At 65.0% G+C, this 113,349-nt stretch carries 102 protein-coding genes and 1 tRNA gene (2 of these 103 running past the window's edge); 51 read left to right on the top strand and 52 right to left on the bottom strand.

From position 1 onward, the window contains the following. Window positions 1–766, top strand: the 3' portion of a protein-coding gene (galE, locus tag BRAGE_RS0143965; RefSeq protein WP_027563153.1) for a UDP-glucose 4-epimerase GalE. Its footprint begins 227 nt before the window's first position; only the last 766 of its 993 coding nucleotides appear in the window; the start codon falls outside the window, past its left edge; the stop codon is at window positions 764–766. A 230-nt stretch (window positions 767–996) separates the two neighbouring features. After that, window positions 997–1,338 (top strand): hypothetical protein, encoded by a 342-nt coding sequence (locus tag BRAGE_RS0143960; RefSeq protein WP_027563154.1) that lies wholly within the window; start codon window positions 997–999, stop codon window positions 1,336–1,338. Here the strand turns inward: BRAGE_RS0143960 and BRAGE_RS0143955 are convergent. Then, window positions 1,312–5,421 carry a bifunctional diguanylate cyclase/phosphodiesterase gene (locus tag BRAGE_RS0143955; RefSeq protein WP_028146507.1) on the bottom strand — a complete coding sequence of 1,370 codons (4,110 nt, stop codon included), beginning with the start codon at window positions 5,419–5,421 and terminating at the stop codon, window positions 1,312–1,314. The genes BRAGE_RS0143960 and BRAGE_RS0143955 overlap by 27 nt on opposite strands. 296 nt (window positions 5,422–5,717) lie before the next feature. Between BRAGE_RS0143955 and BRAGE_RS0143950 the strand changes: the two genes are divergently transcribed. The 3 genes from BRAGE_RS0143950 to BRAGE_RS0143940 are packed head-to-tail and all read left to right on the top strand — an operon-like array spanning window position 5,718 to window position 8,960. Then, entirely contained in the window at window positions 5,718–6,770 is a 1,053-nt protein-coding gene (locus BRAGE_RS0143950) for an Ldh family oxidoreductase (protein WP_027563156.1), read from the top strand. Window positions 6,771–6,791: 21 nt separating this feature from the next. After that, a complete protein-coding gene (locus tag BRAGE_RS0143945) occupies window positions 6,792–8,159 on the top strand; it encodes an LLM class flavin-dependent oxidoreductase (protein WP_027563157.1) in 1,368 nt (455 codons plus the stop codon). Window positions 8,160–8,174: 15 nt separating this feature from the next. Then, a complete protein-coding gene (locus BRAGE_RS0143940; RefSeq protein ID WP_027563158.1) occupies window positions 8,175–8,960 on the top strand; it encodes a fumarylacetoacetate hydrolase family protein in 786 nt (261 codons plus the stop codon). A gap of 102 nt (window positions 8,961–9,062) precedes the next feature. Here the strand turns inward: BRAGE_RS0143940 and BRAGE_RS0143935 are convergent, their stop codons facing one another. Further along, the gene (locus BRAGE_RS0143935; RefSeq protein ID WP_027563159.1) at window positions 9,063–9,983 is read right to left on the bottom strand and encodes a LysR family transcriptional regulator; all 921 of its coding nucleotides are present in this window, start codon (window positions 9,981–9,983) and stop codon (window positions 9,063–9,065) included. Between the two features lie 61 nt (window positions 9,984–10,044). Between BRAGE_RS0143935 and BRAGE_RS57435 the strand changes: the two genes are divergently transcribed. Both BRAGE_RS57435 and BRAGE_RS0143925 read left to right on the top strand, forming a co-directional pair. Beyond that, complete coding sequence (locus tag BRAGE_RS57435; RefSeq protein ID WP_108914623.1) at window positions 10,045–10,515, top strand: hypothetical protein; 471 nt, start codon at window positions 10,045–10,047, stop codon at window positions 10,513–10,515. Window positions 10,516–10,647: 132 nt separating this feature from the next. Further along, window positions 10,648–11,085 carry a hypothetical protein gene (locus BRAGE_RS0143925; protein ID WP_231164148.1) on the top strand — a complete coding sequence of 146 codons (438 nt, stop codon included), beginning with the start codon at window positions 10,648–10,650 and terminating at the stop codon, window positions 11,083–11,085. A gap of 125 nt (window positions 11,086–11,210) precedes the next feature. Here BRAGE_RS0143925 and BRAGE_RS0143920 read toward each other — a convergent pair whose 3' ends face one another. Further along, window positions 11,211–11,666, bottom strand: coding sequence for an Lrp/AsnC family transcriptional regulator (locus tag BRAGE_RS0143920; RefSeq protein WP_027563162.1), 456 nt, complete (start codon window positions 11,664–11,666; stop codon window positions 11,211–11,213). A 144-nt stretch (window positions 11,667–11,810) separates the two neighbouring features. On the opposite strand from BRAGE_RS0143920, the gene BRAGE_RS0143915 reads away from it, so the two are divergent. Beyond that, window positions 11,811–15,260 (top strand): indolepyruvate ferredoxin oxidoreductase family protein, encoded by a 3,450-nt coding sequence (locus BRAGE_RS0143915; RefSeq protein WP_028146506.1) that lies wholly within the window; start codon window positions 11,811–11,813, stop codon window positions 15,258–15,260. 75 nt (window positions 15,261–15,335) lie between these two features. Next, complete coding sequence (gene iaaH, locus BRAGE_RS0143910; RefSeq protein WP_027562978.1) at window positions 15,336–16,754, top strand: indoleacetamide hydrolase; 1,419 nt, start codon at window positions 15,336–15,338, stop codon at window positions 16,752–16,754. Window positions 16,755–16,873: 119 nt separating this feature from the next. On the opposite strand, the gene BRAGE_RS0143905 is transcribed toward iaaH, so the two are convergent. Next, complete coding sequence (locus tag BRAGE_RS0143905) at window positions 16,874–17,785, bottom strand: LysR family transcriptional regulator (protein WP_027562977.1); 912 nt, start codon at window positions 17,783–17,785, stop codon at window positions 16,874–16,876. Window positions 17,786–18,084: 299 nt separating this feature from the next. On the opposite strand from BRAGE_RS0143905, the gene BRAGE_RS0143895 reads away from it, so the two are divergent. The 3 genes from BRAGE_RS0143895 to BRAGE_RS0143885 all read left to right on the top strand — a co-directional run bounded on the left by BRAGE_RS0143895 (window position 18,085) and on the right by BRAGE_RS0143885 (window position 21,489). Further along, complete coding sequence (locus tag BRAGE_RS0143895; RefSeq protein ID WP_027562976.1) at window positions 18,085–19,266, top strand: HlyD family secretion protein; 1,182 nt, start codon at window positions 18,085–18,087, stop codon at window positions 19,264–19,266. A 115-nt stretch (window positions 19,267–19,381) separates the two neighbouring features. Continuing rightward, window positions 19,382–20,998, top strand: coding sequence for an MDR family MFS transporter (locus tag BRAGE_RS0143890; RefSeq protein ID WP_027562975.1), 1,617 nt, complete (start codon window positions 19,382–19,384; stop codon window positions 20,996–20,998). Between the two features lie 29 nt (window positions 20,999–21,027). Then, a complete protein-coding gene (locus BRAGE_RS0143885; RefSeq protein ID WP_027562974.1) occupies window positions 21,028–21,489 on the top strand; it encodes a carboxymuconolactone decarboxylase family protein in 462 nt (153 codons plus the stop codon). 135 nt (window positions 21,490–21,624) lie between these two features. On the opposite strand, the gene BRAGE_RS0143880 is transcribed toward BRAGE_RS0143885, so the two are convergent. From BRAGE_RS0143880 to BRAGE_RS0143855, 6 genes are all read right to left on the bottom strand, one after another. Further along, window positions 21,625–22,485, bottom strand: a complete 861-nt coding sequence (locus BRAGE_RS0143880) for a D-amino-acid transaminase (RefSeq protein ID WP_027562973.1) — start codon at window positions 22,483–22,485, stop codon at window positions 21,625–21,627. A gap of 212 nt (window positions 22,486–22,697) precedes the next feature. Beyond that, the gene (locus BRAGE_RS0143875) at window positions 22,698–23,429 is read right to left on the bottom strand and encodes an amino acid ABC transporter ATP-binding protein (protein WP_027562972.1); all 732 of its coding nucleotides are present in this window, start codon (window positions 23,427–23,429) and stop codon (window positions 22,698–22,700) included. 12 nt (window positions 23,430–23,441) lie between these two features. Then, entirely contained in the window at window positions 23,442–24,134 is a 693-nt protein-coding gene (locus BRAGE_RS0143870; protein WP_027562971.1) for an amino acid ABC transporter permease, read from the bottom strand. 3 nt (window positions 24,135–24,137) lie between these two features. Then, the gene (locus tag BRAGE_RS0143865) at window positions 24,138–24,869 is read right to left on the bottom strand and encodes an amino acid ABC transporter permease (protein ID WP_027562970.1); all 732 of its coding nucleotides are present in this window, start codon (window positions 24,867–24,869) and stop codon (window positions 24,138–24,140) included. 125 nt (window positions 24,870–24,994) lie between these two features. Next, window positions 24,995–25,906 (bottom strand): amino acid ABC transporter substrate-binding protein, encoded by a 912-nt coding sequence (locus tag BRAGE_RS0143860; RefSeq protein ID WP_027562969.1) that lies wholly within the window; start codon window positions 25,904–25,906, stop codon window positions 24,995–24,997. 88 nt (window positions 25,907–25,994) lie between these two features. After that, window positions 25,995–27,380, bottom strand: coding sequence for a M20 family metallopeptidase (locus tag BRAGE_RS0143855; RefSeq protein ID WP_027562968.1), 1,386 nt, complete (start codon window positions 27,378–27,380; stop codon window positions 25,995–25,997). A 252-nt stretch (window positions 27,381–27,632) separates the two neighbouring features. On the opposite strand from BRAGE_RS0143855, the gene BRAGE_RS0143850 reads away from it, so the two are divergent. Further along, on the top strand, window positions 27,633–29,015 hold the full coding sequence (locus tag BRAGE_RS0143850) for an LLM class flavin-dependent oxidoreductase (RefSeq protein ID WP_027562967.1): 1,383 nt from the start codon (window positions 27,633–27,635) through the stop codon (window positions 29,013–29,015). A gap of 187 nt (window positions 29,016–29,202) precedes the next feature. Here BRAGE_RS0143850 and BRAGE_RS0143845 read toward each other — a convergent pair whose 3' ends face one another. Then, window positions 29,203–30,864, bottom strand: coding sequence for a thiamine pyrophosphate-binding protein (locus tag BRAGE_RS0143845; protein ID WP_027562966.1), 1,662 nt, complete (start codon window positions 30,862–30,864; stop codon window positions 29,203–29,205). 155 nt (window positions 30,865–31,019) lie between these two features. Between BRAGE_RS0143845 and BRAGE_RS0143840 the strand changes: the two genes are divergently transcribed. Continuing rightward, on the top strand, window positions 31,020–31,481 hold the full coding sequence (locus BRAGE_RS0143840) for a TfoX/Sxy family protein (RefSeq protein ID WP_027562965.1): 462 nt from the start codon (window positions 31,020–31,022) through the stop codon (window positions 31,479–31,481). On the opposite strand, the gene BRAGE_RS0143835 is transcribed toward BRAGE_RS0143840, so the two are convergent. The 3 genes from BRAGE_RS0143835 to BRAGE_RS0143825 form a co-directional block, all read right to left on the bottom strand. Further along, complete coding sequence (locus BRAGE_RS0143835; RefSeq protein ID WP_027562964.1) at window positions 31,435–31,941, bottom strand: GFA family protein; 507 nt, start codon at window positions 31,939–31,941, stop codon at window positions 31,435–31,437. The two genes, BRAGE_RS0143840 and BRAGE_RS0143835, sit on opposite strands and share 47 nt — an antisense overlap. Window positions 31,942–32,112: 171 nt before the next feature. Beyond that, on the bottom strand, window positions 32,113–33,240 hold the full coding sequence (locus BRAGE_RS0143830; protein WP_027562963.1) for an alkene reductase: 1,128 nt from the start codon (window positions 33,238–33,240) through the stop codon (window positions 32,113–32,115). 121 nt (window positions 33,241–33,361) lie between these two features. Further along, entirely contained in the window at window positions 33,362–34,858 is a 1,497-nt protein-coding gene (locus BRAGE_RS0143825) for an aldehyde dehydrogenase family protein (protein WP_027562962.1), read from the bottom strand. Between the two features lie 184 nt (window positions 34,859–35,042). On the opposite strand from BRAGE_RS0143825, the gene BRAGE_RS0143820 reads away from it, so the two are divergent. Beyond that, window positions 35,043–35,888 carry an SDR family NAD(P)-dependent oxidoreductase gene (locus BRAGE_RS0143820; RefSeq protein ID WP_027562961.1) on the top strand — a complete coding sequence of 282 codons (846 nt, stop codon included), beginning with the start codon at window positions 35,043–35,045 and terminating at the stop codon, window positions 35,886–35,888. A gap of 240 nt (window positions 35,889–36,128) precedes the next feature. Next, window positions 36,129–37,688, top strand: a complete 1,560-nt coding sequence (locus BRAGE_RS0143815; protein WP_027562960.1) for a flavin monoamine oxidase family protein — start codon at window positions 36,129–36,131, stop codon at window positions 37,686–37,688. Window positions 37,689–37,693: 5 nt separating this feature from the next. On the opposite strand, the gene BRAGE_RS0143810 is transcribed toward BRAGE_RS0143815, so the two are convergent. The 11 genes from BRAGE_RS0143810 to BRAGE_RS0143755 form a co-directional block, all read right to left on the bottom strand. Further along, a complete protein-coding gene (locus BRAGE_RS0143810; protein ID WP_027562959.1) occupies window positions 37,694–37,900 on the bottom strand; it encodes a hypothetical protein in 207 nt (68 codons plus the stop codon). A gap of 181 nt (window positions 37,901–38,081) precedes the next feature. Next, a complete protein-coding gene (locus BRAGE_RS0143800; RefSeq protein WP_027562958.1) occupies window positions 38,082–38,495 on the bottom strand; it encodes a Rieske (2Fe-2S) protein in 414 nt (137 codons plus the stop codon). A 15-nt stretch (window positions 38,496–38,510) separates the two neighbouring features. Then, on the bottom strand, window positions 38,511–39,623 hold the full coding sequence (locus BRAGE_RS0143795; protein ID WP_027562957.1) for an amidohydrolase family protein: 1,113 nt from the start codon (window positions 39,621–39,623) through the stop codon (window positions 38,511–38,513). A 14-nt stretch (window positions 39,624–39,637) separates the two neighbouring features. Then, on the bottom strand, window positions 39,638–40,702 hold the full coding sequence (locus tag BRAGE_RS0143790; RefSeq protein ID WP_027562956.1) for an amidohydrolase family protein: 1,065 nt from the start codon (window positions 40,700–40,702) through the stop codon (window positions 39,638–39,640). Between the two features lie 151 nt (window positions 40,703–40,853). Then, a complete protein-coding gene (locus BRAGE_RS0143785) occupies window positions 40,854–41,849 on the bottom strand; it encodes a hypothetical protein (protein ID WP_027562955.1) in 996 nt (331 codons plus the stop codon). Continuing rightward, the gene (locus BRAGE_RS0143780; RefSeq protein ID WP_027562954.1) at window positions 41,846–42,967 is read right to left on the bottom strand and encodes a hypothetical protein; all 1,122 of its coding nucleotides are present in this window, start codon (window positions 42,965–42,967) and stop codon (window positions 41,846–41,848) included. The genes BRAGE_RS0143785 and BRAGE_RS0143780 overlap by 4 nt, the downstream gene beginning before the upstream one ends. Then, the gene (locus tag BRAGE_RS0143775) at window positions 42,964–44,163 is read right to left on the bottom strand and encodes a hypothetical protein (RefSeq protein WP_027562953.1); all 1,200 of its coding nucleotides are present in this window, start codon (window positions 44,161–44,163) and stop codon (window positions 42,964–42,966) included. The genes BRAGE_RS0143780 and BRAGE_RS0143775 overlap by 4 nt, the downstream gene beginning before the upstream one ends. Further along, on the bottom strand, window positions 44,160–45,035 hold the full coding sequence (locus BRAGE_RS0143770) for a HesA/MoeB/ThiF family protein (RefSeq protein ID WP_027562952.1): 876 nt from the start codon (window positions 45,033–45,035) through the stop codon (window positions 44,160–44,162). Before BRAGE_RS0143770 ends, BRAGE_RS0143775 begins: the two co-directional genes overlap by 4 nt. Continuing rightward, window positions 45,032–46,087, bottom strand: a complete 1,056-nt coding sequence (locus BRAGE_RS0143765) for a hypothetical protein (protein ID WP_051378335.1) — start codon at window positions 46,085–46,087, stop codon at window positions 45,032–45,034. The genes BRAGE_RS0143770 and BRAGE_RS0143765 overlap by 4 nt, the downstream gene beginning before the upstream one ends. 185 nt (window positions 46,088–46,272) lie before the next feature. Further along, the gene (locus BRAGE_RS0143760) at window positions 46,273–46,548 is read right to left on the bottom strand and encodes a YiaA/YiaB family inner membrane protein (protein WP_027562950.1); all 276 of its coding nucleotides are present in this window, start codon (window positions 46,546–46,548) and stop codon (window positions 46,273–46,275) included. Window positions 46,549–46,602: 54 nt separating this feature from the next. Then, entirely contained in the window at window positions 46,603–47,298 is a 696-nt protein-coding gene (locus tag BRAGE_RS0143755; RefSeq protein ID WP_027562949.1) for a PspA/IM30 family protein, read from the bottom strand. Window positions 47,299–47,399: 101 nt separating this feature from the next. Here BRAGE_RS0143755 and BRAGE_RS0143750 point away from each other — a divergent pair, with 101 nt between their 5' ends. Beyond that, on the top strand, window positions 47,400–48,008 hold the full coding sequence (locus tag BRAGE_RS0143750; protein ID WP_027562948.1) for a TetR/AcrR family transcriptional regulator: 609 nt from the start codon (window positions 47,400–47,402) through the stop codon (window positions 48,006–48,008). Between the two features lie 109 nt (window positions 48,009–48,117). Then, window positions 48,118–49,572: a dihydropyrimidinase gene (gene hydA, locus BRAGE_RS0143745; protein WP_027562947.1), complete on the top strand. Its 1,455-nt coding sequence runs from the start codon at window positions 48,118–48,120 to the stop codon at window positions 49,570–49,572. A gap of 4 nt (window positions 49,573–49,576) precedes the next feature. Here hydA and BRAGE_RS0143740 read toward each other — a convergent pair whose 3' ends face one another. Then, window positions 49,577–50,254: a peroxiredoxin-like family protein gene (locus BRAGE_RS0143740; protein ID WP_027562946.1), complete on the bottom strand. Its 678-nt coding sequence runs from the start codon at window positions 50,252–50,254 to the stop codon at window positions 49,577–49,579. A 96-nt stretch (window positions 50,255–50,350) separates the two neighbouring features. On the opposite strand from BRAGE_RS0143740, the gene BRAGE_RS0143735 reads away from it, so the two are divergent. Next, window positions 50,351–51,232, top strand: a complete 882-nt coding sequence (locus tag BRAGE_RS0143735; RefSeq protein ID WP_027562945.1) for a LysR family transcriptional regulator — start codon at window positions 50,351–50,353, stop codon at window positions 51,230–51,232. A gap of 88 nt (window positions 51,233–51,320) precedes the next feature. Then, window positions 51,321–52,943, top strand: a complete 1,623-nt coding sequence (locus BRAGE_RS0143730) for an ABC transporter substrate-binding protein (RefSeq protein ID WP_027562944.1) — start codon at window positions 51,321–51,323, stop codon at window positions 52,941–52,943. Here the strand turns inward: BRAGE_RS0143730 and BRAGE_RS0143725 are convergent. Further along, on the bottom strand, window positions 52,940–54,283 hold the full coding sequence (locus BRAGE_RS0143725; protein ID WP_027562943.1) for a glycoside hydrolase family 3 N-terminal domain-containing protein: 1,344 nt from the start codon (window positions 54,281–54,283) through the stop codon (window positions 52,940–52,942). The genes BRAGE_RS0143730 and BRAGE_RS0143725 overlap by 4 nt on opposite strands. Before the next feature lie 187 nt (window positions 54,284–54,470). On the opposite strand from BRAGE_RS0143725, the gene BRAGE_RS0143720 reads away from it, so the two are divergent. The 3 genes from BRAGE_RS0143720 to BRAGE_RS0143710 are packed head-to-tail and all read left to right on the top strand — an operon-like array spanning window position 54,471 to window position 58,274. Continuing rightward, the gene (locus BRAGE_RS0143720) at window positions 54,471–55,967 is read left to right on the top strand and encodes a DUF4153 domain-containing protein (protein WP_027562942.1); all 1,497 of its coding nucleotides are present in this window, start codon (window positions 54,471–54,473) and stop codon (window positions 55,965–55,967) included. A 19-nt stretch (window positions 55,968–55,986) separates the two neighbouring features. Further along, window positions 55,987–56,691 (top strand): response regulator transcription factor, encoded by a 705-nt coding sequence (locus tag BRAGE_RS0143715; RefSeq protein WP_027562941.1) that lies wholly within the window; start codon window positions 55,987–55,989, stop codon window positions 56,689–56,691. Next, window positions 56,688–58,274: an ATP-binding protein gene (locus BRAGE_RS0143710; protein WP_027562940.1), complete on the top strand. Its 1,587-nt coding sequence runs from the start codon at window positions 56,688–56,690 to the stop codon at window positions 58,272–58,274. The genes BRAGE_RS0143715 and BRAGE_RS0143710 overlap by 4 nt, the downstream gene beginning before the upstream one ends. On the opposite strand, the gene BRAGE_RS56280 is transcribed toward BRAGE_RS0143710, so the two are convergent. Beyond that, complete coding sequence (locus tag BRAGE_RS56280; protein WP_007597071.1) at window positions 58,271–58,411, bottom strand: hypothetical protein; 141 nt, start codon at window positions 58,409–58,411, stop codon at window positions 58,271–58,273. The genes BRAGE_RS0143710 and BRAGE_RS56280 overlap by 4 nt on opposite strands. Before the next feature lie 80 nt (window positions 58,412–58,491). Here BRAGE_RS56280 and BRAGE_RS0143700 point away from each other — a divergent pair, with 80 nt between their 5' ends. The 5 genes from BRAGE_RS0143700 (at window position 58,492) to BRAGE_RS0143680 (ending at window position 62,915) form a co-directional block, all read left to right on the top strand. Then, entirely contained in the window at window positions 58,492–59,061 is a 570-nt protein-coding gene (locus BRAGE_RS0143700; RefSeq protein ID WP_027562939.1) for an alpha-ketoglutarate-dependent dioxygenase AlkB, read from the top strand. Between the two features lie 202 nt (window positions 59,062–59,263). Next, the gene (locus tag BRAGE_RS0143695; protein ID WP_027562938.1) at window positions 59,264–59,692 is read left to right on the top strand and encodes a DUF3606 domain-containing protein; all 429 of its coding nucleotides are present in this window, start codon (window positions 59,264–59,266) and stop codon (window positions 59,690–59,692) included. A gap of 23 nt (window positions 59,693–59,715) precedes the next feature. Then, window positions 59,716–60,210: a hypothetical protein gene (locus BRAGE_RS0143690; RefSeq protein ID WP_027562937.1), complete on the top strand. Its 495-nt coding sequence runs from the start codon at window positions 59,716–59,718 to the stop codon at window positions 60,208–60,210. Between the two features lie 121 nt (window positions 60,211–60,331). Next, on the top strand, window positions 60,332–61,261 hold the full coding sequence (locus tag BRAGE_RS0143685; RefSeq protein WP_027562936.1) for an alpha/beta hydrolase: 930 nt from the start codon (window positions 60,332–60,334) through the stop codon (window positions 61,259–61,261). A 430-nt stretch (window positions 61,262–61,691) separates the two neighbouring features. Continuing rightward, entirely contained in the window at window positions 61,692–62,915 is a 1,224-nt protein-coding gene (locus BRAGE_RS0143680; RefSeq protein WP_027562935.1) for an ABC transporter substrate-binding protein, read from the top strand. Between the two features lie 274 nt (window positions 62,916–63,189). Here the strand turns inward: BRAGE_RS0143680 and BRAGE_RS0143675 are convergent, their stop codons facing one another. Beyond that, a complete protein-coding gene (locus BRAGE_RS0143675) occupies window positions 63,190–64,752 on the bottom strand; it encodes an adenylate/guanylate cyclase domain-containing protein (protein ID WP_027562934.1) in 1,563 nt (520 codons plus the stop codon). A 194-nt stretch (window positions 64,753–64,946) separates the two neighbouring features. Between BRAGE_RS0143675 and BRAGE_RS0143670 the strand changes: the two genes are divergently transcribed. Next, entirely contained in the window at window positions 64,947–66,035 is a 1,089-nt protein-coding gene (locus BRAGE_RS0143670) for an enolase C-terminal domain-like protein (RefSeq protein ID WP_027562933.1), read from the top strand. Between the two features lie 37 nt (window positions 66,036–66,072). On the opposite strand, the gene BRAGE_RS0143665 is transcribed toward BRAGE_RS0143670, so the two are convergent. Together BRAGE_RS0143665 and BRAGE_RS0143660 are read right to left on the bottom strand one after the other, a co-directional pair. After that, window positions 66,073–66,495, bottom strand: coding sequence for a RidA family protein (locus tag BRAGE_RS0143665; RefSeq protein WP_027562932.1), 423 nt, complete (start codon window positions 66,493–66,495; stop codon window positions 66,073–66,075). Window positions 66,496–66,685: 190 nt separating this feature from the next. Continuing rightward, complete coding sequence (locus BRAGE_RS0143660; RefSeq protein ID WP_027562931.1) at window positions 66,686–68,113, bottom strand: sulfatase family protein; 1,428 nt, start codon at window positions 68,111–68,113, stop codon at window positions 66,686–66,688. 173 nt (window positions 68,114–68,286) lie between these two features. Here BRAGE_RS0143660 and BRAGE_RS51210 point away from each other — a divergent pair, with 173 nt between their 5' ends. The 6 genes from BRAGE_RS51210 to BRAGE_RS0143630 all read left to right on the top strand — a co-directional run bounded on the left by BRAGE_RS51210 (window position 68,287) and on the right by BRAGE_RS0143630 (window position 73,814). Further along, on the top strand, window positions 68,287–69,051 hold the full coding sequence (locus BRAGE_RS51210) for a FadR/GntR family transcriptional regulator (protein ID WP_051378333.1): 765 nt from the start codon (window positions 68,287–68,289) through the stop codon (window positions 69,049–69,051). 31 nt (window positions 69,052–69,082) lie between these two features. Next, on the top strand, window positions 69,083–70,435 hold the full coding sequence (locus BRAGE_RS0143650; RefSeq protein ID WP_027562930.1) for an ABC transporter substrate-binding protein: 1,353 nt from the start codon (window positions 69,083–69,085) through the stop codon (window positions 70,433–70,435). 33 nt (window positions 70,436–70,468) lie between these two features. Next, complete coding sequence (locus tag BRAGE_RS0143645; RefSeq protein ID WP_199820253.1) at window positions 70,469–71,344, top strand: carbohydrate ABC transporter permease; 876 nt, start codon at window positions 70,469–70,471, stop codon at window positions 71,342–71,344. After that, a complete protein-coding gene (locus BRAGE_RS0143640; protein ID WP_027562928.1) occupies window positions 71,341–72,168 on the top strand; it encodes a carbohydrate ABC transporter permease in 828 nt (275 codons plus the stop codon). The genes BRAGE_RS0143645 and BRAGE_RS0143640 overlap by 4 nt, the downstream gene beginning before the upstream one ends. Window positions 72,169–72,235: 67 nt before the next feature. Continuing rightward, a complete protein-coding gene (locus BRAGE_RS0143635; RefSeq protein ID WP_027562927.1) occupies window positions 72,236–72,697 on the top strand; it encodes an NUDIX hydrolase in 462 nt (153 codons plus the stop codon). Window positions 72,698–72,953: 256 nt separating this feature from the next. Further along, window positions 72,954–73,814: a glyoxalase superfamily protein gene (locus BRAGE_RS0143630; RefSeq protein ID WP_027562926.1), complete on the top strand. Its 861-nt coding sequence runs from the start codon at window positions 72,954–72,956 to the stop codon at window positions 73,812–73,814. 22 nt (window positions 73,815–73,836) lie between these two features. On the opposite strand, the gene BRAGE_RS0143625 is transcribed toward BRAGE_RS0143630, so the two are convergent. Both BRAGE_RS0143625 and BRAGE_RS0143620 read right to left on the bottom strand, forming a co-directional pair. Next, entirely contained in the window at window positions 73,837–74,082 is a 246-nt protein-coding gene (locus BRAGE_RS0143625; RefSeq protein ID WP_035732048.1) for a hypothetical protein, read from the bottom strand. Window positions 74,083–74,093: 11 nt separating this feature from the next. Continuing rightward, window positions 74,094–74,567 (bottom strand): L-2-amino-thiazoline-4-carboxylic acid hydrolase, encoded by a 474-nt coding sequence (locus BRAGE_RS0143620; protein ID WP_027562924.1) that lies wholly within the window; start codon window positions 74,565–74,567, stop codon window positions 74,094–74,096. A gap of 296 nt (window positions 74,568–74,863) precedes the next feature. On the opposite strand from BRAGE_RS0143620, the gene BRAGE_RS0143615 reads away from it, so the two are divergent. Further along, on the top strand, window positions 74,864–75,322 hold the full coding sequence (locus tag BRAGE_RS0143615; protein WP_231164150.1) for a DUF4440 domain-containing protein: 459 nt from the start codon (window positions 74,864–74,866) through the stop codon (window positions 75,320–75,322). Window positions 75,323–75,391: 69 nt separating this feature from the next. Here the strand turns inward: BRAGE_RS0143615 and BRAGE_RS0143610 are convergent, their stop codons facing one another. From BRAGE_RS0143610 to cpdR, 3 genes are all read right to left on the bottom strand, one after another. Next, window positions 75,392–75,619 carry a DUF2945 domain-containing protein gene (locus BRAGE_RS0143610; protein WP_027562922.1) on the bottom strand — a complete coding sequence of 76 codons (228 nt, stop codon included), beginning with the start codon at window positions 75,617–75,619 and terminating at the stop codon, window positions 75,392–75,394. Between the two features lie 127 nt (window positions 75,620–75,746). Continuing rightward, window positions 75,747–75,821, bottom strand: a tRNA-Val gene (locus BRAGE_RS0143605). A 75-nt stretch (window positions 75,822–75,896) separates the two neighbouring features. Further along, the gene (cpdR, locus tag BRAGE_RS0143600; protein ID WP_007597092.1) at window positions 75,897–76,256 is read right to left on the bottom strand and encodes a cell cycle two-component system response regulator CpdR; all 360 of its coding nucleotides are present in this window, start codon (window positions 76,254–76,256) and stop codon (window positions 75,897–75,899) included. Window positions 76,257–76,582: 326 nt separating this feature from the next. Here cpdR and BRAGE_RS0143595 point away from each other — a divergent pair, with 326 nt between their 5' ends. From BRAGE_RS0143595 to BRAGE_RS0143580, 4 genes are all read left to right on the top strand, one after another. Continuing rightward, window positions 76,583–77,473 (top strand): N-formylglutamate amidohydrolase, encoded by an 891-nt coding sequence (locus BRAGE_RS0143595; protein ID WP_027562921.1) that lies wholly within the window; start codon window positions 76,583–76,585, stop codon window positions 77,471–77,473. A gap of 47 nt (window positions 77,474–77,520) precedes the next feature. Further along, entirely contained in the window at window positions 77,521–77,775 is a 255-nt protein-coding gene (locus tag BRAGE_RS55515; protein WP_141263227.1) for a hypothetical protein, read from the top strand. 224 nt (window positions 77,776–77,999) lie between these two features. After that, a complete protein-coding gene (hisN, locus tag BRAGE_RS0143585) occupies window positions 78,000–78,782 on the top strand; it encodes a histidinol-phosphatase (protein ID WP_027562920.1) in 783 nt (260 codons plus the stop codon). Window positions 78,783–78,804: 22 nt separating this feature from the next. Beyond that, the gene (locus BRAGE_RS0143580; protein ID WP_027562919.1) at window positions 78,805–79,770 is read left to right on the top strand and encodes a Bug family tripartite tricarboxylate transporter substrate binding protein; all 966 of its coding nucleotides are present in this window, start codon (window positions 78,805–78,807) and stop codon (window positions 79,768–79,770) included. 257 nt (window positions 79,771–80,027) lie between these two features. On the opposite strand, the gene BRAGE_RS0143575 is transcribed toward BRAGE_RS0143580, so the two are convergent. Further along, window positions 80,028–80,918, bottom strand: coding sequence for a LysR substrate-binding domain-containing protein (locus BRAGE_RS0143575; RefSeq protein WP_027562918.1), 891 nt, complete (start codon window positions 80,916–80,918; stop codon window positions 80,028–80,030). Between the two features lie 150 nt (window positions 80,919–81,068). On the opposite strand from BRAGE_RS0143575, the gene BRAGE_RS0143570 reads away from it, so the two are divergent. Beyond that, on the top strand, window positions 81,069–81,821 hold the full coding sequence (locus tag BRAGE_RS0143570) for a sulfite exporter TauE/SafE family protein (protein WP_027562917.1): 753 nt from the start codon (window positions 81,069–81,071) through the stop codon (window positions 81,819–81,821). A gap of 142 nt (window positions 81,822–81,963) precedes the next feature. On the opposite strand, the gene BRAGE_RS0143565 is transcribed toward BRAGE_RS0143570, so the two are convergent. Next, window positions 81,964–82,596 carry a LysE family translocator gene (locus tag BRAGE_RS0143565; RefSeq protein ID WP_027562916.1) on the bottom strand — a complete coding sequence of 211 codons (633 nt, stop codon included), beginning with the start codon at window positions 82,594–82,596 and terminating at the stop codon, window positions 81,964–81,966. 219 nt (window positions 82,597–82,815) lie between these two features. On the opposite strand from BRAGE_RS0143565, the gene BRAGE_RS0143560 reads away from it, so the two are divergent. Beyond that, the gene (locus tag BRAGE_RS0143560; protein ID WP_027562915.1) at window positions 82,816–84,612 is read left to right on the top strand and encodes an adenylate/guanylate cyclase domain-containing protein; all 1,797 of its coding nucleotides are present in this window, start codon (window positions 82,816–82,818) and stop codon (window positions 84,610–84,612) included. 193 nt (window positions 84,613–84,805) lie between these two features. Next, a complete protein-coding gene (locus tag BRAGE_RS0143555) occupies window positions 84,806–87,589 on the top strand; it encodes a di-heme-cytochrome C peroxidase (protein WP_027562914.1) in 2,784 nt (927 codons plus the stop codon). A 42-nt stretch (window positions 87,590–87,631) separates the two neighbouring features. Here BRAGE_RS0143555 and BRAGE_RS0143550 read toward each other — a convergent pair whose 3' ends face one another. Then, window positions 87,632–88,639: a KpsF/GutQ family sugar-phosphate isomerase gene (locus BRAGE_RS0143550; RefSeq protein WP_027562913.1), complete on the bottom strand. Its 1,008-nt coding sequence runs from the start codon at window positions 88,637–88,639 to the stop codon at window positions 87,632–87,634. Window positions 88,640–88,832: 193 nt separating this feature from the next. Between BRAGE_RS0143550 and BRAGE_RS0143545 the strand changes: the two genes are divergently transcribed. Further along, a complete protein-coding gene (locus BRAGE_RS0143545) occupies window positions 88,833–90,602 on the top strand; it encodes an outer membrane beta-barrel protein (protein WP_027562912.1) in 1,770 nt (589 codons plus the stop codon). Window positions 90,603–90,806: 204 nt separating this feature from the next. On the opposite strand, the gene BRAGE_RS0143540 is transcribed toward BRAGE_RS0143545, so the two are convergent. Then, window positions 90,807–92,258 carry a glutamate synthase subunit beta gene (locus tag BRAGE_RS0143540; protein ID WP_027562911.1) on the bottom strand — a complete coding sequence of 484 codons (1,452 nt, stop codon included), beginning with the start codon at window positions 92,256–92,258 and terminating at the stop codon, window positions 90,807–90,809. A 142-nt stretch (window positions 92,259–92,400) separates the two neighbouring features. Continuing rightward, window positions 92,401–97,134 carry a glutamate synthase large subunit gene (gene gltB, locus BRAGE_RS0143535; protein WP_027562910.1) on the bottom strand — a complete coding sequence of 1,578 codons (4,734 nt, stop codon included), beginning with the start codon at window positions 97,132–97,134 and terminating at the stop codon, window positions 92,401–92,403. 492 nt (window positions 97,135–97,626) lie between these two features. Between gltB and BRAGE_RS0143530 the strand changes: the two genes are divergently transcribed. Continuing rightward, window positions 97,627–98,394: a hypothetical protein gene (locus BRAGE_RS0143530; protein ID WP_027562909.1), complete on the top strand. Its 768-nt coding sequence runs from the start codon at window positions 97,627–97,629 to the stop codon at window positions 98,392–98,394. Window positions 98,395–98,633: 239 nt separating this feature from the next. Here the strand turns inward: BRAGE_RS0143530 and BRAGE_RS0143525 are convergent, their stop codons facing one another. Further along, window positions 98,634–99,404, bottom strand: coding sequence for an alpha/beta fold hydrolase (locus BRAGE_RS0143525; protein ID WP_027562908.1), 771 nt, complete (start codon window positions 99,402–99,404; stop codon window positions 98,634–98,636). A gap of 148 nt (window positions 99,405–99,552) precedes the next feature. After that, on the bottom strand, window positions 99,553–100,020 hold the full coding sequence (locus BRAGE_RS0143520; RefSeq protein ID WP_027562907.1) for an Hsp20 family protein: 468 nt from the start codon (window positions 100,018–100,020) through the stop codon (window positions 99,553–99,555). A 222-nt stretch (window positions 100,021–100,242) separates the two neighbouring features. On the opposite strand from BRAGE_RS0143520, the gene BRAGE_RS0143515 reads away from it, so the two are divergent. After that, window positions 100,243–101,190 (top strand): alpha/beta hydrolase, encoded by a 948-nt coding sequence (locus BRAGE_RS0143515; protein ID WP_027562906.1) that lies wholly within the window; start codon window positions 100,243–100,245, stop codon window positions 101,188–101,190. 36 nt (window positions 101,191–101,226) lie between these two features. On the opposite strand, the gene BRAGE_RS0143510 is transcribed toward BRAGE_RS0143515, so the two are convergent. Then, window positions 101,227–101,778: a carboxymuconolactone decarboxylase family protein gene (locus BRAGE_RS0143510; RefSeq protein WP_027562905.1), complete on the bottom strand. Its 552-nt coding sequence runs from the start codon at window positions 101,776–101,778 to the stop codon at window positions 101,227–101,229. A 72-nt stretch (window positions 101,779–101,850) separates the two neighbouring features. Between BRAGE_RS0143510 and BRAGE_RS51205 the strand changes: the two genes are divergently transcribed. Beyond that, entirely contained in the window at window positions 101,851–102,216 is a 366-nt protein-coding gene (locus BRAGE_RS51205) for a winged helix-turn-helix transcriptional regulator (protein WP_051378331.1), read from the top strand. 129 nt (window positions 102,217–102,345) lie between these two features. Here the strand turns inward: BRAGE_RS51205 and BRAGE_RS0143500 are convergent, their stop codons facing one another. The 4 genes from BRAGE_RS0143500 to hemH all read right to left on the bottom strand — a co-directional run bounded on the left by BRAGE_RS0143500 (window position 102,346) and on the right by hemH (window position 106,066). Next, window positions 102,346–102,789: an NfeD family protein gene (locus tag BRAGE_RS0143500; protein WP_027562904.1), complete on the bottom strand. Its 444-nt coding sequence runs from the start codon at window positions 102,787–102,789 to the stop codon at window positions 102,346–102,348. A 21-nt stretch (window positions 102,790–102,810) separates the two neighbouring features. Beyond that, on the bottom strand, window positions 102,811–103,809 hold the full coding sequence (locus BRAGE_RS0143495) for an SPFH domain-containing protein (protein ID WP_027562903.1): 999 nt from the start codon (window positions 103,807–103,809) through the stop codon (window positions 102,811–102,813). A gap of 239 nt (window positions 103,810–104,048) precedes the next feature. Continuing rightward, on the bottom strand, window positions 104,049–105,017 hold the full coding sequence (locus BRAGE_RS0143490) for an ABC transporter substrate-binding protein (RefSeq protein WP_027562902.1): 969 nt from the start codon (window positions 105,015–105,017) through the stop codon (window positions 104,049–104,051). An 11-nt stretch (window positions 105,018–105,028) separates the two neighbouring features. Then, the gene (hemH, locus tag BRAGE_RS0143485) at window positions 105,029–106,066 is read right to left on the bottom strand and encodes a ferrochelatase (protein WP_027562901.1); all 1,038 of its coding nucleotides are present in this window, start codon (window positions 106,064–106,066) and stop codon (window positions 105,029–105,031) included. An 81-nt stretch (window positions 106,067–106,147) separates the two neighbouring features. Here hemH and BRAGE_RS0143480 point away from each other — a divergent pair, with 81 nt between their 5' ends. After that, entirely contained in the window at window positions 106,148–106,546 is a 399-nt protein-coding gene (locus BRAGE_RS0143480) for an MAPEG family protein (RefSeq protein WP_027562900.1), read from the top strand. A 151-nt stretch (window positions 106,547–106,697) separates the two neighbouring features. Here the strand turns inward: BRAGE_RS0143480 and BRAGE_RS0143475 are convergent, their stop codons facing one another. From BRAGE_RS0143475 to BRAGE_RS0143465, 3 genes are read right to left on the bottom strand one after another with little or no spacing between them, the layout of a single operon-like run. Then, a complete protein-coding gene (locus BRAGE_RS0143475; RefSeq protein WP_027562899.1) occupies window positions 106,698–107,849 on the bottom strand; it encodes a nickel/cobalt transporter in 1,152 nt (383 codons plus the stop codon). After that, window positions 107,840–108,478, bottom strand: a complete 639-nt coding sequence (locus BRAGE_RS0143470; protein ID WP_027562898.1) for a DUF1007 family protein — start codon at window positions 108,476–108,478, stop codon at window positions 107,840–107,842. The genes BRAGE_RS0143475 and BRAGE_RS0143470 overlap by 10 nt, the downstream gene beginning before the upstream one ends. Next, on the bottom strand, window positions 108,478–110,559 hold the full coding sequence (locus tag BRAGE_RS0143465; protein WP_027562897.1) for a M3 family metallopeptidase: 2,082 nt from the start codon (window positions 110,557–110,559) through the stop codon (window positions 108,478–108,480). Before BRAGE_RS0143465 ends, BRAGE_RS0143470 begins: the two co-directional genes overlap by 1 nt. 137 nt (window positions 110,560–110,696) lie before the next feature. Here BRAGE_RS0143465 and BRAGE_RS0143460 point away from each other — a divergent pair, with 137 nt between their 5' ends. Next, the gene (locus tag BRAGE_RS0143460; protein ID WP_027562896.1) at window positions 110,697–110,951 is read left to right on the top strand and encodes a hypothetical protein; all 255 of its coding nucleotides are present in this window, start codon (window positions 110,697–110,699) and stop codon (window positions 110,949–110,951) included. A 485-nt stretch (window positions 110,952–111,436) separates the two neighbouring features. Here the strand turns inward: BRAGE_RS0143460 and BRAGE_RS55510 are convergent, their stop codons facing one another. Next, a complete protein-coding gene (locus BRAGE_RS55510) occupies window positions 111,437–111,625 on the bottom strand; it encodes a hypothetical protein (RefSeq protein WP_164938904.1) in 189 nt (62 codons plus the stop codon). Between BRAGE_RS55510 and BRAGE_RS0143455 the strand changes: the two genes are divergently transcribed. Further along, entirely contained in the window at window positions 111,624–112,766 is a 1,143-nt protein-coding gene (locus BRAGE_RS0143455) for a type III PLP-dependent enzyme (RefSeq protein ID WP_027562895.1), read from the top strand. The two genes, BRAGE_RS55510 and BRAGE_RS0143455, sit on opposite strands and share 2 nt — an antisense overlap. A 131-nt stretch (window positions 112,767–112,897) precedes the next feature. Continuing rightward, on the top strand, window positions 112,898–113,349 hold the 5' portion of the coding sequence (locus BRAGE_RS0143450; RefSeq protein ID WP_027562894.1) for a GNAT family N-acetyltransferase. The gene runs 136 nt beyond the window's last position; 452 of the gene's 588 nt are visible here — the first part of the coding sequence; it begins with the start codon at window positions 112,898–112,900; its stop codon lies beyond the right edge, outside the window.

The raw sequence follows: 113,349 nt of genomic DNA, 5'->3' as shown, positions 1-113,349 counted from the left end.
CGCCGCCAGCCTCGTCGGCGAGTCCATGACCGACCCGCAGAAATATTACATCAATAATGTCCAGGGCACGCTGTCGCTGCTGCAGGCGATGCGCAATGCGGGCTGTCATCGTATCGTGTTCTCCTCGACCGGCGCCGTGTACGGCAATGCCGATTCCAAGGAGCTGCCGGAAGACTTTCCCTGCGCGCCGATCAATCCCTATGGCGCATCGAAGTGGATGATCGAGCGCATGCTCGCCGATTATCGTTCGGCCTACGGCTTCGGTGCGTTCTGCCTGCGCTATTTCAACGCCAGCGGCGCCGATCCGGCCGGCGGCATCGGTGAGCTGCGCGACAACGAGACCCACCTCATTCCGCGCGCCATGATGGCGCTCCAGGGCCATGTCGAGTTTGCCGTGTTCGGCGACGACTACGACACGCCCGACGGCACCGCGATCCGCGACTACATCCATGTCACCGATCTCGCGGCGGCGCATGTCGCCGCGCTGAAGCTGCTGGAACAGGGACATGCCGGCGGCAGCTTCAATCTCGGCACCGGCTCCGGCTTCTCGGTGCGCGAGATCCTCGACGCCATCAAGAAGGAGGCCGGGCGCGAGGTGCCGCACACCGTCAAGCCGCGCCGCGCCGGCGATCCGACCTACCTGGTCGCCGACCCCTCCGCCGCGCGAAAAGTGCTGGACTTCGTGCCGCGCCACTCCGACCTCGCCACGGTGATCCGCACCGCCTGGGCCTGGCACCAGAAGGCGCATCCGCTCAAGGTCCGTTAAGCAACCGTAACATCCGTACCTTGCCTGCCGCACCTCCAGGCGGCTAGAATGCCTGTTCATGGCCGCCGTTGGCGCATCGCCGACGGCCGCACATTCAGGCACGGCCGACGATGATGTCGGCATGCATGGCTCGCCCAATGTGCGCGAGCCGATTTTTCCGAACGCCAGTGTCGCGATCAAATCCGTACGTCGGCCTGTCATCGGATGCAGATTCTGGGAGTATCGACCGCATGCATCAGGCTGCACGCCTGGAGTTCGAGCGCGTGATGGATGAGTTCGTCCGCTGGCACGTCGTGCCCGCGGACGAGCGCTCGCCCGCGCCCGCCTGGTGGTGGGGGCCTGCCATGGCCGTGGTCGACGACCAGGAGCCGATGAACGGAGCATGGTGCACAGCGCTCGGCTTGAACGAGGGCACGAGCTTCGCCGAGGGTGCGCGCACGATTCTCGCGCTGTTCGTCGAGCAGACCTCGCTGACGGGACCGCAGGATTTTCCGAGCAAGGCGGAAGCCGGCGAGCACGAGGTCCGTGAGCTGCACCCGCAGCCGCTAGATGACAGCGCGTTTCAGCCCTGACGCCGCGGCGTCGCCCGAGCCCAGCTCCGGCTGGAGCGGCGGCGCGACCGGCAGCACCGTCGGCCGCAGCAGCTCTGCCATCTGCCTGGCCGGCAGCGGCTTGGAGATCAGATAGCCCTGCATCTCGTCGCAGCCATGGGTGCGCAGGAATGTCTCCTGCTCGGCGTTCTCGACGCCTTCGGCCACGACTGTCATGCCGAGCGCCTTGCCCATGCTGATGATCGCCTGCGCGATCGCCTGGTCTTCCGAGTCCTGCGGCAGGTCGCGCACGAAGGAACGGTCGATCTTGATGGTGTCGATCGGGAAGTGCTTCATCAGCGACATCGACGAATAGCCGGTGCCGAAATCGTCGATGGCCAAGCGAATGCCGCGGCTCTGGATGGCATCGAGTACCTTCAGCGCGCGCCCGACATTGCGCATCATCATGCTCTCGGTGACCTCGAGCTGGAGCAGCACCGGCGACATGCCGCTCGCAGCCAGCGCCTCGTCGACGTCCTGCAACAGATGCTCGTCGGCGAACTGCCGCGGCGACAGGTTGACCGCCATCGACAGTGGCAGGAGGCCGCGGCGCTGCCAGGCCATCGCCTGCGCGCAGGCTTCGTTCAGCACCCAGCGGCCGATCGGCACGATCAGGCCGGTTTCCTCCGCAAGCGGAATGAACTGCGCCGGCGAGACGCTGCCGAGATCGGGATGGGTCCAGCGCAGCAAGGCTTCGACACCCGTGATCTGGCCGGTCTCCATGTCGACCTTGGGCTGGTAGTTCAGCGTGAACTGCTCGCGCTCGAGCGCCCGGCGCAGCGCGCTCTCCAGCGACAACCGCTCGATCGACTGCGTCTTCACTTCCTTGGAGAAGAAGCGATAGCCGTTCTTGCCGTCTTCCTTGGCGAGATACATCGCCATGTCCGCGTTCTTGGTCAGCGTCTGCGCGTCCGAGCCGTTGGCCGGATACATCGCGATGCCGATCGACGCCGTGGTGTGGCACTCGTGGCCGGCCAGCTCCATGGGCTCGGCCAGCGCGGTCAAGAGCCCGGTCGCGATACGCTGGACGTCGTCGATCTCGCCGCACTGGTCGAGGATCACCACGAACTCGTCGCCGCCGAGGCGCGCGACGACGTCGCTGGCCCGCAGCGCGCCGCGCAGCCGGTTCGCGACTTCAAGCAGCAGCAGGTCGCCGGCCTCGTGACCGAGCGAATCGTTGATGACCTTGAAGCGGTCGAGATCGATGAACAGCACCGCGAAACGGTGATCGTGGCGCTGCGCCTCGTCGATCGCCGCCCGCAACAACCCGTTGAAGGTCTCGCGGTTCGGCAAATCGGTCAGGCTGTCATGCGAGGCGAGATACTCGATCCGCTCGTCCGCCCGGTTCTTCTCGTCGGCGCGGTCGAAATTCTCCATCGCAAAGGAGACGTTGTCGGCGAGACGCTGCAACAGCTCGACGAATTCCGCCGTGAATGTGGCCGATTCGGTCGACATGTAGATCATGACGCCGACGGGCTCGTCGTGCGTGATCAGCGGGAACGCCGCGCCCGACCGTGCGCCATCGCCTTCCAATATCTGATGGAAGGCGCTGACGCGGCTGTCGTTGACGTAGTCGTTGCTGACGCAGGGCTGGCGGGTGCGGAACGCGGTGCCGCTCATGCCGCGGCCCTCCGGCCGATCGGCATCGATGGACAGACGAACGTTGCGCGTGGTCTCTGCGGACGGCCCTGCCGCCGCAACGATCGCGAGCTGATCGCTACTGGCGCTGGCCAGAGCGATCGTCGTCGAGGTGAACTTGCCGCCGGTAGAGGCGCCCTGACACACCAGCTCGAACAGCTCGCTGCGCGACTTGGCGCGCACGATGGCCTCGTTGGTGGCGCTCAGGGCCGCGAACATCCGCGTCAGGCGCTCCTTCTGCGCCTCGGTCCGCGCCCGCTCCTCCGCGCGGTCGAAATTGTCGAGCGCAAAGGAGACGTTCTCCGCAAGGCGCCCCAGCAGCTGGATCAGGTCAGGCGTGAACGTGCCTTCGTCCGGCGAAAGGAACAGGAGGACGCCGACGGCATCGGTGCCGTTTTTTAACAGGGGGAAGCAGCCGCCCGACTTCGTGCCCTGATCGCGGGCGATGCGGCGCCAATGGGTCGCGCGAACGTCGGTGAGGAGCTCGTTGGCGACGCAAGGCGCCCTGGTGCGGAACGCGGTGCCGGCGAGCCCCCGCCCTTCGACCTCGTCGGCGGACGTCGCAAAGCGCCATTTCTCGACGTGATGGCGGCATTCGCCCTTGGTGACGGCGATGTCGAGATGGCGACCGGTCGGATCGACCATGGCGATGGTGGCCGACGTGAAGGTGCCGCCGAGCACGGCGGCGTCGCAGACCGCTTTGAACAATTCGTCGCGGGTCTTGACCCGCATGATCGCTTCGTTGGTGGCGCTCAGCGCCTCCAGCATGCCGCGCAGCCGGTTGCGCTGCATCTCGGCCTTGGCCTTCTCGTCCGCGCGATCGAAATTCTCGAGCGCGAAGGCGACATTGGCCTGGAGCCGCTGCAACAGCTCGATGAATTCGGGCGTGAACGTGCCGCGTTCTGGCGAGTTGAAAAGGAAGACGCCTTCGACGCGGTCGCCGTTGAACAGCGGCAGCGCCGCGGAAGACCCGATGCCGTTGCGGCGCGCGTTGGCGGCCCAGGGTGCGATCCGGTCGTCGCACAGCACATCGTTGCTGATGCAGGGTTGCCGCGACCGGAAGGCGGTTCCGGTCAGCCCCCGTCCTTCAGGCACCTGTTCGGAGGTGGAGAACTTGAAGCTGCGGACGACGTCCGCGTTCGGCCCGTAGCACGCGGCGACTCGGAGCAGCTCGGCATCGTGATCGACCAGCGCGATGGCGGCCGAGGTGAACTTGGCGCCCTTTGCCGTCGCTTCGCAGACGAGATCGAACAGCTCGGCCCGCGAGTGCGCGCGGAGGATCGCCTCATTGGTCGCGCTGAGCGCCGCATACATGCGCGCCAGGCGCTCCTCTTCCGCGGCGATCCTGGCCTTCTCGGTCTCGCGGCCGAAATTCTCGATCGCGAACGAGACGTTCTCGGCCATGCGCAGCAGCAGCGCGACGATCTCCTCGTCCTTGGCCCAGGAACGGCTGATGAAGAACAGCAGCACGCCGACACTCTCGCCGTGCCTGATCAGCGGCGCGACGACGCAGGCCGCGACCCCGGTGTTGACATTAGCCTGCTCCCAGGGCGAGCCCTTGGTGCGACTGGCGAGATCGTCCTCGACGATGGCCTTCTGCGTGCGGAACACCTCGCCGGAGAGGCCTTTGCCATAGGGATTGTCCGGATCGATCGAATAGCGCGCCTGGGTGACCAGTTGGAGATTTTCTCCGGTGGAGGCGACCGGGATCATCCAGTGCGAATCCGGCTCGCGCAGCAACACGATCGTCGCCAGCGACTTGCCGCTGTGCACGGAAGCGTCGCACACCAGCTGATACAATTCCTGCTCGGTCTTGGCCCGCAGGATGGCTTCATTGGTCGCGCTGAGCGCGCCGAACATGCGATTGAGCCGCCGCGTCGATCGATCGCTGGTTTGCCGCGCGGTCTCACGCGCGAAATTCTCCAGTGCATAGGAAATGTTGGCCGACATGCGCTCGAACAGCGACACCATCTGCTCGTTGAGCGAGTTGGCCTCGCTGCGGGTCACATAGAGCACGCCGACGCTCTTGCCGTTGCAGAGCAGCGGCAACGCGGCAGCTGCGCCGATATGGGCGCTGGCCGCGCCGGCGCGCCACGCCAGCGACCGCGGATCGTTCAGATAGTCGTTGCTGATGCACAGCTTCTGATCGCGAAACGCCTCGCCGCCGACGCCCGACCCCTCGGGCGTGCCGGCTTGCGTGGTGATCAGGAGCGAGCGCAGCCGCGGAATGTCGTCGCCGCAACCGGCGGCGAAACGCAGCCGCTGACCATCCACATCCACCAGGAACACAGCGACGGCCAAAAAGTCCCCGCTCGAAAACCCGGCGTCGCAGACCTTCTGGTACAGCTCGTCCGGCGATTTCGCGTAGAGGATCGCTTCATTGATGGCGCTCAACGCCGCAAAGGTGCGCGCGAGTGTCGTCGGCACGTTCTTAGCTCCCGGGCATTTCTGCCTATTTCTCCCGGTGCCTTTATGAAGGGCGATGGCCTAAGTGGTCGTTATTGCCTGCGGCAAACCATCGATCAAAGTGAACGAGCTGCGAACGCGCGGCGTTAAACTCGCGAAAATGCCGCCACGCGGGACGAATCTTCGACCAAAGGCGCGCTCTCTTTACGAATTTGCAGCCCTGTATTGGTTTACGGGAGATTGATATCGCTCCCGCGCTTTGAGACGATGGCTCCCAACAAGCAGCCCATTAAGGGCACGAAAGCCGAGGGAACGCCATGCCGATCGTCAGAGCCGATCGCCTCACGCGCATCAGCGCCGCGCTGCTCCGGGCCGCCGGCGCGTCCGAGGAAGAGGCCGACGCGGTCGCCACCGGCTGCGTCAACGCCAATCTCGCCGGCCATGATTCCCACGGCGTGATCGCGGTTCCCACCTATATCGACCGCATCAAGGCCGGCCACATCGTGCCCGGCGCACCATGGACCATCGTCCAGGAGTCGCCGACCACGACCGTGATCGACGGCCATTGGGGTTTTGGTTTCCACGTCAACGCCAAGGCGATGGCGCTCACGATCGAGAAGGCGAAGACGGCGAATGTCGCCGCCTGCACCGTGTTCCGGCAGAGCCACGTCGGCCGCCTCGCCGCCTATCCCTTGATGGCGATGCGCGAGGGCATGATCGGGATCGCCACGGCGGATTCCGGCCGCTCGCCGAAGCACGTGGCGCCGTTCGGCGGCAAGGAGGCGCGGCTCGGCACCAATCCAATCTCGATCGCGGTGCCGTCCGATCTCGCGGCGCCGTTCTATCTGGACATGGCGACCTCTGCGGTCGCGGCCGGCAAGATCCAGCTCGCGGTCGCGCGCGGTGAGGAAATTCCCACCGGTTGGATCATCGACGCGGAGGGGCGGCACACCACCGACCCGACGCAATACCGCAAGGGCGGCGCGCTGCTGCCGCTCGGCGGCACCGAGGGTTACAAGGGCAGTGGCCTTGCCGCCATGGTCGAGGTGCTGTGCGGCCTGCTCACCGGTCTCGGCTTCGGCGTCGAACCCACGGGACGGCACAATGACGGATGCTTCATGGCGGTGTTCAACGTCGCCGCGTTCCGCCCGCTGACGGAATTCAAGCGCGAGGTCGCAGAATTCGCGCACTACCTGAAATCGACGCCGCCCTCCGAGGGCAGCAAGGGCGTCTACTATCCCGGCGAGATCGAAGGCATCCGCGAGCAGCAGCGCCTGCGTGACGGCATCGAGGTCGAGGATGCGACCTGGGAGAAAATGCGCGCCTTGGCGCGCGAGTACCGGCTCGACACGGTGCTCGACCTCACCTGACGCAATTTGGAGAACAGTAGCATGAATCGGCAGATGGTCCTGGTCGGCTTCCTTCAGGCGCAGAACTGCACGAACTTGCCGAGTTCCTGGCGGCATCCGGACTCGCGCGACGATTCGATGTCGGCGGATTATTACCAGGAGATCGCGAGGATCCTCGAAGCCGGCAAATTCCACATGGCTTTCTTCGACGATCGCCTGGCGATGCCGGACCGCTACGGCAACGACCATGCTCACACCGTCGAATACGGCATCCGCTGCGTGAAGATGGACCCGCTGATCGTGCTGACCACGATGGGCATGGTCACCGACAAGCTCGGCCTTGGCGCGACCTGCTCGACCACTTACTACGAGCCGTTCGACGTCGCCCGCCGCTTCGCAACGCTCGACCTGATGTCGGGCGGGCGCGCGGGCTGGAACGTCGTGACCTCGCTCAATGACGGCGAAGCGCTCAACATGGGACGCGACTCCCATCCCGAACATGATTCCCGCTACGACAAGGCCGACGAATTCATGGAGGTCGTGCTCGGCCATTGGGACACCTGGGAGGACGGCGCGATCATCATGGACAAAAAGAGCGGCCGCTTTGCCGATCCGAGCAAGGTGAAGCGGCTCGATCACAACGGGCCGGCCTTCAAGTCGCGCGGCCCGTTCACGGTGCCGCGCTCGCAGCAAGGCCACCCCGTCATCATCCAGGCCGGCGCGTCCGGCCGTGGCCAGCGCTTTGCGGGGCGATGGGGCGAGGTGATCTTCACTGCCGCGCGCAACCTCGCGGCCGCCAAGGAAGGCTATGCGTCCGTGCGCAACGAGGCCGCCAAGGCCGGCCGCGATCCCGACCAGATGTTCCTGTGCAATCTGACGACGCCGGTCTGCGCCGCGACAAAGGCCGAGGCCGAGGACAAGATGGCGCTGATCAACAAGCTGCCGCTCCAGATCGACGCGCTGTCGCTGCTCGCCGAAGCGCTCAACTACGATTTCGCGTCCAAGGATCTCGACGAGCCGCTGACGACGGAGGACTTGAAGAGCATGCAGGGCATTCTCGGCATCCGCGACGGCGTGCTGAAGACTTCCGGCAAGAGCAATCCGAGCGCGCGCGACTTCGTCACCTTCTCCGGCCGCGGCCAGGTGCATGACGCCATGGTCGGCGGCCCCAAGGAGATCGCCGACAGACTGGAGGAGATGTTCGTCGAGCGCGGCTGCGACGGCTTTGTCATCGCTGCGACCTACGTGCCCGGCTCCTATGCCGACTTCGTGCAGCATATCGTGCCGGAATTGCAGCGGCGCGGCCTGTTCCAGAAGGAGTATCGCGGCAAGACGCTGCGGGAGAACCTCGGCTTGACGCGGCCTCCCGCCGGCGCCTGGAAGGTGCAGCCGCGCGATGCCGCGGAATAACGGCGAGGACTGGACATGCGCTGGCTGAAATTCACGGCGTCCGGCAAAATCTCCTGGGGAATCGTCGAAGGCGACCAGGTGATCGCGGTCGACGGCGACCCCTTTGGCGAATGGCAGCGCAGCTCGCGCGTACATCCGCTTGGCGAGGTCAAGATCGAGCTGCCGCTGATCCCGCGGACCTTCTATTGCGTCGGGCTGAATTACCTCAAGCACCTGAAGGAGGCCGCGGACAAACGCGGCGAGGTGCCGGCTGTGCCCGACCGGCCCGAGATCGGCTATCGCGCGCAGAACGCGTTGATCGCCCACAACGAGGACGTCGTGATCCCCTCCTTCGCGACCGAGAAGATCCACTATGAAGGCGAGCTCGTCGTCGTCATCGGCAAGAAGGTGAAGCACCTCACCGAACAGAATGCGATGGATTGCGTGTTCGGCTACACCATCGGCAACGACGTCAGCGAGCGCTCCTGGCAGAAGGCCGATCGCGGCCTGTGGCGCGCGAAGAACGCCGACACGTTCAAGCCGATGGGCCCATGGATCGAGACCGAGGCCGATATTGCCAAAATGGAAACGGTCGTCCGGGTCAACGGCCAGGAGACCAACCGCTTCCATACCAACGACATGATTTTTGGTGTGGTCCCATTCCTGGTCGAGCTGACGAAATATTTTACGCTGTGGCCCGGCGATGTGATCTGGATGGGCACGGATGGCGCGTCGCCCGATATCAAGCACGGCGATGTCGTCGAGATCGACATCACCGGCATCGGGACGCTGCGGAACAGGTTTGTGCGGGAGGGGCGCTAAAGCGCGATGAGATTAGGATGAATCGTCATCGCGCTTTAGGTTGTTGTTTGAGCATGATCTTTTCGGAAAACCGCTGCGCACTTTTCCGGATCATGCTTTAGATCAGGCCGTTGTCCCCGAGCGCCCCTTCACATGGTCGATGAAGGCTCGCAGCTTCGGCATGATCTGCCGGTGGCCGGGATAGTAGAGGAATACACCCGGCGTCATCGGCGAAAATCGCTCCAGCACATGGACGAGCTTTCCTGCCGTCACGGCGCCGGTGGCCAGCGGCGCGGGCACCTGCGCGAGACCCACGCCTTCAATGGCGGCTCCGAGCATCGTGGGAAAGTCGTTGGCGATGAAAGGTCCCGAAACGACGATCTCGATCGAACGACCGTTGTCGTCGAGCGACCATGATGCAAGCGCACCGTTCGATCGCCGCAATCGCAAACATGCGTGCTCGCGCAGATCGTCCGGGCGTTCGGGCCGGCCGCGACGGGCGAGGTAAGCCGGACTGCCGACGATGATGAGAGGCAAAGGCTTGGTCAGGCGCACCGCGACCATGTCGGGAGCGATGAACTGGCCCAACCTGATGCCGGCGTCGAAACCTTCGGCTGCGAGGTCGACCAGCTCCTCGCTTGCAGCAAGCTCCACCTCGATCTCGGGAAATGCCTGGCAGAACGAGGCGATCAGCGGCTCCAGCAGGATCGGCACGACTGAGCGCGGCACGGTGAGACGCAGGAGCCCGGCCGGTCGCTGTCCGAGCTCACGTGCCGCCCCGCTTGCCGCAATGAGCTCCTCGAAGGCAGGCCTTGCGCGCGCAAGGAATCTTTCGCCGGCTTCGGTCAGACCGACGCTGCGCGTCGTGCGGATGAAGAGCGCGGCGCCGATGCGCGCCTCGAGAGCGCGCACCGCCTGACTGATGGCCGACGGCGTGACCCCGAGCTCGGTGGCCGCGCGGCGGAAACTGCGGTGCTGGGCGACGCTCAGGAACGCCTCCACACCGTCGAGCGCGCCCTGCCTGACTGTGAAGTTTTGCTTCATAGCCCATCAACATTATCGCGAATAGTGCCGCGCGAAAAGCGGTCTTACATCCGGAATGCTGATGAGCCGTACCGCCGCGTGCGCCGACATCGGCGACATCACGGCGACCGCCGTGACCGGAGACATGAAGCCGATGAAGACAATCCGCAACGTCGTATTGGCACTCACCCTCACACTGACAGGCGCTACTCTCATGGTCGATTCATCCCAAGCCCAAGCACAAGCCACCTCGCCGACAACCGCGGTTTTGGTCATTCTGACCGTCAAGGCGGGCATCACGCGCGAACAGGTGATGGCCGTCATGCCCGACGAAGTCAGGCAGACCGTTCAGCTCTATCTCAACGGGATGGTTCGAGAATGGTATTCGCGGTCCGACGGGCGCGGCGCCGTGTTCCTGCTGAACGTCAAGGACGTTGCCGAGGGACACGCGATCATGGACGGCCTGCCCCTCGCCAAGCAGGAGCTCGTGGACCACGAATACATCGCGGTCGGCCCGCTGATGCCGCTCCGTCTGCTCATGACAAAGCCCTGAGCCTCCGCGGAGGTCGAGCCGTTTCGATTTCATCCGACCGGACAGACAATCGCAAGGAATCCCAAAGTGCCTCCGAGCTTCAACCTTCCATTCGTGCTCAGTGTCGCCGGCGCCTTCCTGACAAGCGCGGTGGTGGCCGCCATCTACGTCTGGCCGGCACTCCGCGCCATGCCGCGCTATGACGCCTTGAGGCTTCTCGCAGCCTTCAACGCGTTCAGGTTCCTGGGCATGAACTTCATGGTCGCCGGGTTCGTCTCTTCGGAGTTGAGCCCGGATTTCGCCGGCCAGGTCGGCTGGGGCGATCTCATCGCCGCCACCCTCGCGCTCGTTTCGATGGCGGCACTCACCTGGCGATGGTCGATCGCCGTTCCGTTGGTCTGGATATTCAACGTCTGGGGCACGCTGGATCTTCTGAACGCCTACTACATGGGCGTGACGAAAATCCAGAATCCCGGCCTCTTCGGCGCCGGCATTTACATTCCGGCCGTTTACGTGCCGCTGCTGCTCGTCAGCCACGTTCTCGTCTTCATGATTCTGCTCAGGGGCGGGGCTGAAGCAAAAGCACCGTGACACGATCAACGGTGCCGTAGGGTGGGCAAAGGCGCTCTCGCGCCGTGCCCACCATCTTTCTGTCGCCGTGAACGAATGGCGGGCACGCTTCGCTTTGCCCACCCTACGGCACCGTGCCAGCCTCATCAGAACGGCAGCGCCACGCCGGTCTTGATCTCCTTCAGCACCACGTTGCTGCGGACGTAGCGGATGCCGGGGATGCGGAACATGAACTCGTCGAGGAAGCGGTTGTAGGCCGCCATGTCCTGCACGACGACGCGCAAATGGTAGTCGGCGTCGCCCGTGGTCGCAAAGCACTCCAGCACCTCGCGGCGCTTCGTGACCCGGGCGACAAATTCGTCGACGAACTTGGCATCGTGCCGCTCCAGCGAAACGTGGAGGATAGCGGACATCGCAAAGCCCGCCTGCTCGCGCGCGACCAGCGCCGCATAGCCGCGAATGACACCGCTCTCTTCCAGCGCACGCACCCGGCGCCAGCAGGCGGAGGTGGACATGCCGACCTCATCGGCCAACTGCTGGTTGGTGGCGCGGCCGTCCTTCTGAAGATGGGCGAGTATTCGCGTGTCCTGTTCTTCGATCATGAAAGCCTCTCAGATCGGGAACTTCTACCAAATTTGATAGCATAGCGCAAAATTCTACCGAATTTGTGATCTACGCGGGAAAAATAGGTAAGACCTACCAGCCGCCCAGGCCTAACCTTCGCTGATCGCCGCGCGAGGTCCGCCATGGACGCCATTCCGTCACTCGACAGTTACGAGCTCTCCGACCGCTACGACCGCGACGAGGGCCGCGTCTTCCTCACGGGCACGCAGGCCATCGTCCGCATTGCGCTCGACCAGATCAGGCGCGACCGTGCCGCGGGGCTCAACACCGCGGGCTTCATCTCCGGCTATCGCGGCTCGCCGCTCGGCGGCATGGATCTCGAGCTGTGGCGCATCCAGGAGCGATTGAAGCACGATGCGATCGAATTTCTCCCCGCAGTGAACGAGGACCTCGCCGCAACCGCCGTGCTCGGCTCGCAGCAGGTCGAGACGCAAGGAGACCGCGAGGTCGATGGCGTGTTCGGGCTCTGGTACGGCAAGGGCCCGGGCGTCGATCGCTCCGGCGATGCGCTCAAGCACGGCAATGCCTACGGCTCCTCGCCGCATGGCGGCGTGCTGGTGGTCGCCGGCGACGACCATGGCTGCGTCTCCTCGTCGATGCCGCACCAGTCCGACGTCGCCTTCATGAGCTGGTTCATGCCGACGCTGCACCCGGCCAGCGTCAGCGAATATCTCGAGTTCGGCGAATATGGCTACGCGCTGAGCCGCTTCTCCGGCATGTGGGTCGGCTTCAAGGCGATCTCGGAGATCGTGGAATCAGGCGCCTCCGTCGCGTTGCGCCCGCCCCGCGCCTTCCGCACGCCGGACTTCACGCCGCCGCCAGGCGGGCTGCACTATCGCTGGCCCGATCTGCCGGGGCCGCAGATCGAGGAGCGGCTGGAGGCGAAGAAGCACGCGGTCTACGCCTTCGCGAAGGCCAACCCGATCGATCGCCATATCTACGACATCCCCAATGCCAGCTACGGCATCGTCACTACAGGCAAGGCGCATCTCGATCTGATGGAGGCACTGCGCCTGATGGGGCTCGATGAGGCGGCCTGCCGCAGCATCGGCATCGACATCTACAAGGTCGGCATGGTCTGGCCGCTGGCGCTGCACGACGCGATGGAGTTCGTGAAGGGCAAGCGCGAAATCCTCGTGGTCGAGGAGAAACGCGGCATCATAGAGAGCCAGTTCAAGGAATATTTCTACGACTATCCCGGCACCAAGCCCGAGCGCATGGTCGGCAAGCACGACGAGCGCGGCGGGCGGCTGATCTCCTGGATCGGCGAATTGTCGCCGCGCGCGCTGGCCGGCGTGCTCGCGCGCCGGCTCGATCCGATGTTTCCCGGCCTCAACCTTGCGGCACGTGCGGCCGCCTTGATGCCGGAGGCCGCACGCACGATCACCGTCGCCGGTGCAACGCGCACGCCGTATTTCTGCTCGGGATGTCCGCACAACATTTCNACCAAGGTCCCCGAAGGCTCGAAGGCGCTGGCCGGCATCGGCTGCCATTTCATGGCGAGCTGGATGGACCGCGAGACCTCGTCGCTGATCCAGATGGGCGGCGAGGGCGTGAACTGGGCGGCATCGTCGCGATTTACCGGCAACAAGCACGTCTTCCAGAATCTCGGCGAAGGCACCTATTATCACTCCGGCTCGATGGCGATCCGCCAGGCGATCGCCGCCAAAGCCAACATCACCTACAAGATCCTGTTCAATGATGCCGTCGCAATGACCGGCGGCCAGCCGGTCGACGGCCCCATCAGCGTGCATGCCATCGCACACAGCGTCCGCGCCGAGGGCGTCGCGCGCATTGCGCTGGTCTCGGACGATCCCGCGCAGTTTGCTCCGGCGGACCTGCCGATCGGCGTCACCATCCATCCGCGCGAGGAGATGGATGCGGTCCAGCGCGAGCTGCGGGATGTCCCGGGCGTCTCGGTCCTGATCTACCAGCAGACCTGCGCCACCGAGAAGCGGCGACGCCGCAAGCGGGGGCAGCTCGCCGACCCCAAGCGCTTTGCCTATATCAACGACCTCGTCTGCGAAGGCTGCGGCGATTGCTCGGTCGAGTCCAACTGTCTCAGCGTCGAGCCGAAGGAGACGCCATTCGGCCGCAAGCGCCGGATCAACCTGTCGGCCTGCAACAAGGATTTCTCCTGCCTCAACGGCTTCTGCCCGAGCTTCGTCACCGTCGAAGGCGCGACGCGACGCAAGAAGAGTGCAAGCGAGATCGATGCGGTGGGCCGGGCCGCCACGCTTCCCCTGCCCGTCACCACAACGCTCGATCGACCCTACGATCTGCTCGTGACCGGTGTCGGCGGCACCGGCGTGATCACGGTCGGCGCGCTGATCGGCATGGCCGCGCATCTGGAACGACGCGGCGTCTCGGTGCTCGACTTCACCGGCTTTGCGCAAAAATTCGGCCCCGTGCTGAGCTATCTCCGGCTTGCCGCGTCCCCGGACGCGCTGCACCAGGTCCGCATCGACCAGGGCGCGGCCGATGCACTGATCGGCTGCGACCTCGTCGTCAGCTCCTCGCCCAAGGCATCCGGCACCTATCGCCGCGGCACCCGCGCGGTGGTCAACACGGCGGAGATGCCGACCGGCGACGTCGTGCGTTTCCGCGATGCTGATCTCGCCTCCCCCGCCCGCCTGCGCGCGATCGGCCATGTCATCGGTGAGAGCAATCTCGACACCATCAATGCCAATGCGCTGGCCGAACGGCTGCTCGGCGACGCCGTCTACGCCAACATCATCATGCTCGGCTTTGCCTGGCAGCATGGGCTGGTGCCGGTCTCGCTATCCGCACTGCTGCGCGCGATCGAGCTCAACGGCATCGCGGTCGAGCGCAACAGGCAGGCCTTTGCCTGGGGCCGCATTGCGGCTGCCGATCCGGACTTCTTGCCGGAGGCGAGCGCGACGCCGCAAGCCGAGACGCTGGACCAGATCATCGCCCGGCGCGCCGAATTCCTCACCGCCTATCAGGACGAATCTTATGCGACGCACTATCGGACAATCGTCGCAAAGGTCCGCAACGCCGAAACGGCCCTGAACAGCACGGCGCTGACCGAGGCGGTTGCCCGCGCCCTGTTCAAGCTGATGGCCTACAAGGATGAGTACGAGGTCGCGCGCCTGCATATGCAGAGCGGCTTCCGCGACGAGCTGAAGCGCGAGTTCGAGGACGGATTCAGCGTCCAGTATCACCTCGCCCCGCCGTTCCTGTCCTCCAAGCGCGATGCCCGCGGCCGTCCGCGCAAGCGCGCCTTCGGCCAGTGGATCCAGAGGCCGCTCGCCGTGTTGGCGCGATTGAAGGGATTACGCGGAACGCCGTTCGACCCGTTCGGCTACACGCATGAGCGGCGCACTGAACGGGAGCTGATCAGCTGGTATGAAGGGCTGATCGAGCGCATGCTCGGCAATCTCGACGCAGCGCGACTGTCCGACCTCGTTGTCATCGCAAAAGCGCCGATGGAAATCCGTGGCTACGGACCCGTGAAGGACGCCGCGATCGCCAAGGTGAAGCCCGAGGTCGAGCGGCTCGTTGCGAATTTGACGACATCGGTAACGCAAAAGATGCACGCCCACGATTGACGCGACACCAGTGAGGCCTCAGCCTCCAGACTTTAAGGGGCGCCTGTTGGCGCCTCCGCAATCAGGTGACGCATCATGGATTTCCACCAGTTGACCCTGAGCCAGGCCGCCGCCGACCTCCGCGCCGGAAAAGGCGCGAGCACATCACTCACGACGGAAGCTCTCACCCGTGCCAAGGCCCATGCCGATCTCAACGCCTTCGTGACTCTGGACGAGGCTGGCGCGCTGAAGGCCGCCGCCGCATTCGACGCGAGCGGCGACACCAGCAAGCCGCTCGGCGGCGTTCCCATCGTGATCAAGGACAATATCGAGGTTGCCGGACTTCCGTGCAGCGCCGGCACACCCGCGCTGAAGGACTACATTCCGAAGTCAGACGCGCCCGTGGTCGCCAGGCTGCGCGCCGCAGGCGCGGTCATCATCGGCAAGACCAGCATGCACGAGCTCGCTTTCGGGGTCTCCGGCTACAACACCGCGTTCAAGACCGGCGTGGAGTACGGTGTGCGAAACGCCTATGACCGCTCGCTGATCGCCGGCGGGTCCTCGTCCGGGACCGGCGCTGCGATCGGTGCGCGGATCGTTGCGGGCGGGCTCGGCACCGACACGGGCGGATCGGTCCGGGTGCCCGGCGCGCTGAATGGATGCGCCTCGCTGCGCCCGACGGTCGGTCGTTATCCGCAGCAAGGCATCGCGCCGATCTCGCACACCCGCGACACCGCAGGCCCGATGGCCGCGACCATGGCGGATGTTGCACTGCTCGACCGCGTCGTCGCCGGCGGCGACGACATCACACCGGCGGATCTGAAGCAGGTCCGCATCGGCATCGTGGGGACGATGCTGACCAATCTCGATGCCGACACCGAAGCCGCCTTCCACGCGGCGATCGCGGCCATGAAGGCGCGGGGCGTCACCATCGTCGAGATCGCGATGCCGCAGCTCGCCGAGCTCAACGGCCAGGTCAGCTTTCCCGTCGCGCTGTACGAGGCCTATGACGATCTGGCCGCCTATCTCGAGCATACCGGCACCGGCCTCAGCATCGAGGCGCTGGCGAAGGACATCTCCAGCGCCGACGTCAAGGGCATCTATGATGGCTTCGTGATCCCGCGCAAACTGCCGGCTCCCGATGGCACGCTGCTCGACGCCAAGCCGCTCTATGACGCCGCGATCAAAACCGGGCGGCCGGCACTTCAGGCGCTCTACAGCGGCACGTTTGCCGGCAACAGGCTGGACGCCATCGCCTTCCCGACCACGACGCGCGTGGCGATTGCCTCCAATCCCGACTCCAGCAGCTTGGAAAATTTCGGCCTGATCATCCAGAACACCGATCCCGGCAGCAATGCCGGCATTCCCGGTATCCAGATTCCGGTCGCGCTGGGCGCCACGAGCAAATTGCCTGTCGGTCTCGAGCTGGACGGCCCGGCAGGCAGCGATCGCCGGCTGCTCGCGATCGGCGTCGCGCTCGATGCCGTGTTCGGGCGGCTGCCGCCGCCGCGCTGACGCTATCGTAGGGTGGGCAAAGCGAAGCGTGCCCACGGCTTCCTTCGAATTCACGAAGAGATGGTGGGCACGGCACTTCGCGCCTTTGCCCACCCTACGGTTCTGCCGACGCGGCGCCGTCACGCATACGGATTGACCAGCTTCTGCTGCTCGGCGCTGTGGTGCACGAGCAGGTCGATGAAGGTCCTGACCTTGGCCGACAGATGATGCCGGTGCGGATAGACCGCGTTCATCGACAGCTCGACCGGTCGATATTCCGGCAACAACCGGATGAGCCGGCCGGCGTCGAGATCGTCCTGGACGAGAAACCCCGCCATCAGGCAGACGGCAGCTCCCTCCAGCGCCACCCTGCGCAGCGCTTCCCCGCTATTGGTGACGAAGCTGCCGGAGATGCGCACCGAGGCCGGCGCGCCCTTGCGATCGAAGAAGCGCCACTCGTCGCCGAACGGATAGTTCAGGTGACGGCCGCAATTATGCGCGGTCAGCTCCTCGAGCCGCTGCACCCGGCCGTGCTTCTCGAGATAGTCGTGGGAGCAACACAGCACGTGACGCCAGGTGGCAAGGCTCCGCACGATCAGGCTTGAATCGGGCGGGGGGGTCATGCGCAGGGCGACATCGTAGCCTTCCTCGATGAGATCGACATCGGCCTCGCCCATGCGCAGATCGATCTTGAGCTCCGAATAGACCGACAGCAGCTTCGCCACCACGGGCGCGACGAACGGCACCATGTGGGTCGCAACGTGGATACGCAGCGTGCCGCGGGGCACCGATTGCAGTTCGCCCGCGATGTCGTCGGCCTGTTCGATATCGGCGAGGATCTGCACGCAGCGGTCGTAATAGGCCTTGCCGATCTCGGTGAGGTTGACCTTGCGCGTGGTGCGGTGAAGCAGCCTCACCCCGAGCCGGTCTTCCAGCGCCTGAACGTGATTGCTCACCATGGTGGTCGACATGTTGAGCTTACGGGCGGCTGCGGAGAAGCCGCCGGTCTCCACCACCCGGCTGAACACTTCGAGGCTCGTCAATCGATCCATGGCCGCCGATTATCCCATCTCGATCGATAATCGGAAGGAATTCACCCCGATTATCTCATCCGATCATACACACGCCCTCACCCGCTCGCAGATCCGTGCGGGCGCGATGGGTTAGCAGCAATCGCGCGACGGACGCGGCAATCGCTCTGGGGCAGTCGCCGGCCTGCTTCGGTAGATCATCACCAGCCAGGACGACGGTGCGGACTATCCACCTCCGATGGATAATCCTTCCCGAATTTCGCAAATTATCATCAGAGCCGGAACGAACGATAGTCTCACGGAGCCGACAGGAGACTGCTATGTCCGAGATGCCCCGCACCGAGAATTTCGAGCAAGCGACTGAAATCGTTCATGATTACGCCAAGAAGCCGCGGGCTATGCCGGCCCGGAACCTGGTCCGGCGCGCGGCATTGGCTCTCGCGCTGCTCGCAGGCACGGCGGCGGTCGCCTATTATGGCCACGACTACTGGACCAACGGCCGCTACCTCGAATCCACCGACGACGCCTATGTGAAGGCCGACTCCACGATCATCGCGCCGAAGGTCTCCGGCTATATCGCCAAGGTGCTGGTCGGCGACAATGAGCGGGTCAAGGCCGGCCAATTGCTGGCGAAGATCGACGACCGCGACTTCAGGGCGGCGCTGAACCAGGCGAGAGCCGACGTCGCCGCCGGCGAAGCCTCGGTGCGCAACATCGATGCGCAGCTCGAGCTGCAGCAGCCGGTCATCGAGCAGAGCACCGCCGATGTCGCCGCCGCCGACGCCAATCTGAAGTTCGCGCAGGAGGAGCGCGCCCGCTACGACGACCTCATGAAGTCGGGCTCCGGCACGATCCAGCGCGCGCAGCAGACCGATGCGGCGCTGCGCGCCAGCAACGCGCAATTGCAGCACGCCAAATCGGGCCTCGTCGCCGCGCAGCGCAAGGTCGACGTCCTCACCACCCAGCGCGCTCAGGCCGCGGCGCAGCTCGACCGCGCCCGCGCGGTCGCGCAGCAGGCCGGGTTGAATTTGTCCTATACCGAGGTCACCGCGCCTGTCGACGGCACCGTCGGCGCGCGCAGCCTGCGCGTCGGCCAGTTCGTGCAGGCCGGCACGCAGTTGATGGCGGTGGTGCCGCTCGACGCGGTCTATGTGGTCGCGAACTTCAAGGAGACCCAGCTCACGCATGTGCGCCCCGGCCAGCCGGTCGAGCTCCGCGTCGACAGTTTCCGCAACCAGACCCTGCACGGTCATGTCGACAGCCTGTCGCCGGCGAGCGGTTTGGAATTCGCGCTGCTGCCGCCTGACAACGCCACCGGCAACTTCACCAAGATCGTGCAGCGCGTGCCGGTGAAGATCGTGCTCGACGACCACAGCCTGACCGGACTGCTCCGGCCCGGCATGTCGGCGGTGCCGACCGTCGACACCAAGCAGACGGTGCTGGCCGAGCGCAATACGGCCAGGCATCTCGCCAACAACGCGCCTCGCCCGAACGGCAGCTGAGGTGGGTTGATCGGCAGGACTATCAATTCCTGCCGGACGATGCTTCCCCAACTTCCTCGATTATCGAAACCAATCGCCTGACGCATCCTGTCTCCATACCCGAGACGAGGCTTCCATGAGCACGCTCCAACCCGCCCTCAACGCCGCCTCCGCTGCCGGCATCCCCGCTCCGGCTGCGCCTGCCGCACCAGTCATTTCCGCAAAAACCTGGATCGCGGTGATCGGCGCCACGCTCGGCGCTTTCATGGCGGTGCTGAACATCCAGATCGTCAACGCTTCGCTGGCGGACATCCAGGGCGCGATCGGCGCCGGCATCGATGACGGCGGCTGGATCTCGACCTCCTATCTGATCGCCGAGATCGTGGTGATCCCGCTGTCGGGATGGCTCGCGCAAGTGTTCTCGATCCGGATCTACCTGCTCACCAACGCGGTGCTGTTCCTGGCGCTGTCGGCGGCTTGCGCGCTGGCGCAGGACCTGCCGCAGATGATCGTGCTGCGCGCCGTGCAGGGCTTTACCGGCGGCGTGCTGATCCCGATGGCGTTCACGCTGATCATCACGCTGCTGCCGCGCGCAAAGCAGCCCGTCGGCCTTGCCATGTTCGCGCTGTCGGCGACGTTCGCCCCCGCGATCGGCCCGACCATCGGCGGCTATCTCACCGAGAATCTCGGCTGGCAGTACATCTTCTACGTCAACCTCGTGCCCGGCGCGATCATGGTCGCCATGCTCTGGTATGCGCTCGAGGCCAAGCCGATGAAGCTGGCGCTGCTTCGCGAGGGCGACTGGGCCGGCATTATCACCATGGCGATCGGCCTGTCCGCGCTGCAGACCGTGCTGGAGGAAGGCAACAAGGACGATTGGTTCGGATCGCCCTTCATCGTCAAGCTCAGCGTGATCGCAGCCGTGGCACTGACCGCGTTCCTGATCATCGAGCTCACCGTGAAGAAGCCGCTGCTCAATCTGCGCCTGCTCGCGCGCCGCAATTTCGGCTTCGGCATGCTGGCGAATTTCCTGCTCGGCATCGCGCTCTACGGCTCGGTGTTCATCATGCCGCAATATCTGGCGCGCATCCAGGGCTACAATGCCGAGCAGATCGGCTTCGTGCTGGCCTGGACCGGCTTGCCGCAGCTCCTGCTGATCCCGCTGGTGCCGCGCCTGATGCAGAAGTTCGACGCGCGGATCATCATCGGCATCGGCTTCGTGCTGTTCGCTGCGTCGAACTTCATGAACATCTATATGACCAACGACTATGCCGCCGACCAGCTGCTGTGGCCGAACGTCGTTCGCGCCATCGGCCAGGCGCTGGTGATGGCGCCGCTGTCGGCGGTCGCGACGGCGGGCATCGAGGCGGAGAACGCCGGCTCGGCCTCCGGCCTGTTCAACATGATGCGCAATCTCGGCGGCGCCGTCGGCATCGCGCTGCTCCAGACCGTGCTGACCAAGCGCGAGCAGTATCACTCCAACGTGCTGATGCAGTCGGTCTCGATGTTCGAGCAGGCGACGCGGACGCGGCTGGAACAGCTCACGCAGTATTTCGTCAATCACGGCGTCCTCGACCGTGCGGATGCCGCGCATCGTGCCTATGTCGCGATCGGCCATACCGTGCAGAAGCAGGCCTTTATTCTCGCCTTCAGCGACACCTTCTATCTGCTCGGCATGGCGCTGATCGTCGCGCTCGCCGCCGTCCTGTTCCTGAAGAAGGCCGGCCAGACCTCGGCCGGCGGCGCTCACTGACCTCAATCCAGCAAGCAAGGAGAACGACCATGAAACCCCGCATGAACTTCTACCAGGCCGCCCCCGAGACGATGAAAGCGCTGATGGCGCTGGAGGAACAGATCCAGTCGACGGGCCTCGAGAAATCGCTGATCGAGCTCGTCAAGATCCGGGCCTCGCAGATCAACGGCTGCGCCTTCTGCATCAACATGCACACCGAAGACGCCCGCAAGCGTGGCGAGACCGAGCAGCGCATCTATCTGCTCAACGCCTGGCGGGAGTCCCCGCTCTACAGCGACCGCGAGCGCGCCGCGCTGGCCTGGACTGAAGCCGTGACGCTGATCTCCGAGACGCACGCGCCTGACGAGACTTACGATCAGGTCCGCGCGCAATTCTCCGACGCGGAGACGGTGAACCTGACCATGCTGATCGGCGCCATCAACGCCTGGAATAGGCTGGCAATCGCGTTCCGCGCGGTGCACCCGGTGAAGGTGAAGGCGTCGGTGGCGTAGGCCACAAGGACAAATCTCGTAGGGTGGGCAAAGGCGCACTTGCGCCGTGCCCACGCCTTCTCACGCATCCGCGGGAATGGTGGGCACGCTTCGCTTTGCCCACCCTACGATAGCTACGATAGCGGAGTATGCGGCCTAAACCGCCGTCGCCTTGGCGAACTCCACATAGATCTCGCGCAACCGCGTGGCCATCGGGCCGGGCTTGCCGTCACCGACCTTCTTGCCGTCGATGGCGACGACCGGCTGCACGAACAGCGAAGCCGACGTCGCGAACGCCTCCTTCGCGGCCAGCGCCTCTTCCACCGTGAACGACCGCTCCTCGACGCGGAGCTGGCGCTCCTCGGCGAGTGCGACGACCGCCTTGCGGGTGCAGCCCGGCAGGATGGCGTTGGAGTTCTTGCGGGTGACGATGACGTCGTCCTTGGTGAGGATGAACGCCGATGACGAGCCGCCTTCGGTGACGTAGCCGTCCTGCAGCATCCAGGCTTCGCCGGCACCGGCTTCGGCCGCGGCCTGCTTCGCCAGCACCTGCGCCAGCAGCGCCACGCTCTTGATGTCGCGGCGCTCCCAGCGGATGTCGGGCACCGTGATCACGTTGATGCCGGTCTTGGCCGAGGCGGCGTTGATGATGTCCTTCTCGGAGGTGAACATCACCAGGCTCGACTTGACGTCGCCCTTCGGAAAGGCGAAGTCGCGGCCCTTGTCGGCGCCGCGCGTGACCTGGAGGTAGACGAGGCCGTTCTCGACCTTGTTGCGCGCGATCAGCTCCTTCTGCAGCTCGGTGATGCGCTCGACGGTCTCCGGAAGCTTCAGCTTGATCTCGCCGACCGACCGCTCCAGCCGCGCCAGATGCGAGGCGTTGTCCACCAGCTTGCCGTCGAGCACCGCCGAGACCTCGTAGATGCCGTCGGCAAACAGGAAGCCGCGATCGAGGATCGAGACCTTGGCGTCCGAGAGCGGGACGAATGAACCGTTGACGTAGGCGATCGAGTCCAAGGCGGGTCTCCTGGCGGGAAAGGGGGATTTGGCGCGCTTATAACCGAAATGGTGGCGCCAATCACCCTCGTTTCGTCATTCCGGGGCATTCGCAAAGCGAATGAGCCCGGAATCCATAACCACCATCGGGAGTATGGATCCCGGGCTCGCGCTACGCGCGCCCCGGGATGACGGCGAATTCAATTCTGGCGCGTCCCGGAATGACGGAGACCTTAGTGCGACAAAATCTTCGACAAGAACTTCTGCGCACGGTCGCTGCGCGGCTTGCCGAAGAAGTCGTCCTTCGGAGCGTCCTCGACGATCTCGCCGCGGTCCATGAAGATGACGCGGTTGGCGACCTTGCGGGCAAAGCCCATTTCGTGGGTCACGACCATCATGGTCATGCCTTCGCGAGCGAGGTCGACCATGACGTCGAGCACCTCGCTGACCATCTCGGGATCGAGCGCCGAGGTCGGCTCGTCGAACAGCATCACGATCGGGTCCATGGCAAGCGCACGCGCGATGGCGACGCGCTGCTGCTGGCCGCCGGAGAGCTGCGCCGGAAATTTCTGCGCCTGCTCCTTCAACCCGACGCGCTCCAAGAGCTGCATGCCCTTCGTCACCGCCTTGTCGTGCGACCGGCCGAGCACCTTCTCCTGCGAGAGGCAGAGATTGTCGATGATCTTCAGGTGCGGGAACAATTCGAAGTGCTGGAACACCATGCCGACGCGCGAGCGCAGCTTCGGCAAATTTGTCTTGGGATCGTTGACCTTGGTGCCGTCGACCAGGATGTCGCCGCTCTGGAACGGCTCCAGCGCATTGACGCATTTGATCAGGGTCGACTTGCCCGAGCCCGAAGGGCCGCAGACCACGACGACCTCGCCCTTGGTCACATTGGTGGTGCAGTCGGTCAGCACCTGGAAGGTCGGGCTGTACCATTTGTTGACGTGGCTGATTTCGATCATGATCGATGCGCTCTAGCGAATGATGGCGATGCGCGCCTGGAGGCGGCGAACGCCGAAGGACGCGATACAGGAGATGGTGAAGTAGACGACGGCTGCGAACAGGTACATTTCGACGAGGCGGCCGTCGCGCTGTGCGACCTTGCTCGCCGCGCCCAGGAAGTCCGTGATCGACAGGACGTAGACCAGCGAGGTGTCCTGGAACAGCACGATGGTCTGAGTGATCAGGACCGGCAGCATGTTGCGGAACGCCTGCGGCAGCACGACGTAGCGCATGGTCTGGGCGTAGGTCAGCCCCAGCGCGCTGGCTGCGGCCGGCTGCCCGCGCGAGATCGACTGGATGCCGGCGCGCATGATCTCGGAGAAGTACGCGGCCTCGAACATGATGAAGGTGATGAGCGAGGATGCGAACGCGCCGACGCTGATCGGGCGCGAGGCGCCTGTCAGCCACTGCCCGATATAGGGCACCAGGAAGTAGAACCAGAAGATCACCAGCACCAGCGGCAGCGAGCGCATGAAGTCGACATAGATGCCGGCGATGCGGCCGAGCAGCTTGAGGCCGGACAGGCGCATCAGGGCGAGCGCCGTGCCGAACACCAGGCCGCCGAACGCGGCGAGCGCGGTCAGCGTCAGCGTGAAGGTCATGCCCTCGTAGAACAGATAGGGCAGCGCGCGGCGGATGACGTCGAAATCGAAATTGCCGAGCATCGCTTATTTCCCCGTGATGTAGCCGGGGATCGCGACCCAGCGCTCGAGGAAGCGCATTCCGGTCACGACGACGGCGTTGACGAGGAGATAGAGGATGGTCGCGGCGGTGAAGGCCTCGAACACCTGGAACGAGAATTCCTGCATCGAGCGTGCCTGGCCGGTCAGCTCCAGCAGGCCGATGGTGATCGCGACCGCCGTGTTCTTGATGGTGTTGAGGAACTCGGAGGTCAGCGGCGGCAGGATGATGCGGAACGCCATCGGCAGCAGCACGTAGCGATAGCCCTGCACCGTGGTCAGGCCCAGCGCAGTCGCCGCCATCTTCTGCCCGCGCGGCAGCGAGCCGATGCCGGCCTGCAGCTGAACGGCGACGCGCGCCGACATGAACAGTCCGATGCCGATCGCCGCCGTCCAGAACGGCGCGTTCGGCAGTTGCTTCAGCCAGAGGCCCGCGGCCTTCGGCAGGATTTCCGGCAGCACGAAGAACCACAGGAACAGCTGCACCAGCAGCGGCATGTTGCGGAAGAATTCGACGTAGCAGAAGCCGAACCAGTAGGCGCCCTTCGAGGGCAGCGTGCGCATGACGCCGACGATCGAGCCGGTGATCAGCGCGATGATCCAGGCCAGCACCGCGGTCTCCAGGGTCAGCACCAGTCCCGACAGCAGCATGTCGAGATAGGTGCCAGTCCCCATCGGGTTCGGCTGGAAGAAGATTCCCCAGTTCCAGTTGTAGTTCACGTGTCCCCCGCGCGAACGCGCCAGTCAGAAATGTCCCGGCGCCTATGCAAATGTCCGGCCACTTCCCTCCAGAACGGCCGGCATGTCTTCCCTCTCCCCGCTTGCGGGGAGAGGGAAGCAGCATCTTACTTGTAGTCGTCCGGGTTCGGCGAGTCCGAAGGCTTGGCGAACTCGTTCTTCAGCTCGGAGGAGATCGGCGTGTTGAGGTTCAGGCCCTTCGGCGGGATCTTGGCCGTGAACCACTTGTCGTAGATCTTCTGGCCTTCGCCGGAGGTGTAGAGCGCAGCCGTCGCCGCATCGACCACCTTCTTGAACGGGGCGTCATCCTTGCGCAGCATGATGCCGTAGGGCTCGGGCTTGGAGAACGCGTCCTTGGAGATGGTGTAGTCGTCCGGTGTCTTCGAGCCGGCGACGAGGCTCGCGAGCAGGATGTCGTCCATGACGAAGGCGACCGCGCGGTCGGTCTCGACCATCAGGAAGGCTTCGGCGTGATCCTTGGCCGGGATGATGTTGGCGCCGAGCTTCTTCTCGACGTTGGCCTCGGTGAGCTGCTTGATGTTGGTGGTGCCGGCGGTCGACACCACGGTCTTGCCCTTGAGGTCGTCGATCGACTTCAGGCCGCTCGACTTCTTGAAGACGTAGCGGCTGGCGGTCAGGAAGTGGGTGTTGGTGAAGGCAACCTGCTTCTGGCGCTCGGCGTTGTTCGTGGTCGAACCGCATTCGAGGTCGATGGTGCCGTTGGCCATCAGCGGAATACGGGTCGCCGACGTGACCGGGTTGAGCTTGACTTCGAGCTTGTCGAGCTTGAGCTCCTTCTTCACGGCATCGACGATCTTGTAGCAGATGTCCATCGCGAACCCGACGGGCTTCTGGTTGTCGTCGAGATAGGAGAACGGGATCGAGGAGTCGCGGAAGCCCAGCGTGATGGCGCCGGTGTCCTTGATGTTCTTCAGTGTGCCGGTCAGCTCCTGGGCCCCGGCCTGGCTGACGGCGAAGGTCGCGGCGAGCGCGAGCCCGATGCTACGGAAATGTTTCACTTTTTTCTTCCCCTTTCAGGATGATGCGGGCGGGATGCAAGCACAAAACGGACCGGAATAGAATGTGACTTTTGGCTGGACCGGAGGCTCAGGTTAACGGCTTTGGCAATTCCCCGAGATCCCAGAACAGCCCGGCCATCACCGTCAAGGCCTCCTCGGTCAATGGCAGCAGGATGTGCTCGTTGGGCGCATGCTGGGAGCAGCCGGGATAGGAGTGCGGGACCCAGATCGTCGGCAGTCCCAAAATCTCGGAAAACACGTCATTGGGCAGCGAGCCGCCGAAATTCGGCAGCACCGCCGGCGGCTTGCCCGTGGTCTCTTTCACCGAATCCGCCGCCCATTTGATCCAGGGACTGTCGAAATCGGTGCGCGAGGCGGCAAAGCTCTGCGCCGCCCGCACCTCGACCATCGGAAAGCCGTTCTGAACCAGATGCGCGCGGATGGCCTCGATCAGGCCGTTGACCTCAGTGCCGACGACGAAACGCAGTTGCAGCACGGCATTGGCATGGCCGGGAATGGCATTGGCCGGCTTCTCGATATTGCCCGATGACATCGCCAGCACTTCGAGCGTGTTCCAGGCGTAGAGCCGCTCGGCCGCCGACAGGCCCTCCTCGCCCCAGTTCTCTGCCAGCGCCGGCTCGTCCGCTGTCGGGACCACCTGCACGTCGGCGAGATAGGAGCGGATCTGGTTGCTGAGCCGCGGCGGCTTCAGCGCCTCGAGCTGGAGACGGCCATAGCCGTCGACCAACGTCGAAATGGCATTGACCAGGATGGTCGCGGGGTTGGCGAGCACGCCGCCCCAATTGCCGGAATGATGGCCGCCGTCGCGCAAATTCACATCAAGATGGATGCGGATGCCGCCGCGGCAGCCCAGGAACAGCGTCGGACGGTCGGCCGACAGGCGCGGTCCGTCGGAGGCCATGAACAGATCGGCCTTCAGCGCGTCGCGGTTGAGATCGCAGACCTTGCCGAGATCAGGCGAGCCGATCTCCTCACCCATCTCGACGATGAACTTGGCGTTGAAGCCGAGCTTGCCGCCGCGGGCCGCGCGCACGGCGCGGAGCGCGGCCATGTTGATGCTGTGCTGGCCCTTGTTGTCGGCGGTGCCGCGGCCGTAGAGCCGCGTGCCCGCAACTGTCGTGCGCCAGGGATCGCGGCCGTCGCGCCACTCGCCTTCCATGCCGTCGACGACGTCGCCATGGCCATAGACCAGCACGGTCGGCGCGGAGGCGCTCTCGTGATGCTCGGCGAACAGGAACGGCGCCTTGCCGCTCGGGGATTCGACGATGCGGCTGGTGAAATCGAGCACGGCGAATGCCGGCTGCATCTCCTGTTCCAGATAGGCACGCAGTTCCGCGCCGCGCGACGGATTCTGGCTTTCGGTCCGATAGGCGACGCGGCGGTCGAGCTCGGCGAGAAATGCGCCGGACTGGAAATCCTCACGGGCGCGGGCGATGGCGTCGGCTCTGGTCATGACTTGTTTTCGGGGCTTTGAGACGAAGGACCCTATCCGAGGCAGGGTGCCCTTCGAAAGTGGCGGGGACTTGGGCAGTTCTTGTAGTTCGCTTGTACTTCTCTTCGGGTTTCGTTCTTGCTCGCTTGAGATTGGCTTGCCAGCCGCTGATTTTGGCCTTGCCAAGGGCAAACGATATGCAAGAACGTCGCCAGATTGGGGCGCACGTCTATCATTCGAAGAGCGCTCAGTACAGGGCGCCAGGGGACCAGCATGGCCAAAGAGATCAGGCTCAATGCCTTTGCGATGAATTGCGTCGCACACCAGTCACCGGGCCTGTGGACCCATCCGCGCGACCGCACCGCCGAATATAACCGCCTGCCCTACTGGATCGACCTCGCCAAAACGCTGGAACGCGGCCGTTTCGACGGGCTGTTCCTGGCCGACGTGCTCGGGGTCTATGACGTCTATGGCAACAGCCCTGACGCGGCCTTGCGCAATGCAGCACAGACGCCGTCGAACGAGCCGCTGCTGCTGCTCTCGGCGATGGCGGCGGTGACGAAAAATCTCGGCTTCGGCGTCACCAGCAATCTCTCGTTCGAGCCGCCCTACCCGTTCGCGCGGCGGATGTCGACGCTCGATCACCTCACCGAGGGACGGATCGGCTGGAACGTCGTCACCGGCTATCTCGACAGCGCCGCGCGCGGCGCCGGCAAGGACAAGCAGGCCGGTCACGACGACCGCTACGACATCGCCGACGAATATATGGAGGTCGTCTACAAGCTCTGGGAAGGCAGCTGGGAGGATGACGCCGTGCTGCGCGACCGGGCGCGCGGCATCTTCACCGATCCCAGCAAGGTCCATCGCATCAACCACGAGAGCGCGAACTACCGCATCAACAACACCATCCACCTCAGCGAGCCGTCGCCACAGCGCACGCCGGTGCTGTACCAGGCCGGCACCTCGCCGCGGGGGCGGCAATTCGCGGCCAAGCACGCCGAATGCGTGTTCATGTCGGGACCGTCGGCCAAGATCATCGCGCCGCGCGTCTCCGCGATCCGCCAGGAGGCAGCCGCGCTCGGCCGCAATCCGGCGGAGATCCTGATGTTCAACATGATGACGATCATTCTCGGCAACACCGAAGCTGAAGCCGCAGCGAAATATGCCGACTACCGCTCGCACATCAATCCGGAAGGCGCTCTCGCCCTGATGTCCGGATGGACCGGCATCGACTTCTCCGGCTACGAGCTCGATCAGCAGGTGCGTCACGTGCAGAACGACGCCGGCCGTAGCGCGCTGGACAACGTCACCCGCGGCGATCCGGACCGGGTCTGGACGGTGCGCGACGTCATCGAGCATGTCGGCATCGGCGGCGCGGGCCCGGTCGTGGTCGGCACGCCCGAAAGCGTCGCCGACAAGATCGAGGATTGGTTCGAGAAGACCGACGTCGATGGCCTCAACGTCGCCTTTGCGATCTCGCCCGGCGATTTCGAGGACATCGCCGATATGCTGGTGCCGGAGCTGACCAAGCGCGGGCGGTACAAGAGCGAATATGCGAAAGGCACGCTGCGGGAGAAGCTGTTCGGCGATGGCCGTGCAAGGCTCGGCGCACCGCATCCGGCGGCGGGGTATCGGGTGGGGAAGGAGGCAGGCTAGCGCCCCACGCTTTAAGTTCCGTCATCCTGAGGTGCGAGACCGGCGGTGCAAGCACCGCCGGACGAGCCTCGAAGGATGAACGGCCGAGATGCAGCCGGGCCGTCGCCCTTCGAGGCCTCCGCTTCGCTCCGGCGCCTCAGGGTGACGGTGATGAGGCAGAGGATGCTGTCGCTGCATCTTTCTTGCCCTACACCTTCCCGTCCACCATCACCTCGATCAGCTTCGTCCCTGGCCGATTGAACGCCGACGCCAGCGTCGCTTTCAGCTCGCGCGGATCGCTGATCCTGATCGCCTCGCAGCCCAGCGCTTTCGCGACACCGGCGAAATCGACGGGCGGATCGGCAAAGTCCATGCCGACGTAATTGTCGTCGCCATGGAAGGCGAGCAGGCGCTGCTTGATGATGCGGTAACCGCCATTGTTGGCGATGACGACGTTGAGCGGCAGCTTGTGATGCGCCGCGGTCCACAGCGACTGGATCGAATACATCGCGCTGCCATCGCCGGAGAAGCACACGACCGGGCGATCCGGGTTGGCGATGCTGGCGCCGACGGACGCCGGCAGGCCCCAGCCGATGCCGCCGGAGGCAAGGCCGTGATAGCCATAGCGGTCGCGATGCGGACGCAGGTTCGTGATCTGGCGGCTGGAGGTGAGGCCTTCGTCGACCAGGATCGCGTGATCGGGCATGGCCTCGACCATCTGCAGCACCAGATAGTCCGGATCGATGGGGTTGCGGCCCGCACTCTTGCCGATCTGCTCGACCAACGCGGCGCGGCGCGCGGTCCAGTTCTTTGGTGCCAGTTCAGCGAGACGCTCCCTGGCGCGGTTTGCGAGCGCCGCGCCGCCCATGTCTTTCAGCATCGGGATCAGCGCGCGCAGCGTTTCCTTGACGTCCGCCTTCAGCGCGATCTCGGCGCCGTAATTCTTGGCGATCTCCCAATCGACGAGGCCAATCTGCACGATGCCGAGGCCATCAGGCAGCGCGTCGACCTCGCTATAGACCGACATCCGCAAGGGATCGCCGCCGAGCGCGACCAGCAGATCGTGCGGCGCCAGCGTATCGCGTGCGACTTTCTGCACGCGCGCGAGCGTGCCGACAAAGCTCGGGCTCTCCGACAGGAAGTGCGCACCATAGGGCGTCGATGACTGGTAGGCAGCGGCGCCGAGCAATTCGGCGAGCTCTGCGGCTTCCTTCAGCGCATCGCTCTTGACCACCTCGTCCATGGTGACGATCACGGGGCGCTCGGCCTTGAGCAATCGCGCGGCGAAGGCCCGGAGCGCCTCGTCCGACGGTTTTGTGCGCGCGTCGATGCGGGTGGAGCGGCCGAGATCGATGCCGGCCTCACTGTTGAGGATGTCGCCGGGCAGCGAGATGAACACCGGCCCGGTCGGCGGTGTCATCGCAACCTTGGCCGCGCGGCGCACGATGCGCGGCAGATCCTCCAGCCGCGTCACCTCGACTGCCCATTTCACGAGCGGCTCGGCCATCCGCACCAAGGGACCGTACAGCACCGGCTCCATCAGGCCGTGGCCCTGCTCCTGCTGGCCCGCGGTCAGGATCATCGGCGTACCCGTGAACTGGGCGTTGTAGAGCGAGCCCATCGCGTTGCCGAGGCCGGGCGCGACATGGACGTTGCAGGCAACCAGCTTGCCCGAGGCGCGGCTGTAGCCGTCGGCAATCGCGACCACCAGGCTCTCCTGCATCGCCATCACATAGGTGAGGTCAGGATGGTCCTTCAGCGCGTGCATGATCGGCAGCTCGGTGGTCCCGGGATTGCCGAACAGATGGGTGATGCCTTCGTCCTTGAGCAGCGCGAGAAAGGCGGAGCGGCCGGTGATCTTGTTCTTCATGTTTCCTCCGTGCCGCGGACGTTGCTGCGGCCGGTCGCATGATGGCCGAACTCGGAGGCGACGCGCAATGGAGTGTCCTCATGGCTGCCTTGCGCGGGCGCGCGTAAGCTGGGAACATGGATCGACCCAGGCGTCAGCCCGCAAGGGGAAGCACAATGGCGTATGACGAAGAGACTGCGGCACGGGTGCGCAGATTGCTGGCCGGCCAGCGCCACGTGGCGGAAAAGAAGATGATGGGCGGCCTCTGCTTCATGGTCGATAACACCATGTGCTGCACCATCAGCGGCCGCGGCGGAATGATGATCCGCGTCGGCCCCGAGGCGCATGCGCGCATGCTGGAAGAGCCGCACACGACACCGATGGAGATGCGCGGGCGCATCATGAGGGGATTTGTGCGCGTCGCGCCGGAAGGCTACCAAAGCGGCGCCGATCTGAAGCGATGGGTCAAGCGCGGGCTCGACTTCGTAGCGGCGACGCCCAAGGAAACCAAATCGAAGAAGGCCGCGCCGCGCAAGGCAGCTGCCAGGACAATCGCGAAGACAATCGCCAAGACAACCGCCAAGCCAAAGACTAAAACTGCTCCTCGCGGCCAAGCTCGAACGGGTCCTCGCCGCTAGCGCGCTTCTTCTTTTTCGAGCGCTGCCAGACCACGCCGGGAAAGCCTTTCAGCGGCACCAGGGGCTCGCCGGTATAGGCCCACTCCTGCAGCTCCTCGATCGCGATGTGGTAGAGCGGCTGGCGACCGGTGCGCTCCGTAAACAGCGCGCGGGGGATGTTGACCATGTGGGGCCCGCGCGGACGCTCATAGGCGATCGGCGTGCCGCAATGCGAGCAGAAGCTGCGCGCGGTCTTGGTGGCCTTGTCCTCGTAACGGGTCAGCGCGGTCTTGCCTGACGTGATGCGGAAGCGCTTCTTCCAGCTGCCGACATAGGTGGCGTAGGCCGCACCATGCGCGCGGCGGCTTGCCGCGGAATGGTCGTGCCAGGCCCAGCGCGCGGGAACGTCGATCTCGAAGGTGACCTTGCCGCAGAGGCATTGGCCGGTGGCGGTTCCTGCGGCGACTGCGGCTTTGGCCATGGTGTTTCCTGAACGTCGTTATGGAGACGACAATACACGATTGTCATTCCGGGGCGCGACGAAGTCGCGAGCCCGGAATCCATTGGACGGCAAGCCAGGACGTTAGATGGATTCTCAGATGCGCGATTGCGCATCATAGTTCGATGCTGCGCATCGCCCCGCAATGACGGATCAGGCCGGCGTCAGCTCGTCATAGACAGGGTAATCCGTATACCCCTTCTCCTCGCCGCCATAGAACGTCGCGCGGTTGTACGGCGTGATCGGGTAGTCGTGCGCAAGGCGGTGCGGCAGATCGGGATTGGAGATGAAGATGCGGCCGAAGGCAATGATGTCGGCGTGGCCGTCGGCGATCGCCGCGTTCGCGGTCTCGCCGGTGAAGCCGCCGGCGGTCATCAGCACGCCGCTGTAGTGCGGGCGGAACAGCACCATCGCGGAGGGCACGTTCTCCCAGTGCACGTCGGCGCGGCCGGCGCCGCTGGAGCGCGGCTCGATGAAGTGGAGGTAAGCGAGGCCGAGCTTGTCGAGCGCCTTAACCACATGGGTGTAGAGCGGCATCGGATCGGGCTCGCCGGAATCATTGGCGATGCCGTGCGGCGACAGCCGCACGCCGACGCGGTTGGCACCCCAGACGTCGATCGCGGCCTGCGTGACCTCGAGCAGAAGCCGCGCGCGGTTCTCGATTCCGCCGCCATATTGGTCGGTTCGCTGGTTGCTGCGCGATTGCAGGAATTGCTCGAGCAGGTAGCCGTTGGCGCCGTGGATCTCGACGCCGTCGAACCCGGCGGCGAGCGCGTTCTTGGCGCCCTGCCGGAAGGCCTCGACGATGTCCTTGACTTCGTCGGTCTCCAGCGCGCGCGGCGTCTCGTAGTCCGAAATCTTGCCGTCGGCGGTCATCGCCTTCATGCCTTCGGCCTTGATCGCAATCGCCGAAGCCGAGACCGGCAGCTCACCGCCATGGAAGGAGGAATGCGAGACGCGGCCGACATGCCAGAGCTGAAGAAAGATGATGCCGCCCTTGGCGTGCACGGTATCCGTCACCTTGCGCCAGCCGGCGATCTGCGCCTCCGTATAGATGCCGGGTGTGGCCGGATTACCGCGGCCGTGCGAAAGCACGGGAGAAGCCTCGGCGATGATCAGGCCGCCCTTTGTTGCACGCTGGCCGTAATATTCGGCGTTGAGCGGCCGCGGCGAAAAGCTCTCGCGCTCGGCGCGCATGCGCGTCAGCGGCGCCATCGCGACGCGATGTGCAAGCTTGTACGGACCGACCTGCAACGGTTTAAACAACGCCTCGAATTTCATGCTGGCCCCGAAATGGCTATGGAAGGACGTGGATCATATAGCGAGGGGCGGGACCCGGAAAAGGTGCCGCCCCTCTAAAAGCAGATATTCCCTCCCGCGGAACGCCGGGAGAGAACAGGTCTTACGCCGTCTTGATCCAGACGGCCTTCACGTTGAGATATTCCTCGACATGCTGCTTGCCGGACTCACGGCCGTAGCCGCTCATCTTGTAGCCGCCGAACGGCACGGCCGGGTCCATCGCCTGATAGCAGTTCACCCACACCGAGCCGGCGCGCAAGCTCTTCGCGACCGCATGGGCCTTGCTGACGTCGCGCGTCCACAGGCCGGAGCCGAGGCCGAACGTGGTGTTGTTGGCGCGCTTGACCAGCTCGTCCATGTCCTTGAACGCGATCGCGGAGATGACGGGGCCGAAGATCTCCTCCTGCGCGATGCGCATGTTGTCCTGAACGCCAGCGAACACCGTCGGCGAGACGAAGAAGCCCTTCGACAGCGCGCCTTCGGTGACGCGGCCGCCGCCGGCGAGCGCCTTCGCACCTTCCTTCTGGCCGATGTCGAGATAGCCGGTGACGCGCTCGAGCTGCTGCTCGGAGACCAGCGGGCCGATCTGGGTGTTGGGATCGAGCCCGTTGCCGACTTGGAGCTTCTTGCCGAACTCGGCGACGCGGCCGACGAACTCCTCGTAGATCGACTGCTCGACGAACAGGCGCGTGCCGGCGCTGCAGATCTGGCCGGAATTGGCGAACACCGCCATCGCGGCGCCGGGAACGGCGGCATCGAGATCGGCATCGGCGAACACGATGTCCGGCGACTTGCCGCCGAGCTCGAGCGAGACGCGCTTGAGGTTGCCGGCGGAGGCGCGGATGATCGACTGGCCCGTGACGTGCGAGCCGGTGAAGGCGACCTTGTCGACGTCAGGATGCGAGGCAAGCGCGGCGCCCGCGGTCTCGCCATAGCCGGGCACGACGTTGACGACGCCCGGCGGAATGCCGGCTTCCAGCGCGAGCTCGGCGATGCGCAGCGAGGTCAGCGGCGCTTCTTCCGCGGGCTTGAGCACCACGGTGCAGCCGGTCGCGATCGCCGGCCCGATCTTCCAGATCGTCGCGGTAAGCGGACCGTTCCAGGGAATGATCGCGCCGACGACGCCGATCGGCTCCTTCAGCGTATAGGAGAAGATCTCGCCGGGCAGCGAGTTCTCGATGGTCTCGCCATGGATCGCGGTGGTCTGGCCGGCATAGTAGCGCAGCATGCCGACAGCGCGCAGGCGATAGGCACGGGTGCGGCTGACCGGCGCGCCCATGTCGAGCGTGTCGAGCTGCGACAATTCGTCAAAGTTCTTCTCGACGAGATCGGCGAGCCTGAGCAGCAGGTTCTGCCGCTCGAACGGCTTGACCTTGCTCCAGGGACCTTCGAAGGCGCGGCGGGCAGCCGCGACCGCACGGTCGATGTCTTCCTTGTCGCCCTCCGCGACGGTTGCAAGCAGCTCGCCGGTGGCGGGATTGTGGGTCTCGAAGCGCTTGCCGGAAGCCGCATCGACCCACTTGCCGTCGATCAGCATCTGCTTGTAGGACCCGTTGGCGAACGGATGGCGCGTGATCGGAATAGCCTGCGACACAGCCATGGCTGCACTCCCTGTCAGGTGATTGATTGGTTCGATCTGGGCGGGATCGTTAGGTCGAAGAGAATACAGCGCTGCCGGAAAGGCGTAAAGTCAGCGTGGAACGAAGCCCTGCCATGCCGACTTGTGCAGGGTCGTGCGAGCGCCATGTTATAGCTCGGCCCAGCCCCCGCTCCGGAGACCAATCATGCCACATTCCGCCATCGTCAAAGACAATGTTGCCGTGATCACGGGTGGCGCATCCGGCATCGGACTGGCCGCCGCCACAGCCTTCGCGCGCGCCGGCATGAAGGTGTGCATCGCCGACGTCGATCAGGCACGCCTGGCGGAATCCGCAACAAAACTGTCATCGATCGCGTCCGCCACACATGTGATGACCTTCGCCGTCGATGTCGGCAAGGCCGAGAGCGTAGCGGAACTGGAGCGCGCCGTACGCGAGCGTTTTGGCGGCACCGACATCCTGATGAACAATGCCGGCATCCAGCCCGGCAGCACGCTGTTCGCCGAGCCGGACAATTGGCAGCGGATCATCGGCGTCAACATGTGGGGCATCATCAACGGCTCGCGGATCTTCGCGCCGAACATGATCGCGCGCGGCAAGGCCGGCCTCATCATCAACACCGGCTCCAAGCAAGGCATCACCACGCCGCCCGGCGATCCCGCCTACAACGTCTCCAAGGCCGGCGTGAAGGCGTTCACGGAAGCGCTCCAGCACGAGCTGCGCAACACCAAGGATTGCAAGATCACCGCGCATCTGTTGATCCCCGGCTTCGTCTTCACCGGCCTCACCGCGAAGGGCCGCACCGAAAAGCCGGCCGGCGCCTGGACGGCTGAGCAGACGGTCGATTTCATGCTGACGCGGCTGGAGGCCGGCGACTTCTATATCCTGTGCCCTGATAACGACGTCCCGCGGGCGCTGGACGAGAAGCGTATGCTGTGGGCCGCCGGCGACATCGTCGAGAACCGCCCGCCGCTGTCGCGCTGGCATCCGGATTACGCGGATGCGTTCAAGAGATTTGTGGACGGGGAGTAGACCGCGCCACCGAGGCCCAGAAGCAGCGCCGCTCAACAGGCGCAGTGCGAGCACCAAAGTTTGCACGCGGCACCATAGCCGCGCCCCGCCCTCGACACGACCAGAGGTTGCGGGTTATCCTCGATCCCCGGACCCATCGAATTCGAGGGCCGCCCGGCGCCTCTCGCTGCACTCTCAATGGGGTCCTCGACCGTTTGAGATTGTTTTTCGATTTTTGATTTCGATCCGAGGATTTCGATCATGCGCTCGATTTACGCACGGCTCAATCGCCGTTACGGCAGGAAGTTCATCGGCTTCGACCGTCAGAAGCTGGTCAGTTCGACACTCGCGAACGCCATGGTCGTCGCGGCGGCCACACCTCCCCGCGACATGCCACGCCCGGCGCGGGTGGCGCGACGGCCGCGTGTCACGATCGTCGGAGCGGGACTCGGCGGCCTGATGGCCGGCTACACGCTCGCCCATTGCTGCGACGTGACGATTTTCGAGGCGCGCGAACGCGTTGGCGGCCGCGTCTGGAGCAAGAACAAGGCGAGCGGCGTGGTCGAAGCGGGCGGTGAGCTGATCGGCTACAATCATCCGCTGTGGCTGGCCCTGGCGCGCCAGTTCCGGCTGGGCCTCTCGCTGTTCACGCTGGACTCGAATTTCGACGCGCTCGATCTCGACATGCCGATCTATCTCGACGGTCGAAAGATCTCGAATCCGTTCGCGCTCAAGACCCTGTTCGAGCAGATGGAGGTGGCCTTCGGGCGGATGGCAAAGCGCGCGCGGCACGTGCACAAGCATGCGCCCTGGCTCACCTCCGATGCCGACGCGCTGGATCAGCAGTCCATGGCGGACTGGATTCGGGGCGAACCTTGTTCGCGTCTCGCCAAGCTCGCGATGAAGGAGCAGTTCAGCAACGACGCGGGTCAGCCCGTCGAGAGACAGAGCCTGCTCGCCAATTTCGCCGTGGTCCATGGCGGCGCGCTCAAGGGACACCCAGCCGCCTTTTTCACCCAGACCGAGACGCTACGCTGCTCGGAGGGCAATCAAGCGCTGGCCGAGCACCTTGCCGAGGAAATCAGGAACGTCGGAGGAGTGGTCCATCTGTCCTCGCCTGTCGTCGCGATCGACATCGACAAGGAGGGCGTGACGATCACGCCGGAGGGGGCGGCCTTCCACCTCGCCGACTACGTCGTGCTTGCGATTCCGCCGAGCTTGTGGCCCGGCGGTCGCTTCGCGAAGATCGAGATCACGCCACAACTCACGTCCGACCATTACATCTCGATGGGAACGGCCGTGAAATACCTCAGTCCGGTCAAGCGCCGCTTCTGGATCGACCATGGGCTGGCACCGGCCGCGACTTCGAGCCGCTTCGGCGTCACCTGGGAAGGCACCGACAATCAGATCGCGCCGCGCGGGCGCGAGGTCGAGCTCAGCCTGTTCGCCGGCAGCAGACCGGCACAGCAAGCCCTTCGACAATGGGAGCGCGGCGGCAAGTCCGCCGTCGATGCATTCTACGCCTCGCGGATCGGCCAGGTCTATCGCGGCTATGAGGACAATCTGTCCCAGCCCCCCGACTTCATTCCGTGGCCCGCCGATCCCTGGACCGGTGCCGGCTATTCCTGTCCCGCGCCCGGCGAAGTCATGCGCGCCGGACCGCTGCTCAACAGCGCATTTCACAAGCGCATGTATTTTGCGGGCGAGCACACCTGCTTTGCCTATTACGGCTACATGGAAGGCGCGCTTCAGTCCGGCCTGAAGGCAGGTTCGGCGATCCTGAGGACGATCGCGCGCTCGGGCAGGCGCAAATCCGCCTGAAACCGTTACAGCGTCTCTTGCTTGTGCCCGCAATTCTTGCAGGCGAACTTAACGCGGCTCTGGCCTTTTTCCGCCTGGACCCGGTTCGGCGCGCCGCACTTGCCGCAGACGGCCTCGATGCGGGTCGTGCCCTGCTTGACGACGATGGTCTTCTTTTCCATCGATTCGCGGATCAGGCGCTCGGCCTCCTCACGCAGGGATTGTTTCGACAAAGCTCATCTCCGCCTCTGGAAAGCGCGAGAGCCATATCGCACCTGCGTTGGAATCTCAATGCGTGATGAGGATCGCGGACCCATCAACGTGTCATTCCGGGATGGTCCGGAGGACCAGACCCGGAATCTCGAGATTCCGGGTTCGATGCTTCGCATCGCCCCGGAATGACGGTGTGTGACTTCAGACCTCGACAATCACATAACTGTCTTCGACATGCACCGGAAACGTCTCGGCGACATACGGGCCCTTCTGGAGTTCCTCGCCGCGCTCCACCGCGACCGGATATGATCGGATCTTGACGCGTTTCGGGTCGAACCAGGACTGGCCGTTGCGCATGTCGAATTCCCAGCCGTGCCAGGGACAGCGCAGCATCTCGCCGACGCGCGAGCGCTCATAGACGCCCGGCTCCGGCGAGGTCAGCCGCGCCACGCAGGCCGCTTTCTCCAGCGGCGCGCCCTCGTGCGGGCAGCGGTTCAGCAGCGCGAAGAACTCGCCATTGACATGGAACACGACAATGTCACGCCCGGCGATATCGACGACCTTGTTGGCGCCGGGCGGGATCTCCGAGGTGGTGGCGACGATGTGACGAGCCATGTCCTCTCAAAACCTTCAGAACTTGTAGACCGCGCGGGCATTGCTGCTGAAGATCTTCTTCCGCTCGGCCTCGGTCAGCGGCGTCTTGAAGGCGAAGCGCGGATCGTCGAAGTCCCAATGCGGATAGTCCGACGAGAACAGCAGACGGTCGATGCCGACCCATTCGATCAGCGCGCGCAGATGTCGCGCCTCGTCGGGCTCGTCGATCGGCTGGGTCGTGAACCAGAAATGCTCCCGGACATATTCCGACGGCTTGCGCCTGAGGTGCGGCACTTCGCTGCGGAAGCGCTCAAAGTGCTGGTCCATGCGCCACACCGCCGACGGGATCCAGCCGAAGCCGCCCTCGATGAAGACGATCTTCAGTTTTGGAAACCGCTCCGGCACGCCCTCGATGACGAGGCTCGCAAGCTGCGCCGCGATGGTGTGCGCGTTCGACTGGTGCTCCTCGACATAATAAGACGGCCAGCCGCCGCCGGTTGGCGCGTGGCCACCATAACCGCCGACATGGATGCCGAGCGGCAGGTCGAGCGCCTGCGCGCGCTCGTAGATCGGCCAGTAGCGGCGGCGGCCGAGCGGCTCGTTGGCGCGCGGCGAGACGTTGATCTGGATGTATTCGCCGATCTTCGCACAGCGCTCGATCTCGGCGATGGCAAGGTCCACGCCATCCTGCCCGACCAGGATCGAGGCCTTCAGACGCGGATCGCGATGTGACCAGAACGCCAGCTGCCAGTCATTGATGGCGCGCTGGATCGCGGCGCCGAACTCGAGGTTCTGCTGCGAGAAGATGAAGAGGTCGAGCACCTGCAAAATGCCGAACTCGACGTCGAGCGGATCGAGATGCTGCTTCTGCATAAAGGCGAGATCGGAGCCGGGCGGCCCGCCGGTCGGCGGCCAGGCGTCGCGCCGCGCGATCAACGGCGAGGACCGCGGATAGGGCGTGGTAAAGAGATACGGCGTACGCAGATGGCTGCCATATTCCCGCAAATGCTGCTGCCAGCGCTTCGGCAGGAACTCGTTGAGATCGTCCGTCGAGCGCAGGCTTGGATGCACATCGCAATCAACGATGCGCAGCCGCGTCGCGGTGGGCTTTTCGTCGTCACGCAGCGGACGGTCGATGACCTCACTCATGCGATCCTCCTGAATTAGTTGGCGAGTGACAGCCGCGGAAACGTCTCCAGCGGATTGTCGACACACATCTTTGCGATGATGCTCTTCGGCAGATTCGGCGGGATCGGATCGTCGCCGTCGAACTGCCAGTGCGGATAGTCGGACGCGAACAGGAACATCTTCTCGGAGCCGATCTGGTCGATGATCTCCTCGACACTTCTGGCGTCGCCGGGCGCATCGAACGGCTGCATGGTGACGCGAAAATTCTCGCGGATGATCGCGGCCGGCTCGCGCTCGACCCACGGCACCTCGACACGCACGCCGCGCCAGGTCTTGTTGGCGCGCCACATGAAGGCCGGCAGCCAGCTCACGCCCGATTCCATCAGCACGACCTTGAGGTTCGGGAACTTGCCGAACACGCCCTCATAGATCAGGCTCAGGATCTGGGCCTGAAACGCCTGTGCCTCGACGAAGTAATATTCGTAGCGGTGCGACGGCCAGCCGGCCGAGCTCGGCGCCTGCCGGTATTGCGTGCCGGCATGGATCGCGAGCGGCAGCTTGTACTTCTCGGCGAGCTGGTAGACCGGCCAGAAATGCCGCCGTCCCAGCAGCGTCTCGCCCTGCGCCAGCACCAGGATGGAGACGAAACGGTTGTCGCCGGCGCGGCGCTCGATCTCCTCGATGGCGAGATCCGGCGCTTGCATCGGCACCACGATGGAAGCGCGCAGGCGCGGGTCGCGCGACAGCCATTCGGCGGCGATCCAGTCGTTGATCGCCTTGCAGAAGTCGGCCGCCATATAGGCGTCGAACACGGCCTGCGCACCGTAGAGCACGTTGAGGATGGCGTGGCTGGCACCGAGCTGCTCGAATGCGCCCTTCTGCACCATCGCGAGATCGGAGCCGGGCTTGGCGCCATTGGCCAGCCGCCAGTCGGCGCGGCCCGAAAACGGCATGCTCGGCGGATAGGAGGTGAGATCGAGTCCGTCGATGGCGCGGCTCACCACCTGCTCTTTCCAGTGATCGCTGAGATAGGGAAGCAGCGTCGTGCGTGTGCCACCAACCGCCGGGTGGATGTCGCAGTCGATCCGCGTCGCCGCCATGGAGCTTCCTCGCGCAGGTCTTATTGGCGGCGTTCTTTGTGCGCCGCATGCGCAGAGTGCCCCTGCCCGCTTCGGCGCGCAAGAGCGCACGCCCGCGTGATCCGTCATGGCTCGGTTGCATCTCGCAGGCGCGATATGAGGCGCGACGGCGCTAGACGATCAGCTGATCGACCGGCAACCGGAAATGTCGCGGCGATGTCGATGCCGAGGGGCGGCCGACGCGGAACACATTGACGAGACGCACTTCGTCACCGAGCCGCGCCATCGCGCGCAGCCCGTCATTGAAGGCGGGATGATCGGCCAGCGACGACATCGGACAGGCTTTGAGGCCCGCGCGATCGATCTCCAGCCATGCCCGATAGAAATGGCGGCCGCTCAGAAGCGGATCCTCGCCACGCGGGCGGCAGAACAGCATCATGGCCGCCGCCGATTGCGTCTTGGCATGGTCGGACAGCAGGGGCGCCGCGAGACCGAGCCTGTCGAGCAGCGGGAACAGCGGACCCAGCACGAGGCGGGCGCCGACCGCCTCGATCGCGTTCATCGCAAGCGCCTCGCGATTGAGGCCGCTTTGCAGATAGAGGGGATCATTCGGCGACAGCCGCATCCATGTCAGCAACTCGCGCCGGAAATCAGCCGCACGAATGAAGGACAGTTCGGCCTCGTCCGCCCAGGCCGCGATGTCCGCGACCTGTTTGCGGTCGCGGATGCAAACGAGATCGTCGCGTGAGGCCGTGAGCTGTGCGAGCGATGCCTCGTCCTGGGACGATGCGGCGAAAGTGCTGCGCCAAGACATCCGCCGTGGCGCGTTGTCCACCAGCGGATCGGAGGTAGCACCGCTGCCGATCGTTAGCCTGCACACCACCGCATGGGGTGAGGTGGATTTCTGATCATCAATCGCAACGTCGGCAATCGACAGTCCACGCCGATTGAGCGCGAGGCTCATCCCCTCCAGCGCCGCGCCGTGCGAAACGCGCACATCGTGGCCGGTGGGATCGGCGACGGGTGCCCGCACCGTGGTGTCGTCGACCAGCGCCAGCCGGCCGTCGGCGAGCATCTGCCAGCGCGTCGGCTGAATGTTGTGAATGCTCGGCGCCAGCCGCGCCTCCGCGACGAGCTCGCGCAACAGATCCGGCGTCAGGAGGCTCATGACGCCGCCAACGGCTTGGTGAACAGATGCAGCCGGTGCAGCGGCCTGGCGCCGACCTTCTCGGCCTGACGCAACGAGGCGCCGTTGACGTCGGCGATCCAGGTTCCGCCGAGCGTGCGGTAGCCGGCCTCGCGCAGCGCCAGCGCGGTGCGATAGAGCATCGCGCCGTTGAGCCCGCGATTATGCAAATCGCGGCAGACCGACTGGTAGATCAGGACGGCGCGGGTGTTGCTGAAGCGGTGCTTCAGGAAACGAAACGGCGCCGACAGTCCGATCCGGCCCCCGACCGACTTCACCAGCGGATTGAGATCGGGGATCGCGATGATGGCGCCGGCCGGGCGGCCGCGGTGATAGACCACGGTCGAGATCCGTTTGTCGATGACCCACATCATATCGCCGGCCTGGAACAGATATTCGGCGGCTGTCGGCGGCACGAACATGGGGTTCTCGGCAAAGCCGTCATTGAGGATCAGGCGGGCGTCCTCGAGGCGCACCTTGAACGCGGAGCGTTTGATCGGCTGCCAGACGAAATCGGTGTCAGCGAGCACCGCGCGCTGCTTGTCGCCGAGCAGCTGCTCCGGCTGGCCCTGGTCCAGCGCGATCTCGAACGTCGTCATCGGGAAGACCGCCTTGTAGCCGGCGCGCGCGAGATGACGGGCGATGTGCGGCGCGCTCCACATCATGTCGGTGAAGGGCGCCTTGTCGAATCCATCTGTCATCACGCCGATCTGTTGCATCGCCGTGAGATTGAAATTGCCTGATATCGCCGTCATGCCGCGCTCGGTGAGCCAGCGTTCCGCCGCATGCAGCAGCGCATCCGCGACCTCGCCATCGTCGACGCAGTCGAAGAACCCGAACGCGCCGTCGCGCGTGCCATGCTTGCGATTGGAGGCGTCGTGGATCGAAGCAGCGATCCGCCCCATTGGCCTCCCGTCGCGATGCGCGGAGAACAGCGCGTAGCGGCCATGTCCCTCGGTGATGAAGGGATTCTTGGCGCGATCGAACATCCGGTCGAAATCGCTCCACAGCGGCGGCACGTAGGGACTGTCCGCGCCATAGGCATTCAGCGCAGCATCGAATGCGGCCCTGCGGTCGCCCTCGCGAATCTCCAGCGTCATGCGGCCTCTGGTGTGAGGGTGAGCAGCCGCTGCACCAGGGTGAGCGCCGTTTCGGTGGCGGGATCGGCCGAGGTAACGGGCACCGCCAGCGCGATCAGCTCGATCGGATCCTGCCCCAGCGCAATCACATGGGTGGCGCTGTGCGCCGTCATCAGCGACGTCATGCGCTCGACCGCAGGATGGGTGAGCGCCAGTCCCCACGGCGCCTCGGAACGGCGCAGCACGCGCGACGTCACCAGGAGCTCATGGAGCAGCGGCGGATCGTAAGGGGCGAGGTCGACGGCGCGAAAGCGCCGCGCGCTCTCGAAGATCGGATGGCGCGCGAGCTCGGCAATCAGCTCGGCGCGCGTCTGCGCGGGGGATCCGGCCATGGAGTTAAGCAGGCCCGGCTCCTGCGATTCGAACAGGGCTCGAAGCGCGTCGGTCATCATGCCGATGGTGAGCACGCCGGCCACTGCGACCGCGCAGAACCGGATCACCTGCGCCGCATCGACGTCCCCTGCCATGAAGGCGGCGGCAATGCCGAGCAGGGCCGAGCTCGCTAGCCGCACCGTCATCAGCGTCAGCCCGTGCCGCCGCGTCTCCGCGCCGCCGCCAGCGATCAGCATGACCGCGACCGTGAGCAGCGCGCCAAGTGCGCCGAGCCGAACCGGAATGTCCGGCCACAGCGTGCGGAAATCGGTGAGGATGAAGGGCAGCACCAGCAGCGCGCCGACGGCGAGCCGCCCGATGCTGCGGTTTTCGGAACCCATCAGCTCTGTCCGGTCGCGCCGCGCCAGCAGCAGGCCGCAGGTCACGAAGCCCACGAGCTGCAACAGCGCCAGCGCAATCGCGTAGGGTTTTGCGAACTGCTCGAGGCCGAGCGCGCCGCCGAGCCCCAGCACCACGGCGCCGGCGAGCGCGGCGATCTTCACCGCGCGCGGCGCATGCCGCCGCAAGATGCCTTCGGTCACGATCAGCGCGCCGAGCGGGATCAGCGCGGCCGGCAGCACCGACAGGCGATCGAGCAAGACGCTGCCGGTCCACCACGCTGCACCGCGGATCAGGAACAGCGAGGCAATCACGCCGAGTGCGACCAGCAGCCGGTGCGTCAGCGGGCTGCGGGGATCGCGCCGGTAGAACGTCATCATGGCCACGGCAAGGCCGATGGCGCCGCACAGATTGACGATGGAATCGGCGATCGCCCCCGCGCTCATTTGCCACCCGCAAGTTCGGCGATGGCGCGGCGGACCAGCGGGCGCATCAGCGCGGCCACGATGGCATTGCGCGGCTTCTCGATCGCGGGCCGGTGCGGATTGAGGAACCAGCCGCGGCAATCGGTGCCCGACTTGCGGCCAATGATGAGCGCGATGGCCTCATAGGCCATCAACATGCCGGTCGAGATCACCATGGGCGCGAACGACATCCGGCTGCGCCGCCCGGCGGCGACCTCGCCCGCGATCTCGAGATCGACATAGTTGCGCGAGGACGAATGCAGCATCACGTGCTCGATCTCGGCGAGCATCGCCGCGCGCCGATCGGCCTCGCTGATGTCGCGCCAGTCCTTGTTCCGCGTCGGATAATTCAGCCGCTCTTCGGGCCTCGGATCATCCGGGCGCACCACGATGACCGACGGCAGCGGCGACATGTAGGCGTCGATCACGGTGGCCGCCGCATCCCGCGCCGTTCGATAGAGGTGCACGCCGGCCGCGATGTCGTCCATGCCGTTGACGATCACGGGACAACGCTCGGCGATGCCGGAGAGCTCGCTGGTCCAGCTTTCGCCGAGCACGTCGATCTCGATGGTCGGATTGATGCGCCTCGCCGCCTCCGCGGCGACGTCGGCCTTCTCGCGGCCGACCTCGTCGGCGAAGGCAAACACCTGGCGGTTCAGGTTCGAGACCTCGAACCGGTCGATGTCGGCGATCACGAACTTGCCGACGCCGGCGCGTGCGAGCGCCATGAAGGCCGCGCCGCCCATGCCGCCGACGCCACAGACGAACACGCGCGCCTGCCGCAGCAATTGCTGCTCGCGCTCATCGATGAAGCCGAGATTGCGGCCGGTGAAGGAATAATAGTCGAAATTCATCGCCCGCCCTCTGCATCGCTACGGCGCGGCCTCAGCGAGCCATACGCGCGGGTATCGTCCAGCCAGTAGACCAAAGGCAGCACCAGCCGTTGCAGCGCGAGCATCGCCGACGCTGCGAGCAGCGCCGGCAGCGAGCCATGCGGCACCTCGCTCAGGACGTAGCGCCGCGCGCCGGCGAGATCGATGCGGCCGAGCTGGAGCACGTCGTCACCGCGCGCGTAGTCCAGCTCACGCTCACAGAAATCGTTGTAGATGGTGTTGCGGTGCTTCGGCGCGGACTCAAATGTCTTCTTCAACGCGTCCGAACCGCCGGTATAGGCGTTGGTAATGATCGAGCGCGCCTCGTCAAAACCCGCTTCCTCGCCGACGCCGAACACGGCGCGGTGACGGGCCAGAATGCCGCGGGCGAGCTGCAGATGCGCAAAGCTCTGGTGCGCGCCGGGCAGCGGCGACGGATACACATCCGAGAAAGTATCGCTGACCATGCCGACCACCGACGGCACCTGGGTGACGTTCGAGATCCATTTCGGACGGAGCCCATCGCGGGCAAACAGCACCAAAGCCGTCAGTCCGTAGAGCACCCAGGACAGGCCCTGCCCGCGGACGTCAGGGTCGACCATCACGAGCCCGAGATGGGTGACCTCGACCGGCCGGCCGTCGAGCGCGACGTTCATGACCGACAGCGCGTTGAAGGCGATCGGGCGCCCGCTCTCCTCCTCGCAGATCAGCGTGACGATGGCGCGCGCCAGCCGCTCCGGCTCGCCTGAGAAGATGCCGTAGGTCAGGCTGTCCTGCGGCAGCGTCTTGGCCGCGACGATGCGAAGCTGGTCGACGAGCGTATCGAGCTCCGCGCGAGGCAGCGACAGCCCCGGCGATTCGATGATCCGTGTGCGCAGTCCCGGAGATGTTCGCAAGCTGAGATCGATGGTCGGCTGCGACAGCGCGCCGAGCCAGAAGCCGGCCTGTCCGCGCAACCTGGCGGCTATTGCACCGAGCTTCGCAAAACCCTTCTTCGCGCGCGGTGCCGATTCGCCGTTTTCCAGAGACGCCATCTGCCTGCCCTCGATCGGGCGATCTGTGCGCTCGCACGTATTAAGGAGCGATAAGCTCAACCTGGCGCTGTCGCCCCAGGGTAAATGAAACCTTCAGAGGCACCCGACAATTTCCCTTGCGGCGCGGGAGCAGCGGAGCACATTGCTCCGCCACTCTTGCTCGTTGCCGGGTTCAAGCCGCTGTCTCAAGCCGCCTTGGAGACCTCCATCAGCAGACGCTCGGCCTTGGCATCCTCGATACGGTTCATCAGCCGACTGCTCTCGTGATTGTCGCGCACGGTCTTGGTCAGGGTGACGCAGGTCTGGATCAGCATCACGATGCCCATGGTGAGATAGCCCTTCATCCAGAGGTCGATCGGCAGGAAGAAGACGCCGAGCGCAACGAGGAAGGCGGAGGCTGCGAAGGACGCGTAAGTGAAGGTCACCCAGGCGCCGCTGTGGGGTTGGCCGTTCTGGTTCATGATGGTCTCCTGTTGGTTCGAATGATGATGGGGTTTGAGAGATCGGGTTCGAGATCAGGCAGTCGGGGTGCGCTTGGACTTCAACCGCGCCAGCACGTCGTCCGCGGTCGTCTTGAGCCGGGGGCCAAAGCCCTGCTCGGCGAGTTTCTCGGCGGTCGCGAGCGGACCGGTGGCCGCATCGAGCACGACCAGCGCATCGTCCGCGGCCTGGGCTTCCAACTGCCGCTCGCGCAGGCGCCGCAAGGTGCTCTCCGCTTCCGGCAGCGTGGATTCGTAAGGGCGTGCTGCCTCGATACCGCTGCGGCGAAGCGAGCGCACCGCTTCCGAAGCGCGGGCGACGCGACGGCCGCGGTCGAGCTCGGTGATGCGGGCCTGCGCATTCGCCACATGCCGCTTCAGCCGAACGATCTCGGTCGCGAACAGTGCGCGGGCCGTCATCGCCGCATCGCGGTCGGCCTCGAGCCCTGCGATGGCTTCGGCCGCTTCCTTGGCGAGATCCTCGCGGCCGCCATCGAGCGCCGCAACCGCGCGCGTCTCGAGATCGGCGATACGGGCGACGGTCGCCTCGAGCTTGCGGCCTTCCTGCTGGTCCTGGGCGATCGCCAGCGCCAGCGTCCGCTTGCTGCGCTCGACGGCCGCGGCCGCATCGCGCATCTGCTGGTCGAGGATCAGAAGGGCCGTCCGGTCCTCCAGCTCCTCGCCCGCGGCGGCCACGCTGCCGCGGAAAAGTGTCACTACGGTCTTGAACATTGGCTGCTCCCTGTTATGAGCGTTGCTCACAGGCGCTTTGTAGCACATCTTGAGCGTCGCTCAAGATAAATTTGAGCAACGCTCACAACTTTGGTTAACAAATGTCTAAAGCCTTGGAACGTCGAGAGAAACTTCGGGCCGACCTGATCCTGGCGGCAGAACGGACGATCGCAAGCCGCGGGTTGGCCGGCCTGAAAACCCGCGATCTCGCCCGCGAGATCGGCTGCGCCAATGGCGCGGTCTACAATCTCGTGGCCGATGTGGACGAGCTGATCCTGCGCGTCGGCTCGCGCACGCTGCTTCGCCTCGACGAAGCACTCAGCGCGGCGGAGAGCGCGGGCGAGCCATCGCCGCAGGAGACGTTGGTTCGCATCGCGATTGCCTATTGCGATTTCGCCGCGGAGAATCTCGAACTCTGGCGCGCGCTGTTCGAGCACCGCATGGAGGCCGACAAGGCCGTGCCCGACTGGTCGATCGACGACCAGATGCAGCTGTTCCGCCACATCTACCAGCCGCTGGCCGTCCTGTTTCCAAAGCGCAGCCCCGAGGAGCTCGGCATCACCGCACGCAGCCTGTTCTCGGCCGTGCATGGCATGGTGGCGCTGGGGCTGGAGCAGAAGCTGGTCGCAGTTCCCCTGCCGGCGCTGCGCAAGGAGATCGCGGGCCTCGTGCGTGCGATGATCGACGGGATGATCGCGCGGGCGGCGTAGAGAGTGCGCGGCAAAACGACCGGCTGACTAAAATTTCGCCTGTCGCATCGCGCACGCCGCCCTTAGCCTTCGTGGCGGAACGTCCCCTTGTCTCGCTCCGGAGTCTCCCATGCCCCTCCTCATCCGCGGCGGCACGGTCGTCAATCACGATCATTCGCGCCGCGCGGACGTGCTGATCGACGGCAAGACGATCGTGGCGATGGGTACGTCGCTCGAGGCCCCCACTGGCGCCGAAATCATCGACGCCGGCGGCGCCTACGTCATGCCGGGCGGAATCGATCCGCACACCCATCTCGAGATGCCGTTCATGGGCACGGTGACCGCCGACGATTTCGAATCGGGAACGAAGGCGGCGCTCGCCGGCGGCACCACGATGGTGGTGGATTTCTGCCTGCCCGATCCCGGCCAGTCGATGCTCGCGGCCTATCAGGAGTGGCGGCACAAATCCGAGAAGGCGGTGACCGACTACGGCTTCCACATGGCGGTGACGTCTTGGTCGAAGCAGATCCATGACGAGATGGAGACCGTGGTCAAAACCTACGGGATCAACACCTTCAAGCATTTCATGGCCTACAAGGGCGCGCTGATGGTGAACGACGACGAGCTCTACAACTCGTTCGCGCGCTGCGCCCATCTCGGCGCCATGCCCGTGGTCCATGCGGAGAACGGCGACGTGGTCGCGTTGATGCAGGATGCGCTGATCGCGCGCGGCGTCACCGGCCCCGAAGGCCACGCCTATTCGCGGCCCCCGGAGGTCGAGGGCGAAGCCACCAACCGCGCCATCATGATCGCTGATATGACGGGCACGCCAGTCTATATCGTGCACACCAGCTGCCGTGAGGCGCATGAGGCGATCGCGCGGGCGCGCGCGGCGGGCAAGCGCGTCTATGGCGAGCCGCTGATCCAGCATCTGCTGCTGGATGCCGATGAATACCAGAACAAGGACTGGGATCATTCCGCGCAGCGCGTGATGTCGCCGCCGTTCCGCGACAAGTCGCACCAGGAAAGTCTTTGGGCCGGCCTGCAGGCCGGCTCGCTCCAGGTGGTCGCGACCGACCACTGTGCCTTCACCACGGAGCAGAAGCGGTTCGGGCTCGGCGATTTCAGGAAGATCCCGAACGGCACCGGCGGCCTCGAAGACCGACTGGGGCTGCTCTGGACCGCGGGCGTCGCCACGGGACGGCTGACCAAGGAGGAGTTCGTCGCGGTCACCTCGGCCAACATCGCCCGCATCCTCAACATCTATCCGCGCAAGGGCGCGGTCGCGGTCGGCTCGGATGCCGATGTCGTGGTGTGGGATCCGAAGGCGAGCAAGACCATCAGCGCGAAGCGGCAGCTGAGCCGGATCGACTACAACGTGTTCGAGGGCTTTTCCTGCACCGGCGGTGCCGCGGTGACGCTGTCGCGGGGCCGCATCGTCTGGAAGGATGGCGATCTGCGCGCCGAGGCGGGCGATGGCCGCTATGTGGAGCGGCCCGCCTTCTCGCCGGTGCATGTGGCGAATTCGACATGGAAGGAATTGACCGCTCCGCGCGCGGTCGCACGCGGAGCCGTGACGCCGTAGTTGCTCAAGCCGCCTTACCGGCCCGCAACCGGTCGAGCACCGGCAGCAGCTCGGACGGATCGGGGCGGTGGGTGTAGTCCGGGTTCACCTCGGCATAGGCGATGATGCCGTCTCCGCCGATGACGTAGCGCGCGGGCATCGGCAGCACCCAGGACGGATCATCGTTGAACGTCGGCAGATCGTTCTTGAATGACTTGTAGAGCGAGACGAGAGCTTCCGGCAGTGCGAAGCGAATGCCGAAGGCGTCGGCGATTTCGCTCCTGACGTCGCTCAGGATCGGGAACGACAGCTTGTTGTCGCGCTGCGACTTGCGGCTGTTCGGGGCGGTCTGCGGCGAGATCGCAACGAGGCTGGCGCCGCGCGCAGCGATCTCCGGCAGCGCCTCCTGGAGCGCCTGGAGCTCGAGGTTGCAGTAGGGGCACCAGACGCCGCGATAGAACGACACGACCAGCGGTCCCTTCGCGAGCAGATCGCGCGAGGACACCGGCTTGCCGTCGGGATCCATCAGGGTGAATTCCGGCGCGACATCGCCGGCCTTCTTCGCGCGCTGCGCCTGGCCGCTGGCGATCAGTTCGGCGGTGGCGCGGTGCATGGTGTCCAGCGCCTCCTTCGTCGGTTTGATCGGAAAGCGGCCGCCTTCGAAATCGGCTTTGAAGGCGTCGAGTCTGTCTTGCAGGGCCATGGGAAACTCCATCGGTTGCTGTGGCCCGCTCTAATTGGATTATTTGAAAACGAATGGGTATACGGTCCATATGGACAACATTTATCTGGATTTCAAATGAGTGACCGATTGCAGGAACTGGCCGTGTTCGTCCGTGCGGCGGAGAGCGGCAGCTTTTCACAGGCGGCACGCGAGCTGGCCCTGTCGCAGCCCTCGGTGTCGCGCATCATCGGCGAATTGGAAACACGTCTCGGCGTCAAGTTGTTGCTGCGGACCACACGGCGCATCACCGTCACAGATGCCGGTGCGCTGTTCCTGACCCGCGCGCGCGAAGTGCTGGCCGATATCGAGGATGCCGAGGACGCAGCGCGCGGCGTCGACTCGCTTCGCGGCACGCTGCGCATCACGATGCCGATCGTCTACGGCACGAGGCACATTATTCCGCGCCTGCCGAAATTCCTTGATGCGCATCCCATGCTGCGCGTCGAGCTGTCGGTTGCCGACGAGCGGCATAATCTCGTCGTGGAAGGCACCGACGTCGCGATCAGGCTCGGCCCGCTGAGCGACTCCGGCTTTGGCGCACGGAAGCTTGCGACCCTGCCGCGCTTTCTCGTCGCATCGCCGTCCTATCTGGCCAAACGCGGCACGCCGAAGACGCCGGCCGATCTCGCCTCGCATGATTGCATCTTCGGTCCCGGCCTGTTCGGCCACACCACGTGGTCGTTCACCCGCAACGGTGCCGAGACCTCGGTCGATGTCCGCGGCCGCATCACCACCGATTCCGGCCCCGGCGTGTTCGCGACCGTGCTGGCCGGGCTCGGCATCGCGATGACCTCGCCGGTGATGGCCGGTCCCGAGATCAAGGCGGGCGCGCTGATTCCCGTGTTGAAGAGCTACAAGCTTGCGCCGGTCGACGTCTACGCCGTGTTCCCGGCGGGTCCGCGCCCCTCGACCAAGGTGCGTGCGCTGGTCGATTTCCTGGCGGAGGAGTTGAGATAGGCCAGAAGCGGATGCGACGTCGTGAAGCGCGGCTGATGGCATGCGCCTTGCCTCTTTGTATCGCAGATCTCTCGCAACAGAGGCACTCATGAGCGCATCATCTTTCGACATAAGCCGCCGCAATGTGATGCTTGGCAGCCTGAGCGTCGCCGGATTGACCGCTATCGCGCCGAGCTGCGCCTGGGCGCAGGGGCGCAGCGAGACGCTCCTGGTGGTGCAGGAGCTCGGGCCGAACTCGCTCGACATGCAGGGCGTCGGCTCCAACCAGACCGTGAACGGCCTGTCCTGGAATTGCTACGACCGCCTGCTGACCTATGCCTCGAAGACGCTCCCGGACGGGACGGTCTCGTACGACCGCGAGAAGCTCGCGCCTGAGCTCGCGGAAAGCTGGGAGGTCGCGGCCGACGGCATGTCCTGCACCTTCAAGCTTCGCAAAGACGCGAAATTCCACGACGGCACGCCTGTGACCGCCAAGGACGTCAAATGGTCGTTCGATCGCGCGGTGAAAGTCGGCGGCTTTCCGACCTTCCAGATGTCAGCGGGATCGCTGGAGAAGCCCGAGCAGTTCGTGGTGGTCGACGACCATACCTTCCGCATCGACTATGTGCGCAAGGACAAGATGCTGCTGTTCAACGTCGCCGTCGTCGTTCCCTTCATCATCAACTCGGAGCTTGCGAAGAAGAACGCGACCGCCGAGGACCCCTGGGCGCTGGCCTGGCTGAAGAACAACGAGGCAGGCGGCGGCGCCTACAGGATCGAGAGCTGGAAGCCCGGCAGCGAGACCGTGCTGGCACGCTTCGACGACTGGAAGAGCGGACCACTGCCGAAGGTCAAGCGCGTCATCGCCCGCGACGTCCCCTCCGCCGGCACCCGCCGCGCCATGCTGGAGCGCGGCGATGCCGATATTTCCAGCGGCTTTGCGCCGCGCGACTTCGAGCAGATCATCAGGGAGGGCAAGGTCAAGGTCTCCGGCGTGCCGATCCCGAATGCGCTCTGGTACGTCGCGCTGGACACGGCAAAGCCGCCGTTCGACAATGCGAAGCTGCGCCAGGCCATCGCCTGGGCGATGCCCTATGAGCAGATCCAGAGCAGCGCGTTCTTCGGGCGCGCCGTTCCCATGTACGGCGGGCCTGCCGAAGTCTCAAAACCGGTCTGGCCGCAGCCGTTTCCCTATGTCACCGATCTCGACAAGGCCAAGGCGCTGATGAAGGAAGCGGGCTTCGAGGCCGGCCTTGAGACGACCTTGTCGCTCGACGCGGGCACCGCGACCGTCGGCGAACCGACCGCCATCCTGATCCAGGAGAGCCTCGCCAAGATCGGCATCAAGACGTCAATCGAAAAAATCCCCGGCGCCAACTGGCGCACGACGCTCAACAAGAAGGAGCTGCCGCTCGCGCTCAACCGCTTCAGCGGCTGGCTCGATTATCCCGAGTATTACTTCTACTGGAATTTTCACGGCAACAATTCGATCTTCAACATCTCCTCCTACCAGAACAAGGAGATGGACGCGCTGATCGAGAAGGCGCGGTTCACCACGGAGGAAGCGGAGTGCGACAAGGCGGTGAAGGATTTCATCGCGCTCTGCATGCGCGACGTTCCCGTCGTTCCGCTCAACCAGCCGATCCACGACGTCGCCATGCAGAACACCATCACCGGATACGAATTCTGGTTTCACCGCGAACCGGATTACCGCCAGTTCGCGAAGGGCTAGTTCCGACGCGCGACGCTGATTGCGCCTGAAGAGGCTCGCGCCTGCTCGGCCGGAAAACCGCGCTCCAGCCGCGCCGCGCTCGCATGCAACATCGCCGCATCGAGCCTGCCCTGCCGTGATCCCTGCAGGGCGCAGGAAAAGACCCGGTAGAATTGCGCGCCGTCATAGGCGACCAGCAGCAAATCGACGCCGGCATTGATCGCCTCGACCACGGCTTTGCAGACGTCGTTCTGGTAGATCGCGCCCATCACGAGGTCGTCGGTCATGACGACGCCCTGATAGCCCCATTTGCCGCGGATGATCCCGTCGACGACGCGCTTCGAATGCGAAGCAGCGCGATTGGGATCGACGGCGGTGAGCGTGACGTGCCCGACCATCAGCGCGCCGCGCGAATGCGACAGCACCTCGCGGAACGGCAGCCAGTCGGTTGCCTCCAGTTCCTTGACGGGAGTGTCGAGATTGGCGCTGAAATGATGCGTGTCGGTGCGCACGCGGCCGATGCCCGGGAAATGCTTGAGCGTCGCGCCGACGCCTGTCTCTTCCAGCCCGCGGACATAGGCGCTCGCGATCGTGCTGACGACGACGGGATCGCTCGCGATCGCGCGCCGGCCGATCAGCGTGTGGAAGTCGAGGCGGTTGCGCCGCTGCGGCGGCTTCAGATCGAGCACCGGCGCGAGATTGAGGTTGATGCCGAGCCCGGCAAGTTCTCGGCCGTGGATGCGGCCGAACTCTTCGGCCTTGGCCTGCTGGTCGTCAGGCGCAAGCCCGGTGAGCGTCGCCAGCGCCGGCACCTTGGTCAGCGGTGGCGCGAGATGCCCGACGATGCCGCCTTCCTGATCGGCGGCGACGACCAGCGGCGGGAGATTCGCGGCACGCCGCTTGTCCTGGAGCGCCGCGATGTCGGCGCGCAGTGCTTCGATCGTCCGCCCACGGATATTGTGCCTGGTGACGTAGACGCCGCCGATCAATCCCTGCTCGGCAAGGCGCGCGACCTCGGGAAAGGAAGAATAGCCGACCATGAAGTGAGGCCCGAGCTGACGCGTCTCGGCTGCGCCGGCAGAAAGAACGTCGTGCTTGCGTAGCTCGAACCTGAGATGGGCTGCTAGCATCAGGACCGGCGGCAGGCACCACAGCATGACGAGCAGCTTGCCTGCGATGGTGCGCCAGCGCCCTCTCCGGAGCAGGACGATGACGATCAGGATGCTTGCGACGACAAGCGCGATGTTTCCGGCGCCGCGCAGCGGGACCAGATAGGGATCGTTCTTGTTCGCGGCCACGAATGCGACGAATGGCGCGGCAAGCCAGAGCAGGATGAGACCGATACGGCGGAGGAATTGCATGATGCGTCACGCCCAAGGTGATGAACGCATCGCACCTATCAGGGCGACTGAAGCTGCGCGAGGGGCAAAGGCGCACCTGCACGAAAACTGCAAAAGACTCCTGAAACCGTGCAGACGAAGGCCCCGGCTTCTGCGCAAGCGCCGTGCAGACTGCACGATATCGCTATTCACCAAAGGTCATTTGCAGATGACGAGCCTGGCTACGACGCCGACGACGGACATCCAACCGATCAGGCCTTCGACAGTATCGGCCAAGCTCGCGATGGCGCTGGTGCTCGCCGCACTCGCCGACTGGCTGTTCTATGGCCAGCGGGCCGGGCTATCGCTGGTCGTGTTTGCGGTCGCAATCGTCTGCGCCTCGCTCCTCGCCAACCACGCGTCCCTGGACATCCGCCGCGCGGCGATCGGTGCCGCCGTCATCATCCTCGGACTCGTGCCCGTTATCGAAGAGCTCAACACGCTTTCGTTCCTGATCCTCATTATAGCGCTGGTCATCGCCCTGCTGCTGGCAACCAATCCTGAAACGACCGGCCTCGCCGACCGCGCCCGCGCGCTGCGAAACTTCGTCCTGTTCGGCCCCTTCAGAGTCTTCCCCGACGCGCTTCAGGTCTTCAACATGTCGGCGTTCACGCGCGGCATCGCGCTGTGGCTGATGCCGGTGGTGCTGGGCACCGTGTTCGTCGCGCTGTTCGCCGCCGCCAATCCCGTGATCGAGCAATGGGTCTCGCTGCTTAATCCAAAGATCATCCTCGAATATGTCCGCGTCCCGCGCGTGCTGTTCTGGATCCTGATGCTGGCGCTGGTCTGGCCGTTCATCCATGTGCGCTGGCGGCGCAAGAAGATTGCCATAACCACCCAAACCGATGTCGCTGAGCCAGAGCCGCTTGCGCCCTTCATCTCGCCGGAGTTTCTGGGTCCCTCCACCATTCTGCGCTCGCTGATCCTGTTCAACCTGCTGTTCGCGGCGCAGTCCGTGCTCGACGGCATCTATCTCTGGGGTCGCGTCGCGCTGCCCGATAATGTGACCTATGCGGCCTATGCCCATCGCGGCGCCTATCCGCTGATCGTGACGGCCCTGCTCGCCGCCGCCTTCGTGCTGGTCGCGATGCGCCCGGGTGGCCCGGCCGAGAAATCCAGGGTGATCCGGCCGCTGGTCTATCTCTGGGTCGGGCAGAACGTGTTGCTTGTCGCCTCCTCCATCCTCCGCCTCGACCTCTATGTCGACATCTACATGCTGACCTATTGGCGGATCGCGGCCTTCATCTGGATGGGGCTGGTCGCGCTCGGGCTGATCCTGATCGTCGCTCGCATCGTGCTCGACCGCTCCAACGAGTGGCTGGTCAGCGTCAATCTGATCGCGCTGGCGGTTGCGCTCTATGGCTGCTCGCTGGTGAACCTCGATGCCTTCATCGCCAACTACAATGTCGCCCACAGCCGGGAGGCATCGGGCAACGGCGTGCAGATCGACATCAACTATCTCCTCACGCTCGGGCCGCAGGCGCTGCCCGCCATCGACAAGGCGATCATGCTCAGGCCCGGCAATCCCGAGAGCTGCCTTGTGTCGCGCCGCGACCGGCTTGTAGAACAGCAGCGCCAGGATCTGGCCTGGCGAAGCTGGGGCTTCCGAAACTGGCGGCTCCAGCGCAGGCTGGACGCCCAGGCGACGAATCAGCCGGCGGGCTGACGAGGCAGCGGAGAGATTCTTGGCGCATCGCATTCTCATCGTCGACGACGAGGGCCACATCCGCGAGGTCATCCGCGTCGCCCTGAAGAAGGCCGGCATGGACGTGATCGAGGCGCGCGACGGCAAGGAGGCGCTCACCCGCTTCGCCTCCGACAGGCCCGATCTGATGGTGCTCGACATCGGCATGCCGGAGTTCGACGGCCTCGACGTCTGCCGCGAGATCCGAAAAGTCTCCGACGTGCCGATCCTGTTCCTGTCGGCGCGCGACGAGGAGATCGACCGCATCCTTGGCCTCGAGATCGGCGGCGACGACTACGTGACAAAACCGTTCAGCCCGCGCGAGCTGGTGGCGCGGGTCAACGTCATCCTGCGCCGGCTCAGCCCGCGCAACGGCGAGGACAAGACAGGTCCGGCCGCGCTGGTGCAAGGCGGCCTCCTGATTGATCCCGAGCAGCATGTCGCGACCTTCGCCGGCACGCCGCTGAAACTGACCGCGATCGAGTTCGGCATCCTGCTCGCGTTCCTGACTCGGCCGACCTCGGTATTCAACCGCGAGCAGCTGATGCGCGCGGCCTACCAGCTCAACATCCAGGTCTCCGACCGCACCATCGACAGCCACATCCGCAATATCCGCGCCAAGCTCGCGGCGCAGAATTGCGAGAACGTGATCGAGACCATCCACGGCGTCGGCTTCAAGCTCGGCCGCTGCGAGAAAGAGGCATGAGCGCGGCGCCCGACAAATGGCGGCCGTCGCTCACCCTCGTGATCTTCACGGTGCTGGCGACGGTCGGCGTGCTGCCGCTGGTCGGCCTGTTCTTCTTCCGCCTCTACGACAACCAGCTGATCCGCCAGACCCAGGCCGAGTTGATCGCGCAGAGCCGCGTGCTCGCGACGATCTATGCGCAGGAGGTCACAGCAAGGCTCGGCAGCGGCCTCACGCTCGGCGCCGAGGTGCCGCCGAACATGCTGCCTGACCCCGGCGACCCCGTCACCCCGATCCGCCCCGCGCTCGACCTCACCGCCAACGATCTGCTCAGGCGGCGGCCGGATGCGCTGCCCGCGCCGCAAGCAGCTCAGCCTGCTTACGTCGAGATCGGCGCAAGGATGACCCCGATCATCCGCGAGACCCAGAAGGTGACGCTGGCGGGATTTCGCATCCTCGATCCTCAGGGCGTCGTGATCGCCGGGCGCTACGAGGTCGGGCAGTCGCTCGCCCATATCGAGGAGGTCGCGGACGCGCTGCACGGGCAGTACCGCGCCACCTTGCGCAACCGCGTGCCGGACAAGCCGCCGCCGCCGATCTATTCCTTCAGCCGCGGCCTCGGCGTCCACGTGTTCTCGGCGATGCCTGTCATCGTCAACAACCGCGTCGCCGGGGTGATTTACACCACGCGGACACCGAGCAACATCTTCGACCACCTCTACCAGGAGCGGGCTAAGTTCGTACTGGCCGGGCTCGCGGTGATCCTCGGCACCATCGCCATCGGCCTCGTGTTCTCCCGCACCATCACCCTGCCGATGCGCGAGCTGATCGACCGGGCCGCCAGAATTGGCCGCGGCGACCGCGAGGCGTTTCGGCCGCTGCGGCATTACGGCACCCGCGAGTTCGCCCAGCTCTCGCACAGCTTCCTCGGCATGGCCGAGCAGCTCGCTAGGCGCTCCGACTACATCGCGACGTTCTCGGCCCACCTCACCCACGAGCTGAAATCGCCGCTGACCTCGATCAAGGGCGCCGCCGAGCTGTTGCAGGACTCGGTTCAGGGCAAGGCTGGCAGCCTGACGCCGGCCGAGCAGAAGACCTTCATCGCCAACATCCTGTCCGACACCCAGCGGCTGGAGGCGATGGCGCAGCGGCTGCGCGAGCTGGCGCGGGCCGAGAGCCTGCCGCAGAACGAGCGGACGGAGCTGGCGCCCGTGATCGCCGACCTCAGGAGCCGGTTTCCGGCGAGCTCGATCGAAGCCAGCGGCAGCCTCGACCGTGCGATCGGGATGTCGTCGGAGAAGGCGCTGATCGTGCTCTCGCACCTCGCCGACAACGCGATGCGGCACAAGGCGGGGACAATCAGGCTGGAGGCGGTCGACGCGCGGACGACCCTGCTTGTGACGGTCAGCAATGACGGCGAACCGATCTCGGCGCCGAACCGCGCCAGGATATTTGATGCGTTCTTCACCACCCGGCGGGACCAGGGCGGTACCGGGATGGGCCTTGCGATTGCGCGCGCGGTGATGGCGAGCCATGGTTGCTCGATCAGGCTCAGGCCCACCGACGAAGGGGCCGCCTTCGAACTTCAGTTTCCAATCGCCTAGATCGCGAACACCCAGGCCGCGACGATGGTGCCGATGGTGACGAGACCTGCGATGGTCCAGCCGGCGGCGTATTCCAGCTCGGGATGACCGGTGGCCCGCATGATCTCTGCCGGATCGGCGGTATGCTTCTCTGCCATGACAGCCTCGCACGTTACTTCCCGCGTCAATAGATAAGTCGCATCAGCCGCCATTAGGTTCCATCACGGAAATGCGAGAAATGACGCAGCTAGGTTTGTTCGCCGATCCGGACAGCGGTCCCGCCGGGCTTCGCTATGCGGACAATTTTATCGACGCCGCCGCCGAGCAGGATCTGATCGGCCGCATCGCAGCATTGCCGCTCCAGCGCTTCCAGTTCGGCGCCTTCGAGGGCAACCGCCGCGTAGCCTCGTTCGGCTACCGCTATGACTACACGCTACAGCGGCTCACCGAGGCGGATCCGATCCCGGTGTGGGTGCTATCAGTCGCGCGCCGGGTCGAGGCCTGGGCCGGCCTCCCTGAGGGCAGCGTGCGGCAGGTGCTGTGCACCGAATACGAGGCCGGCGTCGGCATCGGCTGGCATCGCGACAAGCCGCATTTCGACAAGGTGCTCGGCCTGTCGCTGGGCTCGCCTTGCAAATTCCGCTTCCGCCGCCGCAGCGGCGACAAATGGCAGCGCCACACGCTCGAGGCCCTGCCGCGCTCGCTCTACATGATGGACGGCGAGGCGCGCTCGCAATGGGAGCACAGCATCCCGCCGGTCGAGGCACGCCGCTATTCCATCACCTTCCGGACCATGAAGCGGGTGTGACGGGGCAGCCCCAAACAAGACTGCGAAAACAACCCCATGCACAGTAGAAAGTCTCAACCGGCTCGAGGCGGGGTCGCACGCGACAAATATCTGACACATCGGTGCTAAACGGCCGCGCCGCCCAATCGATGCGGGATTGGCATCTTGCCTTCCAAATCCGGTTGCATGCTAGACTGGATGCCATCCAGGGCAGGAGGGATGCATGGCCGACAACAAGGCAAAGCGGGGCGGGGCCGATCGGGCGCTGATTGCGCTCACCGAGAAATACGAAGTCGCCTACTGGTCGAAGAAGTTCAAGGTGACGCCGGCCAAGCTGAAATACGCCGTCAAGAAGGTCGGCCATTCCGCCAGGAAGGTCGAGGAGTACATCAAGCTCCAGAAGCACCGTGCCGCCGACAAGAGCCGGATCGCGCTCAGCGAGCCCTACGAGGTCCGCTACTGGTCGAAGAAGTTCAAGATCACTCCGGCCAAGCTGAGGCTCGTGGTGGGCGCGGCCGGCCATTCTTCCAAGAAGGTCGAGGCCTATCTCGCGGCCCAGAAGGCGGCGAAGAAGAAAAAAGCCAAGAAAACTACGAAGAAGACCACGAAGAAGGCCGCCAGGAAGGCCGCCACGCGCAAGAAAGCCGCCTGAAACGGCAGGTCGGTGGAGCAAAGATGAAATCCGTTCGATCGATCCTCGCCTGCGGCCTCATCGCTGCCTGCGCGCAAAGTGCCGCCGGCGCCTCCGATGCAGCACCTGCAAAAGTCTCGGGCTCGACGGCGCTGGCGCTCGCGGGCGTGATCGCGCCGCTGTCGCCGGACCTGACAGGGCCCGAGAAGAAGGCGATGGCGATGCTGTTCGCCGCCAATGCCGACATTCCCTACAAGAAGCCGATCGTGGTGACGGCGGACAAGATCGTCTGCCGCACCGGCAATGTCGATATCACCGTCCGCAACTGCGAGGTGAGCTTCGGCAAGAAGACCAAGACCGTGAACGGCTCCACCGCAAACGAGATCTTCGCCACGGAAGCGCTGGCGGGCGTTCCGCCTGACGGCGCGGCCGGATCGAATTTCGAGAGCCTGAGCAAGCTGAGCTGCACGATCGACCCCAACGCGATCAGGCGGAAGGACGGCAGCGGGGCGGATTGCACGTTCCAGCCGGGGAATTGAGGCCCCGAGAGGCGGCCAACAGCGCCGTGAAATCGCCTCAAGCCCAGCTAACTAATAAGGCGAATTGAAAAGACAGGCCCGATCGGCGACCCATGATAAGGCGCGCAAGGCCGGCACCAATATGAAGAATTATCTCGCATTTTTCCTGCTTCTGACCGTCACGACAGCCTCAGCGCATGGCCCGATGCCTGCGCGGCTGCCCACCCCGTCCGATCTTGTCCTGGCAGGCCTCACCGATTCCGACACGACCGCCGGCGGCACCGCGCGGCTGTGCGAGGATGTCACCTTCTCGCGCGGCCTGCGCTATGGCGAGAGCGAAGCCAACGTGCTCGACGTCGCCGCCAGCACGACCAAGGCGACGACGCCGCGGCCGGTGCTGGTGTTCGTGACCGGCGACACCTTCACCGGCGACCGTGGGGCGCCGGACATATCGCGCGAGGTCCAGGACCAGGCGATGTGCTTTGCCGCGCGCAACGACATGATCGGGGTGCGGGTCAATTATCGCCTGGCGCCTGCGGCGACCTGGCCGGTCGGCGCGACCGATGTCGCGGCGGCGCTGTCCTGGGTCCACGGCAATATCGATCTGTTCAATGGCGATGCCCGCGAGATCGTCGCGGTCGGCTACGGCGCCGGCGCGTTCCATGTCGCAACCTTGCTGGCGCATCCCGAGCTCCAGACCGATCGCGCCGAGGTCGCCGCCGTGGTGCTGGTGTCCGGGATCTACCGCGCCGGCAAGGACGCCAGCGACAGCGTGAAAGCCTATCTCGGCTCGGACGCCGCTCAGTATGACAAGCGGTCGGTCTATCCCGGGATCCTCAATGTCGATGTGCCCATCGTGCTGGCCTGGGCCGCGGACGATGCTGCCAATCTCGTCGCACAAGGCGAGACGCTGAAAAAGACGCTCTGCGGCGCCGGCCACTGTCCGCGCAGCGCGCTGCTGCGCAGCCGCGACAGCATCGCCGCGGCGTTCGGGCTTGATGGTTCGGGCGACAGTCTCGCCGAGCCGACACTGCTGCTGGTGCATCAGCTGGAGGCACGCGGGCTACCGTAGCAGGTACGGTCGAGGGCCAGCTCCGGCAACGACATGGCCGGACCGCACTTGTGGGCTACGCCCCTAACCGCGACAATCAGTCCATCACCGTCACCCTGAGGTGGCCGCCTCTTCGGCGGCCCTCGAAGGGCGACGGCCCAGCTCTCTCCACGCGGCCACGGCGGTGGCCGTGCATCCTTCGAGGCTCCCCGTGGGACGCTCTGCGTCCCACGTTTCGCACCTCAGGATGACGGAGTTGATGCGAAACGTTTGGTCTCAGACCTGAATGCACCGGCGCGTCAGCACGCCTGCCGCTTTCGTCCGCACCGCCGGATGCGTCGCAGTGAAGCGGGCGCCTCGGCCACAGGAATGCCAAACGCTTGACCTAAATCAAGCGGCCTTGGAGCGGATCGGGTCGACCTCGTTGGGGGCCAACGACAAGGTGTCGAACATGCGCGTCACCGGCAGACTGCTGTTCGTTCTCATCGTCGCTTTCGCCTCGCTCGGGGCGATGTCGCAGCAACACACCGAACAACCCGCAACCGACAACGAGATCCGCATCGGCAATGTCATGCCGTATTCGGGGCCGCTCTCGGAGTTCGGCGCGATCGGCACCGCGGAGGCCGCGTATTTCGACATGGTCAATGCGCGCGGCGGGATCAACGGCCGCAAGATCCGCTTCATCACGCGCGATGACAATTCCGATCCGGCGACCGCGCTGGACCTGACCCGCAGCCTGGTCGAGAAGGACGGCGTGCAGCTGATGTTCGGCTCGTTCGGCACGCCCGGCAATATCGCGACGCGCTGGTATCTGAACGAGAAGAGAATCCCGCAGCTGTTCGTCGCCTCCGGCGACGAGGAGCTGAGCCAGGCCAAGGCGTTTCCGTGGACCATGGGCTGGCAGCCCTCGTTCCGCTCCGAAGGGCGCATCTATGCCAATTACATCCAGGCCTACTACCCCCGGAAGAAGATCGTGGTGCTCTGGCAGAACGATCAGTTCGGGCGCATGCTCTACAAGGGCATCCAGGAAGGGCTCGGCGATCTGAACCGTCAGGTCCTCGTCGACATCGCCTTCGACATCAATGACGAGCATCTCGACGGCCACGTCTCGATCCTCAAGCGCGCGGGCGCCGACATCTTCGTCTTTCTCGGCGTGCCGTCGACGGCGTCCAAGGTGATCAAGCTGGCGGCCTCGCTGAACTGGCGCCCGGTCTTCATCGTCAACGATGCCTCCGCCTCGATCGCCAATGCGATGGCGCCGGCGGGCCTCGAAAATTCATCCGGCGTGATCTCGGCGGCGTTCCTGAAGGATCCGAGCGATCCCGCCTGGAAGGACGATGCCGGCATGAAGGATTGGTTCGCCTTCATGGACAAGTACCATCAGATCGAAAGCACCAACAGCAGCGCGGCGGTCTACGGCTACGCCGCGGCCGAGGCGCTGACGAAGGTGCTGAAGCAATGCGGCGACGATTTTTCGCGCGACAACATCATGCGGCAGGCGGCATCGCTGAAGGCCTATCAGCCCTCCGTCGCGCTGCCCGACATCCGGATGAACACCTCGCCGGACAGCTATCTGCCGATCCGGCAGATGCGGCTGGTGCAGTTCGACGGCCGCTCCTGGCAGCCGTTTGGCGACGTGATCGAGACGGCGTTCACGGAGGGGGCGGCGAGGTGAGGTGACTGAGGCGCCGCGTTGGCGCTTCGCTGCAGTCAGCGTGACGATCATACTCGCACCTTTTGCTGGGCCACCCCTCTCCCCCGCCCTCCCCCGCAAGGGGGGAGGGAGCGCAGCGGAGCATGCGGCGACACCTCGCCTCAATCCGACTTTCGCAAATTGACTAGAGCGCACTCGCGCCACAACAAAGGTGCGTTCCCTCCCCCCTTGCGGGGGAGGGTTAGGGAGAGGGGTTCACACGGGGACTCTCTCGATAAGAGCTGCGATGGCCCTCTCACGCCGGTTTCAGTGAGGCGAGCGCGTTCTCCAGCAGCGTGCGCACGCGGGCGGCGTCGCCTGACTTCACCACGGCGGGATCGAGATAGAGCTCGAGGCCGGGCGCGCGCTCGGTGATGATGCCGCTGCTTTCGGCTGCGGCATCGTTCAGCGCGTCGACCGAATAGGGAATCACCTCGCGGCTGATGCCCTTCATCGTGATCGCCGGCAGCGCGTGGGCTCGGACGATGTCGCTGACGAGGGCGAAGGTCTCGTAGCTCAGCACGATGCCGCCGGGCTCGGCGATCGACTGCAGGCGCGCGGCGAGGTTCGCTTCCGCGCCGATGATGGTGTAGTCCATGCGGTCGCTGCTGCCGAAATTGCCGACATTGCAATAGCCGGAATTGATGCCCATGCGCGAGCGGAACGGCTGCTCGATGCCGGACGCTCGCCATTTCGCGTTGAGCTCGGCGAGGCGCTGCTGCATGCGCCAGGCCATCTGGAGGCAGGCCTGCGCGTCGGCGCGGTCGCCCTTGGTCTCGGGATCGCCGAAGAAGATCAGCATGGCGTCGCCGATGAACTTGTCGACCGTGCCGCCATGCTCATGCGCGATCGCCGACATCTCCGTGAAATATTCGTTGAGGAGCTGGGTCAGCAATTCGGGCTGAAGCCGCTCGGTGGTCGCGGTGAAGTTCTGGATGTCGGAGAAGAAGATGGTGAGCTTCTTGCGCTCGGTGTGGATGGTGACGTCCTTCTGGCCGGAGAAGATGCTCTTGTAGACCTGCGGCGGGATGTAGCGCGAGATCTTCATCGACAGCGAGGCGAGGAAGTCGTTGGCGGATTCGAGCTCCTTGTTCATGGTCTTGATGCGGCTCGCCTGCCGGCGCTGGAGCGAGAGGAACGAGAGCCCGCTGCCCGCGGCGATCAGGAAATAGGCCAGCAGGAATTTGAACGAGAAGATGTTGGCGGCGATCGGCTGGGCGATGATCACCTCCTGGATGCCTCTGATATCACCGACCTTCCAGTCCTTCTTCGGGCTTTCGGGGTGGCTGTTGTGGCAGCTGACGCAGGCCGGGCCCATCGTGACGGGCGCGACCAGGCGGACCTTGTCGGAGAACAGCGAAGTCTCGGTATCGACGATCTTCTGCTCGGGGTCCTTGCGCAGCGCATCGAGCGCGTCCTTCTCGAACTTGTCGAGCTGGTGCGGGGCGCGGTTCTGGAACGGGAAATCCGAGACGAAACGATAGGTGATGTTCTCCTGCTGCGCGCCGATCACCCGCCCAAGCTCCAGCGACAATGTCGCGGGGATCGGAATCGCGCCGGGGACGGATTCATAATTGTGCACGACTTTGGTGGTGCCGTTGGGATTGGCGAGGATGCGCCCGACCACGTTGGAGGCATAATAGCTGCGAACGCTCGTGATCACCGAGTTGAGATCGGCGGCCTGCCGGCGCAGCGCCGTCTTGCTGAGTTCGGTCAGGTCCAGCCAGACCGCGAGCGGCAGCGCGAGCAGGAGGAAAGCGATCGCGGCGCCCGTCAGGAGGCCGCTCTTGCGCTGCTCTTCGGAGATCTCTTGTTTCACTCTGTGGCTCCGTTGTGTGCGATTTTGCCGCAAATCTCTCCGGATTTGCGGCGCAGCCTGCGGCGGCACAGAGCCAATAAACACAGGTTCGCGCAACCCCATTTTATGGTGGTCGCGGCAGCCACCTTTTCGTTTCATGATGATTGTTTAAGATCGGCCTGAACCTGCATTTCACGCCGCCGGGAGACCCTGGAATGACCGATATCCGCATCAAGCGCTTCGATGCGCGCCCCGTGATCGCGCCGATGAACCTGCCGCTCCAGACCTCGACCGGCGCGGTCGCCAAGGCGCCGCTGGTGCTGATCGACTGCGAGACCGACCAGGGCGCGGTGGGGCATGCCTATCTGTTCTCGATCACGCCGTCGGCCCTGAAGCCGCTGACCGCGATGGTCACGGAAATGTCAGAGCTGCTTGCGGGCGATCCGCTGCTGCCGTTCGAGATCGAGCGGAAGCTGACCCAGCGCTTCACGCTGCTTGGCCTTGCCGGCCTGCAGCGCCTGGCGCAATCCGGCATCGACATGGCGGCATGGGACGCGCTGGCCCGCAGCAAGGGCCTGCCGCTGGCGCGCCTGCTCGGCGGCGCGCCGAAACCGGTCAAGGCCTACAATTCGAAGGGCCTCGGCATCATGCCGGCGGGCGCCGCTGTGGAAGAAGCCCAGAAGCTGCTGGCCGAAGGTTTTCACGCCGCGAAGATCCGCGTCGGCCGGCCCGATGCGCGGGACGATCTCGCCGTGGTGCGTGCGGTGCGCAAGGCCGTTGGCGACGAGGTGACGCTGATGTGCGACTACAACCAGGCGCTGACGGTGACCGAAGCGATCCGCCGGGGCGAGATGCTCGACGACGAGGGCCTGACCTGGATCGAGGAGCCGATCCGCCACGACGACTATGAAGGCAATGCCCGCATCACGGACGCGCTGCGCACGCCGGTCCAGATCGGCGAGAATTTCGACAGCGCGTTCTCGATGCAGGCGGCACTGGCCGCCGAGGCGTCCGATTACGTGATGCCTGACGTGCAGCGCATCGGCGGCGTCACCGGCTGGCTGCGCGCCGCCGCGCTCGCGCACGCTGCCGGCATCGAGATGTCCGCGCATCTATTCTCGGAGGTCAGCGCGCATCTGCTCTGCGTAACCCCGACCGCGCACTGGCTGGAATATGTCGACTGGGCCGACGCGGTGCTGGCGAGCCGGCTGAAGATCAAGGACGGCTTTGCGCTGCCTAGCGAGGAGCCGGGGAACGGGATTGCGTGGGACGAGGCGGCGGTCGCCAAATATCTCGTCAAATAAGGCCGCCTGTCGCCGCGTCGATCACCGATCGACGGGCCTACGACCGAACAGCGGCCACCATGTTCAGCTCGACCGGCGCTCCCCGCGGCAACTCGGCGACGCCGACGGACGTCCGCGTATGACGACCGCGATCGCCGAGGCGTTCGATCAGCCGATCGGAGGCACCGTTCATGACTTGCGACTGTTGGGTAAATCCAGGCGCCGAAGCAACATATCCCACGACCTGCAAAACCTGGACGATCTTGTCCTCTCCACCTGTCGCGTGGTTGATGGCCGCAATACAGAGATCGGCGCAGAGGGAAGCAGCCTCTTGTGCGGCCGCGATATCGACGCCTGCACCGACCTTGCCTGCGTACAGCAGATCTTCGCCGCGACGCGGCAGCTGACCACTCACATACGCAATTCCACCATGGATGATCACCGGCAGGTAGTTGCCGCCGGGCTTGTTTACGTTGCTCATCTCGCCAATCTGCCTTCTTTTCACATCCGGCGACGCGACACGTCTCGACGAGACATTGCCGCGGTGGATGACCGAACAATGGCAGGCAGCCAACAGCGGATCAAGACCGCGAAGCCGTTATGCCGACGACGGCGCACCAGCTGGAATATGTCACCTCGCCCTGCAGGTGGTGCCAGGGAGCGGGCCGCCCTCACCGCGCCGCCGCGTTCAGATCCATGGTCTCGAGCAGGCTGTTCTGGCGCCAGTCGATGAAGGCGTCCTTGAGGCGGCTCACCTCGCCGGCATGCTCGGGCACGCCCCAGAGATTGTGCTGCTCGAGCGGATCGGTCTCGAGGTCGAACAGCTGGCCGTCCGCGGCCCCGTGGATGAATACGACCTTCCACCTGTTATCGCGGACCATGGTGATCAGCCGCGCACCGGTCATGGCGACGTCGCCGGCCTGCTCGGAGAACACGAAGTCTCGGCCGGCCCATTCCTCGCCCTTCAGCGCCGGCAGCAGGCTGTGCGCCTGACACGGCTTTGGATGCTGTGCGCCGGCGAGGTCGAGAATGGTCGGGCCGAGATCGAACAGCTGGCATTTTTCGCGGATGCGGCGGCCGTCGGAGAACAGGCTGGGCGACCAGAAGAGCAGCGGGATACGCGTGACAGGCTCGTACATCGACCATTTCTGGCTGAGACCGTGCTCGCCGAGATTGTCGCCATGGTCGGACATGAAGATGACGACGCAATTGTCGAGATAGCCCTTGTTGTCCAGCATCTCGATCAGGCGGCCGATCTGCTCGTCGATCATGGTGACGTTGGCGTAGTAGTGCGCGCGCAAGCGGCGCATCTCTTCGTGCGTCGGCGCGAGCTTCCATGACACCGCGTCGTGGTCGACCTCGGTGTCGTGCCGGCGCTTCTCCTTCAGATACGCCGGCAGGCCCTCGATCTCGGCCTCGGTCGGCTGCGGCACCGGCAGGTCGTTGCGGGCGAGATAGTGCTCCAGATATTCCGGGAGCGGATCATAGGGCGGATGCGGTCCGGGCAGGCCGATCTGCATGAACAGCGCCTCGGGCTTGGGGCGCGTCTCCAGCCACCACATCGCGGTTTCCGCGACGAAGATGTCGGGATGCAGCGATTTCGGCATCTCCCAGGTGAAGGCGCCCATGCGGTCGCCATAGTCAGGCAGGCTGCGATAGCCGGCGCGCGACGGCTTGGTCAGCTTGTGCGCGGCAAAGGCCTTGTCGAGCTCGTCGGCGAACCAGCGTCCCTCGAAGAAGCGATCCTTGTTCTCGACCACGAAGCGCTCGTGGAAGCCTGCCTTCGCGTCATAGGGGATGGTGTGCATCTTGCCGACATTGACGCAGTGATAGCCGGCTTCGCCGAGATTGCTGACCCAGGTCTTCTGCCAGTGCTGCCCGTTCTTCAGCACGCCCGAGGCATGCGGATAGAGACCGGAGAACAAAGCCGCGCGCGAGGGCACGCAGCTCGGCGCGTTGATGAAGCAATTGTCGAAATAGACGCCCTCGCGCACCAGGCGATCGAGATTCGGCGTCTTCATGTAGGGATGGCCCGTCGCCGCAATCGTGTCGAACCGTTGCTGGTCGGTCATGACCAGGATGATGTGGGGCTTTGTCACGATGGTTTTGTCCTGCGCGGCGTTGAGACAATAGAAAATATGTCTGACATAATAATTCTTGTCAAACCGCAGCCTGCAGGATTATCCTGCAGATATGAGCCATAATTTCTGGCGGCCGCCCCATTCGCACGTGCAATAAATCAGACATTTAATTCCACGAATCCGGGATCAACGTGGCAAAATCTCCTAGCAAGGACAGCGCGCAATCGAGCGCCCAGGTCGCCCGCGAGGTGGCGCGGCTGATCCTGACCGGCGTGTGGCGCGAGGGCACGACGCTACCGCGCGAGATCGAGCTGGCGTCGCGCTTCGATGTCAGCCGCGCCTCGATCCGCGAGGCGCTGTCGCTGCTGAAGGCGAAAGGCCTGATCGCCTCGAAGCAGAAGGCCGGCACGCATGTCCGCGCGCGCTTCGACTGGAACATGCTCGACGAGGAGCTCTTGAACTGGACGCTGTCGGCCTTGCCGACGCAGGAGTTCGCCAAGCAGATCATGGAGGTCCGCCGCATCGTCGAGCCCGAGGCCTGCGCGATCTGCGCGCTGCGCGGCACCGACGAGGATTTTGCCCGGATCGAGCGCGCCTATCGCGGCATGGACGCAGCCGGCATGGACCGCGCTGCCTATGCCGAGCCGGATTTGCAGTTTCACCGCGGCATCCTGATCGCCACCGGCAACGATTTCCTGATCGCCTTCGGCGCGACGGTGGCCGCGGCCCTGCGGATGTCGTTCAACCTGTCGAGCACCAATCCCGGCGCGCCGCGCAAGAGCCTGCCCTATCACCGCGCCGTGCTCGACGAGATCTGGGCGCGCAATCCGGACGGTGCGCGCCAGGCCATGCACAAGCTGATGGATCTCACCGAAGGAAACATCGTCACGGCCATGTCGCGCCAGAAGAAAAAGGACGCCGAGGACGAGAACGCCCGCAGCAGACGGGCGCGTTGACACCGGCAAACAATAATCGAGGGAGACAAACATGAAGACCGCATCGCGCGCGAGTTCGCTCACCCGCCGTAAATTGCTCAAGGCCAGCGCCGCGACCGCCGCGCTCGCGGCATTCCCCGCACCGCTGATCGCACAGACAAAACCGTTTGCCGGCGTCACCTTGCACGGCGCCTCGTTCCAGCACCGCTTCTTCACGCTGCTGCAGAAATACATTCCCGAGTTCGAGGAAAAGACCGGCATGAAGGTCGACCTCCAGCTCTCCGCGCTGCCCGTCTACAACCAGCAGGCCAATCTCGAATTGTCCTCGGGCGGCTCGGCCTATGATTTCGTCAACGTCACCTTCACGCTCGCGACCCGCTGGATCGCGGCGGGCCTGCTCGCCAACCTCGACGAGTTCACGGGCGATGCCAATCTGACGCCTGCCGACTGGAATCCGAAAGACTTCGTCGACGGCGCGCAGGTGCCCTATCGCGACGCCAAGGGTGCGACCTACGGCTACTCCTGGGAAGGCGGCGCGATGCTGATGGGTCTGTCGCGCATGGACCTGATGGAGAAGAAGGGGCTGAAGATCCCCAAGACCTTCGCCGAGCTTCAGCAGGTCTGCGCCGAGATCAACGGCACCGATGGCGTCAGCGGCCTGGTGTCGTGGTTCCTGCACAACTGGAACCTGCCGCCCTACATCCAGGGCTTTGGCGGCAACATCTTCAAGAATCCGCCCGGCGACCCGATGCCGGCGCTGAACACGCCCGAAGCGATCCAGGGCGTCGAGTTCTACGCGAACCTCCTGAAGAGCGCGCCGAAGGGCATTCTGACCTACACCGAGGACCAGGCCCGGCAGGCGATGCTGACCGGCCGCGCCAACATCTTCATCCATTCCAGCGCCTGGGTGACGCCGATCCTGCTCTCCGACGAGAGCAAGGTGAAGGAGACCTCGCGCGTGGTGCGCTCGCCCGCCGGCCCCGTGCACGACCATCCGGCCTCGAATAGCCAGGGGCTCGGCATTCCCAAGAACGCCAAGAACCAGAAGGCGGCGTGGGAATTCATCAAATGGGCGCTGTCGCCCGAGATCTCGATGAAGCTCGTCAAGGAGCATGGTCACTCCTCGGTGTGCCGGCGCTCGATCATCACCAGCGACGATTATCGCAAGCTCAACACTGTCAACGGCCAGGACCTTGGCGCGCTCTATCTCGAGGTGCTGGAGCTGCCGGGCAAGGGCGAGAACTACATGGCCTATCGTACGTCGAAGGAGTTCCCCATCGTCGGCGATGTCCTCAACAAGGCGTTCGAGCAGGTCGCCACCGGCCAGTTGCCGGCCAAGGACGCGATGAACGCAGCGCAAGATCAGGCCATCGCCGCACTCCGCCGTGCCGGGACAAAGCTTTGAGCGAGAGCGGAATTGGCCGAGAGTGGATTTGACTTGGAGCGCCGAAGGTTCATCGCCTTCGCGCTCACCCCGAGCCTGATCGTGCTGTTCGCGGTGGCGGTGCTGCCGGCGATCTATCTTATCGTAACGAGCCTGACGCCGTTCCAGCTGACGACGCCGGGCTCGGCCACCGATTTCAGCGATCCGTTCCGCAACTATGCCCTGCTGCCGGGCGACCCCCGCTTCGTCAACTCGCTGGCCGTGCAGGCCAAGCTCTCGGTCGCGAGCGTGCTGTTCCAGGTGCTGCTCGGCATGCTGCTGGCGCTGCTGCTGAACGTGCCGTCGCGCTTCGTCGAGTTCGCGCGCACCTTCTTCCTGATACCGATGGTGCTGCCGCCGATCGTGGTCGCGGTGATCTGGAAGCTGATCTACGCGCCCGACATCAGCCCGCTCTATTATGCGGCGCAGGCGCTGCATTTCACCCTGCCGGCGCTGACCTCCAGCGTCGACTTCGCGCTGACCGCGATCATCATCGCCGACACCTGGGAATGGCTGCCCTTCACCTTCCTGATGGTGCTCGCGGCGCTCCAGACCATTCCGGATGAATATTCGGAAGCAGCCCTCGTCGACGGCGCGAGCAAGCTTCAGATCTTCTGGTACGTGACGCTGCCCTTCATCACGCCGATCCTGGTGATCTCAGGCATGTTCCGCCTGATCGACAGCGTGAAGGCATTTCCGCTGATCTTCCTCCTGACCGGCGGCGGGCCAGGCACCGTCACTGAAGTCACGAACTACTATGCGTACCTTCTCGCCTTCGACACCAACGAGATCGGCTATTCGAGCGCTGTCACCGTGGTGATGCTGCTGCTTGTCTGCGGCATCAGCCTGGGCCTGGTCTGGATGGGCCGGCGCAAGGAGGCGCTGGCATGAGCGAATCCTCCCTCCGCAAGGCCACGCCCGGTCGGCTGGTCGCGATCACGGTCACGCTGCTGATTCTGCTCTCGCCGTTCCTGTGGCTGTTGCAGATGAGCTTCAAGACCAACGATCAGATCCTGCAATTCCCGCCACCTTTGATCTTCACGCCGACGCTTGAGAACTACATCTCGCTCTGGCACAGCGCGTTCTCGGCCTCCTTCGTCAACAGCCTGCTCAGCGCTTCGCTCTCGACCGCGCTGGCGCTGCTGTTCGGCGTGCCTGCCGCCTACGCGCTGTCGCGCTGGGCCGGACGCGGCAAGCATGCGCTTTCCTTTGCGATCCTGGTGACGCGCATGGCGCCGCCGATCGCGTTCACGATTCCCTTCTTCCTGTTCTACCGCTGGATCGGGCTGCTCGACACCATCACCGGCCTCGTGCTGGTCTACACCAGCTTCAATCTGCCGCTGGTGATCTGGATGATGCAGCCGTTCTTCGACACCATCCCGGTCTCGCTGGAGGAGGCAGCCCTCGTCGACGGCGCGCGGACGCGCACGGTGTTCACCAAGATCGTGCTGCCGATGGTGACGCCGGGCATCGCCGCGACCGCGATCCTGTGCTTCCTCTACGCCTGGAACGATTTCTTCTTCGCGCTGATCCTGACCCGGACCAATGCGCGCACCGCGCCGGTCGCGGTCGTCAACTTCATGAACTACGAGGGCTGGGAATGGGGCAAGATCGCCGCCGGCGGCTCGCTGGTGATGGCCCCGGTGCTGATCTTCTCGCTCGCAGTGCGGCGCTATCTCGTCTCCGGGCTCACCGCCGGCGCGGTCAAGGGGTGACATGATGAAAGCTTTGGGCCGGCGCGCCCCGATTGCGAAAGCGCCCGAAGCCGACTAACCATGCCCCATGACCACATGGCGGCCTCACCCTCACATCCGCGTCGTCGCGATCGGCCTGCACTGGCGGGACGGGCTGCTGTTGGCGGCGGAAGTGCGGGACGATGCGGGGCGGATCAAGGGCGTGCGCCCGCTCGGCGGCGCGATCGAGTTCGGCGAGAGCTGGCGGACAGCGCTCGTGCGCGAATTCAACGAAGAGCTCGGTATCGACGTCACCATCACGAGCGAGCCGCTGGTGATGGAGAACATTTTCGCGCACGAGGGATCGACCGGACACGAGGTGATGTTCGTTGCGGAGGTCACGTTCCCCGACGGCGCGTTCGGCGGCGAGGACCGCATCGACTTTCGCGAGGATAATGGAGAGGAGATCGTCGCGCGCTGGTTCAACCTCGCCGATCTCGACGCGGAGGGCGGGCCGAGCCTCTATCCGACCGGATTGAAGGAGGTGCTGCTTCGGACGGTCAAGAGCTGACCAACATCAAGAATGCTTATGCGCGTGCCTGCATCAATTGGAGCCATGAGTGACACAGCTTTATCGCGAGATCGATGACCGGTTGACAATCACGAGGCTCTCAAGCACAATTTTTGCCAGGTAGATACCGCCTGCCGCTTGCGCCCTTCGGGGTATGGTGAAGTGTATCAGACCGCCGCACGCTTCCTTTGCTCGAGCGAACGGGTCAGTAACGCAAGCCCTGACATTCTCCGTTCATATCGCAAAGGAATAGAAGATGCGCGATTTCCGCGACGCCAAGGTCATGGCGCAAACGCTTCGCGAAGCCCTCAGCAGCACCCGATCAGTCTCCCTCACCGTCAGCGAGAGCCTCGAGCTCGTCGCGAAGATGTTGGGCTTGGCCGATTGGAATGTGCTCGCCGCCAGAATCCGCTCGGCGGAGCAACCCGGCCCGGACCGCAATAACGAGGCGGGCAGAACAGTCGATGGTTCGGATCAATCCGGCTCGAAAGCCAAGGAGATTCAGTTGCCGCAAGCGACTCTGGATCGCTATGCCGGAACCTATCAATTCCATGGCGCTGTCTTCACCATCACGCGTGACAATGACCATCTCTCGGCACGGCTGACCGGCCAAGGCTCGGTTGCCTATTACGCGGTGAGTGAAACGGAATTCGTCGCGCGGGATATCGAGGTCGCGTTTCGTTTTACCCTCGGACCGGACGGGATTCCGACGGCCGTGATCCTGCACCAGCATGGCAACGACCACACCATGCAACGCATCGACGCAGCCGCAGCACAAGAGCTCCAGCGCGCGATCGAGACGCGCATGAGCAGCCGGTCCGCCAATCCCGGCAGCGCCGCTGCGCTTCGTCGTCTCGTCGAGAGCGTCGCAGCGGGCCAGCCCAACTATGGCGAAATGAGCGCATCTCTGGCTGAAGCTACCCGCAAGCAATTGCCGCGTCTGCAACCCGGCCTCGCCGATATGGGTCCGATCACGTCGATCGAATTTCTCGGTGTCGGCGCGCAAGGCCAGGACGTCTATTCGGTCTGGCACCAGGGCGGTGCCGCGTCGCACTGGCACATCACGCTTGGCAGCGATGGCACGATCATCTCGGCCTTCGTCACGGCGGGGCCATGATCTTCGCGGGGCGCCAGGCCGCCTACCACACCTCCGCCCCCGGTATTTTCTTGCGCACCGCGATGCGCTGGATCCAGAGGCAGCGACGGACCGACCTGTTGGAGCGGCCGACGGCGGAGATCCCCTCGCCGGCCTGAAGCAGCGGCGCCACGGTCTGCCGCAGCTCGCGGCAGCGCTGGAGCTCGGCTTGCCAGTCGATGACGGCAGCCTCGGCGCGTGACGCCATCAGGGCCAGCACCGCCAGGGCAAGACAGCCAGCCCGCATCATTTGCAGTCCCTTCACTGTGACCTGCCTCCATCGCGCCGGTAGCGGAAATTGCAATGAGGCGCGCCTTGCATGATCGTCTGGGTGCGCGTGAGCTTGACGTCGGGGCCGAACCCTTCCGCGGTCGCAAAGTCCGCGGTGCAGACCAGAAGGAAGCCGAGCTCCGGCTCGCCGAGCGCCTTGTAGAACTCGGCATAGGCGCAGCGCGTCACGTCGAACGCAAAGGCGTCCGGCGTCTGCTCGATCACGTCATAGGCGAGCGCGTCGTCGCGGGCGTAAGTCCTGAACGCCGAAGACACGGCCTTGCCGAGATCGGCTTCGTTCTTCGCCTTCCAGAACTCCTCGCCGAAGCCACGATAGAGATCGCCGAGCGCCTTGCGAACCAGCGCGTTGGCGCTTGCCTCGCCGAGTTCGGCCTGCAGCGCCTTGACCAGCGGCACCAGCACCTGCGCCTGGATCTTTGCTTGCTCGATGACGGACACGCTCATGGGCGGCCTCGTTGTCTGAAGGGAGATCGTACCCCGGATAGAGCCACCGGACGATAGCTCAACTTCGCGTTGGAGGCGAGCTTGCCTGGTGCGTGCCACGACATCCGATGGCCGCGACTAACCCTTCCGTGATCTCGGCGCTGCCGCCGATCGTGCAATTCTGAAAACGCGGCCGCAGCCATCGATGGTATGTCGATCACCATTCAAACGATGCTTGCCAATGACCAGAGGTGAACATGACCCGGCCCGAAACGTCTCCCAGCACCATCAGGCCACGACGATCTTCACGACGCGTTATGGCGGTGACTGCGGCGCTGTTTCTCGCTGCAACGTTCTGGTCGCCCGGAAGCGCGCGCGCCGCCGCAAATGACGCCGAGGCACGAGCCATCTTCGAAAAATTCATCGCGGCGCAGAATGCGCATGATGCGGACGCGGTAAAGGCCATGCTGCTGAATTCGCCCGGAACGCTGTTGTTTGCCAGAGGCATCGAGACGCGCGGCCGCGATGACGTCGCGGCCCGGTTCAAGACCTATTACGAGGGCACCTGGCACCTCGAGCCCGACATGTCGAAATTCCACGTCGCCGTGCTCTCGAACGAGGTCATGCAGATCCTCGTCCCCATCGTTTTCACGCGCGCGCTTCCGGGCAAACCGCCCCAGCAGAATACGTTTCTGATCAGCCAGACCTATGTTCAGGACGCGAACGGCTGGCACGTCGCCTCAATCATGCCGGTCGCGAATACGGAACTGAAATAGTCGGAGATCCCGGAGGGGCATCGTAGCCCGGATGGCGCGGAGCGCGATCCGGCCACGGGCTTGTGCCGCTCAGCTGCGCAGCAGCCGCAACGCCCGGCCCTTGTGCAGGGCGACGTGGCCGGTCTTGTCGCTCTTGATCTCGTATTGCGGATCGTCCGGGCTCGCGTGGTGCGTGTAGCCCTTGTAGTCGACGTCCCCGGTGTGGACGCGCAGGATATGGCCGCGCACCCGGCCAGCCTCGGAATTCCAGCTGACGTGATCGCCGCGCTTGAAGGCTTTTGTGGAGGTTTTGGGCATGGCGGAACAATGCCTGGCGCATGGGCACGTTCCAAGACGCCCCAGTCCGTCTACGCTCTCCGAGCTACGCCGGACACGCTTCGCCGTGATTTTCCAGGCTGTGCCACGCGAAGCCGAAGGCGAAGCGTGGTGGGCACGACAGGGATCGAACCTGTGACCCCTACCATGTCAAGGTAGTGCTCTCCCGCTGAGCTACGTGCCCTAATAGTCCACTTACGTCGGGTGGGGTCCCTATAACGGCTCAGGGGACCCGGCGCAAGGACGGAACAGGCCTGATTTAGGCCGCCAGCATCTTGTTCACTTCGCTGACCAATTCGCGCAGATGCACAGGCTTGGACAGCACCTTGGCGTTCTTGGGGGCGTCCGAATCCGAGTTCAGGGCGACCGCCGCAAAGCCGGTGATGAACATGATCTTGATGTCGGGATCGAGTTCCGAAGCCCGGCGGGCGAGCTCAATGCCGTCCATTTCCGGCATCACGATGTCGGTCAGCAGCATCTCGAACGGCTCTTCGCGGAGCCGCTGATAGGCGGCCATACCGTTGTCATGGGACGAGACCTGAAAACCGGCATTTTCCAGCGCCTTGACCAGGAAACGGCGCATATCGTTGTCGTCTTCGGCGAGCAGGATCTTTGGCATGGCAGGAAACGTCGAATCCCCAGAGGATATCAGCAGAGCTCACTAAGCCCGACAGAGGGTAAATTTGGGGTGAAAATCTTAACCCGCGCCGGCTCGCGCTGCCCGCTCCTTGTGAACCCGAACGGGCTGCGAATCAATCGAGCCGACGGAGCCGATCCCCACCTCGATGCCCGCACGGTTAAGACAAGTTCCAGCGCCCGTCACATCTTTTCGCTTGGCAGAATGGTTGCGATTCCGGACAATGACGACACATAAGAGCCGGTCGACCGGCCGAATCATTCGATCCGGGGCCCGGATCGTGCGGCGAAGGGACGAAGCCTGAGAAGATGACGCGGTTTGACGGCGAGGTGTCGCCAGCCTTCGAGATCGTGGAGCCCGCCGCATGGCGCGCGCCAATCATCTTCAACTCGCCCCATTCCGGCTCGACCTATCCGGACGAATTCCTCAGCGCCTCGCGGATCGACCTGACGACGCTGCGGCGCTCCGAAGATTCCTTCATGGACGAGCTGATCGGCCATCTGAGCACGCGCGGCTTTCCGACCGTGCGGGTCAACTTTCCCCGCTCCTATGTCGACGTCAATCGCGAGCCCTATGAGCTCGATCCGCGCATGTTCACCGGCCGCCTGCCGAGCTTCGCCAACACCCGTTCGATGCGGGTCGCGGGTGGCCTCGGGACCATTCCGCGCGTGGTCGGCGACGGACAGGAGATCTACCGCGAACGGATCCTGGTCGACGATGCGCTGGCGCGGATCGAGACGCTCTACAAGCCCTATCACCGCGCGCTGCGTCGGCTGATCAACAAGGTGCATCAGATGTTCGGCACCGTGGTGCTGGTCGATTGCCATTCGATGCCGTCGGTCGGCGTCAGCAGAGACGAGCCGCGCCGGCCCGACGTCGTGATCGGCGACCGCTACGGCACCAGCTGCACGCCGCTCTTGCCTGACCGGGTCGAGGAGACCCTGGGCGGGCTCGGCTATTCGATCGGCCGCAACAAGCCCTATGCCGGCGGCTTCATCACCGAGCATTACGGCAATCCCGCAAGCGGCCTGCACGCCGTGCAGCTCGAGCTCAATCGCGCGATCTACATGGACGAGCGGCGGCGCGAGCGCAGCCCGCGCTTTGCGCAAGTCGCTTCCGACTTCGGCGTGCTTGCCGACGTGCTGGCGACGACGATTCCGTTCGGCGATCTCGGCCCGTTCCAGGCCGCAGCGGAATAGACGACAGCTTTTTCTTTGGACGATCGCGCCGTGCGCGATGGGCGCGAATGCGTTTTCGCTTCGCCGCTTGCGCGCGCCAAAATGAAAACGGAGGCGGCAAGAAAAAAGGGCCGCTTCTAATGAAGAAGCGGCCCAAGTCTAGGGAGGAAACGCCCAAGGAGGGCAGCGGTAACGCAGAGCGCTACCGCACCGCAACAATATGCGGCCGCGCCGCACAAAGTGCAAGGGCTTTTGAGCCATTTCCCATGCAATATGCACATGGCTCAATTGCTTTAAGAGAAACCCAGATTCAGTTTCTTTGATAAGGAATTTCAATGGGTTGATAGTCGTTTGCATACGAACAAGGCATGCTCGGAACTAAGTTTTCAACTCCGTGATCGATATTTGGCCAGGATATGACTGAGCTGAGGCAGCCGCCCGCGGCATTCAAAATACCAGGGGCCAAATCAAGACAGCGCTGCACGCGAGAGGCGATTTGAGCTAGGCAGGTGGAAGCTTCATCCGACTTTCGCTTCGAGGATACGCCGTGACGGTGATCGACTTCTCCGCCTTCATCGGACGGCTCGCCACCGCCTCCGGCGAGACCATCTTGCCGTTCTTCCGCACCTCGCTGTCGATCGACGACAAGAGCAAGACCAAGGATTTCGACCCCGTCACCGAAGCCGACCGCGCCGCCGAGGCGGTGATGCGGCGGCTGATCAAGGCCAGCTTCCCCCAGCACGGCATCGTCGGCGAGGAATTCGGCAATGAGCGCGAGGACGCCGACTATGTCTGGGTGCTCGACCCCATCGACGGCACGAAATCCTTCATCGGCGGCTTTCCGATCTGGGGCACGCTGATCGCGCTGCTGCACAAGGGCACGCCGGTCTACGGCATGATGCACCAGCCCTTCATCGGCGAACGCTTTTCCGGCGACAACGGCTCGGCGAACTACAAGGGCCCCTCCGGCGAGCGCCGGCTCCAGGTCCGCCGCTGCGCCTCGCTGTCGGAGGCGACCACCTACACCACCTCTCCGCTGCTGATGAACGAGCGCGACCGCGCCATTTTCGGCCGCATCGAGCAGGGCGCACGGCTGTCGCGCTATGGCGGCGACTGCTACTCCTATTGCATGCTGGCGGCCGGCCATGTCGACCTCGTGGTCGAGACCGAGCTGAAACCTTACGACATCGCGGCCCTGATCCCGATCGTGACCGGCGCCGGCGGTGTCGTCACCACCTGGGAAGGCAAGCCGGCGCAGGGCGGCGGCCGCATCGTTGCCGCCGGCGACGCAAGAGTTCATGAAGAAGCCTTGAGGCTGCTCAACCAATAACAAACGCGAGCGGGAGGCTTGCATGACCATCTCACGCAGGCTGCTCGTTGGATTATTGCTGCTATTGCCGTCATTGGCATCGGCGCAGAATTTTCCCGCAAAACCGATCAAGCTGATCGTGCCGTTTCCGGCCGGCGGTCCCAATGACATCATCGCCCGTGTGATCGGCCAGCGCATGTCGGAGCTGTCGGGCCAGCCGGTGCTGATCGACAATCGCGGCGGCCAGGGCGGCGTGCTCGGCACCGACGCGGTGTCCAAGGCAGCGCCCGACGGCTACACCATCGCGATCTCCTCGGCCGGCGCGCTCGCGATCAGCCCGAGCATGGAGCGCGTCGCCTACGACACCCAAACCGACCTCACGCCGGTGACGCTGGTTGCGACCGTGCCGGAAATGCTTGTCGTCGCCACCAACGTGCCCGTGAAAGACATCGGCGAGCTGATCGCGCTCGCCAAGGCGCAGCCCGGAAAGCTCAACTTCGCCTCCTCCGGTCCCGGCAGCCTGCCGCATCTTGCCGGTGAACTGTTCAAGCTCACAGCGAAGATCGACATCGTGCATGTGCCCTATCGCGGCGCCGCTCCGGCCGTGAACGATCTCCTGGGCCAGCAGGTGCAGATGACGTTCCTCGATCTCCCCGTCTTGCTGCCGCAGGTCAAGGCCGGCGCGTTGAAGCCGATTGCCGTCGGATCAGTCGAGCGCGCGCCGACCGCGCCCGACGTGCCGACCACCAAGGAAGCGGGCTTTCCCGACCTTCGCATCGAGAACTGGTACGGCATGGTGGCGCCCAAGGGCACGCCGAAGGAGATCGTCACGGCGCTGCATGGCCTCGCGACCAAGGCCATGGCGGATCCCGCAGTGAAGGAGAAGCTCGCCGCGCAAGGCGCGACGCTTGTCGGCGATGAGCCGGAGCATTTTCGCGCCTTCATTGCCGACGAGACGAAGAAGTGGGCGCAGGTGATCAAGGACGCCGGGGTCGAGACGGCGAAGTAGCTTTCTCTTACCCTCCCCTGGAGGGGGAGAGCCGATCTCTCACAACGCGACAGGTGCGTTCCCTCCCCCCTTGCGGGGGAGGGCTAGGGAGGGGTTCACACGGGGACTCCATCGATCGCGCAAAGAAACTTCTTCACGACAGTCACACCTTTTGCTGGGCCACCCCTCTCCCCCGCCCTCCCCCGCAAGGGGGGAGGGAGCGCAGTTGAGCTTGCGGCCACGATGCGAGCTCACGCCAGTTCGCAGCAACAGCCTCCTCACACCGCCTCCGCCCGCAAATGCTCCACCAGCATCTTGGCCGGCCTTGGCAGCGCCTTGAAGCTGCGGGCGCAGATCACGAGCTTGCGGTTGGCCCAGGCATCGCGCAGGCGGACCATGGCGAGCGGCATCAGCTTGGCGCAGCGGCGGGCGGCGGAGATCGGCACCAGGGCCACGCCGACGTCGGCGGCGACCATCTGGCAGATCGCGTCGAAATCGCGCATGCGCGCGCGATAATGCGGGCGCATGCCGAGCCGGGCGGCGTGCTTCGAAATGTGCATCTGGAGCGCGGTGGCGCTGGTGAGCCCGACGAAATCGCACGCGCCCGTCTCCTGGAAGTCGATCTGGCGGCGGCCCGCGAACGGGCCGCGCCGCGACGTCACCAGCGTCAAATGATCTTCGCTGAAGACGAAGCGCTCGATATGATCGGGCAGCGCATGCTCGGCGGCAAAGCCGAGATCGGCGGCGCCCGCGGTGATCGCGGCCGCGATATCGGTGCTTTCGCGCTCCTCGATGTCGACGGCGACATCGCGATGCTCGTGCAGGAATCCGGCCAGCGCCTTCGGCAGATGCTCCGACAGCCCCGAGGTGTTGACGAGAAAATGCACGCTGGCGCGCACGCCGCTGGCAAAGCCGGCGAGATCGCCGCGCATGGCGTCGATCTGGTGGATGACGAGCCGCGCATGATCGAGCAGGCTCTCACCGGCCGCGGTCAATTCGACGCCGCGCCGCCCGCGCTTGAGCAGGGCGACGCCAAGCGCATCCTCGAGCCCCTTGATGCGCGCGCTGGCGGAGGCCAGCGCCAGGTGCGAGCGCTCGGCGCCGCGGGTGATGCTGCGCTGGTCCGCGACCGCGATGAAGAGCTGGAGATCGACGAGATCAAAACGCATGGCAGGTCTCCAACCTTGTTGATTGAGCACGATCTTTCGGAAAACCGCTGCACACTTTCCCGGATCGTGCTCCAGACTTCGTAACTGGCGAAGGCTATCTCCGGAACCTCCAGATTGTGCCGGGATGCGGCTTCGGTCAATGTGTCCGACATGATCGACCCGCTTCTCATCGTCATCGCCGCCGTGTTCCTGATCGCCGGATTCGTCAAGGGCGTGGTCGGGCTCGGCCTGCCGACCGTCTCCATGGGCCTGCTCGCGGTGAGCATGGCGCCCAGCCGCGCGATCGCCATCGTGATCGTGCCCGCCATCGTCACCAACATCTGGCAGACTTTTGTCGGCCCTTATTTGCGCGACATCCTGAAGCGGCTATGGCCGCTGATGATCGGCACCGTGATCGGCTGCTGGCTGAATGCCGGCGCGCTCACCGGCCCCCATGCGCGTTACGGCACCGTGGTGCTCGGCGTCCTGCTGGTGATCTACGCGATCATCGGCCTCAGCAAATTCAAGTTCCACGTCGCGCCGCAGAACGAGAAATGGGTCGGCGGCGTGGTCGGCCTCATCACCGGCGTGATCTCGGCCTCGACGGGCGTGCAGGTGATCCCCTCGATGCCGTTCATGCAGGCGATCGGCATGGAGAAGGACGAACTGGTGCAGGCGCTCGGCGTGTTCTTCACCACCGCGACGCTGGCGCTCGCCTTCAATCTCACCGCCGGTGGATTGCTGACACCGGCCAATGCCGTGCCGGGCGCCGTCGCGATGGCGATGGCCTTTGCCGGCATGTTCGTCGGCCAGTCGGTGCGGGCGCGGATGCCGGCAGAAGCGTTCCGCCGCTGGTTTTTGATCGCGATGATTTTGCTGGGGCTTTATCTCGCCGGCGGCGCGCTGCTGAAAGAGTTCGCCTGAGGTCTACGATTTCGGCTCATAGAGATCGTAGGGTGGGCAAAGCGAAGCGTGCCCACCATTCCTGACCGTCCGGATCGCCAAATGGCGGGCACGGCGCTCTGCGCCTTTGCCCACCCTACGCAATGTCATTCGTTCGAACGATCTACCGCGTCTCCAGCATGGCGACGCGGATGCCGAGATAGATGAAGAGGCCGCCGAGCGCTCGGTTGACCCAGGCGATCGCGCCTTCGGAGCTGCGCAAGCGATGCGCGGCCTTGGCGGCGAAAGCGGCCAGCACCAGGCACCACAGCGTTCCCGTCGAGATGAAGATCAGGCCGAGCGTCAGGAAGGCGAGCGGCTTGTGGGCGGAATCGGCTGCGACGAATTGCGGCAGGAAAGCCAGGAAGAACAGCGCGACCTTGGGATTGAGCGCGTTGGTGAAGACGCCCTGGAGGAACACCCGTCGCAGCGAGCTCAGCGCCGGCTCGTCGGTGGCCGGCGCCAGCGCCGGGCGCGACCACAACATCTGAAGTCCGGTGACGATGAGATAGGCCGCGCCGACCAGCTTCAGGATCGAGAATGCGGTGGACGAGGCCATCAGCAAGGCCGAAAGGCCGATCGCGGCGCCCGCGACGTGGAAAAAGCAGCCGCAGCTGATGCCAAGCGCGGCCGCGGCGCCGCCCCTCCAGCCCATCTGCATACTGCGGCCGATCACATAGACCGTATCCGGGCCCGGCGTGATGTTGAGCACTATGCCCGCCAGGATGAAAAGCCAGATCTCGTGAATGCCCAGCATGTGAGGTGCCCGCCCGACCGCCTGCCACAAAGGGTCGGCTTAGTCGGTTCGCCCGCCGGCGTCCACCACCAGGATGCGTCAAATTTACCGCGAATTTGCAATGCGGATCATACTTTCGCTCGGCCGCATCTGCTCTATAAAGGCAGGGTTCTTGAAATGCGGGATTCGAGGCGACTGCCACGCCGTGGCCGGTCCTCGATCCCTTGGAGCTCCGGGGCTATGGAAAGACGTTTGGCTGCCATCGTCTGCGCCGATGTCGCCGGCTATTCGCGCATGATGGGCAGCGACGAGGCCGGCACCCATGCCGCCTTCAAAGCCCATCGCAGCGCGATTCACCCCATTATCCTCAATCACGGCGGCCGCGTCGTCAAAAACACCGGCGACGGCTTCCTGCTGGAATTCCCCTCGATCGTCGGCGCCACTGAGGCCGCGATCGCGATGCAGACGCTGATGGCGGAGCGCAACCACCATCTGCCGACCGACCGCGCCATGCAATTCCGGCTTGGCATCCACATGGGTGATGTCATCGCCGACGAGGACGAGGTCTTCGGCGACGACGTCAACATCGCCGTTCGCCTCGAAGCGGTGGCGAGCCCCGGCGGCTTCGCGATCTCGGCCAAGGCCTACCGGGAGGCGAGCAAGCATCTCCAGGTGCCGCTGACCGATGCCGGCAACCACCGTTTCAAGAACATCAAGGACGCGGTCGGGGTCTTCACCTGGACACCCGAGAACGCACCGGCACTCCTCCCCGAGCTACGGGAGGCATCCGTCCTGTCGCAGCAGTACCGCACCGCGATCGTCGGCGTGCTGCCCTTCGCCAATCTCAGCGACGCCCAGGACGAATATTTCTCCGACGGCCTGACCGAGGATCTGATCCACGCGCTGGCGCTGCAATCGTTCTATCGCGTGCTGAGCCGCAACTCGACCTTCGCCTTCAAGGGCAAGAATGTCTCGACCCGCCTGATCGCGCGCGAGATCGACGCCACCTATCTGATCCAGGGCTCGGTGCGGCGCGCCGGCGCAAAAATCCGCGTCACCGCCGAGCTGATCGCCCCGGAGACCGGCGAGCAGCTCTGGACCGGCCGCTACGACCGCGACATCGGCGACCTCTTTGCGATGCAGGACGAGATCACCACCAATCTGTCCGCCGCCATCGCGACCGAGATCGTCCGCGCGGAAGCCTCGGCGCCGGCGCGGCCCTCCACCGACGTGACCGCCTGGGACCGCTTCCTCAAGGGGCTGTCGCATTACTACCGGCAGACCAAGGAGGACCTCGCCACCGCCGTCGACCTGTTCCGGGAGGCCATCAGGCTCGATCCCAAACTGTCGATCGCGCACGCCTATCTCGCCACGATCCAGATCCAGAGCATCCAGTTCGGCTGGGTCAAGGGCACGCGCGAAATGTGGGCCGAGGCGATGAACCTCGCCGAGACCAGCGTCCGGCTCGACCCGCGTTCCTCCTTTGCGTTCTCGATCCTGTCCTGGGCGCACGCGATGGAAGGCCATTACGAGGCCGCGATGGACGCCGCCAAGCGCGCGGTCGCACTCAATCCCTACGACATGGGCGCGCGCGGCGTGCTCGGCATCTGCCATTTCGTCATCGGCGAGCACCGCGAGGCAATCGAGCTGTTCTCGATGGCCGCCCAACGCGACAACAGCGACCCGCGCTATCAATGGGCCGCGCTGAACGCCTTCAGCCATTATCTGTTGAGACAATACGACGCGACGCTGTCATGGGCCCGCGAGCAGCTCTACATCAACCCGAACCACATGCAGGCGCTGGCGATCCGCGCGGCGGCGCTTGCACAGTTGCGCCGGGACGATGAGGCGGCGGAGGCCACCGTGGTGCTGATGACCAATTACCCGACCCTGAATGTCGACCGTCACCTGCGCAATTTCCACTGGAAGCGGCCCGAGGACCTCGCCCATTACCGCGAGGGGCTCCTGAATGCGGGCGTGCCGCTTGGCAAGCTGACCCTGGTCCAGAGCGACGTCAAACGCGCCGCCGAATCCTGAAAAGGCAGGCGGCGGCCGTCTGCGATCCCTTCCGGGTTTTCCCCGACCTCGCGCCTGCCCGTGTTGACGCGACAGTGAATTCGGACACACTTCGCTACACGCTGAAGTAGTATAGTGTGCTGCCGGTTTGTTAGGACTTTTCGCGCTTTATCGGCGCGTTATTTCACGATTCGCTGTTTGTAGGATTTGGGCCATGCACGACCCCGCTTCGAAGCCGCCCTTCGACCCCTCGATCCCAGTCTCGCCAGACAATCCCTGCCCGTTCCTGCGCGGCCTCGTCGGCGAAGGTTTTGTCGACGGCGGGACCGTCCCGCTCAACACGCTGTCGCAGACCATCGCGAATGCGAGCGGCGAGACCGGACTGAAGAAGATCTGGGCCCGCATCCAGGTCCGCGGCGTTGCGACGATCGCCAACGGTTTCAGTCACATCCTCAAGAGCATCTGGTCCGGCCCGCAGCTCGACGCGCTGCGCGGTGGCCCGCTGGACAAACTGGGCGCCGGCTCGCGCATCCTCGGCGTCGACGGCAAGGTCAACGAGGACGAGATCGCGCGCCTCCAGAGCTTCGGCCGGATTTACACCGATCCGAACACCGGCGTCAGCGAGCCAGGCCTCAACGCCGCGGAAATCAAGACCTTCATGCACGACAATCTCAAGCGCGCCGGCAGCGCCGCGCGCTGGTACTACCCGGCGCTGATGCAGTTCGAATGGCCAGTCCTGCTGAAGATCATGGGCAAGGGCAAGGTCGACGGCAAGAAGGCGGAGCTCTATCTCAGCGTGGCCGACGTGCGCACGCTGTTCAACGAGCGCAAATTCCCCGACAGGATCACCCAGCGGATCGTGTCACAGCCGCTGCTGTCATCCTGCGCACTCAGGTTTCGCTGGGCTCTCGGGATCGCCGGGCTCTTCCTCGCCGGCGCGCTTCTCGCGCTCGTTGCGGTCGCCGAATTCCCCAACCAGGTCCGCGCCATGCTGCCGCAGAAGGGAATCCTCGCGCAGCTGCTGCCGCCGCCGTTGCCCGCGGTGCCCGACACCAAGGCCGCTTTCTGGCTCGAGCAGAACTGGTCGCTGAAGGACCGGCACTGGTTTCACCATGCGAGTCAGGGCACTGCGACCTTCCCGGTGCCCTATGAGTGGTTCGTGGCGCTGGAGCAGCCGCGCCTGCGTCTGTTCTCGAAGCCGGGCATGATGAAGGACAGCGCCTATCTCGAAAGCTTCGGCTTCATCCCCAGCCCACAGTCGGTCCAGACCGACGAGACCACGCTGCGCCGCTTCGGCTACGCCAATGTCTATGACACGAAGCAGGTACCGGACTGGTCGACGAGATGGACGCCGGCCGAGAACGTCGACGGCCTGCCGGTCGGCTTTGCGCGGATGACCGGCGTCATCGATCCTGCGAGCGGCCGACGCGAGGAGGACAAGATCGGGCTGACCTGCGCCGCCTGCCACACCGGCCAGATCCATTACCAGGGCATCGACGTCCGCTTCGACGGCGGCCCGGCCATGACCGACCTGAAGAAGCTCGAGCTCGCCACCGGCCTGTCGATCGCCTACACGCTCTACGTTCCGTTCCGCTTCGACCGCTTCGCCGATCGCGTGCTCGGCGCCGACGCCGGCAAGACGGATCGCGACGCGCTGAAGCAGAAGCTCAGCGCGATCGGCAAGTTCCTGATCGGCTGGCAAGAGAAATATAACGAGACGATCGAAGGCAAGAAGACCTGGGACGGCAGGCAGCAGAAGGACACTGAGGAAGGGTTCGGCCGCCTCGACGCCCTCAATCGCATCGGCAATCAGGTGTTCTCGCAGGATCTCGCACTGAGCGGGGTCAAGGGATTCGAGAAGAACCTGCACGCCCAGGACGCGCCGGTGAGCTATCCCCCGATCTGGACCGTGCCGTGGTTCAAGTTCGCGCAATACGACGCCTCGATCGAGCAGCCGCTGATCCGCAACGCCGGCGAAGCGCTCGGCGTGACGGCGCTGCTCAACCTGTCCGACGCCTATCCCGGCGACAGGATCTGGCGCTCCTCGGTTCACGTCAACACGCTCGGCTGGATCGAGGACATGCTGAGGGGTCCCGATCCCTTCAAGTCGCCCGATCCCGCCACCGGTCCGAAATTCGGCGGCCTGCTGTCGCCGAAATGGCCGTCGCAAATCCTCGGCGATGCCTGGAGGATCGACAGGGACAAGGCCGAGAAGGGCCGCAAGATCTACGCCGAGATGTGCTCCGGATGCCATTTGCCAGCGGTCGACACCCCGGCATTCTGGTCGTCAGGACGCTGGGAGCCGAGCGGCGACAGCAAGGTGCTGAACGCGGTCACGATTCCCCTCAAGGAGATCAACACCGACCCCGAGCAGACGCTCGTGCTCAGCAACAGGATCATCGACGTGCCCGGCTTCCTGAAGGTCAATACGGCCGACCTGCAGACATGGTGGCAATGCGATGTCCCGACCGCGAGCGCCTCGCCCAACGAGATGGTCTATGCGCTCGGCCTGATGACGGTGGTGGATCTCGTCGCCCGCAAATGGATGGACGACGAGAAGCTGTCGGACGCCGAGCGGGCGAAGCTGTGGAATCTCGCGCGCAAGAACTGCCTCAATCCGGTGGGGGGAGCGCGCTACCGCGCGCGTCCGCTGAACGGCATCTGGGCGACGGCGCCCTATTTGCACAACGGTTCGGTGCCTTCGCTGTACTGGCTGCTCAAGCCGCAGAACGAACGCCCGACCAAATTCTGCATGGGCCGCCGCGACTATGATCCCGTGACCGTCGGCTTCGCCGTCACCGCCGACGAGCGCTGCAAGACGGGTGAAACGCAGTTCTCGATGACCGGATCGGACGGCAAGCCGGTCCAGGGCAACAGCGTGCGCGGCCATTCGTTCGAGCTTAAAGACGGCGAGCCGAGACGCGACGGCGTGATCGGCCGCATGTTCAAGGACGACGACGAGCGCTATGAGCTGATCGAGTATCTGAAGACGCTGTGAGCTGATGTGCCCGGGCTTGTCCCGGGCACGACGGCGATAGGACTACGCCACGCCGGCGCGCAGCAGGTCGTGCAGATGCACGATGCCGACCACCTTGTCCGCCTCGGTCACGACCAGCGTCGTGATCTTGCTTGTGTTCAGCACCTCGATCATTTCGGTCGCGAGCATCGAGGGCGGCACGGTCTTGGGCTGCCTGGTCATGATCTCGTCGACGGACGCCGTCAGCAGATCGGGGCGCATGTGGCGGCGCAGATCGCCGTCGGTGATGATGCCCGTGATGCCGCCGGCCTCATCGACGATGCAGACGCAGCCGAGGCCCTTGGCCGACATCTCGACCACCGCATCCGACATCTTGGTGCCGAGCGGCTTGACCGGAATCTCCGCGCCGGTGCGCATGTAGTCGCGGACAAATTTCAGCATCGCGCCCAGCTTGCCGCCGGGATGGAAATGCGCGAACTCGAGTGCGGTGAAGCCGCGGCCTTCAAGCAGCGCGATCGCGATGGCATCGCCGATCGCGACCTGCATCATGGTCGAGGTGGTCGGCGCCAGATTGTGCGGGCAAGCCTCGCGCGCCTTCGGCAGCTCGATCACGATGTCGGCGGCCTGTCCCAGCGAGGACGAAGCGTTCGACGTCACCGCGATCATGGGAATTGCAAAGCGCGCCGAATAATTCACCAGCGTCTTCATCTCCGGCTGCTCGCCGGACCAGGACAACGCCATGATGACGTCGTCCGCGGTGATCATGCCGAGGTCGCCATGGGCAGCTTCCGCGGTGTGGACGAAGAACGCGGGCGTGCCGGTCGAGGCCAGGGTCGCCGCGATCTTGCGCGCCATGTGGCCGGACTTGCCGAGCCCGGTGACGATGACGCGGCCCTTGGCGTTGCGGATCAGATCGACCGCCTTGGCAAACGCCTCGCCCAGCGGGCCGCGCAGCGCGGCGGCGAGCGCGTTGATGCCGCCGCTCTCCGTCTCCAGCGTGCGGAGCGCGGATTCGACGCTATCAGGGATGGGGCCGGATGATTGGGTCATCAGCGGTTTCGAACTCGGCATGATCAGGTCCAGGAAGGGTGGGGCATTCGCCCGTTGGCGCCTGCTTAGCACGCCCGGGCTGGTGAGGCGACGCGGCCGCAAATGCCCTCAACCGGTCATTAACCATAATTGTTTTAAGTCCATTAACGATGGGTTCCCGCCAGCCAGCGGAGGCCATCGTGGAAGCATTTGATTTCGTTGGAGTTATTCCATCGTGGGGTCGTCTCCAGGCAGGGGCCGGAGCAAGCGCGCGCAATTGTTGCGTGCGGCTTTGCCGTGTCTCGTCCCGTGCCTTGCGCTGACCGCTCTTGGAAGCGGCCCGGCGGTGGCCCAGAGCCTCACACCCGACCTGTTCAATCCCAACCGCGGCGGCTTCGCCTCGCCCGACACGCTGCCGACACGCCGTACGGCGGGCGTGCCGCAGGCACCCTCGGACGCGCTGCCCACGCTGCCCGATCCCGGTGCCGATCCGCGCAAGCGCCAGCAGACGCCAGCGCCTTCGCGCCTCGGCCAAAACACAGCCGGTCAGGTCCCGACCTACGGCCTGCCCGCCGCCAACGGCGCGAGCGGCTCGGGCTATGACTCGCTCAACCGCAAGCGGCAGCAGCCCAAGCTCTATCCCGGGCAGGCCAAGCCGAAGCGCCCGCTCGGTCCCGGCTCGCCGCCGCCCCCCGTAACGCCGGTGACGACGCTCGGCCCGCCGCGCATCGCGCCGCCGCCGTCGGAGACCGCGCACAAGACACCGGTCGCCCCGGCGATGGCCGGCAATGTGCCAGGCCAGCCGCTGCGCCGCCGCCTCAAGGCCGATGACGATGCGTTCGGCGCGGTCGGCGATTATGCCGGCAGCTTCCTGATCAGGGGCGGGCTCGAGCTCTCCGCCGGCTACGACACCAACCCGGCGCGCCTGAACAAGCCGGTCGGCTCGCCGGTCTATGTCGTCGCGCCCGACCTCCTCGTACAATCCGACTGGGAGCGCCACGCGCTCGTCGCGGACCTGCGCGGGTCGTTCTCCGGCTACACCAACAACATGCCGGCGACGATCGACGGCTTTGCCTCGCCCTCGCCGGTCGAGATCGACCGGCCTGATTTCACCGGCCATGTCGACGGCCGCCTCGACGTCGACCGCGATCTCAAGCTGACCTCGCAGCTCCGCCTGCGGCTCGCGACCGACAATCCCGGCAGCCCGAACGTGCAGGCCGGCCTGCAGAAATATCCGGTTTACGCCACCTACGGCACGACGCTCGGCTTCGACCAGACCTTCAACCGTTTCCAGGTCGCCGCCGGCGCCACCGTCGACCGCACCGCCTACACGGATTCAAAGCTCACCGACGGCTCGACCTTCAGCAACAACGACCGCGACTTCAACCAGTATGGCGGCGTCGGCCGCTTCTCCTACGAGCTGAAGCCGGGCCTCAAGCCCTTCGTCGAGATCGAGGGCGACACCCGCGTCCACGACCAGGCCGCCGACCGCAACGGCTACTTCCGCGATTCAAACGGCGGCTATGCCAAGGTCGGCTCGTCCTTCGAGTTCTCGCGCATCCTCATCGGCGAGGTCTCGGTCGGTTATTCCGCGCGCAACTATACCGACCCGCGCCTCAGCCAGCTCTCCGGCTTCCTCACCGCGGGCTCACTGATCTGGAATGCGAGCGGCCTCACCACGGTGAAACTTGCCACCGACACGCAGATCGCCGAGACCACCGTCCCCGGCTCGTCCGGCGTGCTGGTGCACACCTACGGTGTCGAAGTCGATCACGACTTCCGCCGCTGGCTCACGGCGGTCGGCAAGTTCACCTACGGCACCTACGATTACCAGAACCAGGGTCGCAACGACAAAACCTTCTCGCTCGAAGGCAATCTGATCTACAAGCTCAACCGCAACGTCTGGATCAAGGGCACGCTGCGGCATGACATCCTGGATTCGAACCAGGCGGCGTCGAGCTCGCAGGGGACGGTGGTGATGCTGGGGGTGAGGCTGCAGAACTGAGGCGGCGGCGCGTGGCGTTGGGGCGAATGCTGCTTGGTTTGCTCCGCTCTCGCCACCCACTCCGTGGTCATGCCCCGGCTTGACCGGGGCATCCAGTACGCCGCGGCCTATCGTTTCAATGATACCTGTCTCTGGAATACTGGATCGCCCGGTCAAGCCGGGCGATGACACCGTCTATTGAACTGGCGGCGGGGCTCGCCGCGCCTACCGCGGCAGATCCGTCTTCCCCATCAGGAACGTGTCGATCGACCGGGCGCACAGCCGGCCCTCGCGGATCGCCCACACCACCAGCGACTGGCCGCGGCGCATGTCGCCTGCCGTGAACACGTTCGGACGCGAGGTCTGGTAGTCGAGCGTGTTGGCCTTGACGTTGCCGCGCGGGTCGAGGTCGACCGCGAGCTGCTTGAGCAGACCCTCGTGCACGGGATGGACGAAGCCCATGGCGAGCAGGACGAGCTCGGCGTCGAGCTCGAACTCGGAGCCGGCAATCGGCTTGAACTTGTCGTCGACGCGGACGCAGTGCAGCTTCTTGACCTTGCCGTTCTCGCCCGTGAACTTCTGGGTGAGCACGGCGAATTCGCGGACGGCGCCTTCGGCCTGGCTGGAGGAGGTGCGCATCTTCAGCGGCCAGTTCGGCCAGGTCAGGCCCTTGTTCTCGCGCTCGGGCGGGGCGGCCATGATCTCGAGCTGGGTCACCGACAGCGCGCCCTGGCGCAGCGAGGTGCCGATGCAGTCAGATCCGGTGTCGCCGCCGCCGATGACGACGACGTGCTTGCCGCCGGCGAGGATGTCGGCGCCGCTACCCAGCGGCTCATTGGAGACGCGGCGGTTCTGCTGCGGCAGGAAATCCATGGCATAGTGGATGCCGTCGAGCTCGCGGCCGGGGATCGGCAGATCGCGCGGGGCTTCCGCACCGCCGGTGAGCGCAATCGCGTCATATTCGTTCAGCATCTCGCGCGGATCGACATTGCCGTCAGCGCCGACATGGCTGTTGTAGTGGAAGGTGACGCCTTCGCCTTCCATCTGCCTGACGCGGCGGTCGATGACGCCCTTCTCCATCTTGAAGTCGGGAATGCCGTAACGCAGCAGGCCGCCGGCCTTGGCGTACTTCTCGAACAGATGCACGTCATGACCGGCGCGCGCGAGCTGCTGCGCGCAGGCCATGCCGGCCGGACCGGAGCCGATCACGGCGACCTTCTTGCCGGTCTTCTCGGCGGCGACCTCGGGCTTCAGCCAGCCATTGTCCCAGGCGCGGTCGACGATCGCGCATTCGATGGTCTTGATGGTGACCGGGTTGTCGTCGATGTTGAGCGTGCAGGACGCTTCGCACGGCGCAGGACAGATGCGGCCGGTGAATTCGGGGAAATTGTTGGTCGAGTGCAGGTTGCGCGAGGCTTCTTCCCAATTGCCCTGATAGACGAGGTCGTTCCAGTCGGGGATCTGGTTGTTGACCGGGCAGCCGGGCGTGCCGGGCGCGACCGAGCCGGTGCCGTGGCAATAGGGAATGCCGCAGTTCATGCAGCGCGCGGCCTGGTCGCGCACTTCCTTCTCGCTCAAGGGAACGACGAACTCGTTGTAATGCTTCACGCGCTCGGTGACCGGAGTGTACTTGCGGTCATGCCGTTCGATTTCGAGAAAACCCGTGATCTTGCCCATTAAACTCGAAGTCCCTGCCGCTTAGTTTTCTTTCCCGTCGTTCCGGGATGCGCGCGCCGCGCGCAGACCCGGAACCTGGAGGTTATCTTTGCGAGATTCCGGGTTCGCGCTTTGCGCGCCCCGGAATGACGCGAGGTGAGAATTACGCCCCGATCGCGATTTTCGGCTCGGCGTCCGCGTTGGCGGCCATCTCGCGCAGTGCGCGCCGGTACTCGACCGGCATCACCTTGCGGAATTTGGGCAGCCAGTCCTTCCAATTGGCAAGGATCTCGGCGGCGCGCCGGGAGCCGGTCGCTTTCGCATGGCGCGTGATCAGGACGTGCAGACGCTCGACGTCGGAATCGAGCAGGTTCTGGAACACGTCGACCCGGCCGTGCGCTTCGAGGTCACCGGCGTGATTGTAGGTGCCGGCGTTGATCAGCTCTTCCGACAAGACCGGCTCGAGCTCGACCATGCTGAGGTTGCACAGCTTGTCGAAGTCGCCGGTCTCGTCCAGCACATAGGCAATGCCGCCCGACATGCCGGCCGCGAAATTGCGCCCGGTCTTGCCGAGCACGACCACGATGCCGCCGGTCATGTATTCGCAGCAATGATCGCCCGCGCCCTCGACCACCGCGACGGCGCCCGAGTTGCGCACGGCGAAGCGCTCGCCGGCGATGCCGCGGAAGTAGCACTCGCCCTCGATCGCGCCGTACATCACGGTGTTGCCGACGATGATGCTCTCTTCCGGCACGATGCCGCCGTTCCGCGGCGGCTTGACGATGATCTTGCCGCCGGAGAGGCCCTTGCCGACATAGTCGTTGGCTTCGCCCTCGAGCTCGAAGGTGACGCCGTGCGCGAGCCAGGCGCCGAAGGCCTGGCCGGCGGTGCCCTTGAGGCCGACATGGATGGTGTCGTGCGGAAGGCCGGCATGGCCGTAGATCTTGGCGACCGCGCCCGACAGCATCGCGCCGGCGGAGCGGTTGGTGCTGTTGATCGTGGCCTCGATCTTCACCGGCGCGCCGCGGTCGAGCGCAGGCGTCGCCTTCTCGATCAGCGCGCGGTCGAGCACCGCTTCCAGATGATGGTTCTGGCGCTCGGAGTGATAGATCTTCTGGCCCTTCTCTTCCTTCTGCTTGACGAACAGCTTCGAGAAGTCGAGGCCCTTGGCCTTCCAGTGCGCGACCAGCCTGGTCTGGTCGAGCAGCTGAACCTGGCCGATCATCTCGTTGAAGGTGCGGAAGCCGAGCGAAGCCATGATCTCGCGGACTTCCTCGGCGACGAAGAAGAAGTAGTTGATCACGTGCTCGGGCTGGCCGGTGAAGCGCTTGCGCAGGACGGGGTCCTGGGTGGCGACGCCGACCGGGCAGGTGTTGAGATGGCACTTGCGCATCATGATACAGCCGGCCGCGATCAGGGGCGCAGTGGCGAAGCCGAACTCGTCGGCCCCGAGCAGCGCGCCGATCACGACGTCACGCCCGGTGCGGAAGCCGCCGTCGACCTGGACCACGATGCGGCTGCGCAGCCGCTCGCGCACCAGGGTCTGGTGGGTTTCGGCAAGGCCGATCTCCCAGGGCGAGCCGGCGTGCTTGATCGAGGTCAGCGGTGAAGCGCCAGTGCCGCCCTCGAAGCCCGCGATGGTGACATGGTCGGCGCGCGCCTTGGCAACGCCCGCGGCGACCGTGCCGACGCCGATCTCGGAGACCAGCTTGACCGAGACGTCGCCCGTCGGGTTGACGTTCTTGAGATCGTAGATGAGCTGCGCGAGGTCCTCGATCGAGTAGATGTCGTGGTGCGGCGGCGGCGAGATCAGGCCGACGCCCGGCGTCGAGTGACGCACCTTGGCGATGGTCGCGTCGACCTTGTGGCCGGGCAGCTGGCCGCCCTCGCCGGGCTTGGCGCCCTGCGCCATCTTGATCTGCATCATGTCGGAGTTGACGAGATACTCCGTGGTGACGCCGAAGCGGCCCGAGGCGACCTGCTTGATCGCCGAACGCATGGAATCGCCGTTCGGCATCGGCTTGAAGCGGTCGGCTTCCTCGCCGCCTTCACCGGTGTTCGACTTGCCGCCGATCCGGTTCATGGCGATCGCGAGCGTGGTGTGGGCCTCGCGCGAGATCGAGCCGAAGCTCATCGCACCGGTGGCGAAGCGCTTGACGATGTCCTTGGCCGGCTCGACCTGGTCGAGCGGCACAGGCTTGCGCTTCTCTTCATCGGCGTTCTTGATCCGGAACAGGCCGCGCAGCGTCAGCAGGCGCTCCGACTGCTCGTTGAGGATCTTGGCGAAGGCGCGGTAGCGCTCCTGCGAATTGCCGCGCGCGGCGTGCTGGAGCAGCGACACCGATTCGGCGGTCCAGGCATGGTCCTCGCCGCGGCTGCGATAGGCATATTCGCCGCCGACGTCGAGCGAGGTCTTGTAGACCTGCGCCTCGCCGAACGCGTCGGCATGGCGGCGCACGGCTTCCTCGGCGATCTCGGCAAGGCCGACGCCTTCGACACGGGTATGCGTGCCCGCGAAGAACTTCGACACGAAGTCCGCCTTGAGGCCGACCGCGTCAAAGATCTGCGCGCCGCAATAGGACTGGTAGGTCGAGATGCCCATCTTGGACATCACCTTGAGCAGGCCCTTGCCAATCGACTTGATGTAGCGCTTGACGATCTCGTAGTCGTCGAGCGAGCCGGGCAGGCGGTCCTTCATCGCGATGATGGTCTCGAATGCGAGGTAAGGATTGATCGCTTCGGCGCCGTAGCCGGCAAGGCAGGCGAAGTGATGCACTTCGCGCGGCTCGCCGGACTCGACGACGAGACCGACCGAGGTGCGCAGTCCGACGCGGATCAGATGATGATGCACGGCGGCGCAGGCCAGCAGTGCCGGGATCGGCACGCGGTCGGTGCCGACCATGCGGTCGGACAGGATGATGATGTTGACGCCCTCGCGCACCGCGCTCTCGGCCCGCGCGCAGAGCTCGTCGAGCACCTGGTCCATGCCCGCCGCGCCGAGGCCGGCGTGGAAGGTGGTGTCCAGCGTGCGCGACTTGAAGTGCGATTCGGCGACATCAGAGATCGAGCGGATTTTTTCCAGATCCGCATCGGTCAGGATCGGCTGGCGCACTTCGAGGCGCTTGGTCGTGGCCATGCCCTGCAGGTCGAACAGGTTCGGCCGCGGCCCGATGATCGAGACGAGGCTCATCACCAGCTCCTCGCGGATCGGGTCGATCGGCGGGTTGGTGACCTGCGCGAAATTCTGCTTGAAGTAGGTGAACAGCGGCTTGGCCTTGTCCGACAGCGCCGAGATCGGCGTGTCGTTGCCCATCGAGCCGGCTGCCTCCTCGCCCGTGGCCGCCATCGGCGTCATCAGGATGGTGATGTCTTCCTGGCTGTAGCCGAACGCCTGCTGGCGATCGAGCAGCGACAGGTTCGAGCGCACGCCGGTGGTCGGGACCTTCGGCAGCTCCTCCAGCACGATCTGGGTCCGCTCCAACCACTCCTTGTAGGGATGGCTCTTGGCGAGCTCGGCCTTGATCTCGTCGTCGGGGATAAGACGGCCCTGCTCGAGATCGACCAGCAGCATCTTGCCGGGCTGCAGGCGCCACTTGGTGATGATCTGATCCTCGGGGATCGTCAGCACGCCCATCTCGGACGCCATCACGATGCGGTCGTCCTTGGTCACGAGATAGCGCGCCGGCCGCAATCCGTTGCGGTCGAGCGTGGCGCCGATCTGGCGGCCGTCGGTGAAGGCGATCGCGGCGGGGCCGTCCCACGGCTCCATCAGCGCGGCATGATATTCGTAGAAGGCGCGGCGCTTCTCATCCATCAGGGGATTGCCGGCCCACGCCTCCGGAATCATCATCACGACGGCGTGCGGCAGCGAGTAGCCGCCCTGCACCAGGAATTCGAGCGCGTTGTCGAAGCAGGCCGTGTCGGACTGGCCTTCATAAGAGATGGGCCAGAGGCGGTTGATGTCCTTGCCGTAGAGCTCGGAGCTCACCGAGGCCTGGCGCGCCGCCATCCAGTTGGTGTTGCCGCGCAGCGTGTTGATCTCGCCGTTATGCGCGATCATGCGGTACGGGTGCGCCAGCGACCAGGCCGGGAAGGTGTTGGTCGAGAAGCGCTGGTGAACGAGCGCGAGCGCGCTCTCGAAGTCCTTCTCGTGCAAATCGGGATAGTACTTGCCGAGCTGGTCGGCGAGGAACATGCCCTTGTAGATCACGGTGCGGCAGGACATCGAGCAGGGATAGTAGCCGGCAAGGCCGCGGTCGCGGCGCTGGTAGATCGCCTGCGAGATCGACTTGCGCAGGATGTAGAGCCGGCGCTCGAAATCGTCCTCGGTCTTGGCAACGCCGTTGCGGCCGATGAACACCTGCATGCACGCGGGCTCGGTCGGCTTCACGGTGACGCCGAGCGAGGAATTGTCGGTCGGCACGTCGCGCCAGCCGAGCAGGGTCAGCCCCTCTTCCTTGATCTGGTCGGCGATGATGCTCTTGATGACGTTGCGCCAGGCGGTGTCGCGCGGCATGAACAGCGCGCCGATGGCGTATTCGCCCGGAGCCGGCAACGCGAAGCCGAGCTCCTTGGCCTTGCGGCTGAAGAAGGCGTGCGGGATCTGCACCAGAATGCCGGCGCCGTCACCAGCGCGCGGGTCGGCGCCGACAGCGCCGCGATGCTCGAGATTGCAGAGGATGCTCAGCGCGTCGGAGACGATCTCGTGGGACTTCTTGCCCTTGATGTTGGCGATGAAGCCGACGCCGCAGCTGTCCTTCTCCAGGCTCGGATCGTAGAGGCCTTCAGCGGCCGGACGGGAATTGTGCTCCTGAATCGGATCGGCCGGTTTCGAGGCGACCGTCGCCGACAGCTGTTCTGCCACGATGTTTGCGCGCTCGAATTGCGACCCGTTCATTGTTCCTGTCCTCTCCGTGCGGCAAGCTGTCTCACCGCCATCTTCGGCGCACCTTGGGCGTTCCGCGGCACCCGCCTCTGGGTCACCGCTCGTCCGCTTGCGAGCCGCATTTTCTTAAATTCAGGCCTAGGCGTTCTACGTCCCCGAGAACGGCTTTGCCTGGTACCTTCCTGGCGCTCGAAAGTGCCAGCTTTCGCTGCAATCCCTGTGCCGGAACCGCGAGCAAAATTGAGACAGTCTTCCTGTCCTAACCATCACCTTGCCAAATTTTTGTCTAGCACACAAGCGCGTGGAAGTCCCGATTCCCGATAAGTCAATCAATCGCTTTCCGAAAGTTGCGCAGCCCCGGTTTTGAAGCAAACGCGCCCTGATCCGGCCCAAGCCGCGCCGAAATCGCAAATGAAGCTTCGGATCGGCCCTTCGGAAGGCGCGTCACGCCGCAAGAAGCGAAAGAGCACGAGCATCCGGGGCCCTGACAGGAGCGTGTCGACCATGAAGTTTTTCACAGGATGTGTGGCCGCCGCCGCGCTGGCGATGGCTGCGACCGGGGTGCAAGCGCAGGTTCCGGCGAACGGAAGCGGCGGCGGAGCCATGATCGCCGTGTCGGATTTCGACGGGCCCTATGCCCCGCCGGACGCGCCGCCACCGCCGCCGCGTTACGGCTATGGCTATGGCTATGGCTATGAGGAGCGCGGGCCTGCCCCGGTGCTGCTGCCGCCCACCGAGGTTTACGCCGTGCTGCGCGAGAACGGCTTCTCGCCGCTCGGCATCCCGCGCCTGCGCGGCAGCGTCTACACCATCGCGGTGATCGACCGCCATGGCGATGACGGCCGGCTCGTGATCGACGCCCGGGACGGCCGGATCATCCGCTTCATGCCGGCCGCCGATGCCTATGGCATGGCGCCTTCGTATGAAGAGCCCGCGGTTGCACCTTACCGCCCGCAAAGCGCACTGCCGCCGCCGACCATGGTCCGTGGCGGACCGCCGCGTCCGCCCGCCCCGATCCCGCATGTCGCCAGCCGCACCGTGCCGCTGCCCAAGGCCGCGCCACAGCGCGCCGAGGCGCCGGCCGCGGCAGTGAAGCACGCCGAGCCGGTGGCGCCGCAGGCTCAGGCTCCGCAGCAGCAGCAGACGGCGGCCGCGCAGCCAAAACCCGCCGAGACGGCGCCGCAAGCCGCAGTTCCGACCGTCGGGCAAGCCAAGCCTGCTCCGACCATCCTACCGACGCAGGACATGCCGGCCGCGCAGGGGCTGGATTAGCGCTGCGCGTTAGATGCGATGGGATGACCACACAAACGGTGTCGTCCCTGCGAACGCAGGGACCCATACCGCGTGATTGATCGGTGGGGATGAGGAGCGAGTCCCGAACTCCGAATCATCGCCAAACTGCTCCCTGAGGTTATGGGTCCCTGCGTTCGCAGGGACGACGGCGGGGAGATAGTGGAGCAAGACAAAAGGCGCCTGAGATTGCAGGCGCCTTTTGCACTCACGCAATCACCTCAGCTCCGCGGATACCCCGCGGCTTCCAGGATCAGATTCGCGACCTCCTTCGGATGCGACACCAGCGAGAGGTGGCCGGCATCGAGCTCGACGGTGGTGGCGTTCATGCGCTTGGCGAGGAAGCGTTCGAGATCGGGATTGATGGTGTAGTCGTTCTTCGACACTGCGTACCAGCTCGGCCTGGAGCGCCACGCGGCTTCCGTGGTGCGGCCGGCGAAGATCGAGGCGGCCGTCGGCCATTGCACGGCGTAGAGCTCCCTCGCCTGCTCCGGCTTCACGCCGTTGGCGAAGTACTTCAGGAACGACTCTTCGGACAGCTTGGTGTAGCCGTCGCGCTCGACGATACCGGCGCGCACCGGGCCGGTCGGAAACTGCTTCGAGAGCGCGACGAAATCCTCGTTCGCATCAGGCGCGCGTGCCGCGACATAGACGAGGCCGGTGACCTTCGGATCAGTGCCGACCTGGCTGATCACGGTGCCGCCCCAGGAATGCGCGACCAGCACGGTCGGCCCGTCCTGCTCGGCCAGCGCGCGCTTGGTTGCCTCGACGGAGTCCACAAGCGACGACAGCGGGTTCTGCACGGCGGTGACATGGAGGCCGGCGGCCTGGAGGATCGGGATCACTTCCGACCAGCTCGAGCCGTCAGCCCAGGCGCCGTGCACCAGCACGACGTTCTTGGCCTTCACGGTTTGCGGTGTCTGCGCGTGAGCGAGGCTGAGCGGAGCCGCCAAAAGGCTCGCGGCGACGAAAAGGCTGCGCCAAAGTGACATGATCATCTTCCGTCTTGTTCGGGTGCGATGCCCAAAGGACGGAGCGTGAGGCCGCGGCGTTACGGTCCTCACCGTTCTGTGATGCGATGCAAAATGAAAAAACGCCCCGGGGCACCGGGGCGTTTTCGCAACCTGGAGGTCGCTTGTCTCAGGCGGCTTGCGCGGCCGAGTTCTCGATCACCTGCGCCTTTGGCGCGGCGGCGTTGATCGCGATCTGGCGCGGCTTCTTGGCTTCGGGAATCTCGCGCACGAGATCGACATGAAGCAGCCCGTTCTCGAGCGAGGCATCCTTCACCTGCACGAAGTCGGCAAGCTGGAAGGCGCGCTCGAAGGCACGCGCCGCGATGCCGCGATAGAGCACCTCGGACTTGCTGTTCTCGTTGGCGACTTTCTCGCCCTTGATCGTCAGCGTGTTTTCCTTCGCGACGATGGAGAGCTCGTCCTTGGAGAAGCCGGAGACCGCAACGGTGATGCGGTAGGCATTCTCGCCGGTACGCTCGATGTTATAGGGGGGATAACCGGGGCTGCCGTCCGAACCGGCCTGGTCGAGCAGGTTGAAGAGGCGGTCGAAGCCGACGGTGGAACGATAAAACGGGGTGAGGTCATAGGTACGCATGGTTCAAGTCCTCCATTGAGCGACTGTTCAGGTTACCCGCCCGCCAATCGGGCCGGGCTTTAGTCTGTGTGCAGCCTGATGTTCCGGTTCCGAAACACTGGTAGCGGCCTGCACGAAAATGATATGGGTGGCACGAGACGGCGTTCAAGAGGGCGGCATTGGCGCCTTTTCGACGCTCCCGCCCCTTGATTTGCAGCACTTGGCGCCCACGCACTCCCCATCATGACGCTGGTCTCGATTCCGTCCAACCCCGTTCCCGAAGACTGCGTCAGCGGCACGATCAAGACGTCCGACGGCGTCGAGCTGCGCTTTGCGCGCTGGGCTCCGCCGGCGAACCGCAAGGGCACGGTCTGCGTCTTCACCGGGCGCAGCGAGCAGATCGAGAAATATTTCGAGACCGTGCGCGACCTGCGCGACCGCGGCTTTGCGGTGGCGATGATCGACTGGCGCGGCCAGGGTCATTCCGCGCGCCGCCTGCGCGATCCGCGCAAGGGCTATGTGCGCGACTTCGCCGATTTCGAAACCGACGTCGAGGCCTTCGTGCAGCAGGTGGTGCTGCCGGACTGTCCGCCGCCGTTCTTCGCGCTCGCCCACTCCATGGGCGGCACCGTGCTGCTGCGGGTGGCGCATGCGGGCAAGCGCTGGTTCGACCGCATGGTGCTGTCGGCGCCGATGATCGACCTGCCCGGCCGCACCACCTCGTTTCCGGTGCGCGCGCTGCTCAAGACGATGCGCCTGCTCGGGCAGGGCGGCCGCTACGTTCCCGGCGGCAGCGACCGCCTCACCGGGCTCGATCCCTTCATCAACAATCCCGTGACGAGCGATCCCGTACGCTATGCGCGCAATGCCGCGATCCTGGAGGAGGACCCGACGCTGGGGCTGGCCTCGCCAACGGTGGCCTGGGCCGACACCGCGTTCCGCGCGATGCACACCTTCAAGGGCATGAACTACCCCTCCGAGATCCGCCAGCCGATCCTGATGCTGGCCGCTTCGAATGACACCGTGGTCTCGACCGCGGCAATCGAGGAGTTCGCCTACCATCTGCGGGCCGGCTCGCATCTCGTGATCGCCGGGGCCAAGCACGAGATCCTGCAGGAACAGGACCGCTACCGCTCGCAGTTCTGGGCCGCCTTCGACGCCTTCGTGCCGGGCACGCCGCTGTTCGGGTGAGGCAAGTCCCCTCCCCGGCTCCGCGGGAGAGGACGTCTATTGCGGAAACCGCGCCGCGTTCTCTTCCAGCGGCAGCTTCAGCCCGTTCGCCAGATAGGACACCGTGCGGTAGAAGCCGCACAGAAGCATGATCTCGAGAATCTGCGCCGCATCGTAATGCGCCGAGAGCGCGGCGAATTCGTCGTCACTCAAGGTCGCGTGCTGATGCAGCGCATCGACCGCCGCGATCAGCGCCTGCTCGGCCGGCGACCAGCACAGCGAGGCTGCATCGCCTTGCACGGTGGCGCGAATCTCGTCCTCGGTGAGCCGTGCCGGGCCGGCAAAGATCGCGACATGCACGCCCCATTCATATTCGCATCGGGTCAGCGCGCAGGTGCGATCGATCACGATCTCGCGCTGGCGCAAGGACAGCGGACCCGGATCAAGAAGCCCGCCGGCGCGGAACTTGTCCCAGGCGCGGGTGTTGCCCGCCATCACCCGGAACAGCAGCAGCGGTGGCGCCCCGCGCATGATGCGGTTGAACTGCGCCTGGATCTCCGGTGGATAAGGCGCCTCCAGCGGCGCAATGCGCGGTGTGACCTCGGACATCGGCCGTCTCCGTTGCTACATTTACCGTAGCATAACGCTACACTTTATGTAGCGTCGCGCAAGAGGGATTCGATGGCGAAAAAGGCAGCATCAGGGAATGTCCGCGGCTCGCGCACCGGGCGGCCGATCATGGCCTTGCTCGATCTGCTCGGCCGGCGCTGGAGCCTGCGGATCCTCTGGGAATTGCGCGATGTCCCGCTCACCTCACGCAGCTTGCGCACGGCCTGCGACGAGGCCTCGCCGACGGTGCTGCAGGCGCGGCTGACGGAGCTGCGCGAGGCGGGTTTCGTGGAGCTCGGCGAAGGCGGCGGTTACGGGCTGACACCGCTCGGGCGGGAGTTGTGCGAGACATTCATGCCGCTGCACCGGTTTGCGGAGCGGTGGAAGGGCTCTTCCCCCTCTCCCCGCTTGCGGGGCCGCGACGAGCGCTCGCGCTGAGAGGGTCGGGGTGAGAGGGAGCCTCCGCGCAGACGGTGACACACGGACCCGCGGAGAGTCCCCCTCACCCGGATTGCATCTGCGATGCAATCCGGCCTCTCCCCGCAAGCGGGGAGAGGCGAAGAATCCTCAGGTCACCGCCACGGTCAAATTCGCGCCGTCCACCTGCACCACCTTCACCCGCGTTCCTGCCGGCGTATCGGGGCCGGCGACGCGCCACACGGTGTCGCCGATGCGGACCGTGCCGGAGCCGTCGATGATCGGCTTCTCCAGCGTGAACTCGCGGCCGAGAAGCGCCTCGGTGCGCTTGTTGAGGAAGGGGCTGGCGCTGGCGTCCAGCTTCGGACGGGCGAGCCGCCGCCACACCGGCACGGCCGCTGCCGCGAAGATCGCGAACATCACGAGCTGGATCTGCCAGGACATCGTGACGACGAACGAGACCAGGCCCACCAGCAAGGCCGCAAGCCCGAGCCAGAACAGGAATACGCCCGGCGCGATCGTCTCCAGCGCCATCAGGATGAAGCCGAAGATCAGCCAATTCCAGTTGCCGAGCGATGCGAACATGTCGGTCATGACACGACCTCTCCAAATGCCCTACTGCGGCGGCACGGCCGGCGGCGTCGGGCCTGACGACGGCACCGAACCGCCGCGACGGGCCGCGGCCGTAGCCGATGCGGCACTCTCCCCGAACGTCGCCTTGGCGATCTCGCCGATGCCGGCGAGCGAGCCGAGCATGCTGGTCGCTTCCATCGGCAGCATGATGATCTTCTGGTTCGGCGCGTCCGCGAACTGGCCGAACGCCTTGATATACTTGTCGGCGATGAAATAGTTCAGCGCGGCGACGTCGCCCTTGCCGATGGCTTCCGACACCGCCAGCGTCGCCTTGGCTTCGGCCTCGGCGAGGCGCTCGCGCGCCTCGGCGTCGCGGAAGGCGGCCTCGCGGCGGCCCTCGGCCTGGAGAATCTGGCCCTGCTTGGCGCCCTCGGCGCGCAGGATCTCGGACTGGCGCTGGCCCTCGGCGGCGAGAATGTCGGCGCGCTTGACGCGCTCGGCCTTCATCTGCCGGCCCATCGCCTCGACGAGATCGGCGGGCGGCACGATGTCCTTGATCTCGATGCGGTTGACCTTGACGCCCCAGGGCGAGACCGCAGCGTCGACGACGCGCAACAGGCGCTCGTTGATCTCGTCGCGATGCGACAGCACCTGGTCCAGATCCATCGAGCCCATCACCGAGCGGATGTTGGTCATGGTCAGAACCGTGATCGCCTGGGTGAGGTTGGCGACCTCGTAGCTCGCCTTCGCCGCGTCGAACACCTGAAAGAAAGCCACGCCGTCCACCGTCACGGTGGCATTGTCCTTGGTGATGACCTCCTGCTCGGGAATGTCGATCACCTGCTCCATCATGTTGATCTTGCGCCCGACGCGATCGAAATAGGGCACGATCAGGTTGAGCCCGGGGCTCAGCGTCTGCGTGTATTTGCCGAACCGCTCGATGGTCCAGTCATAGCCCTGCGGCACCGTCTTCACGCCGGCCAGCAGCGTGGCGATGACGAGCAACACCAGAACAATCGCGAAAATGTCGAAGCCGCTCATATTTCCTCCAAGGCGGGAAAAACAAGGCAGGAAAGCCCTCTCCCGCGCCGTCATTGGTCGGGAGCGCGACCCTACCGGTTCAGCGGTCGCGATTCACGTCGGTATCGGCCCAATTCTGCACAAGACGGAGAAGGAGGGAATGGTCACGATATGTATTTGCAACGGGCTCTTGAAAGCGTGCGGGCGCAGACCTACCGACGAAAATTAACGAATCCGGCAAGGCGTCCGTTTCGAGAACGTCATTCGATGACGTCGTTCGCGAGTGCGATGAGGCCCGGAGCAACCGTGACGCCGATCGCCCTCGCGGTCCTGAGGTTGATCGCCAGCTCGAACTTTGTGGGGTTCTGAACCGGGAGGTCGGCCGCCTGCGCGCCCTTGAGGATGCGGTCGATATAGGACGCCGCGCGCCGCAACTGCTCGGCACTGTCAGTGCTGTAGGACATCAGCCCGCCGTCGTCGACGAAGGTGCGGCTCCAGAACACCGCCGGCACGTGCGCTTCGCTGATCGCCGCCAGGAGCTGCATCCGATTGGCCATGGTGAAGAAATCGGGCAGCACCAGGAAGCCGCCCTCCTTGCGCGCGGCCAGCGCCGCGATCGCGGCGGCATCATGGATCGGCGCGGGCTCGACCGTCACGTGCAGGGTCCGAGCCGCCTCCTCGACCGTGCGCAGCATCAGGGGCGCGAACGGCGCGGTGGCGGGGTTGTAGACGACGAAGACGCGGGACACCCTGGGCGTGACCTGAGTCAGCATCTCCAGCCATTTGCCGGCGAGCGGGCCGTCGTAATCAGTGAAGCCGGTGATGTTGCCGCCGGGATGGGCAAGGTTTTTGACAAAGCCCTGGCTGACGGGATCGGTGACGACGGCGAACACGATCGGGATCGTCGTGGTGCGCTGACGCAGTTCCTCGACGGAGGGCGTGCCGAGCGCGAGCAGGACGTCGGGCTTGAGCGCGATCAGCTCGTCGGCAAGCCGGGCGATGCGCGCGCGATCTCCGGCGCCGCTGCGCCAGTCGACCCTCAGATTATCCTGCTCCTTCCAGCCATGGGTGGCGAGCGCCTCGGCCAGGCGTGTCTGGCCGATCACCTCATCGCCCGCAATGACCGACAGCACGCCGAGCCGGCGCGTTGCGTTCGGCTGCTGCGCCAGCACTGCGGTCGGCAGCGCGGCGGTCATCCCGAGAAGCGCCAGACAGTCGCGGCGACTCACGGGACGAACCATCAGATCCAGCCCTGAAGCTCGCGCAGCACCAGGGTGCGGATCACGTCCATCCCGGGCTCACTGTCGTTGAGGCAGGGGATCGCGGAAAACTCTTCGCCGCCATTGTGCTTGAAGATCTCGGCGTTCTCCTGCGCGATCTCCTCCAACGTCTCGAGGCAATCGGCGGAAAAGCCCGGCGTCACCACCGCGATCCGGCGCACGCCTTCTTTCGCCAGCCGCTCCATGGTCTTGTCGGTGTAGGGCTGGAGCCACTCGTCATTGCCGAAGCGCGACTGGAAGGTCAGCAGCAGCTTTGTCTCGTCCATGCCGAGCCGGCGGCGCAGCGCCTCGGTCGTGGCGATGCAGTGGCTCTGATAGGGATCGCCCTTGTCGACATAGGATTTCGGCATGCCGTGGAAAGAGGCGACGATCAGCTCCGGCTTGAAGGACAACGTCGCCAGATGCGTCTCGATCGAGGTCGCGAGCGCCTCGATATAGGCCTCGTCATCATAGTATGGCGGCGTCACCCGCAGCGTCGGCTGGTTGCGAAGCTGCGCGAGCACGCGGAACACCTCGTCGCAGACGGTCGCCGAGGTCGAGGCGGAATATTGCGGATAGAGCGGCACGGCCAGGATGCGCTCGCAGCCTTTGGCGATCAGCGCGTCGATGCCCGCCTTGATCGACGGATTGCCATAGCGCATCGCCCAGTCCACGGCGACATGCGCGCGGTCCGACAGCGCGGCCGCGAGCTTGTCGGCTTGCGAGCGCGTGATGGTCTTCAGCGGCGACTCGTTGCGCTCATTGTTCCAGATCTTCCGGTAGTCGAGCGCCTTGGTGCGCGGGCGGCTGCGCAGGATGATGCCGTTCAGTACCAGCTTCCAGATCAGGCCCTGGTCCTCGATGACGCGGGCGTCCGAAAGGAACTCCTTGAGATAGACCCGCACGCCGGGCGCATCGGCCGTATCGGGTGTGCCGAGATTGACCAGGAGCACGCCGACCCGCGGGCGGCCGGACTGCACGGCCGCCTTCGCAGTCTCGATGGGGACAACGTTCGTCATGGCCGTTGCGTCGCGCGTTGCCCCGAACTTGTCAAGATGAGGCGGGTTTCGCTAGGGTCGCATCCAAGCGGGGGAGGAAAGATGACACTCGCGGAATGGTGCGTCTTCGGAGCGGTGCTGCTTTATCTGTCGACGATCGTCTCGATCAAATGGATCAGGTTTCGCGGCTTCGACAATTCACGGCCGCGCGATCCCGCCTTCTATGCGGACGCCATCGCGCAGCGCGCGCTCGGCGCCCACCAGAACGGCATCGAGACCTTCCCGTTCTTCGCCTTCGCCGTCCTGCTCGCCGAATTCCGGGATTCGCCGCAGCGCCTGATCGACGAGCTCGCGGTGCTGTTCCTGATCGTGCGGATCGCCTATGTGCTGACCTATCTCGGCAACCGCCCGACGCTGCGCTCGATCCTCTGGAGCATCGGCTTCGCGATCAATCTCGGGATCTTCTTCATGCCGGCGCTGATGAGGTTTTTGCCGGTGTGAAGGTGCCGTGTCCCCGACGCGGTGCAGCGCTCTTGCGCTGCTCCGCAGGGCCGGGACCCAGAAGGCCACACGTTACCGTGCCGTGAAATGGGCCCCGGCTCAGCGGCGCAACGCTACGCGCTGCGCTGCGTCCGGGGCACGAGAGTTCGCCTCAAAAACACGTCGTCCGTTCGGCGGCGATGTAGCCGAACAACAGCCCCGCACCGAACAGCAGCACGACGGCAGCCGCGGCGAATTCGATGCCGCGCATGAACAGCGCGCCGCCGCCGTCGCGGCCGGCGCTGAGGCGGGCCGCGATGTCCTTGGCGGAGACGGCGACGACGGCGATGGCCGCGACCGTGATCGCGGTGCCGAGCCCCATCAGGAAGGTCGCGGCGATGCCGGCCCAGAACAGGCCCTGGGCCAGCGCGAACACCAGAACCAGGATCGCCCCCGAACAGGGACGGATGCCGACGGTCAGGATCGCCGCAAAGCCGCGCCGCCAGCCGCCGGGGCCGGCAAGCTCGCTTGGCGTCGGACCATGGGAATGGCCGCAATGCTCGTCGTGGACGTGGTCATGCCCGTGATGGTCATGGGCGTGATCGTGGGCGTGATCATGGGCATGGGCGTGACTGTGATCGTGGTGATGGTGATCGTGGTGACCATGCGCATCATGATGATGGTGATGGCCGTGATCATGATGGTCATGCGGCACGCCGGCGATCGCCGGCACCGGCTGGGCCGCCTGGAGCGCGCGGATGAAGGTGCGGCCCTTGACCCAGACGAGGCGCAGGCCAAATAGCGCGATCAGGGCGTAGCTCGCGATCTCGATCGCGCCCTCCGCCTTGCACATGGTCTTGGCGGTGGCGTTCAGGATCCACGCCGAGATGCCGACGATCAGGATCGCGACCACCGACTGCATCAGCGCCGAGGCGAACGACAGCGCGATGCCGCGCCGGGCGGTCTCGCGGTTGGCGACGAGATAGGAGGCGATCACCGCCTTGCCATGGCCGGGGCCGGCGGCATGAAAGATGCCGTAGGCGAACGAGATGAAGAGCAAGGTCCACACCGCCGAACCGTCGGACTTCGCGGCACGGATGGTCGTCGACATCTGACGATAGAATTCCGACTGCTTTGCCAGCAGCCAGCCGACGATGCCGCTGGCTTCGGGTTCGGCCGCCTGCGCCGGGCGCGGCGCGCCAAAGGGATTTTGCGCGAGGAGATCATGGAGCGCGGCATCGGCCACGCCCAGCACGACGACGACCGCAGCGCAGGCGAGCAGCCCGCGGGCGAGCGGAGACTGAAGACGACCGGTCAAGGGCAATCCACCGTGATCTTGTTGGCGAACATCATGCCGAAATTGGTGTTCTCGCCGCTCATGAAGGTCTGCTCGTTGAGCTTCTGCGCGGTCGCAGTGCCGTCGCTGGGACGGTCGAGCTTCATCTGGCAGCCGGCGGGCGCGCCGACCAGCTTGACCGGATTGCCCTTGGCCATCTGGAAGTCGATGAAGAAGGAGCGGTCGAACACTTCGAGCACCAGCTGCTTGGGCTTGACCGGATTCTTCAGCGGCAGCGTGAAGTGCAGGGTCAGCACCGTATCCTTGTAGTCGAGGAAGTAGTCGACCGGCTCATTGAAGCGCTCTTTCTTGCCGTCGGCTTTCGCAAAGGTGAAATAGGCGTATTCCTTGAGCGACTCGACATTGGTCTGCGCCAGCGGCCCCAGCTCCTCGCGCGTATAGGCGCCCTTCTTCTTGGCCTCGAGCCCCTGCACCGCATAGGCCGAGAACATATCGTCGAAGGTCCAGGCGTGGCGGACGCCGGTGATCGAGCCGTCCTCCGCATAAAGCAGTTCGCTGGTCGCGGTGATCCAGACATGCGGATGCGCGCTCGCCACGCCTGCCGCGAGGATCATCGCGGCGGCGAGCAATATCCCCAACAGGACGCGCATGCCCATCAGGCCGCCTTGGCGTCGTCGAGCAGGCCGCGGCGGCGCAGCAGCGCGTCGGGCTCCGGCGGGCGGCCGCGGAAGGCCTCATAGGCGGCTTCCGGGTCGACCGATCCGCCTGAGGAGTAGATGTCGTCGTGCAGGCGTTTTGCGACTGCCGGGTCGAAGATGTTGCCGGCCTCCTCGAAGGCGCCAAAGGCGTCGGCGTCCATCACCTCGGACCACATGTAGCTGTAATAGCCCGCGGCGTAGTGATCGCCGGAGAAGATGTGGCCGAACTGGGTGGGCCGGTGGCGCAGCGAGATCTCCTCGGGCATGCCGATCTTCTCCAGCTCCTTCTTCTCGAAGGCGCGCACATCCTGTGCGGCCTCGGCCGGCTGGGTGTGGAATTCGAGATCGACCAGCGCCGAGGAGACGAACTCGACCGTGGCAAAACCCTGGTTGAACTTTCGCGCGGCGAGGAAGCGCTGGAGCAGATCGTCCGGCAGCGGCTCGCCGGTCTGGTAGTGGCGGGCGAACTGCTGGAGCACCTCGGGCCGCTCCTGCCAGTGCTCGTAGAGCTGCGAGGGCAGCTCGACGAAGTCGGTGAACACCGAGGTACCGGACAGCGACGGATAGGTCACGTTGGAGAGCATGCCGTGCAGGCCGTGGCCGAACTCGTGGAACAGGGTGCGGGCATCGTCGGGCGACAGCAGCGAGGGCTCGCCATTGGCCCCCTTGGCGAAGTTGCAGACATTGATCACGAGCGGCGCGATGTCGCCGTCGAGCTTCTGCTGGTCACGCAGCGAGGTCATCCAGGCGCCGGACCGCTTCGACGGCCGGGCATAGTAGTCGCCGTAGAACAGCGCCTTGTGCTTGCCATCAGGCCCCTTCACCTCCCAGACCCGGACGTCGGGGTGCCAGGTGGGAACGTCCTTGCGCTCCTCAAAGGTGATGCCGAACAGGCGCGTGGCGCAGTCAAAGGCGGCGGCGACCATATGGTCGAGCGTCAGATATGGCTTGATCGCGGAATCGTCGAAATTGGCGCGCTGGAGGCGGAGCTTCTCGGCATAGAAGCGCCAGTCCCAGGGCGCGAGCTTGAAATTACCGCCCTCTTCCGTGATCAGCGCCTGCATCTCGTCGCGGTCGGCCAGCGCCCGCGTGCGGGCCGGCTTCCAGACCCGCTCCAGGAGGCCGCGCACCGCGTCCGGCGTCTTGGCCATGGAATCCTCCAGCCGGTAGGCGGCGAAGGTCGGGTAGCCCAGGAGTCTGGCGCTCTCCTCCCGCAGCTTGAGGATCTCGACGATGGTGCCGTTGTTGTCGTTGGCATTGCCGTTGTCGCCGCGCGCGGTGAAGGCCTTGTAGACCTTCTCGCGGAGGTCACGCCGCGCCGAGCTCTTCAGGAACGGCTCCGTCGAGGAGCGCGACAGCGTCACGATGGCCTTGCCTGCCATGCCGCGCTCTTCTGCCGCAGCCCTGGCGGCGGCGACGAAGCTCTCCGGCAGGCCCTGGCGGTCCGCTTCGGCGAGCTCCATGAACCATTCCTGCTCGTCGCCGAGCAGATGATGGCTGAAACCGGTGCCGAGCTGGGCGAGCTTCTCGTTGATCTCCGCCATCCGCGTCTTGGCCTCCTCCGAGAGGCCGGCACCGGAGCGGTGGAAGCGGGTGTAGGTGCGCTCCAGCAGGCGGAGCTGCTCGGGGGTGAGACCGAGATTGGCGCGGTTCTCGTGCAGATGAGCGATGCGACCAAACAGCACGGCGTTCATCATGATCGGATTCCAGTGCCGCGCCATCCGCAAGGAGACTTCCTTGTCGATCTCCAGGATGACCGGATTGGAATGCGCCGAGACGAGGTCGTAGAACACCGCCGCGACCTTGCTCAGCAGCTTGCCCGAGCGCTCCAGCGCCGTGATGGTGTTGGCGAAGTCGGGCGCGGCCGGATCATTGGTGATCGCCGCGATCTCGGCGGAGTGATCGGCGAAGGCCTGCTCGAAGGCGGGGACGAAGTGCTCCGGCTTGATCTCGTCGAACGGCGGGGTCGCGAACGGCGTCACCCAGGCCTTCAGCAGCGGATTGATCTCGGTGTCCGTATTCTGGCGGGGTTCTGACATCACAAGTCCCGATTTTTGAGCCGATTTGTTGCGAGCAGCTATAGCACGCCATGGGGCTTTTTTGGGCCATTTGCCCTTGCTCCCGACCGGCTTTTCGGGGAGATTGCGGCCCTCGAAGCCTTGGGATCCCAGAGTTCATGAACGCGCCTTCCTCGTCCTCCCGCCAGATCGTCTGGCCGAGCGTCATCACCGTCATCAGCGCCGCGATCCTGATCGGCGCGGAGGTGTTCGGCGCGGCCTTTGCCGGTGGCTGGGCGCTCGCGATCCTGTTCGGTCTCGGCGACCAGGGCACGCACATCCTGCAAGCCGTGCTGTTCACGCTCGGCGTGCTCGTGATGACCGCGTTCATCCGCGCAGCTCAGCGCGTCGAGCCCTTCACCAAGCGCCGCTGACGCGCACACGCGCGTGAGCAACACGCGCGCGACACAGAAAACTTAACGCACGTTCATCTTCCGCGTCGCTCGCGCAACACTGCGCAAGCAGACGTTAGGCAATTCTGTCCGCAGCCTAAAAAAATTCTTGCGAACCAGAGTCAAAACGCTTATGTGCGGTCTTGCCCAATTTCGCACGTGCCTGTGGTCGTGTGTCAGTCGGTAGGTATCCGGACAAGAGGCCGGACAGCCGCCAAGGGGTGAAGAAGCCGAGGGGCTCTTCGGAAGTGCGGAAGTCGAAGACTGAATAGTCGAACGACCGAAGCAAACCCGGAGCCCAGCATCTCTCTCAAGAGATGCCTTGTCGAAGGTGACTTCACTTTTTGCAACCGTGACTGGCAGCCGGAGGCGAACCGGCGCACCCCGCTCTCAACGGGGGACGCGACTTAAAGCAACGACGGATCGGGCTTTTTTGGTCTCTACCGGCAGTCCAACGCCGGCGCGGGCTACTGAAAAGGCTTGTCCTTCATTGCCAGGTGTGCGGGCGGGAAGCTCTCCCAACCAATCCACGGCAGCACAGTCTGGTTTGAGTTTTTTGGCCTCAACGCGCCTCCATCGCGCGATGTGGCCGAAGCACTCTTATCCGACGTCACGTTGATGCGGATCCCGTCGCTGGGACCGTTGGAGAGTGCCATGACCGAACGTATCCAGGAATTCCTGCGCAACCGCCGCAAGGAAGGTCTCGACACCGAGCCGTGCCTCGTCGTCGACCTCGAGGTCGTGCGCGACAATTACCAGAGCTTCGCCAAGGCGCTGCCCGACAGCCGCGTGTTCTACGCCGTCAAGGCGAACCCGGCGCCGGAAGTGCTGTCCCTGCTCGCCTCCATGGGCTCCTGCTTCGACACCGCGACGGTCGCCGAGATCGAGATGGCGCTGGCCGCAGGTGCGACGCCCGACCGCATCTCCTTCGGCAACACGATCAAGAAGGAGCGCGACATCGCGCGCGCCTTCGCGCTCGGCATTCGCCTGTTCGCGGTCGACTGCGCCGCCGAGGTCGAGAAAGTCGCCCGTGCCGCTCCCGGCGCGAAGGTGTTCTGTCGCATCCTCTATGACTGCGCCGGCGCCGAGTGGCCGCTGTCCCGCAAGTTCGGCTGCGACCCGGAGATGGCCGTCGACGTGCTCGACGTCGCCAAGCGCCTGGGCCTGGAGCCGTGCGGCATCTCCTTCCATGTTGGCTCGCAGCAGCGCAAGGTGAAGGCGTGGGATCGTGCGCTGGCGATGGCCTCGCAGGTGTTCCGCGACTGCGCCGAGCGCGGCATCAACCTGTCCATGGTCAACATGGGCGGCGGCTTCCCGACCAAGTACCTGAAGGACGTGCCGCCGGTCGTGACCTACGGCCGCTCGATCTTCCGTGCGCTGCGCAAGCACTTCGGCAACCAGATTCCGGAGACCATCATCGAGCCGGGCCGCGGCATGGTGGGCAACGCCGGCATCATCGAGTCCGAGGTCGTGCTCATCTCGAGGAAGAGCGACGAGGACGAGGTGCGCTGGGTGTACCTGGACATCGGCAAGTTCGGCGGTCTCGCCGAGACCATGGACGAGTCGATCCGCTACGCCATCCGCACCCCGCATGACGGCGCGGACATGACCCCGTGCGTGCTCGCCGGCCCGACCTGCGACAGCGCCGACGTGCTGTACGAGAAGAACCCGTACCCGCTCCCCGTCACGCTCGAGATCGGCGACAAGCTGCTGATCGAAGGCACCGGGGCCTATACGTCGACCTACTCGGCTGTGGCGTTCAACGGTATCCCGCCGCTCAAGACGTACCACATCTAAGCTGCCTCTCTTCTGAGGCCTGACGAACCCGGGAGCCGGCTTGCCGGCTCCTCCCTGACATCTTCGATTTCTGACGACGTCTTGGACCGGCGTGCTGCACGCGCGTCGGCTCAAGCGGGGACTGACGCGCCATGACTGCTCCTCGGAAGCCACAAGTCGCCCTCACTTCGAAAGCCGCTCCGTTCGCGATCCGTGCGGAACGTGCTGCCGACGTCGCGATGCGTGAAGCGTTGCTCGATACGTGCTTTGGCGAGAATCGCCATGGCCGCACCTGCCAGCGCCTCCGCGACGGGCGCGCACCTGCCGCAGGCCTTGCCCTGTCGGCCGTGCGCGAGGGGACACTCGTGGGAACCGTGCGGTTGTGGCACGTCAGCGCCGGAGGCAGGCCCGCTCTGGTCCTCGGACCGCTGGCGGTTGACCCTGCCTTCCGCGAGCTCGGGATCGGCGCCGCGCTGATGCATCAAGCGCTGGCCGCCGCCCGGGCGCGCGGGCATGAAGCCGTGATCCTGCTCGGCGATGCCCCCTACTACGCCCGCTTCGGCTTCTCGGCGGAGAAGACCGGCGCGCTGTCGCTGCCCGGCCC

The sequence above is a fragment of the Bradyrhizobium genosp. SA-4 str. CB756 genome (assembly GCF_000473125.1).
Taxonomy (GTDB): domain Bacteria; phylum Pseudomonadota; class Alphaproteobacteria; order Rhizobiales; family Xanthobacteraceae; genus Bradyrhizobium; species Bradyrhizobium arachidis.
The sequence above is the reverse complement of the archived record's forward strand: the minus strand, read 5'-3'. Positions and strand labels throughout refer to the sequence as shown.

Bases quoted from the DNA above. Each gene is read 5' to 3' on its own strand.
- BRAGE_RS0143960 (WP_027563154.1), top strand. From the start codon at position 997: ATGCATCAGGCTGCACGCCTGGAGTTCGAGCGCGTGATGGATGAGTTC.
- BRAGE_RS0143950 (WP_027563156.1), top strand. From the start codon at position 5,718: ATGCCGATCGTCAGAGCCGATCGCCTCACGCGCATCAGCGCCGCGCTG.
- BRAGE_RS0143945 (WP_027563157.1), top strand. From the start codon at position 6,792: ATGAATCGGCAGATGGTCCTGGTCGGCTTCCTTCAGGCGCAGAACTGC.
- BRAGE_RS0143940 (WP_027563158.1), top strand. From the start codon at position 8,175: ATGCGCTGGCTGAAATTCACGGCGTCCGGCAAAATCTCCTGGGGAATC.
- BRAGE_RS0143935 (WP_027563159.1), bottom strand. From the start codon at position 9,983: ATGAAGCAAAACTTCACAGTCAGGCAGGGCGCGCTCGACGGTGTGGAG.
- BRAGE_RS57435 (WP_108914623.1), top strand. From the start codon at position 10,045: ATGAGCCGTACCGCCGCGTGCGCCGACATCGGCGACATCACGGCGACC.
- BRAGE_RS0143920 (WP_027563162.1), bottom strand. From the start codon at position 11,666: ATGATCGAAGAACAGGACACGCGAATACTCGCCCATCTTCAGAAGGAC.
- iaaH (WP_027562978.1), top strand. From the start codon at position 15,336: ATGGATTTCCACCAGTTGACCCTGAGCCAGGCCGCCGCCGACCTCCGC.
- BRAGE_RS0143905 (WP_027562977.1), bottom strand. From the start codon at position 17,785: ATGGATCGATTGACGAGCCTCGAAGTGTTCAGCCGGGTGGTGGAGACC.
- BRAGE_RS0143895 (WP_027562976.1), top strand. From the start codon at position 18,085: ATGTCCGAGATGCCCCGCACCGAGAATTTCGAGCAAGCGACTGAAATC.
- BRAGE_RS0143890 (WP_027562975.1), top strand. From the start codon at position 19,382: ATGAGCACGCTCCAACCCGCCCTCAACGCCGCCTCCGCTGCCGGCATC.
- BRAGE_RS0143885 (WP_027562974.1), top strand. From the start codon at position 21,028: ATGAAACCCCGCATGAACTTCTACCAGGCCGCCCCCGAGACGATGAAA.
- BRAGE_RS0143875 (WP_027562972.1), bottom strand. From the start codon at position 23,429: ATGATCGAAATCAGCCACGTCAACAAATGGTACAGCCCGACCTTCCAG.
- BRAGE_RS0143870 (WP_027562971.1), bottom strand. From the start codon at position 24,134: ATGCTCGGCAATTTCGATTTCGACGTCATCCGCCGCGCGCTGCCCTAT.
- BRAGE_RS0143855 (WP_027562968.1), bottom strand. From the start codon at position 27,380: ATGACCAGAGCCGACGCCATCGCCCGCGCCCGTGAGGATTTCCAGTCC.
- BRAGE_RS0143850 (WP_027562967.1), top strand. From the start codon at position 27,633: ATGGCCAAAGAGATCAGGCTCAATGCCTTTGCGATGAATTGCGTCGCA.
- BRAGE_RS0143845 (WP_027562966.1), bottom strand. From the start codon at position 30,864: ATGAAGAACAAGATCACCGGCCGCTCCGCCTTTCTCGCGCTGCTCAAG.
- BRAGE_RS0143840 (WP_027562965.1), top strand. From the start codon at position 31,020: ATGGCGTATGACGAAGAGACTGCGGCACGGGTGCGCAGATTGCTGGCC.
- BRAGE_RS0143835 (WP_027562964.1), bottom strand. From the start codon at position 31,941: ATGGCCAAAGCCGCAGTCGCCGCAGGAACCGCCACCGGCCAATGCCTC.
- BRAGE_RS0143830 (WP_027562963.1), bottom strand. From the start codon at position 33,240: ATGAAATTCGAGGCGTTGTTTAAACCGTTGCAGGTCGGTCCGTACAAG.
- BRAGE_RS0143825 (WP_027562962.1), bottom strand. From the start codon at position 34,858: ATGGCTGTGTCGCAGGCTATTCCGATCACGCGCCATCCGTTCGCCAAC.
- BRAGE_RS0143820 (WP_027562961.1), top strand. From the start codon at position 35,043: ATGCCACATTCCGCCATCGTCAAAGACAATGTTGCCGTGATCACGGGT.
- BRAGE_RS0143815 (WP_027562960.1), top strand. From the start codon at position 36,129: ATGCGCTCGATTTACGCACGGCTCAATCGCCGTTACGGCAGGAAGTTC.
- BRAGE_RS0143800 (WP_027562958.1), bottom strand. From the start codon at position 38,495: ATGGCTCGTCACATCGTCGCCACCACCTCGGAGATCCCGCCCGGCGCC.
- BRAGE_RS0143795 (WP_027562957.1), bottom strand. From the start codon at position 39,623: ATGAGTGAGGTCATCGACCGTCCGCTGCGTGACGACGAAAAGCCCACC.
- BRAGE_RS0143790 (WP_027562956.1), bottom strand. From the start codon at position 40,702: ATGGCGGCGACGCGGATCGACTGCGACATCCACCCGGCGGTTGGTGGC.
- BRAGE_RS0143785 (WP_027562955.1), bottom strand. From the start codon at position 41,849: ATGAGCCTCCTGACGCCGGATCTGTTGCGCGAGCTCGTCGCGGAGGCG.
- BRAGE_RS0143780 (WP_027562954.1), bottom strand. From the start codon at position 42,967: ATGACGCTGGAGATTCGCGAGGGCGACCGCAGGGCCGCATTCGATGCT.
- BRAGE_RS0143775 (WP_027562953.1), bottom strand. From the start codon at position 44,163: ATGAGCGCGGGGGCGATCGCCGATTCCATCGTCAATCTGTGCGGCGCC.
- BRAGE_RS0143770 (WP_027562952.1), bottom strand. From the start codon at position 45,035: ATGAATTTCGACTATTATTCCTTCACCGGCCGCAATCTCGGCTTCATC.
- BRAGE_RS0143765 (WP_051378335.1), bottom strand. From the start codon at position 46,087: ATGGCGTCTCTGGAAAACGGCGAATCGGCACCGCGCGCGAAGAAGGGT.
- BRAGE_RS0143760 (WP_027562950.1), bottom strand. From the start codon at position 46,548: ATGAACCAGAACGGCCAACCCCACAGCGGCGCCTGGGTGACCTTCACT.
- BRAGE_RS0143755 (WP_027562949.1), bottom strand. From the start codon at position 47,298: ATGTTCAAGACCGTAGTGACACTTTTCCGCGGCAGCGTGGCCGCCGCG.
- BRAGE_RS0143750 (WP_027562948.1), top strand. From the start codon at position 47,400: ATGTCTAAAGCCTTGGAACGTCGAGAGAAACTTCGGGCCGACCTGATC.
- hydA (WP_027562947.1), top strand. From the start codon at position 48,118: ATGCCCCTCCTCATCCGCGGCGGCACGGTCGTCAATCACGATCATTCG.
- BRAGE_RS0143740 (WP_027562946.1), bottom strand. From the start codon at position 50,254: ATGGCCCTGCAAGACAGACTCGACGCCTTCAAAGCCGATTTCGAAGGC.
- BRAGE_RS0143735 (WP_027562945.1), top strand. From the start codon at position 50,351: ATGAGTGACCGATTGCAGGAACTGGCCGTGTTCGTCCGTGCGGCGGAG.
- BRAGE_RS0143730 (WP_027562944.1), top strand. From the start codon at position 51,321: ATGAGCGCATCATCTTTCGACATAAGCCGCCGCAATGTGATGCTTGGC.
- BRAGE_RS0143725 (WP_027562943.1), bottom strand. From the start codon at position 54,283: ATGCAATTCCTCCGCCGTATCGGTCTCATCCTGCTCTGGCTTGCCGCG.
- BRAGE_RS0143720 (WP_027562942.1), top strand. From the start codon at position 54,471: ATGACGAGCCTGGCTACGACGCCGACGACGGACATCCAACCGATCAGG.
- BRAGE_RS0143710 (WP_027562940.1), top strand. From the start codon at position 56,688: ATGAGCGCGGCGCCCGACAAATGGCGGCCGTCGCTCACCCTCGTGATC.
- BRAGE_RS56280 (WP_007597071.1), bottom strand. From the start codon at position 58,411: ATGGCAGAGAAGCATACCGCCGATCCGGCAGAGATCATGCGGGCCACC.
- BRAGE_RS0143700 (WP_027562939.1), top strand. From the start codon at position 58,492: ATGACGCAGCTAGGTTTGTTCGCCGATCCGGACAGCGGTCCCGCCGGG.
- BRAGE_RS0143695 (WP_027562938.1), top strand. From the start codon at position 59,264: ATGGCCGACAACAAGGCAAAGCGGGGCGGGGCCGATCGGGCGCTGATT.
- BRAGE_RS0143690 (WP_027562937.1), top strand. From the start codon at position 59,716: ATGAAATCCGTTCGATCGATCCTCGCCTGCGGCCTCATCGCTGCCTGC.
- BRAGE_RS0143685 (WP_027562936.1), top strand. From the start codon at position 60,332: ATGAAGAATTATCTCGCATTTTTCCTGCTTCTGACCGTCACGACAGCC.
- BRAGE_RS0143680 (WP_027562935.1), top strand. From the start codon at position 61,692: ATGCGCGTCACCGGCAGACTGCTGTTCGTTCTCATCGTCGCTTTCGCC.
- BRAGE_RS0143670 (WP_027562933.1), top strand. From the start codon at position 64,947: ATGACCGATATCCGCATCAAGCGCTTCGATGCGCGCCCCGTGATCGCG.
- BRAGE_RS0143665 (WP_027562932.1), bottom strand. From the start codon at position 66,495: ATGAGCAACGTAAACAAGCCCGGCGGCAACTACCTGCCGGTGATCATC.
- BRAGE_RS0143650 (WP_027562930.1), top strand. From the start codon at position 69,083: ATGAAGACCGCATCGCGCGCGAGTTCGCTCACCCGCCGTAAATTGCTC.
- BRAGE_RS0143640 (WP_027562928.1), top strand. From the start codon at position 71,341: ATGAGCGAATCCTCCCTCCGCAAGGCCACGCCCGGTCGGCTGGTCGCG.
- BRAGE_RS0143635 (WP_027562927.1), top strand. From the start codon at position 72,236: ATGACCACATGGCGGCCTCACCCTCACATCCGCGTCGTCGCGATCGGC.
- BRAGE_RS0143630 (WP_027562926.1), top strand. From the start codon at position 72,954: ATGCGCGATTTCCGCGACGCCAAGGTCATGGCGCAAACGCTTCGCGAA.
- BRAGE_RS0143625 (WP_035732048.1), bottom strand. From the start codon at position 74,082: ATGATGCGGGCTGGCTGTCTTGCCCTGGCGGTGCTGGCCCTGATGGCG.
- BRAGE_RS0143620 (WP_027562924.1), bottom strand. From the start codon at position 74,567: ATGAGCGTGTCCGTCATCGAGCAAGCAAAGATCCAGGCGCAGGTGCTG.
- BRAGE_RS0143615 (WP_231164150.1), top strand. From the start codon at position 74,864: ATGGCGGTGACTGCGGCGCTGTTTCTCGCTGCAACGTTCTGGTCGCCC.
- BRAGE_RS0143610 (WP_027562922.1), bottom strand. From the start codon at position 75,619: ATGCCCAAAACCTCCACAAAAGCCTTCAAGCGCGGCGATCACGTCAGC.
- cpdR (WP_007597092.1), bottom strand. From the start codon at position 76,256: ATGCCAAAGATCCTGCTCGCCGAAGACGACAACGATATGCGCCGTTTC.
- BRAGE_RS0143595 (WP_027562921.1), top strand. From the start codon at position 76,583: ATGACGCGGTTTGACGGCGAGGTGTCGCCAGCCTTCGAGATCGTGGAG.
- BRAGE_RS55515 (WP_141263227.1), top strand. From the start codon at position 77,521: ATGCGTTTTCGCTTCGCCGCTTGCGCGCGCCAAAATGAAAACGGAGGC.
- BRAGE_RS0143580 (WP_027562919.1), top strand. From the start codon at position 78,805: ATGACCATCTCACGCAGGCTGCTCGTTGGATTATTGCTGCTATTGCCG.
- BRAGE_RS0143575 (WP_027562918.1), bottom strand. From the start codon at position 80,918: ATGCGTTTTGATCTCGTCGATCTCCAGCTCTTCATCGCGGTCGCGGAC.
- BRAGE_RS0143570 (WP_027562917.1), top strand. From the start codon at position 81,069: ATGATCGACCCGCTTCTCATCGTCATCGCCGCCGTGTTCCTGATCGCC.
- BRAGE_RS0143565 (WP_027562916.1), bottom strand. From the start codon at position 82,596: ATGCTGGGCATTCACGAGATCTGGCTTTTCATCCTGGCGGGCATAGTG.
- BRAGE_RS0143560 (WP_027562915.1), top strand. From the start codon at position 82,816: ATGGAAAGACGTTTGGCTGCCATCGTCTGCGCCGATGTCGCCGGCTAT.
- BRAGE_RS0143555 (WP_027562914.1), top strand. From the start codon at position 84,806: ATGCACGACCCCGCTTCGAAGCCGCCCTTCGACCCCTCGATCCCAGTC.
- BRAGE_RS0143550 (WP_027562913.1), bottom strand. From the start codon at position 88,639: ATGCCGAGTTCGAAACCGCTGATGACCCAATCATCCGGCCCCATCCCT.
- BRAGE_RS0143540 (WP_027562911.1), bottom strand. From the start codon at position 92,258: ATGGGCAAGATCACGGGTTTTCTCGAAATCGAACGGCATGACCGCAAG.
- gltB (WP_027562910.1), bottom strand. From the start codon at position 97,134: ATGAACGGGTCGCAATTCGAGCGCGCAAACATCGTGGCAGAACAGCTG.
- BRAGE_RS0143530 (WP_027562909.1), top strand. From the start codon at position 97,627: ATGAAGTTTTTCACAGGATGTGTGGCCGCCGCCGCGCTGGCGATGGCT.
- BRAGE_RS0143525 (WP_027562908.1), bottom strand. From the start codon at position 99,404: ATGTCACTTTGGCGCAGCCTTTTCGTCGCCGCGAGCCTTTTGGCGGCT.
- BRAGE_RS0143520 (WP_027562907.1), bottom strand. From the start codon at position 100,020: ATGCGTACCTATGACCTCACCCCGTTTTATCGTTCCACCGTCGGCTTC.
- BRAGE_RS0143515 (WP_027562906.1), top strand. From the start codon at position 100,243: ATGACGCTGGTCTCGATTCCGTCCAACCCCGTTCCCGAAGACTGCGTC.
- BRAGE_RS0143510 (WP_027562905.1), bottom strand. From the start codon at position 101,778: ATGTCCGAGGTCACACCGCGCATTGCGCCGCTGGAGGCGCCTTATCCA.
- BRAGE_RS51205 (WP_051378331.1), top strand. From the start codon at position 101,851: ATGGCGAAAAAGGCAGCATCAGGGAATGTCCGCGGCTCGCGCACCGGG.
- BRAGE_RS0143500 (WP_027562904.1), bottom strand. From the start codon at position 102,789: ATGACCGACATGTTCGCATCGCTCGGCAACTGGAATTGGCTGATCTTC.
- BRAGE_RS0143495 (WP_027562903.1), bottom strand. From the start codon at position 103,809: ATGAGCGGCTTCGACATTTTCGCGATTGTTCTGGTGTTGCTCGTCATC.
- hemH (WP_027562901.1), bottom strand. From the start codon at position 106,066: ATGACGAACGTTGTCCCCATCGAGACTGCGAAGGCGGCCGTGCAGTCC.
- BRAGE_RS0143480 (WP_027562900.1), top strand. From the start codon at position 106,148: ATGACACTCGCGGAATGGTGCGTCTTCGGAGCGGTGCTGCTTTATCTG.
- BRAGE_RS0143470 (WP_027562898.1), bottom strand. From the start codon at position 108,478: ATGGGCATGCGCGTCCTGTTGGGGATATTGCTCGCCGCCGCGATGATC.
- BRAGE_RS0143465 (WP_027562897.1), bottom strand. From the start codon at position 110,559: ATGTCAGAACCCCGCCAGAATACGGACACCGAGATCAATCCGCTGCTG.
- BRAGE_RS0143460 (WP_027562896.1), top strand. From the start codon at position 110,697: ATGAACGCGCCTTCCTCGTCCTCCCGCCAGATCGTCTGGCCGAGCGTC.
- BRAGE_RS0143455 (WP_027562895.1), top strand. From the start codon at position 111,624: ATGACCGAACGTATCCAGGAATTCCTGCGCAACCGCCGCAAGGAAGGT.
- BRAGE_RS55510 (WP_164938904.1), bottom strand. From the start codon at position 111,625: ATGGCACTCTCCAACGGTCCCAGCGACGGGATCCGCATCAACGTGACG.